Annotated in this window: 104 protein-coding genes, 4 tRNA genes and 1 pseudogene (2 of these 109 cut by a window edge); 62 read left to right on the top strand and 47 right to left on the bottom strand. The window is 72.4% G+C overall.

The features are described 5' to 3' along the window. Both GGQ69_RS10335 and GGQ69_RS10330 read left to right on the top strand, forming a co-directional pair. Positions 1-26, top strand: partial view of a glutaredoxin family protein gene (locus tag GGQ69_RS10335; RefSeq protein ID WP_298045142.1) — the final stretch only. The gene continues 229 nt to the left of window position 1, outside the view; the window shows 26 of its 255 coding nt (coding positions 230-255); the start codon falls outside the window, past its left edge; the stop codon is at positions 24-26. After that, positions 23-700, top strand: coding sequence for a redox-sensing transcriptional repressor Rex (locus GGQ69_RS10330; protein WP_183527740.1), 678 nt, complete (start codon positions 23-25; stop codon positions 698-700). Before GGQ69_RS10335 ends, GGQ69_RS10330 begins: the two co-directional genes overlap by 4 nt. 283 nt (positions 701-983) lie before the next feature. Here GGQ69_RS10330 and GGQ69_RS10325 read toward each other — a convergent pair whose 3' ends face one another. From GGQ69_RS10325 to GGQ69_RS10315, 3 genes are all read right to left on the bottom strand, one after another. Beyond that, on the bottom strand, positions 984-2,042 hold the full coding sequence (locus GGQ69_RS10325; RefSeq protein ID WP_370577087.1) for an IS110 family transposase: 1,059 nt from the start codon (positions 2,040-2,042) through the stop codon (positions 984-986). A gap of 177 nt (positions 2,043-2,219) precedes the next feature. Beyond that, positions 2,220-3,743, bottom strand: coding sequence for a DUF222 domain-containing protein (locus tag GGQ69_RS10320; RefSeq protein WP_183527738.1), 1,524 nt, complete (start codon positions 3,741-3,743; stop codon positions 2,220-2,222). A 289-nt stretch (positions 3,744-4,032) separates the two neighbouring features. Next, entirely contained in the window at positions 4,033-4,857 is an 825-nt protein-coding gene (locus tag GGQ69_RS10315) for a hypothetical protein (protein ID WP_183527736.1), read from the bottom strand. A gap of 113 nt (positions 4,858-4,970) precedes the next feature. Here GGQ69_RS10315 and GGQ69_RS10310 point away from each other — a divergent pair, with 113 nt between their 5' ends. The 5 genes from GGQ69_RS10310 to ccsB all read left to right on the top strand — a co-directional run bounded on the left by GGQ69_RS10310 (position 4,971) and on the right by ccsB (position 9,885). Beyond that, positions 4,971-5,639: a histidine phosphatase family protein gene (locus GGQ69_RS10310; protein ID WP_183527734.1), complete on the top strand. Its 669-nt coding sequence runs from the start codon at positions 4,971-4,973 to the stop codon at positions 5,637-5,639. Positions 5,640-5,747: 108 nt separating this feature from the next. After that, positions 5,748-6,386, top strand: a complete 639-nt coding sequence (locus GGQ69_RS10305) for a TlpA disulfide reductase family protein (RefSeq protein ID WP_183527732.1) — start codon at positions 5,748-5,750, stop codon at positions 6,384-6,386. Positions 6,387-6,394: 8 nt separating this feature from the next. Further along, positions 6,395-7,162 (top strand): cytochrome c biogenesis CcdA family protein, encoded by a 768-nt coding sequence (locus GGQ69_RS10300; RefSeq protein ID WP_183527730.1) that lies wholly within the window; start codon positions 6,395-6,397, stop codon positions 7,160-7,162. 110 nt (positions 7,163-7,272) lie between these two features. Further along, entirely contained in the window at positions 7,273-8,820 is a 1,548-nt protein-coding gene (locus GGQ69_RS10295) for a cytochrome c biogenesis protein ResB (protein WP_255459663.1), read from the top strand. 3 nt (positions 8,821-8,823) lie between these two features. Continuing rightward, a complete protein-coding gene (gene ccsB / locus GGQ69_RS10290; RefSeq protein WP_183527728.1) occupies positions 8,824-9,885 on the top strand; it encodes a c-type cytochrome biogenesis protein CcsB in 1,062 nt (353 codons plus the stop codon). 546 nt (positions 9,886-10,431) lie between these two features. On the opposite strand, the gene GGQ69_RS10285 is transcribed toward ccsB, so the two are convergent. After that, positions 10,432-10,836, bottom strand: coding sequence for a PLD nuclease N-terminal domain-containing protein (locus GGQ69_RS10285; protein ID WP_183527726.1), 405 nt, complete (start codon positions 10,834-10,836; stop codon positions 10,432-10,434). A gap of 34 nt (positions 10,837-10,870) precedes the next feature. On the opposite strand from GGQ69_RS10285, the gene GGQ69_RS10280 reads away from it, so the two are divergent. Next, on the top strand, positions 10,871-11,179 hold the full coding sequence (locus tag GGQ69_RS10280) for a DUF4229 domain-containing protein (RefSeq protein WP_010143136.1): 309 nt from the start codon (positions 10,871-10,873) through the stop codon (positions 11,177-11,179). On the opposite strand, the gene GGQ69_RS10275 is transcribed toward GGQ69_RS10280, so the two are convergent. The 4 genes from GGQ69_RS10275 to GGQ69_RS10260 all read right to left on the bottom strand — a co-directional run bounded on the left by GGQ69_RS10275 (position 11,180) and on the right by GGQ69_RS10260 (position 15,973). Then, on the bottom strand, positions 11,180-12,049 hold the full coding sequence (locus GGQ69_RS10275) for a 1,4-dihydroxy-2-naphthoate polyprenyltransferase (RefSeq protein ID WP_183527724.1): 870 nt from the start codon (positions 12,047-12,049) through the stop codon (positions 11,180-11,182). It lies immediately after the preceding gene. Positions 12,050-12,164: 115 nt separating this feature from the next. Beyond that, complete coding sequence (locus GGQ69_RS10270; protein WP_183527722.1) at positions 12,165-13,352, bottom strand: AMP-binding protein; 1,188 nt, start codon at positions 13,350-13,352, stop codon at positions 12,165-12,167. After that, positions 13,352-14,314: a 1,4-dihydroxy-2-naphthoyl-CoA synthase gene (locus tag GGQ69_RS10265; protein ID WP_370577152.1), complete on the bottom strand. Its 963-nt coding sequence runs from the start codon at positions 14,312-14,314 to the stop codon at positions 13,352-13,354. The genes GGQ69_RS10270 and GGQ69_RS10265 overlap by 1 nt, the downstream gene beginning before the upstream one ends. Before the next feature lie 84 nt (positions 14,315-14,398). After that, positions 14,399-15,973 carry an MFS transporter gene (locus GGQ69_RS10260; RefSeq protein WP_183527718.1) on the bottom strand — a complete coding sequence of 525 codons (1,575 nt, stop codon included), beginning with the start codon at positions 15,971-15,973 and terminating at the stop codon, positions 14,399-14,401. Between the two features lie 216 nt (positions 15,974-16,189). On the opposite strand from GGQ69_RS10260, the gene GGQ69_RS10255 reads away from it, so the two are divergent. Then, complete coding sequence (locus tag GGQ69_RS10255; protein WP_183527716.1) at positions 16,190-16,909, top strand: tyrosine-protein phosphatase; 720 nt, start codon at positions 16,190-16,192, stop codon at positions 16,907-16,909. 16 nt (positions 16,910-16,925) lie between these two features. On the opposite strand, the gene GGQ69_RS10250 is transcribed toward GGQ69_RS10255, so the two are convergent. Then, the gene (locus GGQ69_RS10250; RefSeq protein ID WP_183527714.1) at positions 16,926-18,572 is read right to left on the bottom strand and encodes an alkaline phosphatase; all 1,647 of its coding nucleotides are present in this window, start codon (positions 18,570-18,572) and stop codon (positions 16,926-16,928) included. An 87-nt stretch (positions 18,573-18,659) separates the two neighbouring features. On the opposite strand from GGQ69_RS10250, the gene GGQ69_RS10245 reads away from it, so the two are divergent. Further along, positions 18,660-19,598 carry a DMT family transporter gene (locus GGQ69_RS10245; RefSeq protein ID WP_370577151.1) on the top strand — a complete coding sequence of 313 codons (939 nt, stop codon included), beginning with the start codon at positions 18,660-18,662 and terminating at the stop codon, positions 19,596-19,598. Here GGQ69_RS10245 and GGQ69_RS10240 read toward each other — a convergent pair. Then, positions 19,567-21,807, bottom strand: coding sequence for a S9 family peptidase (locus GGQ69_RS10240; protein WP_183527712.1), 2,241 nt, complete (start codon positions 21,805-21,807; stop codon positions 19,567-19,569). The genes GGQ69_RS10245 and GGQ69_RS10240 overlap by 32 nt on opposite strands. Before the next feature lie 33 nt (positions 21,808-21,840). Beyond that, positions 21,841-23,247 carry an NCS2 family permease gene (locus GGQ69_RS10235; protein WP_183528555.1) on the bottom strand — a complete coding sequence of 469 codons (1,407 nt, stop codon included), beginning with the start codon at positions 23,245-23,247 and terminating at the stop codon, positions 21,841-21,843. Between the two features lie 190 nt (positions 23,248-23,437). On the opposite strand from GGQ69_RS10235, the gene GGQ69_RS10230 reads away from it, so the two are divergent. Together GGQ69_RS10230 and GGQ69_RS10225 are read left to right on the top strand one after the other, a co-directional pair. Further along, entirely contained in the window at positions 23,438-24,202 is a 765-nt protein-coding gene (locus GGQ69_RS10230; RefSeq protein WP_183527710.1) for an MBL fold metallo-hydrolase, read from the top strand. Further along, positions 24,199-25,422 (top strand): MFS transporter, encoded by a 1,224-nt coding sequence (locus tag GGQ69_RS10225; RefSeq protein WP_183527708.1) that lies wholly within the window; start codon positions 24,199-24,201, stop codon positions 25,420-25,422. The genes GGQ69_RS10230 and GGQ69_RS10225 overlap by 4 nt, the downstream gene beginning before the upstream one ends. Before the next feature lies 1 nt (position 25,423). Here GGQ69_RS10225 and GGQ69_RS10220 read toward each other — a convergent pair whose 3' ends face one another. Continuing rightward, on the bottom strand, positions 25,424-26,347 hold the full coding sequence (locus tag GGQ69_RS10220) for a phosphatase PAP2 family protein (RefSeq protein ID WP_183527706.1): 924 nt from the start codon (positions 26,345-26,347) through the stop codon (positions 25,424-25,426). Positions 26,348-26,455: 108 nt separating this feature from the next. Here GGQ69_RS10220 and GGQ69_RS10215 point away from each other — a divergent pair, with 108 nt between their 5' ends. The 4 genes from GGQ69_RS10215 (at position 26,456) to menD (ending at position 32,320) form a co-directional block, all read left to right on the top strand. Then, the gene (locus tag GGQ69_RS10215; RefSeq protein WP_183527704.1) at positions 26,456-27,058 is read left to right on the top strand and encodes a hypothetical protein; all 603 of its coding nucleotides are present in this window, start codon (positions 26,456-26,458) and stop codon (positions 27,056-27,058) included. A gap of 13 nt (positions 27,059-27,071) precedes the next feature. Then, positions 27,072-28,091 (top strand): o-succinylbenzoate synthase, encoded by a 1,020-nt coding sequence (locus tag GGQ69_RS10210; RefSeq protein WP_183527703.1) that lies wholly within the window; start codon positions 27,072-27,074, stop codon positions 28,089-28,091. A gap of 110 nt (positions 28,092-28,201) precedes the next feature. Continuing rightward, positions 28,202-30,292, top strand: a complete 2,091-nt coding sequence (locus GGQ69_RS10205) for a PhoX family phosphatase (RefSeq protein WP_183527701.1) — start codon at positions 28,202-28,204, stop codon at positions 30,290-30,292. A 102-nt stretch (positions 30,293-30,394) separates the two neighbouring features. After that, positions 30,395-32,320 (top strand): 2-succinyl-5-enolpyruvyl-6-hydroxy-3-cyclohexene-1-carboxylate synthase, encoded by a 1,926-nt coding sequence (menD, locus tag GGQ69_RS10200; protein ID WP_183527699.1) that lies wholly within the window; start codon positions 30,395-30,397, stop codon positions 32,318-32,320. Here the strand turns inward: menD and GGQ69_RS10195 are convergent. After that, positions 32,317-33,543, bottom strand: coding sequence for an FAD-binding oxidoreductase (locus GGQ69_RS10195; RefSeq protein WP_183527697.1), 1,227 nt, complete (start codon positions 33,541-33,543; stop codon positions 32,317-32,319). The genes menD and GGQ69_RS10195 overlap by 4 nt on opposite strands. Before the next feature lie 86 nt (positions 33,544-33,629). Between GGQ69_RS10195 and GGQ69_RS10190 the strand changes: the two genes are divergently transcribed. Continuing rightward, positions 33,630-34,079, top strand: coding sequence for an Lrp/AsnC family transcriptional regulator (locus tag GGQ69_RS10190; RefSeq protein ID WP_183527695.1), 450 nt, complete (start codon positions 33,630-33,632; stop codon positions 34,077-34,079). Here the strand turns inward: GGQ69_RS10190 and GGQ69_RS10185 are convergent. Further along, positions 34,042-35,481 carry an isochorismate synthase MenF gene (locus tag GGQ69_RS10185; RefSeq protein WP_183527693.1) on the bottom strand — a complete coding sequence of 480 codons (1,440 nt, stop codon included), beginning with the start codon at positions 35,479-35,481 and terminating at the stop codon, positions 34,042-34,044. The two genes, GGQ69_RS10190 and GGQ69_RS10185, sit on opposite strands and share 38 nt — an antisense overlap. A gap of 55 nt (positions 35,482-35,536) precedes the next feature. On the opposite strand from GGQ69_RS10185, the gene GGQ69_RS10180 reads away from it, so the two are divergent. After that, positions 35,537-36,856 (top strand): geranylgeranyl reductase family protein, encoded by a 1,320-nt coding sequence (locus GGQ69_RS10180; protein ID WP_183527691.1) that lies wholly within the window; start codon positions 35,537-35,539, stop codon positions 36,854-36,856. Positions 36,857-36,865: 9 nt separating this feature from the next. Next, a complete protein-coding gene (locus GGQ69_RS10175; protein ID WP_183527689.1) occupies positions 36,866-37,936 on the top strand; it encodes a polyprenyl synthetase family protein in 1,071 nt (356 codons plus the stop codon). Here the strand turns inward: GGQ69_RS10175 and GGQ69_RS10170 are convergent. Further along, a complete protein-coding gene (locus GGQ69_RS10170) occupies positions 37,912-38,409 on the bottom strand; it encodes an HIT family protein (protein ID WP_183527687.1) in 498 nt (165 codons plus the stop codon). The genes GGQ69_RS10175 and GGQ69_RS10170 overlap by 25 nt on opposite strands. Further along, entirely contained in the window at positions 38,406-38,885 is a 480-nt protein-coding gene (locus GGQ69_RS10165; protein WP_183527685.1) for a hypothetical protein, read from the bottom strand. Before GGQ69_RS10165 ends, GGQ69_RS10170 begins: the two co-directional genes overlap by 4 nt. A gap of 142 nt (positions 38,886-39,027) precedes the next feature. On the opposite strand from GGQ69_RS10165, the gene gabT reads away from it, so the two are divergent. Beyond that, positions 39,028-40,383 (top strand): 4-aminobutyrate--2-oxoglutarate transaminase, encoded by a 1,356-nt coding sequence (gabT, locus tag GGQ69_RS10160; protein WP_183527683.1) that lies wholly within the window; start codon positions 39,028-39,030, stop codon positions 40,381-40,383. Between the two features lie 28 nt (positions 40,384-40,411). Here gabT and rarD read toward each other — a convergent pair whose 3' ends face one another. Genes rarD through GGQ69_RS10135 form a run of 5 tightly spaced genes read right to left on the bottom strand, consistent with a single transcriptional unit; the run spans position 40,412 to position 48,104 of the window. Next, the gene (gene rarD, locus GGQ69_RS10155; RefSeq protein WP_183527681.1) at positions 40,412-41,320 is read right to left on the bottom strand and encodes an EamA family transporter RarD; all 909 of its coding nucleotides are present in this window, start codon (positions 41,318-41,320) and stop codon (positions 40,412-40,414) included. Continuing rightward, positions 41,317-45,381, bottom strand: a complete 4,065-nt coding sequence (gene eccCa / locus GGQ69_RS10150) for a type VII secretion protein EccCa (RefSeq protein WP_183527679.1) — start codon at positions 45,379-45,381, stop codon at positions 41,317-41,319. The genes rarD and eccCa overlap by 4 nt, the downstream gene beginning before the upstream one ends. Next, positions 45,378-46,451 (bottom strand): hypothetical protein, encoded by a 1,074-nt coding sequence (locus GGQ69_RS10145; protein ID WP_183527669.1) that lies wholly within the window; start codon positions 46,449-46,451, stop codon positions 45,378-45,380. Before GGQ69_RS10145 ends, eccCa begins: the two co-directional genes overlap by 4 nt. Beyond that, a complete protein-coding gene (gene eccD / locus GGQ69_RS10140; protein ID WP_183527667.1) occupies positions 46,451-47,809 on the bottom strand; it encodes a type VII secretion integral membrane protein EccD in 1,359 nt (452 codons plus the stop codon). The genes GGQ69_RS10145 and eccD overlap by 1 nt, the downstream gene beginning before the upstream one ends. A 1-nt stretch (position 47,810) precedes the next feature. Next, positions 47,811-48,104 carry a hypothetical protein gene (locus tag GGQ69_RS10135; RefSeq protein ID WP_183527659.1) on the bottom strand — a complete coding sequence of 98 codons (294 nt, stop codon included), beginning with the start codon at positions 48,102-48,104 and terminating at the stop codon, positions 47,811-47,813. A gap of 193 nt (positions 48,105-48,297) precedes the next feature. On the opposite strand from GGQ69_RS10135, the gene GGQ69_RS10130 reads away from it, so the two are divergent. The 4 genes from GGQ69_RS10130 (at position 48,298) to htpX (ending at position 51,454) form a co-directional block, all read left to right on the top strand. Continuing rightward, entirely contained in the window at positions 48,298-48,627 is a 330-nt protein-coding gene (locus GGQ69_RS10130) for a hypothetical protein (RefSeq protein ID WP_010143169.1), read from the top strand. A gap of 55 nt (positions 48,628-48,682) precedes the next feature. Then, complete coding sequence (locus tag GGQ69_RS10125; RefSeq protein ID WP_010143170.1) at positions 48,683-48,985, top strand: hypothetical protein; 303 nt, start codon at positions 48,683-48,685, stop codon at positions 48,983-48,985. A gap of 126 nt (positions 48,986-49,111) precedes the next feature. Continuing rightward, positions 49,112-50,500 (top strand): FAD-dependent oxidoreductase, encoded by a 1,389-nt coding sequence (locus GGQ69_RS10120; protein ID WP_183527657.1) that lies wholly within the window; start codon positions 49,112-49,114, stop codon positions 50,498-50,500. Between the two features lie 90 nt (positions 50,501-50,590). Further along, entirely contained in the window at positions 50,591-51,454 is an 864-nt protein-coding gene (htpX, locus tag GGQ69_RS10115) for a zinc metalloprotease HtpX (protein WP_183527655.1), read from the top strand. A gap of 1 nt (position 51,455) precedes the next feature. Here the strand turns inward: htpX and GGQ69_RS10110 are convergent, their stop codons facing one another. Together GGQ69_RS10110 and GGQ69_RS10105 are read right to left on the bottom strand one after the other, a co-directional pair. After that, positions 51,456-51,938 carry a hypothetical protein gene (locus GGQ69_RS10110; protein WP_183527653.1) on the bottom strand — a complete coding sequence of 161 codons (483 nt, stop codon included), beginning with the start codon at positions 51,936-51,938 and terminating at the stop codon, positions 51,456-51,458. Between the two features lie 8 nt (positions 51,939-51,946). After that, positions 51,947-52,427, bottom strand: a pseudogene (locus GGQ69_RS10105) (YajQ family cyclic di-GMP-binding protein). 130 nt (positions 52,428-52,557) lie between these two features. Here GGQ69_RS10105 and GGQ69_RS10100 point away from each other — a divergent pair. The 3 genes from GGQ69_RS10100 (at position 52,558) to GGQ69_RS10090 (ending at position 55,033) form a co-directional block, all read left to right on the top strand. Continuing rightward, positions 52,558-52,642 (top strand) — tRNA-Tyr (locus GGQ69_RS10100). Positions 52,643-52,722: 80 nt separating this feature from the next. Beyond that, the gene (locus tag GGQ69_RS10095; RefSeq protein WP_183527651.1) at positions 52,723-53,889 is read left to right on the top strand and encodes an RtcB family protein; all 1,167 of its coding nucleotides are present in this window, start codon (positions 52,723-52,725) and stop codon (positions 53,887-53,889) included. Positions 53,890-53,971: 82 nt separating this feature from the next. Beyond that, complete coding sequence (locus GGQ69_RS10090) at positions 53,972-55,033, top strand: DUF368 domain-containing protein (RefSeq protein ID WP_183527649.1); 1,062 nt, start codon at positions 53,972-53,974, stop codon at positions 55,031-55,033. 9 nt (positions 55,034-55,042) lie between these two features. Here GGQ69_RS10090 and GGQ69_RS10085 read toward each other — a convergent pair whose 3' ends face one another. After that, positions 55,043-55,492, bottom strand: coding sequence for a hypothetical protein (locus GGQ69_RS10085; protein ID WP_183527648.1), 450 nt, complete (start codon positions 55,490-55,492; stop codon positions 55,043-55,045). A 207-nt stretch (positions 55,493-55,699) separates the two neighbouring features. Between GGQ69_RS10085 and trxA the strand changes: the two genes are divergently transcribed. Beyond that, positions 55,700-56,071, top strand: coding sequence for a thioredoxin (trxA, locus tag GGQ69_RS10080; protein WP_183527646.1), 372 nt, complete (start codon positions 55,700-55,702; stop codon positions 56,069-56,071). A gap of 3 nt (positions 56,072-56,074) precedes the next feature. Here the strand turns inward: trxA and GGQ69_RS10075 are convergent, their stop codons facing one another. Next, the gene (locus GGQ69_RS10075; protein ID WP_183527644.1) at positions 56,075-57,076 is read right to left on the bottom strand and encodes a DNA-3-methyladenine glycosylase; all 1,002 of its coding nucleotides are present in this window, start codon (positions 57,074-57,076) and stop codon (positions 56,075-56,077) included. A gap of 94 nt (positions 57,077-57,170) precedes the next feature. Between GGQ69_RS10075 and GGQ69_RS10070 the strand changes: the two genes are divergently transcribed. Together GGQ69_RS10070 and GGQ69_RS10065 are read left to right on the top strand one after the other, a co-directional pair. Beyond that, complete coding sequence (locus GGQ69_RS10070; RefSeq protein ID WP_183528553.1) at positions 57,171-58,661, top strand: cystathionine beta-synthase; 1,491 nt, start codon at positions 57,171-57,173, stop codon at positions 58,659-58,661. 43 nt (positions 58,662-58,704) lie between these two features. Further along, a complete protein-coding gene (locus tag GGQ69_RS10065) occupies positions 58,705-59,949 on the top strand; it encodes a cystathionine gamma-synthase (protein ID WP_183527643.1) in 1,245 nt (414 codons plus the stop codon). On the opposite strand, the gene GGQ69_RS10060 is transcribed toward GGQ69_RS10065, so the two are convergent. Further along, positions 59,936-60,499, bottom strand: coding sequence for a hypothetical protein (locus GGQ69_RS10060; RefSeq protein ID WP_183527641.1), 564 nt, complete (start codon positions 60,497-60,499; stop codon positions 59,936-59,938). The two genes, GGQ69_RS10065 and GGQ69_RS10060, sit on opposite strands and share 14 nt — an antisense overlap. Positions 60,500-60,850: 351 nt before the next feature. Between GGQ69_RS10060 and GGQ69_RS10055 the strand changes: the two genes are divergently transcribed. The 6 genes from GGQ69_RS10055 to GGQ69_RS10030 all read left to right on the top strand — a co-directional run bounded on the left by GGQ69_RS10055 (position 60,851) and on the right by GGQ69_RS10030 (position 68,335). Beyond that, positions 60,851-62,728, top strand: coding sequence for a DEAD/DEAH box helicase (locus GGQ69_RS10055; protein ID WP_183527639.1), 1,878 nt, complete (start codon positions 60,851-60,853; stop codon positions 62,726-62,728). A gap of 70 nt (positions 62,729-62,798) precedes the next feature. After that, positions 62,799-62,870 (top strand) — tRNA-Thr (locus tag GGQ69_RS10050). Between the two features lie 56 nt (positions 62,871-62,926). Continuing rightward, positions 62,927-63,000 (top strand) — tRNA-Met (locus GGQ69_RS10045). A 176-nt stretch (positions 63,001-63,176) separates the two neighbouring features. Further along, positions 63,177-64,589 (top strand): MFS transporter, encoded by a 1,413-nt coding sequence (locus tag GGQ69_RS10040; protein ID WP_183527637.1) that lies wholly within the window; start codon positions 63,177-63,179, stop codon positions 64,587-64,589. Then, complete coding sequence (locus GGQ69_RS10035; protein ID WP_183527635.1) at positions 64,582-66,771, top strand: molybdopterin oxidoreductase family protein; 2,190 nt, start codon at positions 64,582-64,584, stop codon at positions 66,769-66,771. Before GGQ69_RS10040 ends, GGQ69_RS10035 begins: the two co-directional genes overlap by 8 nt. Then, the gene (locus tag GGQ69_RS10030) at positions 66,764-68,335 is read left to right on the top strand and encodes an FAD-dependent oxidoreductase (protein WP_183527633.1); all 1,572 of its coding nucleotides are present in this window, start codon (positions 66,764-66,766) and stop codon (positions 68,333-68,335) included. The genes GGQ69_RS10035 and GGQ69_RS10030 overlap by 8 nt, the downstream gene beginning before the upstream one ends. Here the strand turns inward: GGQ69_RS10030 and GGQ69_RS10025 are convergent. The 3 genes from GGQ69_RS10025 to nirB are packed head-to-tail and all read right to left on the bottom strand — an operon-like array spanning position 68,307 to position 72,732. Further along, entirely contained in the window at positions 68,307-69,431 is a 1,125-nt protein-coding gene (locus GGQ69_RS10025) for a uroporphyrinogen-III synthase (protein WP_183527631.1), read from the bottom strand. The genes GGQ69_RS10030 and GGQ69_RS10025 overlap by 29 nt on opposite strands. Beyond that, positions 69,428-70,207, bottom strand: coding sequence for a uroporphyrinogen-III C-methyltransferase (gene cobA / locus GGQ69_RS10020; RefSeq protein WP_183527629.1), 780 nt, complete (start codon positions 70,205-70,207; stop codon positions 69,428-69,430). The genes GGQ69_RS10025 and cobA overlap by 4 nt, the downstream gene beginning before the upstream one ends. Continuing rightward, on the bottom strand, positions 70,204-72,732 hold the full coding sequence (gene nirB / locus GGQ69_RS10015; RefSeq protein WP_183527627.1) for a nitrite reductase large subunit NirB: 2,529 nt from the start codon (positions 72,730-72,732) through the stop codon (positions 70,204-70,206). Before nirB ends, cobA begins: the two co-directional genes overlap by 4 nt. A 185-nt stretch (positions 72,733-72,917) precedes the next feature. On the opposite strand from nirB, the gene nirD reads away from it, so the two are divergent. The 8 genes from nirD (at position 72,918) to GGQ69_RS09975 (ending at position 78,286) form a co-directional block, all read left to right on the top strand. After that, entirely contained in the window at positions 72,918-73,313 is a 396-nt protein-coding gene (gene nirD / locus GGQ69_RS10010; RefSeq protein ID WP_183527625.1) for a nitrite reductase small subunit NirD, read from the top strand. After that, the gene (locus tag GGQ69_RS16860) at positions 73,310-74,065 is read left to right on the top strand and encodes a sirohydrochlorin chelatase (RefSeq protein WP_183527623.1); all 756 of its coding nucleotides are present in this window, start codon (positions 73,310-73,312) and stop codon (positions 74,063-74,065) included. Before nirD ends, GGQ69_RS16860 begins: the two co-directional genes overlap by 4 nt. After that, on the top strand, positions 74,014-74,232 hold the full coding sequence (locus GGQ69_RS10000) for a hypothetical protein (protein ID WP_183527622.1): 219 nt from the start codon (positions 74,014-74,016) through the stop codon (positions 74,230-74,232). The genes GGQ69_RS16860 and GGQ69_RS10000 overlap by 52 nt, the downstream gene beginning before the upstream one ends. Before the next feature lie 302 nt (positions 74,233-74,534). Next, complete coding sequence (locus GGQ69_RS09995; RefSeq protein WP_183527621.1) at positions 74,535-75,209, top strand: S-layer homology domain-containing protein; 675 nt, start codon at positions 74,535-74,537, stop codon at positions 75,207-75,209. A gap of 119 nt (positions 75,210-75,328) precedes the next feature. Beyond that, positions 75,329-75,775 (top strand): MaoC family dehydratase N-terminal domain-containing protein, encoded by a 447-nt coding sequence (locus tag GGQ69_RS09990; RefSeq protein ID WP_183527620.1) that lies wholly within the window; start codon positions 75,329-75,331, stop codon positions 75,773-75,775. 2 nt (positions 75,776-75,777) lie between these two features. Next, the gene (locus tag GGQ69_RS09985) at positions 75,778-76,194 is read left to right on the top strand and encodes a MaoC family dehydratase (RefSeq protein ID WP_183528551.1); all 417 of its coding nucleotides are present in this window, start codon (positions 75,778-75,780) and stop codon (positions 76,192-76,194) included. Then, positions 76,191-77,249 (top strand): UDP-N-acetylmuramate dehydrogenase, encoded by a 1,059-nt coding sequence (locus GGQ69_RS09980; protein WP_183527619.1) that lies wholly within the window; start codon positions 76,191-76,193, stop codon positions 77,247-77,249. Before GGQ69_RS09985 ends, GGQ69_RS09980 begins: the two co-directional genes overlap by 4 nt. Beyond that, positions 77,246-78,286, top strand: a complete 1,041-nt coding sequence (locus GGQ69_RS09975; protein WP_183528549.1) for an aldo/keto reductase — start codon at positions 77,246-77,248, stop codon at positions 78,284-78,286. The genes GGQ69_RS09980 and GGQ69_RS09975 overlap by 4 nt, the downstream gene beginning before the upstream one ends. 102 nt (positions 78,287-78,388) lie before the next feature. Here the strand turns inward: GGQ69_RS09975 and asd are convergent, their stop codons facing one another. From asd to GGQ69_RS09935, 8 genes are read right to left on the bottom strand one after another with little or no spacing between them, the layout of a single operon-like run. Next, positions 78,389-79,570 (bottom strand): aspartate-semialdehyde dehydrogenase, encoded by a 1,182-nt coding sequence (gene asd, locus GGQ69_RS09970; protein ID WP_183527618.1) that lies wholly within the window; start codon positions 79,568-79,570, stop codon positions 78,389-78,391. A gap of 9 nt (positions 79,571-79,579) precedes the next feature. After that, complete coding sequence (locus GGQ69_RS09965; protein ID WP_183527617.1) at positions 79,580-79,801, bottom strand: NF038396 family protein; 222 nt, start codon at positions 79,799-79,801, stop codon at positions 79,580-79,582. Continuing rightward, the gene (locus GGQ69_RS09960; protein ID WP_010143202.1) at positions 79,798-80,361 is read right to left on the bottom strand and encodes a dihydrofolate reductase; all 564 of its coding nucleotides are present in this window, start codon (positions 80,359-80,361) and stop codon (positions 79,798-79,800) included. The genes GGQ69_RS09965 and GGQ69_RS09960 overlap by 4 nt, the downstream gene beginning before the upstream one ends. Continuing rightward, positions 80,351-81,154, bottom strand: coding sequence for a thymidylate synthase (locus tag GGQ69_RS09955; RefSeq protein ID WP_183527616.1), 804 nt, complete (start codon positions 81,152-81,154; stop codon positions 80,351-80,353). Before GGQ69_RS09955 ends, GGQ69_RS09960 begins: the two co-directional genes overlap by 11 nt. A gap of 38 nt (positions 81,155-81,192) precedes the next feature. Further along, the gene (locus GGQ69_RS09950) at positions 81,193-81,534 is read right to left on the bottom strand and encodes a GNAT family N-acetyltransferase (protein WP_183527615.1); all 342 of its coding nucleotides are present in this window, start codon (positions 81,532-81,534) and stop codon (positions 81,193-81,195) included. A gap of 14 nt (positions 81,535-81,548) precedes the next feature. Continuing rightward, complete coding sequence (locus GGQ69_RS09945) at positions 81,549-82,535, bottom strand: NUDIX hydrolase (RefSeq protein ID WP_183527614.1); 987 nt, start codon at positions 82,533-82,535, stop codon at positions 81,549-81,551. A 48-nt stretch (positions 82,536-82,583) separates the two neighbouring features. Continuing rightward, a complete protein-coding gene (mshD, locus tag GGQ69_RS09940) occupies positions 82,584-83,561 on the bottom strand; it encodes a mycothiol synthase (protein WP_183527612.1) in 978 nt (325 codons plus the stop codon). Positions 83,562-83,570: 9 nt separating this feature from the next. After that, positions 83,571-84,272, bottom strand: coding sequence for a response regulator transcription factor (locus tag GGQ69_RS09935; protein ID WP_183527609.1), 702 nt, complete (start codon positions 84,270-84,272; stop codon positions 83,571-83,573). A gap of 98 nt (positions 84,273-84,370) precedes the next feature. Between GGQ69_RS09935 and GGQ69_RS09930 the strand changes: the two genes are divergently transcribed. The 4 genes from GGQ69_RS09930 to GGQ69_RS09915 all read left to right on the top strand — a co-directional run bounded on the left by GGQ69_RS09930 (position 84,371) and on the right by GGQ69_RS09915 (position 87,425). Next, positions 84,371-85,138, top strand: coding sequence for a hypothetical protein (locus tag GGQ69_RS09930; protein WP_183527607.1), 768 nt, complete (start codon positions 84,371-84,373; stop codon positions 85,136-85,138). 20 nt (positions 85,139-85,158) lie between these two features. Beyond that, positions 85,159-85,515, top strand: a complete 357-nt coding sequence (locus GGQ69_RS09925; RefSeq protein ID WP_010143214.1) for a hypothetical protein — start codon at positions 85,159-85,161, stop codon at positions 85,513-85,515. Positions 85,516-85,647: 132 nt separating this feature from the next. Next, a complete protein-coding gene (locus GGQ69_RS09920; RefSeq protein WP_010143215.1) occupies positions 85,648-86,271 on the top strand; it encodes an FABP family protein in 624 nt (207 codons plus the stop codon). After that, positions 86,268-87,425 (top strand): folate-binding protein YgfZ, encoded by a 1,158-nt coding sequence (locus GGQ69_RS09915; RefSeq protein WP_183527605.1) that lies wholly within the window; start codon positions 86,268-86,270, stop codon positions 87,423-87,425. The genes GGQ69_RS09920 and GGQ69_RS09915 overlap by 4 nt, the downstream gene beginning before the upstream one ends. Before the next feature lie 54 nt (positions 87,426-87,479). Here the strand turns inward: GGQ69_RS09915 and GGQ69_RS09910 are convergent, their stop codons facing one another. From GGQ69_RS09910 to GGQ69_RS09890, 5 genes are read right to left on the bottom strand one after another with little or no spacing between them, the layout of a single operon-like run. Beyond that, a complete protein-coding gene (locus GGQ69_RS09910; RefSeq protein WP_183527603.1) occupies positions 87,480-88,238 on the bottom strand; it encodes a GNAT family N-acetyltransferase in 759 nt (252 codons plus the stop codon). 9 nt (positions 88,239-88,247) lie between these two features. Beyond that, complete coding sequence (locus GGQ69_RS09905; RefSeq protein WP_183527601.1) at positions 88,248-89,279, bottom strand: 6-phosphofructokinase; 1,032 nt, start codon at positions 89,277-89,279, stop codon at positions 88,248-88,250. Between the two features lie 47 nt (positions 89,280-89,326). After that, complete coding sequence (locus GGQ69_RS09900) at positions 89,327-89,578, bottom strand: PspC domain-containing protein (RefSeq protein ID WP_183527599.1); 252 nt, start codon at positions 89,576-89,578, stop codon at positions 89,327-89,329. 2 nt (positions 89,579-89,580) lie between these two features. Beyond that, on the bottom strand, positions 89,581-89,952 hold the full coding sequence (locus GGQ69_RS09895) for a hypothetical protein (RefSeq protein ID WP_183527597.1): 372 nt from the start codon (positions 89,950-89,952) through the stop codon (positions 89,581-89,583). Positions 89,953-89,957: 5 nt separating this feature from the next. Beyond that, positions 89,958-91,307, bottom strand: coding sequence for a PspC domain-containing protein (locus tag GGQ69_RS09890; RefSeq protein ID WP_183527595.1), 1,350 nt, complete (start codon positions 91,305-91,307; stop codon positions 89,958-89,960). Between the two features lie 115 nt (positions 91,308-91,422). Here GGQ69_RS09890 and GGQ69_RS09885 point away from each other — a divergent pair, with 115 nt between their 5' ends. Both GGQ69_RS09885 and GGQ69_RS09880 read left to right on the top strand, forming a co-directional pair. Further along, positions 91,423-92,658, top strand: a complete 1,236-nt coding sequence (locus GGQ69_RS09885; protein WP_183527593.1) for an ATP-binding protein — start codon at positions 91,423-91,425, stop codon at positions 92,656-92,658. Next, complete coding sequence (locus GGQ69_RS09880; RefSeq protein ID WP_183527591.1) at positions 92,655-93,311, top strand: response regulator transcription factor; 657 nt, start codon at positions 92,655-92,657, stop codon at positions 93,309-93,311. The genes GGQ69_RS09885 and GGQ69_RS09880 overlap by 4 nt, the downstream gene beginning before the upstream one ends. On the opposite strand, the gene GGQ69_RS09875 is transcribed toward GGQ69_RS09880, so the two are convergent. From GGQ69_RS09875 to GGQ69_RS09855, 5 genes are read right to left on the bottom strand one after another with little or no spacing between them, the layout of a single operon-like run. Beyond that, positions 93,277-93,927 carry an ATP-binding cassette domain-containing protein gene (locus GGQ69_RS09875; RefSeq protein WP_183527589.1) on the bottom strand — a complete coding sequence of 217 codons (651 nt, stop codon included), beginning with the start codon at positions 93,925-93,927 and terminating at the stop codon, positions 93,277-93,279. The genes GGQ69_RS09880 and GGQ69_RS09875 overlap by 35 nt on opposite strands. Further along, positions 93,924-94,730, bottom strand: a complete 807-nt coding sequence (locus GGQ69_RS09870) for an ABC transporter permease (RefSeq protein ID WP_221243386.1) — start codon at positions 94,728-94,730, stop codon at positions 93,924-93,926. The genes GGQ69_RS09875 and GGQ69_RS09870 overlap by 4 nt, the downstream gene beginning before the upstream one ends. Next, on the bottom strand, positions 94,708-95,499 hold the full coding sequence (gene modA / locus GGQ69_RS09865) for a molybdate ABC transporter substrate-binding protein (RefSeq protein ID WP_183527587.1): 792 nt from the start codon (positions 95,497-95,499) through the stop codon (positions 94,708-94,710). The genes GGQ69_RS09870 and modA overlap by 23 nt, the downstream gene beginning before the upstream one ends. A 2-nt stretch (positions 95,500-95,501) precedes the next feature. Beyond that, a complete protein-coding gene (locus GGQ69_RS09860; protein ID WP_183527585.1) occupies positions 95,502-95,903 on the bottom strand; it encodes a molybdopterin-binding protein in 402 nt (133 codons plus the stop codon). Positions 95,904-95,963: 60 nt separating this feature from the next. Beyond that, complete coding sequence (locus GGQ69_RS09855; RefSeq protein WP_183527583.1) at positions 95,964-97,175, bottom strand: pyridoxal phosphate-dependent aminotransferase; 1,212 nt, start codon at positions 97,173-97,175, stop codon at positions 95,964-95,966. 112 nt (positions 97,176-97,287) lie between these two features. On the opposite strand from GGQ69_RS09855, the gene GGQ69_RS09850 reads away from it, so the two are divergent. The 12 genes from GGQ69_RS09850 to GGQ69_RS09795 form a co-directional block, all read left to right on the top strand. Continuing rightward, positions 97,288-97,360 (top strand) — tRNA-Trp (locus tag GGQ69_RS09850). Between the two features lie 70 nt (positions 97,361-97,430). Continuing rightward, positions 97,431-97,691, top strand: a complete 261-nt coding sequence (secE, locus tag GGQ69_RS09845) for a preprotein translocase subunit SecE (protein WP_010143231.1) — start codon at positions 97,431-97,433, stop codon at positions 97,689-97,691. Positions 97,692-97,754: 63 nt separating this feature from the next. Beyond that, complete coding sequence (nusG, locus tag GGQ69_RS09840) at positions 97,755-98,660, top strand: transcription termination/antitermination protein NusG (RefSeq protein WP_183527581.1); 906 nt, start codon at positions 97,755-97,757, stop codon at positions 98,658-98,660. Positions 98,661-98,794: 134 nt separating this feature from the next. After that, positions 98,795-99,226: a 50S ribosomal protein L11 gene (gene rplK, locus GGQ69_RS09835; protein ID WP_010143234.1), complete on the top strand. Its 432-nt coding sequence runs from the start codon at positions 98,795-98,797 to the stop codon at positions 99,224-99,226. Between the two features lie 74 nt (positions 99,227-99,300). Continuing rightward, positions 99,301-100,005, top strand: coding sequence for a 50S ribosomal protein L1 (gene rplA, locus GGQ69_RS09830; RefSeq protein WP_183527579.1), 705 nt, complete (start codon positions 99,301-99,303; stop codon positions 100,003-100,005). A gap of 157 nt (positions 100,006-100,162) precedes the next feature. After that, the gene (locus GGQ69_RS09825; RefSeq protein ID WP_183527577.1) at positions 100,163-101,806 is read left to right on the top strand and encodes a glycoside hydrolase family 10 protein; all 1,644 of its coding nucleotides are present in this window, start codon (positions 100,163-100,165) and stop codon (positions 101,804-101,806) included. Positions 101,807-101,824: 18 nt separating this feature from the next. Beyond that, positions 101,825-102,973 (top strand): GNAT family N-acetyltransferase, encoded by a 1,149-nt coding sequence (locus GGQ69_RS09820; protein ID WP_183527575.1) that lies wholly within the window; start codon positions 101,825-101,827, stop codon positions 102,971-102,973. A gap of 230 nt (positions 102,974-103,203) precedes the next feature. Next, positions 103,204-103,749 carry a 50S ribosomal protein L10 gene (gene rplJ / locus GGQ69_RS09815; RefSeq protein WP_183527574.1) on the top strand — a complete coding sequence of 182 codons (546 nt, stop codon included), beginning with the start codon at positions 103,204-103,206 and terminating at the stop codon, positions 103,747-103,749. A gap of 72 nt (positions 103,750-103,821) precedes the next feature. Then, the gene (gene rplL, locus GGQ69_RS09810; protein ID WP_183527572.1) at positions 103,822-104,208 is read left to right on the top strand and encodes a 50S ribosomal protein L7/L12; all 387 of its coding nucleotides are present in this window, start codon (positions 103,822-103,824) and stop codon (positions 104,206-104,208) included. Between the two features lie 175 nt (positions 104,209-104,383). Then, positions 104,384-105,574, top strand: coding sequence for an acyltransferase (locus GGQ69_RS09805; protein WP_183527570.1), 1,191 nt, complete (start codon positions 104,384-104,386; stop codon positions 105,572-105,574). Positions 105,575-105,821: 247 nt separating this feature from the next. Next, a complete protein-coding gene (gene rpoB, locus GGQ69_RS09800; RefSeq protein WP_183527568.1) occupies positions 105,822-109,343 on the top strand; it encodes a DNA-directed RNA polymerase subunit beta in 3,522 nt (1,173 codons plus the stop codon). A 65-nt stretch (positions 109,344-109,408) separates the two neighbouring features. Beyond that, positions 109,409-112,579, top strand: partial view of a DNA-directed RNA polymerase subunit beta' gene (locus tag GGQ69_RS09795; RefSeq protein WP_183527566.1) — the 5' portion only. It continues 720 nt past the right edge of the window; the window shows 3,171 of its 3,891 coding nt (coding positions 1-3,171); it begins with the start codon at positions 109,409-109,411; its stop codon lies beyond the right edge, outside the window.

The following is a 112,579-nucleotide window of genomic DNA, read 5'->3' as shown; positions in this document are numbered from 1 at the left end:
GCCTGCTGGGGGCGGACCGCCCGTGACGGGGGGACCTCCCACCGGGTCCGGTCCCGAGGCACGCACCGCGGGACCCTCGCTGTCCCGCCGGACCGTGGGGCGGCTGCCCGTCTACCTCCGTGCCCTGGCCGCCCTGGCCGCCGAGGGGGCCACCCGCGTGTCCTCCGTCGTGCTGGCCGAGCGGACTGGCGTCGGTTCCCCGCTGGTCCGGAGGGACCTGGCCGGGCTCGGACACCTGGGGCGCCCGGGGGTCGGTTACCCGGTGGGGGCCCTCCAGCGGGCGATCAGCCAGGTCCTCGGGCTGGCCGAGGACCAGCCCGTCGTCCTCGTCGGCGCCGGTCACCTCGGTTCGGCGCTGGCAGGGTATGACGGCTTCGTCGAGCGGGGACTGCGCATCTGTGCCGTGCTTGACGCCGATCCCCGGGTGATCGGACAGGCCCGCGGTCCCAGCGTGGTCCGGTCCATGGACGACCTCGAGGAGGTGGTGTCCGACACCCGTGCCCGGCTGGCGATCCTGGCGGTGCCCGCGGGTGCCGCACAGTCCCTGGCGGACCGCCTGGTCGCTGCCGGGATCCAGGGGGTGCTGAACTTCGCACCCGTGGAGTTGACCGTCCCGCAGGGCGTGTCCGTCCGGGCCGTGGACCTGTCCACCGAGCTGCAGATCCTGGCGTTCCACCAGGCTGCACTTCATGTCGACTGATATGTAGTGGACGTCTGTCAAGTGGCAGGGTGAGGCGCCCGTCCCCGATCGTGGGGCGGGCGCCTCTTGCTTCGCCTTCCGAGTCCGGTGAGCGTGTCAATGATCGACGCGCGGTCAGACTGATATGCGCGGGTTGGATACCGCAGGACGGGGTGTTCGGCAGGAGCGGGATCGCGTGTCTAGAGTCGAGCGTCGCCGGGCCTGGCCCGGTTGCTCATAGTCGAATCGCGGGTCGCTCCAGGCGCTGCCACCGGCACCACGAGAGACGAAGCAGTCTGTGGGTTCAGTCGCCCATCACGGCCAGCGACCAGCACCAACCGGCCAGTTCCCGGGCCACGGCGACGTTGGCCACCGTGCCCCGTTTGTCGCGGGCAAGGAACCGCACCCACCTCTCGTGCAGGCGCCGGTTGCCGGCATCGCCGCGGGCCCGGGCCGGCCCCGGGGCCAGGTCCCACCGATCCCGCATGGTCTTGCCGATGGTGTACCGGGCCCGGTGGTGCCAGGCGGCCTCGACCAAAAGCCGGCGCACATGGGTGTTGCCAGCTTTGGTGATCGGCCCCTGAGACCGGGTCTGGCCGGAGGAATGCTCGGAGGGAACCAGCCCGACGAAGGATCCAATGCTGTTTCCGGTGAACCGGTGCCAGTCCCCGATCTCCACGGCCAGGGCGAATCCGGTCAGGGTGGAGACCCCACGCAGGCAACCGAGCCGTCGCACCACCGGGGTGAACTCAGATTCCGCGGCCATCGCCGCGATGTCCTTGTCCAACCGGTTGCGGCGGATCAGAGTAACCATGACCGTTTCATAGTCGGCATCGAAGGCTAACCGAGTCGCACGCTGGAGCAGCTGCGGCTGGGCCTGGTGCACCAGCCAGGTGTGGTGGGCGCCGGTCCACGCCTGGCCGCCGGAATAGACCAGGCCCTGGCGCAGCAAGAGCTTCGAGAGCCGGTGTCGGGCCCGCATCAGATCTCCTCGGCAGTCCTCCCTGGCTCGGACTAAGTCGCGGGCGGCCTCCTGGTCGACGGAAGGCACCGCCACGGGCGTGATCTCATCCAATCTCAGCAACCGGGCCAGGTGCACCGCGTCCTTGGCATCGGTTTTCACCCGGTCGCCGGCCGGGCGTTGCAGCTTCGACGGGGCCACCACCTCACACCGGATCCCCGCTTCTCTCAGCGTCCGGCAGAGACCAAAGCCGGTCGGCCCGGCCTCGTAGGCCACGGCCACCGGACCGGGCAGATCCTGCAGCCAGGAGAGGATGTGCTCGTGCGATGGGGTCAGTCTGGATTGGACGAGCTCTCCCGTGACGCCATCGATCGCCGCTGCCGCGACGGATCGTGCGTGCACATCGAGCCCGACACTCGTACGCTCGGTAAACACCGGGGCCTCCCACAACTGTCGGCAAGGCCGGGCACGGGGCGTCGTGTCCGGTAACCCACGAACCTCTGTGAGTGAGGCCCCGGCCCGCAACCCCTCCACGCCGGAGCGGTCACTACATACCGTCTAGACCCGCCCGCTCGGGTTTCAGGCGGCGTCGAGCAGGGCGATGATCTGCCGGATCGAGAAGTGCAGTGGGGTGAAGCCGGGGAACCGGCCGTGCTGGGGCGGGGGCGGTGACTGACCGGCGTCGACGAGCGGCCGTGTGGGGTGGCGGTAGTGGTGGCCGGTGGGGGTGGTGACCGTGAGCTGGCCGGGGCCGGCGCTGTGGGTCCAGCCTGGGTTCTCCTTGGCGTAGTTGCAGCGTGCACAGAGCCCGGAGGCGTTGTCCCAGCTCGTCTGGCCGCCGGCGGCGTGCGCGGTGGCGTGGTCGAGGTGCTTGATCCTGGCGTTGCAGTACGGGGTGCGGCACAGCTCATCGCGCAGCACGACCATGCGGCGCAGCAGGGCCGGGAAGGTGCGTCTTCGGGAATCCATGGCCACCAGTTGACCGGACTCCGGTGCCGTGTAGAGCCGGCGCAGGAACACGTCCGCGTCGGTGTCGGCGACGATCTGCCGGGCCACCGGGGCGGGAAGGGAACCGTGCCCGGGGACGCGGGCCGGGGTGTCCTCGGTGCCGAGCAGGGCCTGGTCGGTCATCACCAGGTGCACCTCCACCGGGATGGCAGCGGCGGTGACCTGGCCTGTGAGGCGCTCGACCAGGGTGTCGGCCACAACCTGGGCCGGAGTGCGTCCCTCGGCCTCGCCGAAGGCCGCGAGGCGGGCGGCGGACTCGCTCAGGGCACGGTGGCAGGCTGCGGCCTGGGCCAGCGGCAGGGTCGCGGTGAGGGTGGCCATCCCGTGATCTGTGGCCCGGACGGTGACCCGGCGTTCGGCCACCGCGGTGTCGAAATGCTCTGCGGCGGCTGCCGGGTCCTGTTCCACGGCCAGCTCCCGGGCCACCATCGCCAACTGCTGGGCCCCGAGCACGGGCAACCCGTCGACCAGGGCGGTGTCCACCCGGCGCCGGGCGGTGCTCGTGGATAGCCAGGCGGTCTCACGGTGCACCACCCCGGCTCGTTCCTCCGAGATCGACCCCTCCGACAACGCCGTCAGGGTGTGCGTCAGGTCCTCGGACAAGGCGCGCGCCAGGGCCAGTTGCCGAGAGCCGCGGTGCGGGGACTCACCGCGGGCCAGGCCCAACTCCCCACCCAGGCCTCGTCCCCGCCGCTCGACCGGCACCCCGCGGTCGGCCTCGGCGGTGCGGCGTAGGGTGTCCAGGGCGGCCGTCTCACGCGCCTGGGCGGCAGCGCAGGCGGCCTTGAGCTGCTCCAGCACACGGATGCGGTCCACGGCCTCTGCCTCGGTGCCAGCCGGGACCATCAGCCCCAAGGCCATCCGCGCCGCGACCAGTTCCCGGGCCGAGCCCGGCACCGGGGCCGGGCTGACCGGACCGGCGACCACGGTGCCCAGCGGCACCCCGCAGGCCGCCAGGTCTGCCGCCCACTCCGGGGACCCCACCACGGCGCCCCGCAGCTCACTGGCGGGGCCGCCGGCCGGGCCGCTGGGCGACTCACCGGCGGGGCCACGGGTCTGTGCCGTACCGTCCTTCGGACTGTTCTGATCGAACATGTGTACTAATATAGGGAGGCGCGCGGACCTGATAAGCGTCCACGGCAGGACCGGGGACCAACCCGCGTCACGGGTCGTCTGTGGCGTTCCGGGCCCATGCGGCCAGGGGGCCCGCACATCATCCGCAACCCGCCCCGAACAGGCAACGGGCCGGTGGGCTGCACGGGCGTGCGGCCCACCGGCCCGTCAGGACTCTTCACCGGTCCGCGGTCACCGTCGATGTCCCGGCTGCCACCCCTGGCGAGCTTCTAGCTGGGGCCGGACGGCGCCGTCGTCGGGAGTGCTGGTGTCAGCGGCGGAGGGCCTTCTCCCAGGCCTTGCCGCGGAAGTACTCGTTCGACGGGCGCAGGTAGGCGAACACGATGCCCGCCACGCCGAGCGCCACGTAGACGATGCCCAGGCCGAAGGCCGACAGCAACGACATCGCGGCGAAGATGGTGCCGAAGATCCGGGCGACGTTGGACCCCTTGCGGATGCCCGTGGCGATCAGCCAGTACAGGCCCGCGATGAGCACCGTGAACACGATCGCCATCACGCGCACGGAGTCCATGAGCTCGTTGACGTCCACCGTCATGCCGGCGGCCCGGAACTGGGACTCGAGCTCCTCGACCATCTCGGGCGTCAGACCCATGGACGGCGAGAACGCCGCGAACAGCTCGATGACGAGGAAGGCGAGACCGGCCGCGAGGATCAGCCAGTACGAACGGTCGATCTCCTTCGGCCGCTGGACCGGGCCCATCGGCTGCTGTCCCTGCACCGGGTAGCCGTAGGGCTGCTGGGGGTAGGCGGGCTGACCCGGCTGGCCGTAGGGGGGCTGGCCCGGCTGGCCGTAGGGGGGCTGGCCGTAGGCGGGCGAGGGGTACCCCGGCTGGCCCGGCTGATCAGGCTGGCCCGGCTGCGCGCCCGGTGAGGGCTGCTGGGCCTGGTGCTGGGCCAGTTGCTCCGGGGTCAGCCGCACCCCGTAGCGCGGCTGGCCGGCGGCATCCTCGAGCGGCTGACCCGGCTGACCCGGCTGGCCCGGCTGCGGCTGACCCGGCTGCGGCTGACCCGGGTGGGGCTGTCCCGGTTGCGGCTCTCCGGAATCGGGCTGGTCGGGACGGTTCTGCTCGGTCATGGGGGGTGCCTTCCTGGGCGTGGCGCGGTCGCGGGAGTCTGACCCCAACGGTACTGCCACTGGCTGAAGAACGGCTGTCCGGACGGGCCGCCGGCGTCTGCCAGACTGGACGCATGCCAGTAGCGACCGTCCACCTCGTCCGCCACGGAGAAGTCCACAACCCGGACCGGGTCCTCTACGGACGGATCCCGGGCTTCGGCCTCTCCGAGCTCGGCCGGCGCATGGCCTCCGACGTGGCCGACTGGTTCACGCAGCAGGCCGAGCGCACCGGCCGCGCCCCGGCGGTGCTCGTCGCCTCGCCGCTGCAGCGGGCCCAGGAGACCGCCGCGCCGATCGGTGCGGCACTGGGCCTGGACATCGACACCGACGACCGGGTCCTGGAGGCCACCAACCGGTTCGAGGGGCTCTCGGGCGTGGGCAGCCGGTTGCGGAACCCGCGCTACTGGCCGCTCCTGGTTAACCCCCTGCGTCCGTCCTGGGGTGAGCCCTACCGGGCCCAGGTGGCGCGGATGGCCGCCGCGATCCAGGACCTGCGGGACCGTGCCGTGGAACAGGACGGCCCCGGTGCCGAGGCGATCATCGTCTCCCACCAGTTGCCGATCTGGGTCACCCGGCTCTCGGTCGAGGGCAGGCCGCTGTGGCACGATCCCCGCCAGCGCGAATGCACCCTGACCTCGGTCACCTCGCTGCACTTCGACGCCGGGCAGACCGTGCCGCGCGTCGAGTACCGGGAGCCGAACGCGGCCCTGCTCTCCCAGGCCAGCAACCTGCCCGGCGCCTGACCGGCGCCTGACCGGCGTCGGCCAGCTCACAGGATTCCACCAGCTTCTACTACGACCGGTAGAATCCATGGGAAGCCCCCGCCCCCGATGGAAGTTCCCCGAGCACCCATGACAGCCCTGCCCCCGCCCCGTGACTCCCGCGGACCCGCACTGAGCCGACGGAACGTGCTGGCCGGACTGGCCGGTCTCGCAGCCCTGCCGGTGCTGGCGGCCTGCTCCGGCGCGGACGACCCGCTGGCCGCGCAGGCCGGCAACGCGGACGGCAAGAACTACATCGCCGGAGACGGATCCGTGCTGGAGATCGCCGCCGCGGAACGCGGCGAGCCCGTGCGGTTCACCTCCACCCTCTTCTCGGGGGAGACCGTCGACGCGGCCGACCTGACCGGGCAGCCGGCCGTGCTGAACTTCTGGTACGCCGCCTGCGCCCCCTGCCGCATCGAGGCCCCGGACCTGCAGGCCCTGCACGAACAGTTCGAGCCCGCCGGAGTGCGGTTCGTGGGCGTCAACGTGCGGGACACCGCCGGCACCGCGGAGGCGTTCGAGCGCAACTTCGGGATCACCTACCCCTCCCTGGAGGACCGCGGGGGCCAGGTGCTGCTGGCGATGACGGACTACGTCCCCCCGCAGGCCGTGCCGACCACGATCGTGCTGGACCGCCAGGGCCGGGTCTCCTCCCGGATCCTCGGCGTGGCCGAGCCCTCCACGCTCAAGAGCCTGATCACCACCGTGGTGGACGAGCAGGCCTGATCCCTTCCATGCTGCAGGCCGCCACCGTCAACCCCTTCGCCGAGATCGTCATGGACGGCTCGCTGCTGCTGGCCGTGCCCGTCGCCCTGCTGGCCGGGCTCGTCTCCTTCCTCTCACCCTGCGTCCTGCCCCTGGTCCCCGGATACCTCGGGTACGTCACCGGCCTGACCGGCGCCGACCTGCAGGACCAGCGGCGGGGGCGGATGCTGGCCGGGATCGGGCTGTTCGTGCTCGGGTTCTCGGTCGTCTTCGTCCTGGTGGGCATCGTGTTCTCCCAGGTCACCATCTGGCTCCAGGGGGACGGTGAGTGGCTCACCCGGGTGCTGGGCGTCGTCGTGATGGTGCTCGGCGTGGTGTTCATGGGCGGGCTCGCCGTCTTCCAGCAGGACCGCCGCATCCACGCCCAGCCGAGGGCGGGGCTGTGGGGCGCGCCCGTGCTCGGGATGACGTTCGGCCTGGGCTGGGCGCCCTGCATCGGCCCGACCATGGCGGCCGTGCTGGCGATGTCCACCGCCGGGTCCACGAACCCCGGCAAGGGCGCCTTCCTGGCGTTCGTGTACTGCCTGGGCCTGGGGGTGCCGTTCCTGCTGATCGCCCTCGGTCTGCGCCGGGGCATGGGTGCGCTCGCGTTCTTCCGGACCCACCGCGTGGCCGTGATGCGCATCGGCGGGGGACTGCTGATCGTGCTCGGCGCGCTCATGGTGAGCGGGTTGTGGAATGACTGGGTCGTGCAGCTGCAGACCTGGTTCGCCAACGAAGTGAGGCTGCCGATTTGAGCCAGCAGGACAACGTGAGGGTCGTCCGGGACGAACGGACCCGCGAGGACACCCCCCAGAAGCCCGAGGTCGAGCTGCCCTCGCTGGGCTTCACCGGCACGCTGCGGTTCATGTGGACCCAGCTGACCTCGATGCGCACCGCGCTGATGCTGCTGCTGATCCTCGCGGTCGCCGCGGTGCCCGGTTCCCTGTTCCCGCAACGACCGGCCGGTCCCGAGATCGTCCAGGACTACCTCGAGCAGAACCCGGTGCTGGGGGAGTGGCTGGACCGGTTCCAGATGTTCGACGTCTACTCCTCGGTCTGGTTCTCGGCGATCTACCTGCTGCTGTTCGTCTCGCTCATCGGCTGCGTGTTCCCGCGCGCCGTCAAGCACGCCAGGGCGCTCCGCTCGGCCCCGCCGCGCACCCCGCGCCGGCTCTCCCGGTTGCCCGAGTACGGCACCGTGATGCTGGAGCCCGCGGGCCCGTCCCCGGCCGCCGCCGTGGACCAGGCGGCGACGTACCTGCGCAAGCGCGGGTACCGCGTGGAGGTGCGCGAGGAGCCCGACGGCGGCGCCTCCGTGGGCGCCGAGCGCGGCTACGTGCGGGAGATCGGCAACATCGTCTTCCACCTGTCCCTGATCGGGGTGCTGGCCTTCATGGCCGTCGGCTCGCTGCTGAGCTACAGCGGGCAGAAGATCCTCGTCGAGGGGGAGGGCTTCGCCAACACGCTGGTCGCCTACGACTCGTTCACCCCCGGCAGCGCCTTCTCCGAGGACCGGCTGGTGCCGTTCTCGATGTCGCTGAAGAGCTTCGACGCCGTCTTCGACCGCGAGTCGCAGACGCACTACGGCCAGCCGCTGGACTTCACCGCGGTGATGGAGGTCCAGGACGGCACCGACGGGGAGCCCCGGGAGCAGGTCCTGAAGGTCAACCATCCCCTGGACATCCACAACACCCGCGTCTACCTGGTCGGCAACGGCTACGCCCCGGAGGTCACCGTGCGGGACGGCAACGGGGACATCGCCTTCCAGGGGCCGGTGGTGGCGCAGGTCCAGGACCAGGTCTACACCTCGCTGATGGTCATCAAGGCCCCCGACGCGCAACCCGAGCAGCTCGGCTTCGTCGGCTTCTTCCTGCCCACCGCTTACACCGGTGAGGACGGGGTGGCGGTCTCGATCGACCCGGACCTGTACAAGCCCGAGCTGAACCTGAACTCGTACTACGGGGACCTCGGCCTGGACGAGGGCGTGCCGCAGAACGTCTACGTGTTGGACACGGACGACCTCACCGAGCTGAACTCCCGGAGCGTGGACGCCGGCGGCATCACGCTGACCCCGGGCGAGTCCTACGAACTGCCCGAGGGCAAGGGCTCGATCAGCTTCGACGGCGTCAAGCGCTATGTCGGCCTGGACATCCACCACGACCCGGGCAAGTGGGGCGTCGGCTTCTTCGCGATCCTCGCCCTCGTGGCCCTGATCGTGAGCCTGTTCGTGCGCCGCCGGCGCGCGTGGGTCCGTGGCACCACCGGCCCCGACGGGTGCACCATGGTGGAGTACGGGCTGCTGGCCCGCGGCGAGGACTTCGGCCTGCGCGAGGAGAACCTCGCCCTGCGCCGCCAATTCGAACGGATGTGGCCCGTGGTCGCACCCGAGGACACCCAGAACCGACCGGAGTAACCCATGCAGCCCATCAACCTGCAGCTGGCCAGCTACAGCGATCTGTTCATGCTGATCGCCGCGCTCGTCTACGCCGCCGCCTTCGTGCTGTTCGCCCTGGACATGGCGAACTCCTCCAAGACCATCCGCGCCCTGGAGGCCGAGCTGGCCGCGGACACCGCCCTCGAGCCGCAGGCCCAGCTGGTGGGCGCCGGCGCCGGGACCGCACCCGCCGGCCCGGGCCCGACGGCGGCGGGCGCCTCGGGGTCGGGGGCCGGGCCGGAGCTGGTGGACGAGGACATGGACTACCTGGGCACCACCCGGCGCCCGGTGGCCAACGTCGCGGTGGCGCTGATGGTCATCGGCGTCGCGCTGCACGCCTTCGCGGTGATCGCCCGGGGGATGGCCGCGCACCGGGTGCCGTGGGGCAACATGTACGAGTTCTGCACCACCGGGGCGCTGCTGGTGGCCGCGGTGTACCTGCTGTTCCTGATCCGCAAGGACATCCGCTTCCTGGGCACCTTCGTCGCGGGCCTGGTGGTGATCATGATGTGCGCGGCCACGATCGGGTTCCCCACCCCGCTGGCGCACCTGCAGCCGGCCCTGCAGTCCCCGTGGATCGTCATCCACGTCTCGATCGCCGTGCTGGCCTCGGCGCTGTTCACCCTGACCTTCTCGATGAGCGTGCTGCAGCTGCTCCAGCACCGCCGCGAGGCCCGGATCCGCACCGGGGGCCCGGCGCGGCCGGCGTTCCTGCAGTTGGTGCCCTCGGCGCTGAGCCTGGAGAACTGGTCCTACCGGATCAACGCGGTGGGCTTCGTGATGTGGACCTTCACCCTGATCGCCGGGGCCATCTGGGCCGAACAGGCCTGGGGCCGGTACTGGGGCTGGGACACCAAGGAGGTCTGGACCTTCGTGATCTGGGTGATCTACGCCGGCTACCTGCACGCCCGGGCCACCCGCGGCTGGACCGGGGAACGCGCCGCGTGGCTCTCGATCATCGGCTTCGCCGCCCTGGTGTTCAACTTCACCATCGTCAACACCTACTTCCCCGGCCTGCACTCCTACGCCGGCATCCCGGAGTAGGCATCACTCCGACGGCGACGGCAGGGGCCTGGGCGTTCCGTTGGTGAACTTCGACCGGTCGTCGTTGGGGTACAGCGGGTCCGGGGAGCTCATCACGATGGACAGGACAGCGCCGTCCGCGTCCCGGTCTCGCGGAACGTGACCTGGAGCGCGACCTCGTCCTGGGTGGCCCCGTAGAGGCGGTGGCCGTTCGGGTCCTGCTCGGCCCTGCGGGTTCATGCATCCGCCCAGTGTCACGGCGGCCAGCGCGGCGAGCGCCGCCATCGGTCCGCGGGCTCCCCGTGTCATCTGGCCTTCCCCCTCGTCCACGGACACCCGGTCAAGTCCTGTGAACGGGTACGCCGGGCTCTCCGACCCCAGGGGGTATTCGATGACATGATACGGGGACCCCGGTGTGGCCGGAGACCTCGTGGCCGTTGCCGGCGGGGGCCACGCAGACGATGTTCGTGGAGTCCAGGCCCTCTCGCTCGTCCGTGCCCATGGGCGATCCGCCGGCGCTCTGACAGGGGTCCGCACGGGGCCGCGATGGGGAGGACCCCCCCCAACTCAGGACGAGGCGGGACCGCCGTCCTCGGGTTGTTCCGAGCGCCCGTCCGTCTGCTGTTCCCGGGCCCTGAGCTCCGCCTCGCGGCGGTCCAGTTCGGCCTTGCGGGCCTGCTGCTGACGCTGGACATCGAGCTGGCGCAGGAAGGCCGCGTCGTCGTCGGGGGAGGAGGGCCGGCGCGGCGCGGCGGGACGGCCGCCCGGGGCGCCGCCGTTGCGACGGGACCGGGCCCGGCCGAGGAACAGCCACAGCAACGCGCCGATCAGCGGGACGAGGATGATGATCAGCACCCAGGCGGTCTTCGGAAAAGCCCGCACCTGGTGCTTCGGGGTCATCAGGCACTCGATGAGCGCATAGATGATGACGCCGACTGCGACGATGCCGAGGGGGATCAGGAAGCGGGGCATGCATCCATTCTACGGACCCCGGTAGACTACCGGGGTGCGTCTGCTCAAGTATGCCCTGATCCGCCTGGCCATCTTCTTCGTGGTCTGGGGTGCCTGCATGCTGCTCAACCTCGGCTGGGTGTTCTCCACCATCGCCGCGGCCGTCATCGCCCTGGCCGCCGGTTACCTGTTCTTCAACGACCTGCGCACCGGCGCGTCACAGGACGTGGCGAACGCGTGGACGGGCCGCAGCCGCGGCCGGGCGGACCGGGGCAGGACCGAGCAGGCGGACATGGACGTCGAGGACGCCTACACCGAGGGCCGGTACTTCGACCCGGAGCAGCCGAGGGACGACCAGCGCTGATCACAGCAGCAGTCCCACGCTGAACAGCACGGCGTAGACCAGGCCCAGGATGCCGGTGAGCTTCAGCACCGGGATCAGGTCCCGCCGCTCGGTGGCGTGCAGCATGGTCAGCGAGGGACGCACGGCCACCGCGCCGGCCAGCAGGACCAGCCACAGCCACGGGTGCTCGCCGGTGAACAGCAGCGGCAGGAGCACGGCCACCGCCACCATCACCACGTAGGACCAGCGCGCCGCGGTGTCGCCGAGGCGAACCGCCAGCGTCATCTTGCCCGTCTCGCGGTCCGTGGGGATGTCCCGGACGTTGTTGGCCATCAGCAGGGCGGTGGAGAGCAGTCCGCACCCCACGGCGCCGGCCCAGGCCGGACCGGAGAGCTCGAGCGCCTGCGTGTAGGTGGTGCCCAGCACGGCCACCAGCCCGAAGAAGATGAACACGAACACCTCGCCCAAACCCAGGTATCCGTAGGGCTTCTTGCCGCCCGTGTAGTACCAGGCGGCGACCACGGCCAGCACCCCGACGGCGATCATCCACCAGGTGCCCGCCCACGCCACGAGCGCCAGGCCGGCGAGGCAGGCCACCCCGAAGCAGGCGAAGGCGGCGGCCTTGACCGTGGCGGCCGGTGCGGCCCCCGAGCCGGTCAGGCGCAGCGGGCCCACGCGGACGTCGTCGGTGCCGCGGATGCCGTCCGAGTAGTCGTTGGCGTAGTTCACGCCGACCTGCAGGGCCAGGGCCACGATGAGGGCCAGCACCGCCCGGCCGAGGTGGAACCCCCCGAGCTCGGCCGCCGCGGCGGAGCCGATCATGACCGGGGCGATCGCCATCGGCAGGGTGCGCAGTCGCGCGCCGTCGATCCACTGGGCGGCGGTGGCCATAGGGCGGGTCCTTCCATCGGGGCGGTGAGTCCAGCGGCCTATTCTCCCACCTCGCGGCCGCATTGGATGCGCCGCAGGCGGTGGATGCCACAGGCCAGGGCGGCACCCCGGGGCATCACGACGTCCGGAAGCGCTCCAGGAGTGACTGCCGGTCGGTCTTGCCGTTGGGCAGCAGGGGCAGTGCGTCCAGCACCAGCCAGTCCTTCGGTGCCGCGGCCGGGCCCAGGGCCTGCCGCACCGTGCTGCGGGCGGCGGACTCGTCCCAGGACGCATCCGTCGCGACGGCGGCGCAGAGGCGCTGGCCCCACTCGTCGTCGGGGATCCCGCCCACGAAGGCGGCGCGGACGCCGGGCAGGGACTCCAGCACCCCCTGGACCCGGGCGGCGGAGACCTTCACCCCGCCGGTGATGATGACGTCGTCCACGCGGCCGGTGACGGTGAGGTGCTGGTGGCCGGGTGCGCCCTGGACAGTGCCGGTGTCCTCGGTGAGGTACCAGCGACGCGCCGGGTCGCCGTCGGTGCCCGTCCCGAAGTGCTCGGCCGTGCGGCCGGGGTCGTCGAGGTAGCCGGCGGCGACCACGGGCCCGGACAGCCGCAAGCGGGGGGTGTCACCGTCGGCGCCGTGGACGACCTCGGCGGTGACGTCCTCGAGCGGGACGCCGTCGTAGACGCAGCCGCCGCAGGTCTCGCTCATCCCGTAGGTCAGGTGCAGGGCGATGCGTGCGTCCGCGGCCGCGGCGCGCACGGTATCGGGCACCCGGGCCCCGCCGACCAGCACGACATCGAAGGTGCGGAGCGCATCGAGCGCCAGCCGGTCGGGACCGTCATCGGGGGAGAGCAGGCGGGCGAGCTGGGTGGGGACCAGGGAGACCGCGCGGAAGCCGGTGCCGCGCTCCAGCCGGTCCACGGCCTCGGCGAAACCCCGGGCGGTGAACGGGCCGGGGGCGGTGGGCACGGGCGTGGTCCCGGCCCGCAGGGACCGGGAGAGCACGGCCAGGCCGGCCACGAACTGCAGCCCCACGGCCAGCAGCCACTGCCCCTCGCCGCCGATGCGCGCGGCGGTGGCGGCGGCGGAGGCGGCCAGGGCCTCGCGGGTGAGCAGGGTCTGCTTGGGCGCGCCGGTGGACCCGGAGGTCCGCACCACCGCGACGACGCCGGCCGAGCCCCCGCGCGAGGGATCCGTGGCCTCGGGGCGGGGGAGCACCCGCCCGTCCGCGGTGAACTCCACCGGCGGCCCGGACCCGTCCAGCGCGGCGGCCAGCGCGCGCCGGGCGTCCTCGAGCCCGGAGTCGGTCAGCGGCATCAGAAGTAGTACGGGAAGCCGGACCAGTCGGGATCGCGCTTCTGCAGGAACGCGTCCCGTCCCTCCACGGCCTCGTCCGTCATGTAGGCCAGGCGGGTCGCCTCGCCGGCGAAGACCTGCTGGCCGGAGAGCCCGTCGTCGGCGAGGTTGAAGGCGAACTTCAGCATCCGGATGGCCTGCGGAGACTGGCGGTTGATGTCCGCGGCGTACTCCAGGGCCACCTCCTCGAGGCGCTCGTGGTCCACGGCCTCGTTGACGGCGCCCATCTGCACCATGTCCTCGGCCGAGTACTCGCGGGCCAGGAAGAAGATGGCGCGGGCGTTCTTCTGGCCGATCTGCCGGGCCAGCAGCGCCGAGCCGTAGCCGGCGTCGAAGGAGCCGACGGTGGCGTCGGTCTGCTTGAACCTGCCGTGCTGGCGCGAGGCGATCGTCAGGTCCGCGACCACGTGGAGCGAGTGCCCGCCGCCGGCGGCCCAGCCGTTCACGACGGCGATGACCGGCTTGGGCGTGGTGCGGATCAGCCGCTGGACCTCGAGGATGTGCAGCCGGCCGGCGCGCGCGGGGTCGATCGTCTCGGCGGAGGTGCCCTCGGCGTAGCGGTAGCCGTCCCGCCCGCGGATGCGCTGGTCCCCGCCGGAGCAGAAGGAGTGCCCGCCGTCCTTGGGGGAGGGGCCGTTGCCGGTGAGCAGGATGCAACCGACGTCCGGGGCCATCCGGGCGTGGTCCAGGGTGCGGTAGAGCTCGTCCACGGTGCCGGGGCGGAAGGCGTTGCGGACCTCCGGGCGGTCGAAGGCGATCCGCACGGTGCCCAGGTCCCTCACGACGGCGCCGGAGGCGTCGCGCTCGACCTGCCGGTGGTAGGTGATGTCCTCGAGGTCGAATCCCTCCACCACACGCCAGCGGGTGGGGTCGAAGACGTCGGAGACGCGGGCCGGGAGGTCTGTGTGTTCTGCGTTGCTCACCCGGCAGAGTCTAGCCAGCCCCACCGAGAGCACTGACCCGGCGGATCCTGGGGATCCGCCGGGTCAGGGGCACAGGGCGCGGTGTCAGCGGGCCGGGGCGCCCGCCGGCACGTCGTCGTCGTGCTCGTGGTGGTCGTCGTGGTGGAGGGCCACGCCGCCCCTGCCGCTGGCGGCCGCCTCCCGGGCCTCTGCGGCCGCGGCGAGCATCTCGTGTTCCGCCATGGTCCGCTGCTCGGGCTGCCGGCCCTGCTCCAGCGCGGTCTCGGCAGGGGAGCCGGGGACCACGGCCGAGCCGACGGCGCCGGGGATCTCCGAACCGCGCAGGGAGGCCCCCGCGGTCTCCCGCATGAACCACACGCTGACCAGTCCCACCGCGCAGGCGGCCATCATGTAGTAGGCCGGGAACTTGACGTCCCCCGTCACCCCGATGGCCCACTCGTTCACCAGCGCGGCGGTGCCCCCGAAGATCGAGGTGGCGATGTTGTAGGTGATCGCGAAGCCGGAGAACCGCGCCTGGGTGGGGAACATCGCCGGGAAGGTGGCGGTGATCGTGGACAGCTGCGGGATGTACAGCAGGCCCAGCACGGCGAAGCCGACGAGCGCCAGCCCGAAGTCCATGCCCATGAGCATGAACATGGGGATGGCCAGCAGGATGATCCCGCCCAGGGAGAAGTACCAGGACGGCTTGCGGCCGAACCTGTCCGAGAGGCCGCCGGACCACGGCATCAGCGCCATCATGGCGACCTCGCCGATGAGGATGATGGCGAGCCCGGCCGAGGCGGGCAGGCCGATCTGCTGCTCCAGGTAGGTGGGCATGTAGGACAGCAGCGTGTAGTTGACCACGTTCACCGAGATGACCAGCCCGGTCATCACCAGCATCGGCTTCCAGTGGGTGCGGAACAGCTGCGGCAGCGACGGGGTGTCGACCGACTCGGCGGCGGCCGGTGCGTCGTCGTTCATCTCCTCGTACACCGGGGTGTCGTCCAGCTTGGAGCGCAGGTAGAACCCGATCAGGCCCATCGGGGCGGCCAGCAGGAACGGCAGGCGCCAGCCCCAGGAGCTCATCTGCTCGGGGGACAGCAGCAGTTCCAGGAGCAGCATGACGGCCGTGCCCAGGGCGAAGCCGCCCAGGGTGCCGAACTCCAGGAAGGAGCCCAGGAAGCCTCGGCGGCGGTCCGGGGCGTACTCGGACATGTAGGTGGCCGCGCCCCCGTACTCGCCGCCGGTGGAGAAGCCCTGGACCATGCGCAGCACGATCAGCAGCACCGGGGCCAGCCAGCCGACCTGGTCGAAGGTCGGCAGCACGCCGATCAGGAACGTGGCACCGGACATCAGCAGGATGGTCAGCGCCAGGATGCCCTTGCGCCCGATCCGGTCCCCGAGGGGTCCCCAGACCAGTCCGCCCAGCGGCCGCACCAGGAAGGAGATCGCGAAGGTGGCCAGCGTCAGCAGCATGCCGCCCTCACCGGGGAAGAAGTGCTGGGTGATGTAGGCCGTGGCCACCGCGTAGACGCCGTAGTCGTACCACTCGGTGGCGTTGCCGAGCGCGGAGGCCGCGGTGGCCTTGCGGATGGCCGCCGCGGGGGTCTTCTTCCGGGGTGGACGGCTCGGCCTGGAGAAGCGATTGCGGACGGAGGACTGTGGTGCAGAGCTGGACACGAGTGCCGCTTCCTGTGCGATTCACCCCGTCAGGGGTGTTCCAGGGCCGACCAGGCGGTAGGCCCGGCGCACGGGGCGGCCGGGGGCGCCGGGTCGGGGCCGGGGAGGACGGCGGCCGGGATCGTGCATCGGCCACCCACCTGGGAGGTAGACGGTTGACCCTAACGGGGGCCGGGGGAGTCGGACAAATCGGGCCGGACGGTGCACAGTGGTGTCATGAACTGGGACGGAGCGGTCAACGCGCACCACGTGCTGGGGCTCATCTACCGGATGGGGCGCCAGGAATGGCTGACCGAGAACGGCTGGCGGCACCTGCGCCAGGACGGCGTCACCACGGTGATCGACCTGCGCAACGAGCCCGAACGCACCCGCCGGCCCACCGACCCCGCGGTGGGCGATGCCGCCCGGGCCGGGATTGACGTCGTGCACTGCCCGGTGGAGGACCAGGACGTGGCGGAGTACATGGCGCCGGCGCTCGCCGCCGGCGCACCGTACCCGAACCACCCGCGGTACTACCCGTCCACCCTGCGCTACTTCCCGGACCGGTTGGCCCGGGTGTTCAGCGCGATCGCGGCGGCACCGGGGGCGGTGGTGCTGCACTGCTCGGCCGGCCGGGACCGGACCGGGCTCGTGGTCACCCTGCTGCTGATGCTGGCCGGTCGGCGTGACCTGGTCCTGCCGCAGTACGACGCCGGCGCCCGGGGCATCAACGACTGGCACCGCATCAGCCCCGTGCCCCACCCCCACGAGCGGCATATGGCCGGTGCGGAACTGGAGGAGTTCCTCACCGGCCGGCTGCGGGCCCTGGAGGAGTTCGCGGACTCCCTGCCGGACGAGGGGTCGGTGGCGGCGCTGCTCCGGCGGCACGGCCTGGGCGAGGACGAACTGCAGGCGGTCCTGCGGAAGCTGGGCCGCACCGCCGGCCGGCCCGCCTGATCCGGGGCGTCGGCGCTCAGCGCTCCGGGGTCAGCGTCCGGGTGTACTGCACCTGGCCGTTCGCGTCGATCAGTTCCACGGTGAACTCCTCGCCCCCCGGGGCCACCTGTACGCGCCCGAAGAACTGCCCCGCGCCGTCGCGGGGTGATCCCATCGCCGGACCGGCCTTCTGGAAGTCCACGTGGGGACCGAAGGTGTGGTCCATCTCGTTGGGTCCGAAGGACCCGGCGTTGATGGGACCGGCCACGAACTCCCAGAACGGATGGAAGTCCGTGAATCGGGCCCGTTCGGGTGAGTAGTGGTGGGCGGCGCAGTAGTGCACGTCCCCGGTCAGGAACACGACGTTGCGGCTGCCCTGCCGCTTGATGCCGGACAGCAGCCGGGCCAGTTCGAGTTCGCGGCCCAGCGGCTGGCCGTGGTCGGCGTTGGAGATGGACTCCTGGCCCTTCCCGTCCGGGACGATGATGCCCAGCGGCAGGTCCGCCAGGATGACCTTCCAGGTGGCCTTCGAGGTCCTGAGCCCGCGCAGCAGCCACTCGAGCTGCTCCTCGCCGAGGAGGGCGGTCGCGTGCGGTTCCATGCCGTCGGTGTTCTCGCCCTTGTGCGTGCGCATGTCCAGGACGAACACGTCCAGCTGGGGGCCGCGCTCGATCCTGCGGTAGATGCGGGCCGGCTCGAGGCCGCTGCCGCGGGACATCGCCCGGTGGTCGGCGATCGGCTGGTACTCCTGCCAGGCGCGTCGACCGCGCGCGGCGAGGGTGTCGACGTCCCGGACGGTGTAGCGCTCATCGGTCAGCACCTCGCCGGCCCACCAGTTGTTGGTGGTCTCGTGGTCGTCCCACGTGGCGATGACCGGCACCTGCGCGTACATGGCCCGCACGTTGGCGTCCATCAGGTTGTAGCTGTGGCGGCCGCGGAACTCCCGCAGGGTCTCGGCCACCTTGGCCACCTCGTCGGTGACGACGTTGCGCCAGAGGGTCCCGTCGGGCTCCGTCATGGTCTCGGCGATCGGACCGTCCGCGTAGACGGTGTCACCGGCGTGCAGGAAGAAGTCGGGGTCGAACGAGCGCATCGTCTCGTAGCCGAACATGCCCCCGACGTCGGGGTTGATGCCGTAACCCTGGCCGGCGGTGTCGGCCGTCCAGACGAAGCTCTGCGCCCCGTCCGACCGGCGCCCCGGGGCGGTGCTGAACCGGCCGGTGCCGAGCTCGCTGCGGCGTCCGTGCTCGTCCTCGAAGGACAGCTCCAGGTCGAACGCGGTGCCGGACGGCAGGCCGCGGGCCTGGATGCGCGCGGTGAAGTCGGTGTCCGCGGTGGCCCACGGGCCGCGCAGGCGGATCGGTTCACCGTCCCGGCCCGCTCCATGACCACGACGCCGGCCCCGGGACCGCACGCGGTCGCCGTCGGCGTCGAGGGCGTGCAGGACCGCCTGGAGGCGGCCCTCGCCCGAGGCGCGGGACCACAGGACGGCGGAGTGGGACGTGACGTCACCGGTCTGGATCCCGGAGGGCAGGGTCAGGCGGGCCGCGGCGCGGCGTGCGGACACCGCCGGGGACGCGGCCGCCGGTCCGGTGGTGAGCGTGGTGGGCAGGGTGCTGGCGAGGGCGGCCGCGGCGGCACCCTTGAGCAGGGTGCGGCGGTTCGGCGCCGGGTGGTTCTCCATGCCCACAGTGAAGCCGCGCGCCGTGAAACGCCGGTGGCCTGCAGGTGAACTCCGGCGGGCCACCGGGAGGCCGGGGACAATGGGCACGTGACTCCCTCGACCAACCCGCTGCCGATCATCGTCCCCACGCCGCGGGCGGTCGGCGTCCAGCCCCGCGCCCTGGCCACCGGGGTCGTGCTGGTCATCGGGGCCTGCGTCTCGCTGCAGTTCGGCGCGGCCGTGGCGGTGCAGCTGTTCCCGGTCCTGGGCCCCTGGGGCGTCACCACGCTGCGGCTGGGCCTTGCCGCGGTGGTGCTGCTGGGTCTGGTGCGGCCGCGGATCCGCAGCTGGACGCGCGCGCAGTGGACGGCGGTGGTCCTGTTCGGGATCTCCATGGGTGCGATGAACGGGGTCTTCTACGCCGCGATCGACCGGATCCCGCTGGGGGTCGCGGTGTCCATCGAGTTCCTGGGACCGCTGGTGCTGGCCGCCCTCCTCGCCCGGCGCTGGGTGGACGGGCTCTGGGTGGCCGTGGCCCTGGCGGGCATGGCCCTGCTCGCGGTGGACAGCGCCTCCGGGGACGAGGCGCTGGACCCGGTCGGCGTGCTCTTCGCCCTGGTCGCCGGGGCGTTCTGGATGGCCTACATCCTCACCAGCAAGCGGGTGGGGGCGCTCGTGCCGGGCAGCGGGGGACTGGCCGTGGCACTGGTGGTGGCCACCGCCGTCGTGGCGCCACTGGGCGTGCCGGGGGCCGCCGGCGCGTTCGCGGACCCGGCGCTGCTGGGGCTGGGGCTCCTGGTCGCGCTGCTGTCCTCGGTGGTGCCCTACTCGCTGGAGCTCAACGCGCTGCGCCGGTTGCCACCGGCGGTGTTCAGCATCCTGCTGAGCCTGGAACCGGCCTTCGCGGCCCTGTTCGGGTGGCTGCTGCTGGGCCAGGAGTCCGGGCTGCTGCGCACCCTGGCGATCGTGCTGGTCGTCGCGGCCAGCGCCGGGGTGACGCTGACCGCGCGACGGCTCACACCCGCTGGCTCGCGCCGAGGGCGGTGAGCAGGAAGGCGTAGTCCCAGGCCCGGTCCTCCCAGGCCCGGTAGCGACCCGAGGCGCCCCCGTGGCCGCCGTCCATCTCCGTCTTCAGCACGATCGGCGAGCCCCCCGCGGCCAGCGGCGTGGACTGGTCCGAGGTGACCGTGCGGCGCAGCAGCTGGACCCACTTGGCCGGCTCCACGTACAGCACCCGGGTGTCGTTCAGCGAGGTCACGGCCGCGACGGCGGGATAGTCCACCGCCCGCACGTTCTCGTACGGGGTGTACTCGGCCATGTACCGGTACACCTCCGGGTCGGTGATCGGGTTGCCCCACTCCTCCCACTCCAGGGCGGACAACGGCAGGTCCGGGTCCAGGATGGAGGTCAGCGCGTCCACGAACGGCACCTGCGCCACGCACGCCCGGTACAGCTCGGGGGCCAGGTTCAGCACCGCGCCCATCAGCAGCCCGCCCGCCGAGCCGCCCATGCAGGCGATCCGGTCCGGGTCCACCCAGCCGGACTGCGCCACGAACCGGGTGGCGTCCACGAAGTCGGTGAAGGTGTTCTTCTTGTGCAGCTTCTTGCCGTGGTCGTACCAGGCACGGCCCAGCTCGCCCCCACCGCGCACGTGCGCCACCACGTAGACCACGCCGCGGTCCAGCAGGGACAACCGCGCCACGGACAGCCCCGGGTCCATCGAGACCTCGTAGCTGCCGTAGCCGTAGACGACGCAGGGGTTGGAACCGTCCCACTCGGTGTCCTTGCGCCGGATGACCGTCAGCGGGATCGTCACCCGCCGGTCCGTGGACTCGGCCGGTGCCCACCAGCGCTCCACGAGGTACTGCTCGGGGTCGTAGCCGGGCACCTCGACCTGGCGGCGCAGGTGCAGGGCGCCGGCCTCGCCGGCGCCCATCTCCCAGTCCAGCACCTGGGAGGGGGTCACCCAGGAGGTGTAGGACAACCGCAGGTAGGGCGACTCGTAGGGGGCCCCGGCCAGTTCGCACGAGTACAGCTCCTCGCCGAAGTCCGGCTCCACGGGCCGGCCCTGCTGGTCCGTGCCCAGCCCGGCCAGCGGCATCACGAGGGTGCGCGGGGTCGTCTGGCGGCGCACGCTCAGGGCCAGGTGCGTGGCGGTGACGGCGGCGCCGTCCACCTTGGTGGTGGCCGAGTGCTCCACGACGGTGCGCCAGGACCGCGGGTCCGTCACCGTCTCGCGGGCGGCCAGGGAGACCATGTTGTTCGGGGCGTCGGCCCCCGTGGCCAGGTCCTTGTCATGGACGATCACGTAGTGCCGCCGGCCGTCCAGGGTCACCGGGTCCACGCCGTGTAGCAGGCCGAGGGAGCGGTCCACGAGCACGCGCAGCCCGCCCAGCGGCTCCCCGGCGCCCTCGGGCAGGTCCAGGGCCCGGGTCTCGGCGAGCTCGGAATTGCCGATGGACACGACCAGCTCGGTGCGGTCGGCGGAGAGCCCGAAGCCGGACCACATCCCCGGGTCGTCCTCCTGGAACAGCAGCTGGTCCTGCTCGTTCGGCGTGCCGAGGGTGTGGGCGAGGATGCGGTAGGGACGCCAGGACTCGTCCGGGACGGTGTAGAACACTCGCGTGCCGGTGCGGTCGAAGACCACCCCGTAGGACACGTTGGGGATCTCGTCGGCCAGGTCCTCGCCGGTGCGCAGGTCCCGGACGCGCAGGGTGAAGCGCTCGTCGCCGGCATGGTCCACGGCGTAGGCCATCAGGTTCCCGTCCCGGGACACGGCCAGGCCGCCGAGGGAGAAGAAGGGCTTGCCCTCGGCCTCGGCGTTGCCGTCCAGGATGACCTCTTCGCCCTCGACCGCGACGCCCGGCTCGATGACCGGCGGGGTCCAGTCCGCGACGGCGTCACCGGTGTCCCGTGCCCGCACGCGGCACTGCACGCCGTACTGCTTGCCCTCCTCGGTGCGGGAGAAGTACCACCAGTCGTCCTTGCGGGCCGGGACGGACAGGTCCGTCTCCACCGTGTGGGCCTTGATCTCGCCGAAGATGGCCGTGCGCAGCGGCTCCTGGTCCTCGGTGACCGCGGCCGTGTAGGCGTTCTCCGCCTCCAGGTGCGCGATGACCTCGGGGGACTCCTTGTCCCGCAGCCAGTCGTAGTCGTCCGTGAAGGCCTGGCCGTGGTGCTCGCGCGGCACGGGGCGCCGCTCGGCGACCGGCGGGTGCGAGGTGGGGGCCGACGTCGTGGTGTCCGAAGAACTCATGGCCACCATTCAACCCCACGCCGGGGGCGTGGATCACAGCCCCAGCAGGCCCCGGAAAACGCCCATGCCGAAGTAGAGGACGAAGGCGGCGGCCACCACCCAGAGCAGGGGGTGCACCTCGCGGGCCCGGCCCTGGGCGGTGCGGATCACCGCGTAGGCGATCATGCCGGCGCCGATGCCGTTGGCGATCGAATAGGTGAACGGCATGAGGATGAAGGTCAGGAACGCCGGGAAGGCGGCACCCAGGTCCGTCCAGTCGATGTGCAGCACCTGCGTGGCCATCATGAAGCCCACCACCACGAGGGCCGGGGCGACCGCCTCGAAGGGCACCAGGTGGATCAGCGGGGTCAGGAACATGGCCAGCAGGAACAGCACGCCGGTCACCACGGAGGCCAGGCCGGTGCGCGCACCCTCGCCGATGCCGGTGCCGGACTCCACGAAGATCTGGTTGGCCGAGCCGGAGGCGCCGCCGCCGGCGGAGACGGCCAGGGCGTCCACCATGAGGACCCGGTTCAGGTGCGGGATCTGACCGTCCCGGGTGACGTTGCCGGCCTCGCGGGCCAGGCCCACGGACGTGCCCATGGCGTCGAAGAACACGGACAGCAGGATGACGAACACCAGCAGCAGTGCCATCAGGGGGCCGACCTGGCTGAAGGCCGCGAACAGGTCCGCCTGTCCCACGAGGGACACGTCCGGGGCGCTCCAGTCCGGGAAGGACGGGGCCACCAGGGACCAGCCGGTCGGGTTGACGTTGCCCTCGGCGTCCACCGAGGGGCCGATGTGGAACACCGCCTCGAGGATGTTCGCCAGCACGGTGGCCACCACGATCCCGATGAGGATGGCCCCGCTGGTCTTGCGGATCACGAGCACGGAGGTGACCAGCAGCCCGACGATGAACACGAGCACCGGCCAGCCCTCCAGGTCACCACCGGTGCCCAGCCCGACCGGGACGGTGGTGCCGGCGGCGTCCGGCACGCGGCGGACGAACCCGGCGTTGACGAAGCCGATCATGGCGATGAACAGGCCGATGCCCACCACGATCCCCGTCTTCAGGGCGTCCGGCACGGCGTTGAACACCGCCTGCCGGAAGCCGGTGGCCACCAGCACGGCCATGACCAGTCCGGCGATCACCACGAGTCCCATCACGGCCGGCCAGGTCAGTCCCTGGGTCGTGGCGACGGTGATGGCCACGAGCGCGTTGACGCCGAGCCCGGCGGCCAGGGCGAAGGGATGCCGGGCCCAGACGCCCATGACGATCGTCGCGATGCCGGCCACGAGCGCCGTCACGGCGGCCACCCGGCCGATGCCCAGGGTGTCCCCGTTCGCGTCCGCCCCGGAGAGCACGAGCGGGTTGAGCACGATGATGTAGCTCATCGCCAGGAAGGTCGCCAGCCCGCCGCGGATCTCCTGGGCGACGGAGGAACCGCGCCGGGAGATCATGAAGAACCGGTCGAACCCGTTGCGCGGATGGGCCGCGTCCACGGTGTTCAGGGTCCTGGGATCGGATGTCGGTGCTGCGGTATCGGGCCTGGGCATGGGGGCCATGTTAGCGGCGGCGGGCACCGCGCCGCCTACTTCCCGGGGTTCGGCCGCGCGAGAGGGAGGACCGGCCGGGCGGTAGTCTGGCCCGATGCCAGGCACGGGGTGGGTCCAGCTCTCCGCGCACGCCCACGCCCTGGCCCTGCCGGGCTGGCAGGCCAACGTGGGCCTCGTCGTCGGGACGGACCGGGCCCTGCTCGTGGACACCGGTGCCGGGCCGGTCCAGGCCGCCTGGCTGCTGGACCGCGTACGCGAGCTGACCGCCCTGCCCCTGGTGGCGGTCAACACCCACGCCCACTTCGACCACGTGTTCGGCAACGCCTACCTGGCGGACCCCGGGACCGCCGGCGTGGAACAGGTCTGGGGCCACGAGCGCGCCGCGGCCGCGCTGCGCGAGCACGGCGAGGACCAGCGGGGCGAGGTGCGTGCCCTCGAACCGGCCTTCGCCGCCGGTGAGGGGCCCCACGCGCGGATCCTGCCGCCCACGCACACCGTGGGGGACGAACCGCGGACGATCGACCTCGGCGGGGTCGGCGCCACGCTGTTCCACGTGGGCCGCGGCCATACCGACGGTGACCTGCTGGTCGGGGCCGGTGAGGTCCTGTTCGCCGGGGACCTCGTCGAGGAGGGCGCCGACCCGGCCTTCGAGGATGCCTGGCCCCGGGACTGGCCGACCGCCCTGGCCCGGATCCTCGAGCTGGCGGACCGCTACCGGGTCATCGTCCCCGGGCACGGCGCCGTCGTGGGCATGGACCACGTCCGGCGCATGCTGCACGCCATGGAGCGGGCCGTCGGCGGGGACGGTGCGGTGTACGGCGCGGAGCAGTCGGGGCACCTGGCCCGGCGGTTGTCATGACCAGGCCCCACCCGCTCGCCGCGGCGTTCCAGGTCTACGCGCCCTCGGCCGTCTACTCCGTGGGCGTCGGCGCCATCACCCCGGCCATGGCCCCCGCGGCGACCGCGTTCGGGGCCTCGGTGGCCGTGGCCGCCGCCTCCGTCACCCTCGTCGGGATCGGCTCGCTGCTGGCCAACGCGCCCGCCGCGCACCTGGCCTCCCGGGCGGGGGAGCGCAGGACCATCATCGTCTCCGCCTGGACCGGTGCGGTGGGCGCGCTGGTGGCCTGGGCCGCCGTCGCCGGCTGGCTGTCCGTGCCCGACGCCGCCGGGCTCGCCCTGTTCTTCGCCGGGCTGTTCGTCGTGGGCATGGCCGGGGCGGGGTTCAACCTGGCCCGGCAGTCCTACCTGGCGGTCGCCGTCCCGGTCAGCCACCGGGCGCGGGCGATGTCCACCCTGGGCGGCACCATCCGCATCGGCCTGTTCCTCGGGCCGTTCCTGGGCGCGGGGCTGCAGGCCCTCCTCGGCCTGCACGGGGCGTTCGCGGCCGGTGCGCTGACCATGGCCCTGGCCGCGGCGGGAAGCTTCGCCATCCGGGAGCTGCCCGTGCCGGGCCCGGTGGGCGCGGGGACCCCACCGGTCCCGCAGGCCCGGCCCACCCTGCGCTCGCTGGCCCGGGAGCACCGCCGGGTGCTGACCACCGTGGGCGTGGCCGTGATCTGCCTGTCCGCCACCCGGGCCTGCCGTTCCGCCGTCATCCCCCTGTGGGCCACCCACCTGGGGCTCTCACCCGCGGCGGCGTCCGTCATCTACGGGGTCACCGGGCTGGCGGACCTGCTGATGTTCTACCCCTCGGGGCTGCTCATGGACCGCCGCGGCCGGCGCATCGTGGCGGTGTCCTGCCTGAGCGGGCTGGGCCTGGGCATGGCCCTGATCCCGCTCACCGGCGCTCCGGGATGGTTCACCGCGGTGGCGCTGGTGGTGGGGCTGGGCAACGGCTTCGGTTCCGGGATCGTCATGACCCTGGGCGCCGACTACTCCCCGCGGCAGGCCAGGCCCCAGTTCCTGGCCCTGTGGCGGTTGCAGGCAGACGCCGGCATCCTGGCGGGTCCGGCGATCCTCTCCGCGGTCACGGCCCTGGCGGGGCTCGCCACCGGGATCTGGGTGATCGCGGCAATCGCCGGCGCCGGGGCGGTGGTGTTCGCCCGGGCCCTGCCGCGCGGACCCGGGCCGGTGGCCTGACTCAGCGGCGCCCGGCCTGCCAGCGGAAGAAGGTCGAGAGGAACCCGAAGACCAGCAGCCCCGGTCCCACGGAGAGCAGCAGCCCGGCCAGGAAGTGCCAGCCGGAGTGCCAGTCCGGAACCGGGGTCAGGGCGGCCACACCCCCGGCGGCCTGGAAGGCCAGCCAGGCCCCGGCCGTGGCCAGCAGGCCGCCGAGCCAGAGGGCCACGTCCCAGCCGGGGTGGCCCGCCGGCCGCGGATGACGGGCGCTGGGCCGGCCCACCGTGTTCCACCCCGGTCCCGTGCGCAGGATGACCCAGCCGGCCGCCAGCGCCCAGGCGGCGGCGACCAGGTAGGCCGCCGCCATGTCCGCCGGCCGGTGCCAGGCCTCGATGAACGTGCCCGCCCCCACCGCGGTGGCGAACAGCGCACCGATCGCGGCCGTCGCCGGACGCCACCGCGGGGCCACCATGAGGAACACGGCCAGGGCCGCGGCCGCGGCGAAGGTGGTGTGCCCCGAGGGCAGCGAGTTGCCCGTGTAGTACGGCACCCCGTTGTCCAGCACCGGCCGGACGAACAGCACGTTCTTGAGGACCTGGGTGGTGAGGTTGGCCCCCGCGAACCCCGCCGCCGCCACCAGCGAGGCGAACCAGCGCCGGCGCCAGACCGTGAGCACCAGGAACACGGCGACCCCGACCACCCCGACGATCTGCGGCAACCGGACCAGCACCACGGTCACCGAGCCGTGCAGCGAGGCGAGCCGGTGGGTGGCGGACTCCAGGGCCATGTACTCCGCCAGCTGGCCGGTGGAGGTGCCCACGAAGGCGGTGAAGACCACCAGGAGCAGCGCGATGCAGCCGGCCAGCGCCAGCAGCCAGGCCCAGGGGTCACGGGCCGGCCGACGGGCGGACCGGACGGGCAACGTGTCGGGAACGGCAGAGGGCATGGGCTCCATTGTGGTCCAGCCGGCTGGGAGGATCCCGTCACCGGTCCGTCGACGATTCTTCGCCGGACGGTCACGCGGGCGACGGACGGGCGGTCTATCCTCGGCCCCATGTCCAACATCGCGGGGACCACTCCCGAGCACGCCGCGGCACGCCAGGCACTCGCCCTCTTCGGCTCCGTCAGCCGCCAGGAACCCATCGAGTGGGCGGGGGAGACACCCCTGGCCCCGCAACTGGCCCGGTTCTACCGCGAGGTGGGACCCGAGTGGATCGAGATCGACACCGCCGGGCTGCCCTTCCTGTTCTTCCCGCTCGAACGGCTCTGGGACGAGCAGGCCGGATACCGCTGGAACCGGAGCACCGCGGCCCGGCTGGTGGACTGGAACGAGGAGTGGACGGTGGTGGCCAAGCAGGGCGCGGACCCGTTCATCCTCGACGCGAACACCGGCCAGGTCCTCACCGCGCCCGGGGACGACGGCTGGGAGGACCGGCTGGACGACCCGGAGCCGACCTTCGACTCCCTCGAGCAGATGGCGCTGGCCCTGGCCGCCACCGGCAGCGCCTGGGCCCGGTGGGACAACCCGTTCACCGAGGACTGGACCCTGCGTCCGGAGACCACCGCCGCCGTGGTCCAGGCACTGGAGACCGTCCTCGGTGACCACGCCCGCGCCGTGGCCGCCGCCCGCAAGTTCGGGTACCACCACGCACGCTGAATAGGCTGGGGGCATGATCCCGCCCCTGCTGGCCGGGCTGTCGCTGCCCGGTGCCGACGAACTGCTGGACGGCGCCGTCGTCGTCGCCCAGCCCCTGCACACCCGCTTCCGCGGCACCACCGTGCGCGAGGCGATGCTGCTGCACGGGCCGGCCGGCTGGGCCGAGTTCTCCCCGTTCCCCGAGTACGACGCGGGGGAGTCCGCCCGCTGGCTCGCCGCGGCGATCGAGGCCGGCTGGCACGGCTGGCCGGCCCCCGTGCGGGAGACCGTCCCCGTTAACGCGACCGTCCCGGCGGTCCGGCCCGGGGACGTCGGGCGCGTCCTGGAGTCCTTCGGCGCGGTCCCGGCCGTCAAGGTGAAGGTGGCCGAAGCGGGCCAGGACGTCGACGACGACGTGGCCCGGGTGGCCGAGGTGCGCCGCCTGCTGCCGGAGGCAGCCCTCCGCGTCGACGCCAACCAGGGTTGGGACCACGCGACCGCCCTGGCGGCGCTGGGCCGGCTGGCCGGGTACGGGCTCGAGTACGCCGAGCAGCCGGTGGCGGGCATCGAGGGGCTCGCCCGGCTGCGCGAGGCCCTGGACCGCGCCGGGATCGAGGTACGGCTGGCCGCCGACGAGTCCGTCCGCAAGGAGACCGACCCCGTGGCCGTCGCCCGGGCCGGGGCCGCGGACCTCGTCGTGGTCAAGGTCCAGCCCCTGGGCGGGGTGCGCCGCGCCCTCGGGATCGTGGAGGCCGCCGGTCTGGATGCGGTCGTGTCCTCGGCGCTGGACACCTCGGTGGGGATCGCCGCCGGGGTGGCGCTCGCCGCCAGCCTGCCGCGACTGCCCCACGCTTGCGGGCTGGGCACCGTGGCGCTGTTCGCCCAGGACGTCGCGGACCCGCCCTGGGTCCCCGACGCCGGCCGGCTCCGTCCCGGTCCGGCCCCCGTCCCGGTGGCGCGGGGCGCGCTGCGCGCCGGCGAGGACCGGCAGCGGTGGTGGCGGGACCGGCTCCGCGCGGCCTGGGCGGTGCTGGAGGCGGCCCGGCCGGCCTGAGCGACGTCCCGCTCACGAAGTGTTCACCGGGACGTCACCGTTTCGCGTCCGGAACGCATCCTTCGGGGTGAAGGGTGGAGACGCTCATCCACCACCTTGAGGAGATCTCCTTGCTGAAGCGACACCTGCCCATGGTCGGCCACACCCGGGGCAACCGTTCTGCCGTCACGTGCGCGCTCAAGTGCGGCAACGCGTGCGCCCACCCGGTGCCGAACACCTCGGAGAACCCCCACTTCCGGGACATCGCCAATGCCGCGATCTCGCGCCGGGCCGCCCTGGGCCTGGGCGGCGGACTGGCCGCCGCCGTCGTCGTGGGCGCCCAGGCCGTCTCCACCGCCCCGACCGCGGAGGCCCACGGCGGCACCCACCCGAAGGGCGGCGGCAAGCTCGAGTTCCGGGCCCTCAACGGGGTCCCCAAGACCGTGGACGATGTCACCGTGCCGGAGGGCTACGACTGGAAGGCCATCATCCGCTGGGGTGACCCGTTGTTCGCCGACTCCCCGGAGTTCGACATCACCGCCCAGACCGGTGAGTCCCAGTCCCGGCAGTTCGGCTACAACAACGACTACCTGGACGTCATCTCCGACGGCCGCGACGACCGCCGTGGCTACCTGGTGTCCAACCACGAGTACACCAACGAGAACATCATGTTCTCCCCGGAGTACATCGCCTCGAACCCCGAGGACGTCGTCAACGCGGGCATCGCGGCCCACGGGATGTCCGTGGTCGAGCTCCGGCGCGAGGGCAGGGGCCGGCCCTGGGAGTACGTCCGGGGCGGTCGCCGCAACCGCCGGATCACCGGTTTCACCCCCTTCTCCGTGGACGGTCCGGCCGCCGGGACCGACCTGCTGAAGACCGTAGAGGATCCCACTGGGGCACGCGTCCTGGGCACGCTGAACAACTGCGCCGGCGGCACGACCCCGTGGGGCACCGTGCTCTCCGGAGAGGAGAACTTCGACCAGTACTTCGTCGGCACCGGTTCCGCCGAGGAGGCCCGCTACGGTCTGGGCACCACGCCGACCCAGCGCACGTGGGAGACCGTGTACGACCGGTTCGACCTGAACAACGAGGGGTACGCGAACGAGGTGAACCGCTTCGGCTGGATCATCGAGATGGACCCGGAGGACCCGGAGTCCACCCCGGTCAAGCACACCGCCCTGGGCCGGTTCAAGCACGAGGCCGGCACCGCCGTGCTGTCCCGGGACGGCCACGCCGTGGTCTACTCCGGTGACGACCAGAAGAACGACTACCTCTACAAGTTCGTCTCCCGGAAGAGGTACCGCCGCGGGGACAAGCGCCACAACATGACCCTGCTCTCCGAGGGCACCCTGTACGTGGCGCAGTTCACCGGCGACTCCCCGGCCGCCGAGATCGACGGCTCCGGTAAGGTGCCCTCGGACGGCGCCTTCGACGGCCGCGGCCGGTGGATCCCCCTGGTCAAGAACGACCGGTCCCTGGTCCCCGGCATGACGGTGGAGGAGGTGCTCGTCCACACGCGCCTGGCCGCGGACCAGGTGGGGGCCACCAAGATGGACCGCCCGGAGGACGTGGAGACCAACCCGGTCACCGGCAAGGTCTACATGGCGCTGACGAACAACGACAAGCGCACCGTGGCCACGGTGGACGAGGCCAACCCGGTCGCCACGCCCGGTGGCGGCAACCGCGACGGCCACGTCATCGAGATCACCGAGCGGCGCGGTGACCACACCGCCGAGCGCTTCGGCTGGAACATCCTGCTGCTGGCCGGCGACCCGGCGAAGTCCGAGTCCGTGTACTTCTCCGGCTACCCGGCGGACAAGGTCTCCCCGATCTCCTGCCCGGACAACCTGGCCTTCGACTCCGAGGGCAACCTGTGGATCTCGACGGACGGCGCCCCCGGCAAGATCGGCTTCGGCGATGCCCTGCACAAGGTGACCCTCGAGGGCCGCAACCGGGGCCGCGTGGAGCAGTTCCTCTCGGTCCCGGTGGATGCCGAGACCTGTGGCCCGGTCATCCACGACCGCGACAACTCGGTCTTCGTCAACGTCCAGCACCCGGGCGAGGACGGTGAGTGGGGCAAGCACACCTCGTACTTCCCGGACTACCTGCCGGCCTCCGGCCCGGTGCAGGTGCGGGACCGGGTCGCGGTGCCGCGCCCCTCCGTCGTCCAGGTCTTCTCGACCACCGGCAACAACGGCACGGGCAGGGGCCGGCGCCACTGACCTGAGCCGACACCCGGGCCGACCCCGAGCGGTGCACGGACCTCCTCCGTGCACCGCTCGGCCGTTAACCTGCTGATCAGCCTCCCTCCGTAGGATGTGCCCATGGAGCACTCCCCGGACCCCACGCCCGCCCTGGATTCCCTGCAGGTTGCCCGCACCGTCACCGACGCCCTGCTCGAGGGCGGACTGCGCGAGGCCGTCATCGCGCCCGGTTCCCGCTCCGCCCCCCTGGTCTACGCCCTGGCCGAGGCCGAGAAGGCCGGGCGGGTGCGCCTGCACGTGCGCATCGACGAACGCGTGGCCGCCTTCACCGCGCTGGGCCTGTCGCTGGCCTCGGGCCGGCCGGTCGGCGTCGTGACCACGTCCGGTACCGCGGTGGGCAACCTGCTGCCGGCCCTGATGGAGGCCGACCACGCGGGCGTGCAGCTCATCGCGCTGACCGCCGACCGTCCGATGGAGCTGCAGGGCACCGGGGCCAACCAGACCACCGCCCAGGACGGGATCTTCCCCCTGCACGTGCGTTTCTCCCAGACGCTGTCCGGGGACGTTCCGGTGCCCGAGGGGTCCGACGAGATCCCCGCCTGGCTGGCCGCGGAGGCCGCCCGGGTCTCCGGTCCGGACGCGGACCCGGTGGCCGCCGCGCTGCGGGAGCACCGCGAGCACCTGGCCAGCACGGTCTCGCGCGCGCTGCTGGCGGCCAACGGCTTCGACACCGAGGACGTCGAGGGCTTCGGCGGGGTCCCCGGGGTGGCCGTCCGCGAGTCCGCCCCGGGGCCCGTGCACCTGAACCTGCGCTTCCGGGACCCGCTGGTGCCGGACGCCTCGGACGTTCCCGAGCCAGGCTGGGACGCCGGCGCCGGCGAGGAACTGCTCACCGGACCGGACGGGGACCTGGTCATCAGCCCCGTGGACCTGAGCGAGCAGCTGGACCTGGAGGTCTCGCGACTGCACGAGGCCCGCACCGTGGTGGTGGCCGGGCACGGTTCCGGACCGCTGCCCGCCGCGTTCGCCTCGGCGCTCGGGCTGCCGCTGTTCGCCGAGCCGGGGTCCAACGCGCGGTTCGGCCCCAACGCGATCGGCGCCTACCCGCTGCTGATCGGATCCGCCGGGGGGCTGGGGGAGGACTCGCACCCGCTGGCCGGGCGCATCGAGCAGGTCATCCTGTTCGGCCGGCCCACCCTGACCCGCCAGGTCACCGCCCTGCTGGGCCGGGAGGACCTGCACACGGCGTTCCACCAGCCCGAGCCGGTGGCCTGGTTCGTCCCGGGCAGCCGGCGCGAGCGCCCGGTGGAGGACCTCGAGGAGCTCGCCGTCGTGGCCGGCCGCGGGCCCACCGGCTGGCTGACGGACTGGCAGCGGGCCGGCCACCGCGCCCAGTCCGCCCTGGACGACGCGCTGGCCACCCGGCACGACGACGTCGGCCACCCGGGAGCGCTGCGCACCGGCCAGCTGGTGGCCACCACGGTGGCGGGCCCCCTGGTGCTGGGGTCCTCGTCCGTGATCCGGGACGTGAACCTGTCCTGGCGACCACCCACGGCCCCGGCCTCGGTGGTCTACGCCAACCGCGGGCTGTCCGGGATCGACGGCACGGTCTCCACCGCCAGCGGCATCGCCCTGGCCACCGGCCGGCGCACCGTGCTGCTGTGCGGGGACCTGACGCTGCTGCACGATGCGGGCGGGCTGCTGGTCGGCCCCGGGGAGGCCGAACCGGACCTGGACATCGTGGTGGTCAACGACCGCGGCGGGGCGATCTTCGCCGGCCTGGAGCACGGGGAGGTGGCCGGGCGCCCGGGCATGGGCCCGGTGGTGGAACGGTTCTTCGGCACGCCCCACGCGGTGGACGTGCGGGCGCTGTGCGCGGCCTACGGCGTGGAGTGGGCGCCGGTCACCAGCGAGCGGGACCTGATCGCCGCCCTCGGCCTGGGCAACCCGGTCCGGGGGCGCCGCGTGCTGGAGCTGCGGTCGGACCGGGCCGCCCGGCCGGAGGTGCGCCGGCTCGTGGAGCAGGCGGTGCGGGACAGCTTCTAGCGCAGCGGATCGAACGGGGCGATCGCCGGGTCGGTCCGGCCGGTGAGCATCTGCTCGGCGAGCAGCCTGCCGGTGGCCGGGCCCAGCACGACGCCCCACATGCCGTGACCGCCGGCCACGAACACGCCGGGGGCGCGGGTGGCGCCCACGATCGGCAGCCCGTCCGGGGTCACCGGGCGTGAGCCGACCCACTCGTCCTGGCGGTGGTCCAGGTCCACCCCGGTCATCAGGTTCCGGGCCTGGTTGACGATCGCCTGGATCCGGCGGGGCTGCAGCGGCTCGTCGGGCCCGCGGAACTCCATGGTGCCGGCGATCCGGAACCGCCCCTGGTACGGGGTGCAGGCGATGCGCTGGAACGGCAGGTACACCGAGTGCCGCGCCGGCTGCTCGGTGGCCACCGTGAACGAGTAGCCGCGGCCGGCCTGGACGCGCACCTTCACGCCGAGGCCACGCACCAGCCTCGGCAGCCAGGCGCCGGTGGCCACGACCACCGCGTCCGCGCCCAGCGCCTCGCCCGTGGAGAGCACGACACCCGGATGGGCCCCGCCGGTCGTGATCGAGGTGACCTCGGCGTCGGTGCGCAGGGTCCCGCCCCGGGCCACCACGGAGTCGGCCAGGGCCTGGACGAAGGGACCGGGCTCGATGAACCGCTGGCCGTCCAGGCGGTAGACCACGCCGACCGCGTCGGAGAGCTGGGGGGCCAGCTCGCGGGGGTGCTCCACCCGCTCGAGCGGCACGTCCTGCCCGTGCCGGACGACGCCCTCCACCTCGCGCAGGAAGCCGGTGGCGTGGCGCTCCTCGGTGAACCCGACGATGAACGGTCCCTCGCGCGTCCACGAGTCCACCCCCGAACCGGTCAGCTCGTCGAAGGCCTCCAGGGCCATCCGGTCGATCGGGGTCAGGGCCGCCATGGTCCGGTCCCAGGTCCGGTGGCTGGCGTGGGCCATGAACCGGGCGAAGAAGGACCATGTCGCCGGGTCCCAGCGGGCCGGGACGTGCAGGGCGGCGTCCGGGTCCAGCAGCGCGGTGGGGCCGTAGGTCCACAGCCCGGGCTCGGCGAGGGGGATGGTCTTGCCGGGGGAGAGCCAGCCGGCGTTGCCCCACGAGGACCCGGCGGCCACGCCCTCCCGGTCCAGGACCGTGACGTCCACGCCCCGTTCCTGCAGATGCCAGGCCGTGCTGAGGCCCACGATTCCAGCGCCGATGACGAGTGCAGTGTTCATGCTGACCAGCGTGACAGATCTCACCTAGTCTGGGGGTGACAACGGCGGAATCCTCGCGTTCCGCTCAGAAATCGAAGGATTCCACCGTGCCCGACGAGATCGACCTGGCCCTGCTGCGGGTCCTGCAGCGCAGCGGCCGGATGCCCTTCAGTGAGCTGGCCACGCGGGTGGGGATCGCGGAGTCGACCTGCCACAAGCGGGTCCGGGCACTCGTGGCCTCCGGCGCCATCTCGGGCTTCCACGCCACCGTGGACCCGGTGGTGCTGGGCCTGGGGCTCGAGGCGCTGATCTCGATCCGCCTGCACTCCCACGCCCGGGCCGGGCTCAAGCGGTTCCAGGACTACCTGGAGCGGTTGCCGGCCACGCAGCGTGTGTACTTCGTCTCGGGGGACCGGGACTTCCTGCTGCACGTGGCGGTGCAGGACGCCGCCGCCCTGCGCACGCTGGTGTCCGAGACCCTGAGCGTGCGCGAGGAGGTGGCGGCCACGAACACGTCGGTCATCTTCGAGCACGCCCCGGGCCGGCTGGCGGACTGAGCTCGGACGGGACGGCCCCGGCGCGCAGGCCCAGGGCCTGGAGCATGGGCCGCATCTTCGCACCGGTCTCGGCCAGCTCGGCCGCCGGGTCCGAGGCGGCCACGATCCCGCAACCGGCGTAGAGGCGCACCGTGTGCTCGTCCTCGACGACCGCCCCCCGCAGCGCGATGCCGAACTCGCCGTTGCCGTTGCCGTCCAGCCAGCCCACGGGACCGGCGTAGAGGCCCCGGTCCAGGCCGTGCTCCTCGGCCTCGAGCCGGTGGATGAGCGCGGCTGCGGTGTCCCGCGGGGTTCCGCACACGGCCGCGGTGGGGTGCAGCACCTCGGTCAGCGCCAGGGCACCGGGCCCGGTGCGCCGTGCGCCGTCGGCGCCCACCAGCCGGGCCGTGACGTCCGTGGCGAGGTGCCACACGTTGGGCAGTTCCAGGACGAACGGCTCCTCGGGGGCCTCGAGTGCCGTGGTGAAGGGCCGCAGACGCTCCGTCAGGGAGTCGACGGCCAGGCGGTGCTCGTGACGCTGCTTGCGGTCCTCGACGAGGTGCCGGCGGGCGTGGTCGGCGCCGTCCGCGCCGGACGGCGCGCCGTCTCGGTCCAGGGTGCCGGCCAGCACGCGGGCCCGGGCCGTGTCGCCGTCCACCTTGACGAGCATCTCCGGCGTGGACCCGATGAGCCCGCCCACCGAGTAGGTCCAGCAGTCCCGGTACTGCTCCGTCAGGGTGCGCAGCACCTGCGGGACGTCGACGGCACCGGTGACCACGGCGTCCCGGGCCAGGACGAGCTTCGTCAGGGTCCCCGCCTCGATCTCCCGCACCCCGCGGGCGACGGCCTCGCGGTACCCGTCCGCGGAGATGACGCCCTCGGTGAGCTCGAGGGCGGCGGCGGCCGGCCGGGGGCGGGCCGGGGCCGCGAGGAGGGCGGTCAGCCGCTCCTCGGCCTCCCGGACGCCGGGGCGCCAGCCGGCGGCCGCACGCGCCGCGTACTCGGGGGAGTCGAGGTCCACCTGCCAGGACAGCCAGGTCCGGCCTCCCGTGGACCCGACGACGAACTCGGGGACCACGAGGACCGAGTCGACGGGGCTGTCGTCGGCGAAGGCGAACGCGGCGAAGGCGAGGGGGGCGCGGCGGGGCAGGCCGGCGTCGGGCAGGGTGGTCCGGGACGTGTCCGCGGCCTCCGCGGCCGTGGCGGCCATCCACCAGCGCCGGGCGGCGTCGAAGCGGCCGGGCCCGGTGGTGGTGAACCGGGCGGCGGTGCCGAGCCCGACCATCCCCTCACCGAAGCGGATCCAGGCGCACTCGTCGCCGGAGACCAGCAGGTCCGCCAGGGCCGCGCCCCCGGGGACGGGGCGGGCGGAGGTGACGGACGCCAGTCGCGGTGGGGGCGCCCCAATACCGGGGGTGTTCATGACCCGTCAAGCCTACCGGCCCGGCAGGGTCCGGCCGGTCTGGGAGAATGGCCGGGTGGAACCTGCAACGAGAACCCGGGTACTGATCGCCGGGGGTGGCCCGGCCGGGGCGACGGCGGCCTGGCACCTGGCGAGCGCCGGCGTCGAGGTCATCGTCCTGGAGAAGACCGCCTACCCGCGGGAGAAGGTCTGCGGGGACGGGCTGACGCCGCAGGCGGTGCGCGAGATGAACCTGATGGGCCTCGCCCACGCCCCCGAGGACGGCTGGCAGCGCATCCGGGGCCTGCGGCTGGTGGCCGGGGGCCGCGCCGTGGAGGTGCCCTGGCCCCAGACGGACACCTGGCCGGACTACGCCCTGGTGCGCACCCGCAACGACTTCGACGAACTCCTCGCCGCCCACGCCCGCGCCGCCGGCGCCACCATCCTGGAGCGCCACTCGGTGAGCTCGGTGCTGCGGGACGGGGCCGGCACCGTGACCGGGCTGCGCGCCGAGCTGCTGGACGGCCGGGGCCGGAAGACCGGCGAGTCCCGTGACTTCCACGCCGACGTGGTGATCGCCGCGGACGGCAACTCGACCCGCACCGCCGTATCGGCCGGGCTGTCCAAGCGCGACGACCGGCCCATGGGCGTGGCCGTGCGCGCCTACTACTCCTCCCCGCGCCACGACGACGAGTGGATGGAGTCCTGGCTGCAGCTCCCGGACGCGGACGGCAACCTGCTGCCCGGCTACGGCTGGCTGTTCCCCCTGGGGGACGGCACCGTCAACGTGGGGCTCGGCATCCTGGACACCTCCCCGCAGTTCGGCAAGCTCGACTACCGCGCCATCCTCAAGGACTGGAGCGGGGCCCTGACCGAGACCTGGGGGCTGAGCGAGCAGACCCGGGAGTCGAGGATCCTGGGCGCGGCCCTGCCGATGGGCTTCAACCGCACCCCGCAGCACGTGCCCGGGATGCTGCTGGTGGGGGACTCGGCCGGCATGGTCTCCCCCTTCAACGGGGAGGGCATCTCCTTCGCCATGGAGGCCGCGCGGCTGGCCGCGGACGTCACCGTGAGCGCCCTGCGGCGCGCCACGCCGGCCGGCCGCGAGGCCGAGCTCGCCCGGTACCCGCTGCTCACCCACGAGACGTGGGGCGGGCACTTCGCCCTGGGGTCCTCGTTCGCCCGGCTCATCGGCCACCCCGCCGTGCTCAGGGCCGCCCTGGCCACCGGCATGCGGACACCGGCGATGCTGCGCCGGGTGGTGCAGGTGATGGCGAACCTGGTGGACGCGGACGGCACCGCGCCGGTGGACCGGCTGGTGCGGCTGCTGGAGTCCGCGGTCCCGGCGGCCACCACGCTGGGGCCCGATGCCTCCCGCGAGGTGAAGGTTGGATAGGCTGTCCCGGTGACCTCTCCTGAACCCGACGTCTCCGTGGGCAGCCTCGCGCTGCCGCCCGGCTTCGAGCGCCTGGCCGAGAACGGCGAGCTGCTGGCCACGGTGGCGACCGCCCTGGACCGGGTCGAGCAGGAGCTCGCCGAGGCCGTGGCGAACGCCGACCAGCTGGCCGACCTGACCAGCCGCCACCTGCTGGAGGCCGGCGGCAAGCGCGTCCGTCCCCTGCTGACCGTGCTGTCCTCCCTGCTGGGCGACCCCGGCGTCGGCACCGGGCAGGTCGGCGAGGTGTCCGCGGCGGTCCGCTCGGCCGCCGTCGTGATGGAACTGACGCACCTGGCCACCCTGTACCACGACGACGTCATGGACGAGGCGCCCGTGCGCCGCGGGGCACCGGCCGCCCACGAGCTGTGGGGCAACTCCGTGGCCATCCTGGCCGGGGACCTGATCTTCGCCCGGGCCTCGCAGCTGATGGCCTCGCTCGGGCCCGAGGCCGTGGCCATCCAGGCCCGCACCTTCGAGCGGCTCGTGATGGGCCAGTTGTGGGAGACCGTGGGCCCGCAACAGGACCAGGACCCCCTGGAGCACTACCTGCGCGTGATCTCCGGCAAGACCGGGTCGCTCATCGCCGCGGCCGGCCGCCTGGGCGCCTTCTTCGGCGGCGCCGACGAGGCCACCGTGGACACGCTGGAGGACTACGGCGAGAAGGTCGGCATGGCGTTCCAGCTGGCCGACGACGTGATCGACCTGACCAGCGCCTCGGCCACCTCGGGCAAGGTCCCCGGCACCGACCTCAAGGAGCGGGTGCCCACCCTGCCGGTGCTGCTGCTGCGCCAGGAGGCCGCCCGCGGGGACGCCGCGGCCCGGTCCGCGCTGGAGCTGGTGGACGGGCCGCTGGACACGGACGAGCAGCTGGCCACCGCCGTGGCTGCCGTGGCCGCGCACCCGGTGATCGAGTCCGCGTGGGAGATCACCCGCGGCTGGGCCGACGACGCCCGTGCCGCCCTGGCCCCCCTGCCGGACTCGCCCGTGAAGGACGCCCTCGAGGCCTTCGCCGACTACGTGGTGCGCCGCGACGCCTGAGCCAGCACGTCCTCCAGGGTGATGGCGAGCTCCCGGGCCTTCAGGGCCCGGACCTCCGGCTCGACGGCGTGCCGCATCTGGCGGTAGAGCATGTCGTCACTCCAGCGCGGGAACACGTGCAGGTGGTAGTGCCACACGTGCTGGTTCCCGGCCGGTTCGTTGTGCTGGCGGGTGGAGATGCCCTCCGGCCCCCAAGCCCGCTTCATGGCCAGGGCCACGTGACGGGCCATCAGCGCGATCCTCTGCAGCACGTGGTCCGGGAGCTCGTAGAGCGTCTCGTAGTGCCGGGCCGGGGAGATCATCGCGTGCCCCTCGTACGGCCCGAAGCCGTCCACCGCGATGAACACGATCACGTCCTCGTCCTGGTAGACGAGGTCCTCGAGCTCGCAGCGGTTGTCCGGGTCGGACACGTCGCCGTCGACCAGGCCGCAGAACGGGCAGACATACCCTTCGGGGGCGTGGGACGGGATCACGCGTCCTCGCCCTCCTCCTCGAAGGTCCACTCCAGCAGGTCCAGGGTGAACTCGCTGAAGGTGCCGCCCTCGCAACTCCACTCGCCGTGCTCCTCGTCCGCCCCGGTGGTGCGGCGCCAGACCAGCGGGTCCGGCAGGGAGACGTCCGCGACCGGCAGCCCCCAGACGGTGCTCTCCTCGGCATCCTCCAGGAACATCAGGTACCCGTCCCGGACGTCCAATTCGTCGGCGTCCCAGAAGAAGTGCCCGGTCTCCAACAGGTCCGGGCAGTTGCCCAGGGCCTGGTGGAACTCGTAGAGCGCCAGCGGGACGCGGAAGGTGCCGCCGGCGGCCCGCGCGGCCTGCGCGGCGGGCGAGGCGGACAGCAGGGCGTCCAGTTCACCGGCCTCCAGGCCGTCCTCGGGTGACCACGGGGCGTCCAGGTGGGCGGGGACGAGGTCCTTGAAGCGGGCGAGGAAGAGGGGTTCGGCAGACATGGTCCTCAGTCTAGGCTCCGGCCCCGACCGGCCGGCCCCGGCCCCGCGCCGGCCGGCGCCCCGCCGGGTGCGCTCCGCGGACCGGGGTGCCGTGGAGCCCCGCCCTATCTCTGCCGTGGGCGGCGCCACTACGCTCGTCGTCATGACCATCGAGTACCGCCTGGACCAGCATCGCACCCTGACCACCGACCTGCCGGGCCCGCGCTCCGCGGCCCTGGCCGCCCGGCGCGAGCGGGTGGTGGCCGCCGGGGTGTCCTCCGGGCAGCCGTTCTACGTCCAGGACGCCGACGGCGGGATCCTGGTGGACGTGGACGGCAACGCGTTCATCGACCTCGGGTCCGGCATCGCCGTGACGAGCGTCGGCGCCTCGGCCCCCGCCGTGGTCGAGGGCGTGCGGGAGCAGGTCGGGCACTTCACCCACACCTGCTTCATGGTCGCGCCCTACGAGGGGTACGTGGCCGTCTGCGAGGCCCTGGTCGAGGTGAGCCCGGGGGACCACGCCCAGAAGGCCGTGCTGTTCAACTCGGGTGCGGAGGCCGTGGAGAACGCCGTCAAGATCGCCCGCATCGCCACCGGCCGCTCCGCCGTCGTGGCCTTCGACCACGGCTACCACGGCCGGACCAGCCTCACGATGGCCCTCACCGCCAAGAACGCGCCCTACAAGGGCGGGGACGGGACCACGTTCGGCCCCTTCGCCCCGGAGGTCTACCGGGCCCCGATGAGCTATCCGTTCCGCGAGGAGAACCCGCAGATCACCGGCCACGAGGCCGCGGAGCGCGCGATCCGGATGATGCAGAGCCAGCTCGGCGGCCGGAACGTCGCGGCGATCGTTATCGAACCGGTCCAGGGTGAGGGCGGGTTCATCGTCCCGGCGCCCGGCTTCCTGCCGCGACTGGCCGAGTACGCCCGCGAGCAGGGCATCGTGTTCATCGCCGACGAGGTGCAGACGGGGTTCTGCCGTACCGGGGCGTGGTTCGCCGCGGAGCACGAGGGGATCGTCCCGGACCTCATCACCGTGGCCAAGGGCATGGCCGGAGGCCTGCCGCTGGCCGGCGTGATGGGCCGGGCCGAACTGCTCGACGCCGTCCACGGCGGTGGCCTGGGCGGCACCTACGGCGGCAACCCGGTGGCCTGCGCGGCCGCCCTCGGCGCGATCGCCACCATGCGCCAGGAGGACCTGAGCGGCCGGGCCCGGCGGATCGAGGAGATCGTCCGTCCCCGCCTGGAGGCCCTGGCCGCCCAGACGGGCGTGATCGGGGACGTCCGCGGCCGCGGCGCCATGCTCGCCATGGAGTTCGTGCGGCCCGGCACCCGTGAGCCGGACGCGGAGATCGTGCAGGGGATCATCGCCGGCTGCCGGTCCCAGGGCGTGGTGATCCTCAGCGCCGGGACCTACGGCAACGTCATCCGGCTGCTGCCGCCGCTGGTGATCGGCGAGGACCTGCTGCTCGAGGCGATGGACGTGCTCGAGGCGGTCGTCCGCGACGCCGCGGGGTGATCCCCGCCCGGGCTGCCCGGGCCCGGGATCACCCCCGCGGCTGCCGCCGTGCGGCCCGCAGCGAGTCCCAGCTGAGCACCAGCAGGGCACACCAGACGAGGATGAACCCGGCCCACCGGCCGGCGGTCATCTCCTCACCGAAGACCAGCAGCGCCACGAGGAACTGGATCACCGGGGTCAGGTATTGCAGCATGCCCATCACGGACAGCGGCAGGCGCCCGGCGGCGGCACCGAAGAGGATCAGCGGGATGGCCGTGACCAGTCCGGAGGCGGCCAGGATCCAGAAATGACCGGCACCTTCGGAGAGCAGGGTGAGCCGGCCCGATGCGGACAGCCACCAGACACCGGCCGCCATCACGGGGACCAGGACCACGGTCTCGGCGGCGAGCGAGGACACCGGGTTCACGGAGACCCCGAGCCGGTTCTTGGCGATCCCGTAGCCCCCGAAGCTCAGGGCCAGGCCCACCGCGAGCCAGGGGAAGGACCCGTGACCGACCACCATGACCGCTACCGCGGCCACGGACAGGCCCACAGACACCCACTGGGCCGGGCGCAACCGTTCGCCGAACATCACCACGCCAGCCAGGACGGACACGAGAGGCAGGATGAAGTAGCCCATCGCCGCCTCCAGGGTCTGCCCGGAGACCACCGCGTAGGTGTAGATGGCCCAGTTCGCGCCGATGAGCACCGAGGCGAGGGTGGTGGCTCCCAGGCGGCCCGGGCTGCCCAGGAGCCGGCCGACCTCGTGCCAGCGACGCAGGGCGAACAGCAGCACGGCGCAGGTGACCAGGGTGAAGCCGATGCGGACCAGGACCACTTCCAGCGCGGTCGCCGGGGCCGTGGCGGCCACGTACAGCGGCAGCCCGCCCCAGAACAGGTAGGCCCCCGCCCCGTAGGCCAGCCCGCCCGGGGTGACGGGACGCTGGGCCGTGGTCACTGCGAGGCGCCGTCGTAGAAGGTCTGGACCGTCATGACGGGCTTGCCCGTGACGAGCAGCTGGCCGCGCCCCGGGGGCAGCCTGCGCGCCTTGACGCCGTTGATGAGGCTGCCCTCGCCCTTGTCCCCGGACAGGATCAGCGCGGAGGTCCCGTTGTCCCGCAGGGTGGAGAAGAAGGTCTCGTACATGCCGCGGGAGGACCCGCGCACGCGCCGGGTCAGCACGTAGTTCATCCTCAGCTCGGCGGCCATCGGGATGAACGGGACCAGCGGCGCCAGCGGGGACTGGCCCCCGCCGACGGTGAGGATGTCGTAGTCGTCGATCAGGGCGACCATCCGGGCGCGGCGCTGGGGGACCGACTGGTCCTGGCCGGGGTCCTGGCGCTTCTTGATCTCCTGCAGCACGGCGTTGGTCAGCTGGGCGCCCACGGCCGCGTTGGTGGCGTAACCGCCCAGGTAGTCCTCCGGGACCTCGTCACCGAGCACCCGCCGCGGGTCCCAGACCACGAAGAACAGCTCCTCGTCGGTGTGGGTGGCGGTGAAGCGGCGGATGACGTTGCGCAGCAGGTTCGTCTTGCCCGTCTCCTCGTCGCCCATGACGATGAGGTTGCGGTCCTTGTGCTCCAGGTCGAGGCACTCGGTGCCTAGGTCCAGTTCGCGCAGCCCCAGCGGGAGCAGGCCCTGCCGTTCGGGCGTGGGGCAGGTTGCGGCCTCGACGACGCCCGGCAGCACCCGGACCTTCATGGCCGAACCGGTGGTGAAGGACCCGACCTGGCCGACCAGCTCCCTGAGCCCGTCGGTGACGGAACCGGGTTCGGCCCGGCCGTCGATCCGCGGCAGGGCCACGTGGGCCTGCAGCCCGGCCGGGGTCAGGGCGCGCCCGGGGGCCTCCGGATTGACGTTGTCCGCCAGCCTGCGGTCGATCGTGGACTCGCCGGCATCGGTCAGGCGCAGTTCCAGCCGGTGCGTGAAGAAGGACTGGTGGGTGGAGCGGACCTCGTTGTTCCGGCTCACCGTGGTGACCACGTGGATGCCGTAGCCGCCGCCGCGGGTCATGATCGCGGTGACCTTGGGCACGAGCTCCTCGAACTCCTCGGCGAACTGGCCGTGGCCGTCGACCACCAGGAAGATGTCCGCGCTGGGCAGCTCGGGCAGGCGGCCCTCGGCGTGCATCCTGCGCATGGTCGGCAGGGAGTCGATGGCGTACTGCTCGAAGATGCGCTCGCGGTGGGCGAGCATGCCCGCCACCTCGTCCACCGTGCGGGTGATGACCTCCCGGTTGGTGCGGATGGCCACCCCGCCCACGTGCGGCAGCTGCTGCAGGGGCAGCATCCCGGCCCCGAGCAGGTCGACGCAGTAGATGCCGACCTGGTGCGGGGAGTGGGTCAGCGCCAGCGCGCCGACCAGGGTGCGCAGCGTGGTCGACTTGCCGGACTGCGGGCCGCCGTGGACCAGCAGGTTGCCGGAGCCGGCGGTGAAGTCGATCTCCCACAATCCCTGCCACTGGCGGGCGGGGTCGTCGAGCAGGCCGATGGGCACGGTGAGGTCGCCGCCGGCGGGCAGCCGCAGTCCGTCGCCGGTGTTCCTCGGCTCGCCCACCGCCTGGTCCAGGGTGATGGCCGGCGGCAGCGGCGGCAGCCAGATCGGCTGCACCGAACGGGGGAAGGTGCGCAGGGTGTCCATCATGGTGGACATCACCGTGGGTCCGGTGGTGCGGCGGGCCGGGCCGTCCTGCGTCACGGACCCCGCCGGGGCGGCCCCGCCGGTCCCCGCGGCGGTGCGGGCCTCCTCGAGCACGAGGGCGTAGTCCGTGGCCCGCAGCACGGGCGGGACCTCGTCCGCCGGGTCGGGGACCTCGGCCTCGTCCTCGAACACCTCGTCCTCCATCGGGCCGGAGACATAGCCGGCCTTGAACCGCGAGTACACGGTGGTGTCCACCTTGAGGTAGCCGTACCCGGGCAGCGGGGGCAGGTGGAAGGCGTCCGGGGTGTCCAGCACCGTGCGGGACTCGGACTCCGAGAGGGTGCGCAACCCGATCCGGTAGGACAGGTAGGTCTCCAGACCGCGCAGCTTGCCGGCCTCGATGCGCTGGGAGCTCAGCAGCAGGTGTACGCCGATCGACCGGCCGATGCGCCCGATGGACAGGAACAGGTCGATGAAGTCCGGGCGGGCCGTGAGCAGTTCGCCGAACTCGTCGATGATGACGACCAGGTGGGGCAGCGGCGGCAGCGGCCTGTCCTGCCGGCCCGAGGCCAGTTGCTCCTCGCGGTGGATCTGGTAGTCGGTGATGTTGGCGATGTTCCCCGCGGACCTCAGCACCTCCTGCCGGCGCAGGATCTCCCCGTTCAGGGAGGCGTAGACGCGCTCGATCAGGGTCAGGTCGTCCGAGAGGTTGGTGATGATGCCGGTGACCTGCGGGGCGCCCTCGAACGGGGCGAAGGTGGCCCCGCCCTTGAAGTCGACCAGCACCATGGCCAGCACCTCGGGGGAGTGGGTGGCCAGCAGGCCGAAGACCAGCGAGCGCAGCATCTCGGACTTGCCGGAGCCGGTGGCGCCCACGCAGAGCCCGTGCGGGCCCATCCCCAGTTGAGCGGCCTCCTTCAGGTCCAGCAGCACCGGCTTGCCCTTCTCGTCCGGCCCCAGGGGAACCCGCAGGAAGTCCGCGTGGGGACGCGGCTGCCACAGCCGCTCGACGTCGGCCCGGTCCAGCTGCGGGGACAGCTCCAGCATCTGCAGGAAGGACCGTGAGGCGGCGGTCTCCGCCCCGGTGTGCTCGAGCGAGTCCAGGGAGAGCCGCAGGGGCGCCAGCTCGGAGACGATCCCGGCCGCGGTGTGCTCGTCCAGCGGGTCCAGCCCGCCCTCGGTGCGCTCGGGGCTGCCCTGGTCCCGGGTCCGGTCCTCCAGCAGGAAACCGGTCCGGCCGTCCGGGCGCGGGCCCTGGCCGGTGAGGCGCAGGGAGACCTCGGAGGGTTCCTGCAACCGGTCGGCGCACAGGTGCAGGGCGGTGATGCCCCGGGCCTGGAGGCTGAAGTGGGAGTCGCCGAAGTCCAGGTCCTGGGCGTCCGCGCCGTAACCGTCCACCACCACCACGAGCCGGGACAGGGTGGGCGGGCCGGAGGTGAGCTCGGTGCCGAACCGGGTGTTCTCCCCGGCGGCCTTGGAGCGGTACTGCAGGTCGGCGTCGAGCAGTTCCAGCAACGAGCCCGCGTCCGGGGCGATGAGCTTGACCGCGCCGGTGAAGTGCTGGGCGGAGGTGTCGTCCAGGTGGGGGAGCAGTTCGAGCCAGTCCCAGTCCGGGCGCCGGTGACGGGGCGTGATGACCGCGATCCGCAGGTCCTCGGGGGACTGCAGGGCCGCGGCACCGGTCAGCAGGGACCGGGTCACCTGCAGGACGAACTCGCGCGGGCCCACCACGGAGATGTTCCCGGCCGAGTCCAGCGGCACGGTGACCGGCATGTGCGGGGCGGCCTCGAAGCGGCGCTGGAGCACCTCGGCCTCGCGCACCATGAACTCGTCCTGGATGGCCGTGGCGGTCTCCAGCAGGTTCACGCCGATGTCCCGGGTGGGCAGGTGCCCCGAACCGATGCGGCAGCGCAGGAAGTCCTCGTGGTAGCGGCGCCGCTCCCAGAGCCGGGCCGGGTCCCGGACGATGTCGAACAGGGCGGCCGGCGGCGGGCTGGCGGTCCGGGCGGCCTGCTGCGCCTCGATCTCCTCGTCCCGCAGCCTCGCGCGGGTGCGCTCCAGGTACCGGGTGTAGGTGTCCCGCAGGATGGTGCGCTGCCGGGTGGCCTTGCCCCGTGTGGAGATGAACATGGCCACGCCCACCACCACCGAGACCATCATGGCGATGGCGCCCACGGCGGCGAACGGGCTCTGCCGGAACGTCATCATCACCATCATCGAACCGCCGGCGGCGAGCATCGGCAGGATCGTCATGATGCTGCCGCCCCCGGCCTCGGCGGCCGCGGGGTCGACCGGCTGGGGGCCCTCGATCGAGAACGGCCGGAACCGGCGTGCCGGCGCGGACGTCCGCGCCGGGCGGTGGACGACCTTCTGGCTCACCGGTGCCCTCCCCGCGCCGGACCGGCCCCGTTCGCCAGGCCCAGGACACGGCCGGACAGCTCGGCCACGGCCATCCGGTTCTCCGGACGCGTCAGTGGCAGGGACACCCCCACCCCGGTGGCCAGGTGCCGGTCGTGGCGCAGGGCCACGGACAGCACGCCCACCCGGCTCAGGGCCGCGGCCTGGGCGAGCGGGTCCAGGACCCCGGCCGCGTCGGTGGCGACGACGGCGGCCGCCACCGGCACCGAGGACAGGAACGGGTCCTCCCGCCAGTGCCGCAGGTACCCGGTGGCCTCGTCGATGCCCGCGGGGGTGGCCGGCGTGACGAACACGGCGGCGTGGCTGCGGGCCAGCGCCGCGGCCGCGTCCGGGGACTGCGGCCCGGTGGGGCAGTCCAGGACCGTGACGGGGAAGTACCGGGAGAGGCCGGAGAACAGCGCGGTGGTCGCCGCGTCGCCCAGTGGGTGGCCGGCCACCCGGGGCCCGGTGTGGAACAGGTCCTCCCCGGACACCGCCATCCGGGAGCCCACCTCCTCGAGGGTGGCCGAGGTCATCGCGGACAGTTCGGCCGCGAGCTGGTCCGCGCCGGGGGCGGGCACGGACAGGGTCGTGCTGCCCAGGCGCAGCCCGAGGGAGCCCAGGGCGGGATCCAGGTCCACGGCGGCCACCGGCTCGGGGCGCAGCGCCGCGAAGGTCCGGGCCATCATGGCGCTCACCGTGGTCTTGCCGGCGCCGCCGCGCAGGGACACCACCGCGATCCGGCGCCCGGTGGTGACCGGGGCCTGGATCACCCGGGCGTGGGCGGCCATCCGCTCCGGGGTCGGGTCGTGCCGGAACAGGGCGCCCAGCGCGCGGGCCGAGCGGGCCCACAGGGACAGGGCTGGCCGGCGGGCGTACTGCCGGGCCGCCCGATCGGCGACCGGCTCGAAACCGGTCAGCGGGTCGTCCTGGCCGCGGGCCACGTCGGACCGCAGGTCCACCGGGGTGGACCACCGGGCGTCTGCGGAACCGGGGAGGGGGCGGTCCGGGAGGGGGCCGGCGTCGGTCCAGGGATCGTTCAGGCGGGTCATCAGAAGGTCTCCAACAGTGAGGCGTAGATCCCGAAGTAGCCGATGAGCAGCGGGATGACGGCGAACAGGGCCAGGCCCTCGAGGGTGTCCCCGGTGCGGCGCACCCGGGCCTGCGCGTGTTCCGGGAGGGTCACCGAGAGACCGGAACCGGTCAGCAGGGCGAGGCCGAGCAGGACCACCAGGAACACGGCGTCGGCCTCGGGCAGGAAGTCGACGGCCAGCCGGACCAGGGCCAGCACCCCGGTCGCGGCGGCCAGGTACAGCGGGATGCGCTGGGCCGCCAGCGGGAAGGACCGCGCCCGCAGCCCGACGGCCAGGGCCAGGAACGCCAGCATCGGCAGCGAGAAGGCGTGCCCGCGGGTGTCGGTGCCCACCAGCCACACGGCCAGCGCCAGGGACACCGCGCACGCGACGGCGCTGGCGATCAACCCGCCGTGGGCCGATTCGATGGCCCGCCGGGCGTCCGTGCGCAGCACCGGCCGGCCGCCGGCCTGGCCGTCGTCCAGCCCGGCCAGCCCGGAGGCGCCCAGGGCGATCGTCGGCAGCAGGCCCAGCACCAGCAGCGTGACGACCCCGGCGATGCCCGCCGCGCCGACGGTCACCTCCGCATCCCTGCCGCCGATGGCCCACGCGGCGACCGCCGGGGCCACCGCCCAGGTCAGGGTGAGCCCCCCGGTCACGGCGGCGGCGATGAACATGGACAGGGGCCGGCGGACCACGAACCCGAGAAACCCGAGCACGAGCGCGGTCAGCGCCCCCAGGCCCACCGCCAGCCATGGGGTGTCCAGTCCCAGGCGCACGAGCCCGGTGGCCGCGAACAGCGCCCCGGTGCCGGTCAGGGTCCCGGCGACCGCCCGCATCCGTCCCGGGGCGGCCAGGGACGCGCCGGTGACGAGCAGCACGGCGGCCACGCCGAAGCAGGCCCACCCGGTCCAGGCGTCCTCGGCCAGGAAGCGGTCCAGCAGCCCGACGACGGCCAGCCAGGCCCCGAGGGCGGCGAGCACCCCGCAGACGAGGAACCGGTAGGTGTCCGACCAGCGTCCGGGCACCGCGTCGGTGGCATCGGAGACGGTGTCGTTGAGGTCGTAGATGATCGGGGCCGGCGGGGCCTCGGTCTGCGAGACCAGTGCGAGGCGCTCGCCGTCGAGCACCCCGGCCTCCGCGAAGGTCTGCACGGCGGGCACGGTGTCCCCGTCGGAGCGCACGAGCACCTTCGCGCCGAGGGACTCCCGGGGCCGGTCGTCGAGCACGTCGAGGATCTGCGGCATCAGCGCCCCGACGGGGGTGTCCGAGGGCAGCAGCAGGTCCGCGTTGCGGCGCTCGCCGGACAGGGAGATGCGCGTGTAGGGGTGGGGCACGTCAGGACCTTCCGGGCAACGGGGAGGAGGAGGGGGCGGCGTTCAGGGACTGGCTCTGGCGCTGTTCGCGCTCGGCACGTTCGTCCTGCCAGTTGGTGATGACCATGACCACGAAGGAGATCGCCACGCACAGGGCGCAGGCCAGGGCCGCGGTGACCACGCCGTAGACGAGGACCCGGGTCCGTTCCCGCCAGCGCCGCTCGGTGGGGTTGGCGCCGAAGAGGAAGGCGGACGTCAGCCGGTTCCGGCGCACCTCCACCGATTCGATCAGCTGCGCGTCGAAGTCCATCGCCATGGGCTGCGATCCCCCTCTCGTGTCCCGTCACCGACCCTGCCTATCATTCCAGTCCCGGCGGCCCCGGACGGACACCCCATACCGGCCGGACATGGGTAGTTCTCCCCATCGGGGCCGGTTGACTCTCCCCGGCCCGGGCTCGGAGGATGGGACCACACGCCACGGGGCCACCGGGCCTATGACACCCAAGGGGATGAACCAGCTCATGAAGCTCGAGATGACGGACATCGACGTCTTCCACAAGTCCATGCAGGACTCCGGTGACTCCGGGGAGCAGCTGCTCGCCGAGGTCGTGAACCTCGAGAACGCCGTGGAGCAGCTCAAGCACACCTTCAAGGGCTCCGGTGCCGTGGCCTACAACAACTTCATGGTCGAGGTCGACGCCTGCGAGAAGAAGCTGTACGAGGCGTTGGGCCTGATCAACGTCGGCCAGGGCGAGATGTACAAGTCCTACGTCGACCAGGAGGAGACGATGACCTCGGACGCCGAGGCCCAGCCGGTCGACTTCCCGATGGGCCGCTGAGCCGCCCGGCGCACCCCTCGCCCCTCCCACCCGACCCCCGAAAGGACCATGACCCATGAGCACCATCTCCTACGACTCCGGCGCAGCCGCCTCCTACGAGGCCGAGGTCGCCGCCATCACCGGCCGCATCGAGGGCATCATCGGTGACCGCGAGTCCCAGAAGAACTACGTCGCCTCCAACTACCAGGCCACGGACAACGACGCCGACTACGACATGGTCGAGCAGAAGTGGCTCGAGGCCGCCGACGCCGTGCGGGCCCTGGTCGTGCAGGCCCGTGAGCTGATGGAGAAGAACGACGACACCGCGGCCACCGCGCACTCCCGTGCCTCCGGCGCCATCGCCGGCATGCGCGCCTGATCCCCCGGTTCTCACCACCCAGGGGCGGTGACCTGCACCACGGAGGTGCACGTCACCGCCCCTCGCCGTCGCCCGGAGGATAGACTGGAGTGCTGTCTGCTCTCTCGTCTTACGGAAGGACACTTCGTGACCTCTGCCCCCGACCGCCCCCTTCGCCTCGCGATCGTCGGAGCCGGGCCGGCTGGCGTGTATACGGCAGACCTGCTGACCAAGGCCGAACGGGACTTCGAGCTCAGTATCGACCTGTTCGACCGCTACCCCGCCCCGTACGGGCTGATCCGCTACGGCGTGGCCCCGGACCACCCGCGGATCAAGGGCATCGTCAAGGCCCTGCACAAGGTGATGGACCGCGGTGACATCCGCTTCCTGGGGGACGTGGACTTCGGCACCGACCTGACCCTGGAGGACCTGCGCCGCCACTACGACGCGGTCGTCTTCTCCACCGGTGCCATCCGGGACGCCGACCTGGACATCCCGGGCATCGGGCTCGAGGGCTCCTTCGGCGCCGCCGACTTCGTGTCCTGGTACGACGGCCACCCGGACGTGGACCGCGAGTGGCCGCTGACCGCCAAGGAGGTCGCGGTGATCGGCAACGGCAACGTGGCCCTGGACGTGGCCCGGATGCTCTCCAAGCACGCCGATGACCTGCTGGTGACCGAGATCCCGGAGAACGTGTACGCCGGCCTGAAGGCCTCCCCGGTGACGGACGTGCACGTCTTCGGCCGCCGCGGCCCCGCCCAGGTGAAGTTCACCCCGCTGGAGCTGCGCGAGCTGGCGCACTCGAAGGACGTGGACATCGTGCTCTACCCGGAGGACTTCGAGTTCGACGCCGCCTCCGAGGAGGCGGCCGCCTCCAACAACCAGGTCAAGACCATGGTCGGCACGCTGACCAACTGGCTGGTCGAGGAAAAGGACACCGGGGCCTCGCGCCGGCTGCACCTGCACTTCCTGCAGCAACCGGTGGAGGTCCTCGGCGAGGACGGTGCGGTCACCGGGCTGCGCATGGAGCGCATGGAACTGGACGGCACCGGCAACGTGAAGGGCACGGGGGAGTACACCGACTACCCGGTCCAGGCCGTCTACCGCGCCATCGGCTACCACGGGTCCCCGGTGCCCGGGCTCGCCTTCGACGAGCGCCGGGGCGTCATCCCCAACGACGCCGGCCGGGTCCTGGACGGGAACGGCACCCCGGTGCCCGGTGTCTACACCTCGGGTTGGATCAAGCGCGGCCCCGTGGGCCTGATCGGCCACACCAAGGGCGATGCCCTGGAGACGATCGGGTGCCTGCTGGAGGACCAGTCCGATCTGTGGACGGCCGAGGTCCCGGACGAGCAGTCGATCCTGGACCTGCTCACCGAGCGCGGGGTCCGGTACACCACGTGGGAGGGCTGGCTGAAGCTGGACGCCCACGAGCTCTCCCTGGGCGCCGCGGCCACCGAGTCCGGTCCGGTCGAGCGCGAGCGCGTCAAGGTGGTCGCGCGCGAGGAGATGGTGGACATCAGCCGCGCGCAGTGATCGCCGCCGGCCTCCGCAGCCCGGCCCCGCGGGGAATCTGCGGGGGCCGGGCTGCGTTGTAGCGGACACGAGACCCGAGAGGACGTGGGCGTGCACCGCCACAACAACGGACTGAAGACGACCCTGCTGTTCGCGGGCATGTTCGCCGTGCTGCTGGCCATCGGTGGCGCGATCGCCGCCGGCACCGGACGGGCGGCGTGGATCTGGGTCTTCGCGCTGATCGGCGTGGCCTCCACCGCCTACAGCTACTGGAACAGCGACAAGATCGCCATCCGGTCCATGCACGCCTACCCGGTCACCGAGGCCGAGCAGCCGGAGATGTACCGGATCGTCCGCGAGCTCTCCGACCGGGCCGGCCAGCCGATGCCGCGGCTCTACGTGGCGCCCACGCCGTCCCCGAACGCCTTCGCGACCGGACGGAGCCCGCAGCACGCCGCCGTGTGCTGTACCGAGGGGATCCTGCGGATGCTCAACGCCCGGGAACTGCGCGGCGTGCTCGGGCACGAGCTGATGCACGTGTACAACCGGGACATCCTGACGTCCTCCGTGGCGGCGGCCATGGCCGGCGTCATCACCTCGGTGGCGCAGTTCCTGATGTTCTTCGGGGCCGGCCGGGACAACCGCAACGTCAACCCGCTGGCCCTGATCGCCCTGTCGCTGCTCGCCCCGATCGCGGCGTCCCTGATCCAGATGTCCATCTCGCGGACCCGGGAGTACGACGCGGACGAGGACGGGGCGAAGCTGACCGGTGACCCGCTGGCACTGGCCTCGGCCCTGTACAAGCTGGAGCACGGGATCCAGGCCGCGCCCCTGCCGCAGGAGCCCCGGCTGGAGACCACCGCGCACCTGATGATCGCCAACCCGTTCCGGGACGTGCGGAAGCTGTTCTCCACGCACCCGCCGATGGGCGACCGCGTCCGGCGGCTGGAGGGCATGGCCCGCCAGCTCGGCTGAGTCACTCGGCCGGGGCCAGCCCTCCGGCGCGCTGCCAGGCCCGGACCAGGTGGTCCTGCACGGGGTCCTCGGCCAGCTCCTCCGCCCTCTTCTCGGCCTCGCGCAGGGCGCCGTTGGAGGCCTGCCGGGCCTCCTCCGCCACCGCCCGCTCGTGCCGGAACCAGGCCCGGTCCTCGAACCGGGGCTCGTCCGCGATCGACTCCAGCTGCTGGGTCACCAGCCGGTGGTTCTGCTGCACGGCCCTGAGCCGGTCGGGTTCCAGCGCCTGCGCCACGAACCCGCCGTGCACCACCAGGCCCCGGCGGGCGTCGATGCCGTGCCGCAGGGCCAGGGCCAGCAGCCGTGCCGGTTCCACCGTGCCCGGGTCCGGCCGCCAGTCCAGGTCGGCCAGGCGGCGTCGGCCGGCCTTCTCATCGGCCAGGGCGAGGCCGAGCTCGATGTCGGCGGTGTAGACGGTGCTGTCCGGGGTGATCAGGTAGAGCACGGCGTCTCCTAGCGGAAGTTGATGAACTGCAGGTCGGCGTCCTCGAAGTCCTTGAGCAGGGCGATGGTCGACTGCAGGTCGTCCCGTGACTTGGAGGAGACCCTCAGCTCGTCGCCCTGGATGGTGGCCTTGACCGACTTCGGTCCCTCGTCACGGATCAGCTTGGTGATCTTCTTCGCGGTGGGCTGGTCGATGCCCTCCTTGATGGAGGCCTCCAGGCGGTACTCCTTGCCGGAGGCATACGGCTCGCCGGCGTCCAGGGACTTCAGGGAGATGTTGCGCTTGACGAGCTTGGACTGGAACACGTCCAGAACCGCCTTGACGCGCTCCTCGGAGTTCGCCTTCATCAGGATGGACTCCCCGCTGAAGTCGAGTTCCGCGCCGACGCCCTTGAAGTCGTACCGCTGCGCGCTGGGCCTGGTTCAGCGCGTTGCTGACCTCCTGCTTGTCGACCTTGCTGACCACGTCGAACGTCGAATCGCTGGCCATGTCTCCTCTTCCGTGGGGGGTGGTTTCCGGTGTCGTGGCCAGCCTACCCGTCACGGATTTCAGAATCAGGGCAGGGCTCCGGTAAAGTGAGTTCTCGCCTGCTCCACGGATGCGTCCGGGGAGGGCCCGCGGCAGATTACCCGAGCGGCCAAAGGGGGCTGACTGTAAATCAGCTGGCATTGCCTACGGGGGTTCGAATCCCTCATCTGCCACCAGTGAACGGCGCCAAGGCCCCGGGACCACCACGGTCCCGGGGCCTTCGGCCTTCCCGGGCCCGCACGGCACCATGGTGACCATGGAGCACATCACCGACCGGCTCGTCAGCTGGGCCTCCCTGCTGGACGAACAGACCCGCGAGCAGGCCCTCGCCACCTCCCGGCTGCCGTTCATCCACCCCCACGTGGCCCTGATGCCCGACGCCCACCTGGGCAAGGGCGCCACGGTGGGCTCGGTCATCCCCACGCTGGGGACCATCATCCCGGCCGCCGTGGGCGTGGACATCGGCTGCGGCATGATCGCCGTGCGCACCCAGTTCTCCGCGTCCGACCTCCCGCAGGACCGCGCCGCGGTGCGGCGGGCCATCGAGCGGGCCGTGCCCCTGAGCGCCGGCCACTACAACAGGACGGTCAGCCCGACGGCGGCCCCGCGACTGTCCGAGCTGGCCGACGCCGCCGCGGCGGCCGGCCTCGACCCGGCCTCCTACGCCGGGAACTGGGAACTGCAGCTGGGATCACTGGGCTCGGGCAACCACTTCATCGAGATCTGCGTGGACGAGCAGGACCGGGTCTGGACGTTCCTGCATTCCGGTTCCCGCGGGGTGGGTAACCGGATCGCCCAGCACCACATCCAGGTGGCCACGGCCCGGGCGCGCCGCTCGGGGGTCAGCCTGCCGCACCCGGACCTCGCCTACCTGGACGAGGGCACCGAGGAGTTCGACCGGTACATCCGCGAGCTGCGCTGGGCCCAGCACTTCGCGCTGCTCAACCGCGAGGAGATGATGGACCGCGTCCTGCGCCAGGTCTCGGACTGGATGCGGGCCCCGGTGCAGGAGCAGGAGAGGATCAACTGCCACCACAACTTCACCGAGTCCGAGCACCACTTCGGCCGGCAGGTCTGGGTCTCGCGCAAGGGCGCCATCCGGGCCACGGCGGGGGAGCCGGGACTGATCCCCGGATCCATGGGCACCGCCTCCTACGTGGTGGCCGGCAAGGGCAACGAACTCTCGCTGAACTCCTCCCCGCACGGGGCCGGACGCTCCTACTCCCGCAGGGCCGCCCGCCGGACCTTCACCCTCGCCCAGTTGCGCGAGGCCATGGCCGGCATCGAGTACCGGGACACGGAGGCGTTCCTGGACGAGATCCCGGCCGCCTACAAGCCGATCGACCGGGTCATGGCCGACTCCGCGGACCTGGTCTCCGTCCGGCACGCCCTGCGCCAGATCGTCAACGTCAAGGGCGACTGAGCGCCCCGGCACTCCTTGCTACCGTGGTCGGGGCCCCTGCCGCCGTCACGCCTGCCCGCCACTGCCCGAGGACTGCACCACCATGCCCCATCACGTCGAGCCCGAGCCGGAACACGCGCCGGGACCGAGACACCGTCAGACCTCCGTGCCCGGGAACCTGGTGCGCGGCGCCCTCATCGGCCTCGTCGAGACCGTCCCCGGGGTCTCCGGAGGCACGGTGGCCCTCGTGGTCGGCATCTACCACGACCTCATCGACTCCGCCTCCCACCTCATCTCCGCCCTGCGGATCGCGGTGACCGGGCCTGACCGCGGCGCGGGGGTGCGGCGCCGGCTGGGCCTGGTCCGCTGGCGCGTGGTCCTGCCGGTGCTGCTGGGCATGGTGGCCGCCGTGTTCACCGCCGCCGGTCCCGTGGCCGATGCGGTGGACGCCCACCCGGTGCAGACCCGCGCGCTGTTCTTCGGCATGGTCCTGGCCTCCGTGGCCGTGCCCGTCCGCATGATCCTCCACGACCTGGAGCACCGCCGCGTCCTGGCCGATGCGCAGGACGACGTCTCCCACCTGCGCCTGCGCCCCTGGCACCTGGCCGCGGGGCTGGCGGCCGCCGCTGGGACCTTCGTCCTGGTCTCGCTTCCACCGACCTCGGTGGAGGCCCACCCGGCCGTGATCGTGCCCGCCGCCGCCGTCGCGGTCTCCGCACTGGTGCTGCCGGGGCTGTCCGGGTCCTTCCTGCTGCTGACCTTCGGCCTGTACGAGCCGACGCTGCGTGCCGTGGACGAGCGGGACCTGGCCTATCTGGGCCTGTTCATGCTCGGCATGGTGATCGGCCTGGCGGTCGTGGTCAAGGTCCTGAAGTGGCTGCTGCATCACTGGCACACCCTCACCCTGACCCTCCTGACCGGTGTGATGGCCGGGGGCCTGCGCGTGCTGTGGCCCTGGCAGGATGAGCGGCGCGGTGTGCACGGGCCGGACGCCGACCTGGGCCAGGCGATCGGCCTGGGCGTCCTGGGCTTCCTCGTGGTGGCCGCACTGGTGACCCTGGACGCATGGATGATCCGCCGCCAGCTGCGCGCGGAGACGATGGTCGAGGCCGTGGCCGTGGCCGATCCCGAGCCCGGGCTCGAGATCGGGGCCGAGACCAGGTAGGGGGCGTCCTCACGCCGCGAGGGGCAGGGGCGTCACGTCCCAGATCGTGCAGAACGCGTCGTCGTCGAGCCCCATCACGGCCTGGTAGTACGCCCACGCCCACGCCGGGGCGCCGTTGGAGTCCGGCGGGGCCACCGGGCAGTCCCCGGGATGCAGCCAGGCGCCGTCCACGCAGATGAAGTCCAGATACCCGGCGATCGCCCCGTCACGGGGCGGCCTGAGGTTGTCCTTGAGGTCCGCGGCCTTCGCCACCCCGTAGAGCTCCGTGGCCTCCGGGTCCAGCACCAGCCCGCAGTCCCGCCCGAACGCCTCGACCCAGTCCATCGACTCCCGCAACGCCTCCTCCGGATCCGGTCGCTCCACCACCACCATCACCGTCGAGCGGCGCCCGGGCAGCAACGGTCCGGGGCCCGCCGGGCCGCGCTTGCCATGACTCGGGGGGATCGGTGTCATCGTCATCTCGTCCTCCAGGGGGTCGTGGCCCCGATCGCCGGGGCCGGTGAGGGCCACGCTAGGAACGGGCGCCGGCCGCCCGCCGGGGGGCATCCGCCCGACCGTGGGGGACCGGCGGGAGGCGGTCCCCTGTGGAGGAAGGCGCCTGTGCATTCACTGGCAACCTGGGGATACCGCGGATCCACCCGGCCGCCGCACGGTTAGGGTGGGGGGATGGCAACCACCGAGATCACCGAACCCGACTTCGAGACGACCCTCACCGAGAACGACATCGTCCTGGTGGACTTCTGGGCCGACTGGTGCGGCCCCTGCAAGCAGTTCGCCCCCGTCTACGAGCAGGTTTCCGCACGGCACGAGGACGTCGTCTTCGCCAAGGTGGACACCGAGGCCGAGCGCAATCTGGCCGCCGCCGCGAACATCACCTCGATCCCCACCCTGATGGCCTTCCGGGACAAGGTCCTGGTCTACGCCCAGCCCGGCGCGATCAACGCCACCCAGCTCGAGGAACTCGTCTCCGCCGTCAAGGGCCTGGACATGGACGAGGTGCACAAGCAGGTCGCCGAACAGCAGGGTCAGCAGCAGTAGCGCTCACCGCCGGCGGTGGTCCGCCGGCGTCAGCCGCGGCCCGAAGCGGCTGAACCGGTACCCGGACAGGCCGATCAGCCGGACCACGCGCTGGCGGTGCCCGGCATAGGGAGCCAGCAGCCGCAGCATCCCGGCATCGTCCGTGCGCCGGCCCGTGAGGGCCTCGCCCACGTGGTGGGCCAGGTGGAAGTCCCCGACCGCCACCGTGTCCGGCGCCCCGTGGGTGCGCTGGACCGTCTCGGCCGCGGTCCACGGCCCGATCCCCGGCACGGTGCACAGCCGCCCCACCACGGACGCCGGGTCGTCGTCGGCTCCCAGCGGGTCGGCCCCGAGCCGGTCCAGCGCGGAGGCCCGCTCCGCCACCCGCAGCATCGCCCGCGACTGGGCCGGCTGGACCCAGCCGGCGTGCCAGCCCCAGCTCGGCACCTGGCGCACCGCCGCCGCCGTGGGCGCCAGCAGCATCCCCTCCGGCGCCGGCCCCGGGGGCCTCTCGCCGTAGCCGCGCACCAGCCAGCGCCAGCCCGAGCGCGCCTGGTCGTGGGTGACCTTCTGTTCCAGCACGACCATCAGCAACTGGTCCACCACCCGCCCCGTCGCCGGCAGTCGCAGCCCCGGATGCGCGCGCCGGGCCCGCACCACCGCCGGCGGCAGCCCCGAGGCTCCCGAGGCGAGCAGCGCGTCGAAACCGGACCAGTCGTCGTCGAGCCCCAGCAGGGACGGCGCGGCGGCCACCGCCGCCTGGGCACCCGGCCCCCAGGCCAGCACCGGGATCCGGCCGGGCGCCAGTGGGGACGGCGCCGGGCGGACGAGCAGCGTCACGGGATCCCCGGCGCCGGGCTGGCGGAAGCACAGCCAGACCCCCTCGGGGCGGGACTGCACCGTGGGATCGGCGTGACCGCGCTGCAGCACCCCCAGCGTCAGCCGCACGTCCACCGGGATCCCCGGCTCCAGGATCACCCCCGCATCCGGGGCCGGCAGGGTGCCGGAGGGGGTGGTCGTGTGCATCCCTCCATTCTCCCGCACGCCAGCGGTCACGCGGATTCACGCTATTGCCGCCCCGGACCGGCCCGGCGGTAGCGTGGAGCCCATGACAGAGCAGATGCACTACGCCGAGAACGTTCTCGGGCTCATCGGCAACACCCCGCTGGTGAAGCTCAACCGGGTCACCGAGGGCATCAGCGCCACCGTGCTGGTCAAGCCCGAGTACCTCAACCCGGGCGGATCGGTGAAGGACCGCATCGCCCTGGCGATGATCGAGAACGCCGAGGCCGAGGGGAAGCTGGCCGCCGGCGGCACCGTGGTCGAGCCGACCTCCGGCAACACCGGCGTCGGCCTGGCACTGGTGGCCCAGCTCAAGGGCTACCACTCCGTCTTCGTCACCCCGGACAAGGTCGGCCAGGAGAAGCGGGACGTGCTGCGGGCCTACGGCGCCGAGGTCGTCGTCACCAAGACCTCCGTGGCCCCGGAGTCCGAGGAGTCCTACTACGGCGTGGCCAACCGCCTCGAGCGGGACATCCCGGGCGCCTACCAGCCGAACCAGTTCTTCAACCCCTCCGCCCCGCAGTCCCACTACCAGACCACCGGCCCGGAGATCTGGCGGGACACCGCCGGACGCCTGACCCACGTCGTCATCGGCGCCGGCACCGGCGGGACCGTCACCGGCACCGGCCGGTACCTCAAAGAGGTCTCGGCCGGCCGCGCGTCGGGCCCGGTCAAGGTGGTCGTCGCGGACCCGGACGGCTCCATCTACTCCGGCGGCACCGGCCGCCCGTACTTCGTGGAGGGCGTCGGCGAGGACATGATGCCCGGCAACTACGACCCGTCCGTGCCGGACGAGGTGATCGCGGTGGACGACGCCGCCTCCTTCGAGATGACCCGCCGGCTGGCGGCCGAGGAGGGGCTGCTCGTGGGCGGGTCCTCCGGGATGGCCGTCGTGGCCGGGCTGCAGGCCGCCCGTGACCTCGGCGAGGACGACGTCATGGTGATCATCCTGCCGGACTCCGGCCGCGGTTACCTGGGCAAGATCTTCAACGACGGCTGGATGGACGAGCAGGGCTTCGAGACGGCGCCGGCCGAGTCCGTGCTGCCGGCCGGCGGGGTGCCCGGGGGAGTCCCCGACGTCGGCGCCGCCACCGCACCGGGTGCCGCGGGTGGTGCCCCCACGGGTCACTGGGAGGGCACCGTGAAGGACCTGCTGGCCGCGAAGTCCTCGGTGCTGCCCGGATCCCTGCCGGACGTCGTGACGGCCCCGAAGGACGCCACCCTGGCCGACGCGATCTCCACCATGAACCGCTTCGGCGTGGACGCCCTGCCGGTGGTCAGCGCCCCGCGCGACGACCTGCGCGTGGGCGAGGTGCTCGGCGCGGTGGACGTGGGGGCGCTGACCGACCTGCTGGCCTCCGGCCGGGCCCTGCCGACGGACGCGGTCCTCGACCACGCCGGCCCGGCCCTGCCGAAGGTCAACGTCCACGCGACCCTGGCCCAGGCCCGCGAGGCCCTGCGCACCGCTCCCGCCCTGATGGCCACCCACCACGGCGTGGTGACCGGCATCGTCACCCTGCACGACCTGCTGGCCCGCGTGGCCCGCTGACCTGCTCTCCCGCTCTCCCGTTGTCCCGCTGAAAGGATCCGTCATGACCGAACGTGCCGCCGAGCCCGCCGAGAACGTCCAGACCGACCGGCCCGCCGGGGCGGAGGACTACGACTACACCCTCCACCCCACAGCGGGCTTCAACACCCGCGCGATCCACGCCGGCCAGGCCTTCGAGCCGATCACCGGCGCGGTCGTGCCGCCGGTGCACCTGTCCACCACCTACGCCCCGGAGTCCATCGGCACCCTGCGCCGGGGTTATGACTACGGCCGCGGCACCAACCCCACCCGTGACGCCCTGCAGGAGCAGCTCGCCGCCCTCGAGGGTGGCGTGGACGGCGCCGCGCGGGCCTTCACCTTCGGCTCGGGGCTGGCCGCCGAGAACGCGCTGATCCACGCCGTGGCCGCCCCCGGGGCCCACATCGTCATGGGCAACGACGTCTACGGCGGCACCTACCGCCTCATCGACAGGATCCTGGGCCCGTGGGGCATCGGTCACACGGTGGTGGACATGGGTGACGTGAACGCCGTCGAGCAGGCCATGGCCGCCTCGAAGGCCTCCATCCTGTGGCTGGAGACCCCCTCCAATCCGCTGATGAAGGTCTCCGACATCGCCGCCCTCGCGGACGTCGCCCACTCCGGTGGCGCGCTGCTCGTGGTGGACAACACCTTCGCCACGCCCTACCTCCAGCTTCCGCTCGAGCTGGGCGCGGACGTCGTGGTGCACTCCACGACGAAGTACATCGGCGGGCACTCGGACGTGATCGGGGGTGCCGTGGTGGTCAACGACCCGGAGATCGCGGACAAGGTCCAGTTCCAGCAGTTCGCCGCCGGCGCGGTCAACGGCCCCCTGGACGCCTATCTGACCACCCGCGGTCTCAAGACCCTGGGCGTGCGGATGGACCGGCACGTGGCCAACGCCTCCACGATCGCCACCTGGCTGCAGGACCGTCCCGGCGTGGAGCGCGTCCTCTACCCGGGGCTGCCGGACCACCCCGGCCACGAGCTGGCCGCGCGGCAGATGCGCGGCTTCGGCGGCATGGTCTCCGTGCAGTTCACGGGCGGGGCCGCGGCCGCGAAGAAGGTGGCCGAGTCCACGCGGCTGTTCCAGCTCGCCGAGTCCCTGGGCGGCATCGAGTCGCTGATGAACTACCCGGCCGAGATGACCCACGCCTCCGTGGCCGGCACCGAGCTGGCCGTGCCGGACAACCTGGTGCGACTGTCCGTGGGCATCGAGGACGTGGCCGACCTGATCGACGACCTGGACCGGGCGATCAGCTCGCTCTGAGCCGGCGGCGCACCGGGGGCAGCCACAGCAGGGCGGCCCCCGCCAGCAGGACCGCGGCGATGGCGATCAGGGCGGGATTGCCGCGCACGACCAGGGGGATGCCCACGATCACCGCGACCCCGGTCAGCAGGCCGGCGGCACTGCGCCGGCCGCGCATCAGCTGGACGGCACCGATCCCGGTGGCGACGGTGAGCACGCCGGTGAGGCCGGCCAGGACGTACTGGCCGGCCGCACCGTCGAGCGGTGTCTCTGGGACGACGTCGGTGCGGCCCGTGAGACCGGCCACCAGGAACGCCGTGGCCAGCAGGAGGAACAGCGCCGTCACCGCACCCCACCACCAGCGGGCGGTCCGCAGCAGCACGGAGCCCCCGACGTCGGCGCGCGCCTGGCGACGTCGCCGCTCCTCGCGCTCGAGCCGGGCCTCGGCCTCCGCCCGCTCCTGACGGGCGGCGCGGGCCCGCTCGGCGTCCTGCCGCTGTCCGTCGAGGAACGAGCGCGTGGCCTTGCCGGCGGCGCGGGCGAGGCGGTGGTCGGGGTTCTCGTGAGGCACGTCTCGAGCCTAACGGCAGGGCCGGGGCACGGGATGCGTTAGACTTGAGGCACCATTCCGGTCAGAACCCCTGTGTACGCCCTCGCGAAGGGCGTCGAGTTGTGTGGCCCCTCCCGACACCGTGTCGGAGCAGCGGGCGGCCGGTCCTTCACACCCCAGCCGTTCCTCCGTCGAGGTCGTGGCCCGCCCGTGCGGTGACCATCCCCTGACGGAACCGGCCGGGCGCGGACCGCCAGGTGAGTATGGAACGGGCGTGATGTTGGACCGCGCCTCGGGGAGCACCGGAGAGAAGCAATCCGTTGCGTTGCGGCGCCCAACCGGCCGCACACCCGACCCTGAAAAGGAACACCCGTGTCCGAACACGCCCAGAATGACCACGCCCAGGCCGAGACCGAGACCGACATCCTGACCGAGACCCCGGCGGGCCCGGCCTTCTCCACCCTCGGCATCGACAGCCGGGTCCTGGCCGCCATCGAGGACCTCGGCTACGAGACCCCCTCGCCGATCCAGGCCGAGACCATCCCGCTGCTGCTGGAGGGCCGCGACGTCGTCGGGCTGGCCCAGACCGGTACCGGCAAGACCGCCGCCTTCGCCGTCCCGGCGCTGTCCCGGCTCGCCGAGCTCGCCGACGTCAACGGCCCCGCGAGCACCCCGCAGATCCTCGTGCTCGCCCCGACCCGCGAACTGGCCCTGCAGGTCGCCGAGGCCTTCACCACCTACGCCAAGCACATCAAGGGCGTCACCGTGCTGCCCGTCTACGGCGGTGCGCCCTACGGGCCGCAGCTGTCCGGGCTCCGCCGCGGCGCCCAGGTCGTCGTGGGCACCCCGGGGCGTGTGATCGACCACCTCCAGAAGGGGTCCCTGGACCTGTCCGACCTGCAGTACATGGTGCTGGACGAGGCGGACGAGATGCTGCGCATGGGCTTCGCCGAGGAGGTGGACCAGATCCTGTCCGCCACCCCGGACCAGAAGCAGACCGCCCTGTTCTCGGCCACCATGCCGCGCGCCATCCAGCGCATCTCCGGCAAGTACCTCAACGACCCGGTCGAGGTCACCGTCGCCGCGAAGAACACCACCGCCGGCAACATCCGCCAGCGCTTCCTCCAGGTCACCCACCAGTGGAAGCTGGAGGCCATGACCCGCATCCTCGAGACCGAGGAGCACGACGGCGTGATCGCCTTCGTGCGGACCCGTAACGCCACCGAGGAGCTCACCACCAAGCTCAACGCCCGTGGCTTCCGCGCCGCCGCCATCTCCGGTGACGTGGCGCAGAACCAGCGCGAGAAGACCGTGGAGAACCTGCGCGCCGGCCGCATCGACATCCTGGTGGCCACCGACGTCGCGGCCCGCGGCCTCGACGTGGAGCGCATCAGTCACGTCATCAACTACGACATCCCGCACGACACGGAGTCCTACGTCCACCGCATCGGCCGCACCGGCCGCGCCGGCCGCTCCGGGGACGCCGTGCTGTTCATGACGCCGCGGGAGAAGTACCTGCTGCGCTCCATCGAGAAGGCCACGCGCCAGACCGTGGAGCAGATGCCCATGCCGTCGGTGGCGGACGTGAACTCCTCCCGCCTGGACAAGTTCGGCTCCCAGATCACCCAGACCCTGGCCGAGGGCGAGCTGGAGGTCTTCCGGGACCTGGTGGACTCCTACGTGGAGGAGAACGACGTCGCCCCCGAGGACGTCGCCGCGGCCCTGGCGAAGATGGCCCAGGGCGGGCGGCCGCTGCTGGCCGAGGAGCCGGACCTGCCGCCGGCGAAGATGGCCCGCCGCGACCGGGACTTCGACGGCAACGACCGCGACGCGCGGGACGGCCGGGGTTCCCGTGGCCCGCAGCGCGGCCCCGCCGAGGGCAACGCCACGTACCGGATCTCCCTGGGCCGCCAGGACCGGGTGCAGCCGGGCAACATCGTGGGTGCCCTGGCGAACGAGGCCGGGCTGCGCTCGAGCCAGATCGGGCACATCGACATCCGTTCGAACCACTCCCTCGTGGAACTGCCGGAGAACCTGACGGGTCAGCAGTGGGACGCCCTGGGCAACACCACCATCAACGGCCGCCCCATCGGCCTGCAGCTGGACACCGGCCGCCCCACGCGCTCCGAGCGCGAGGGCAAGCCGTTCCGCTCCGGCGGGGCCCACAAGGGCGGGCACAAGGGCGGTTTCAAGGGTGGCTTCAAGGGCGGTCGGAAGTCCTTCGACAAGCCCTCGCGCGACCGGTACTGACCGGTGACGGACGTGGCACTCCACCCCGATTTCGCATCCGCGGAAATCGCTGGTAGAGTTTCACGTCGTTGCCCCGATAGCTCAGTGGTAGAGCGCCATCTTGGTAAGATGGAGGTCCCGGGATCGATTCCCGGTCGGGGCTCTGGAATGAGAGCCCGTGCGCAGTATGTATCCGCGGCACGGGCGCTCTCATTTCATGGCGGCGTAGCTCAGCTGGTTAGAGCGCACGACTCATAATCGTGAGGTCGGGGGATCGAGTCCCCCCGCCGCTACGGACGAGGACCTGGACCCCGGTGGGGTCCGGGTCCTTTTTCGTGGGGCCGGTCATCTCACAGACCGGCCGGGGACCGGTGAGACACGTTTTCCTTCCCCGAAACCTTTCCGCGACGCCCGCGGAAACACCCTCCTGGCAACGTGGCGGTCAACCGCGAGCCGAGAGGAACCCGCCATGGCCCTGACCGAGGACCGCACATTCACCGCCCCCGCCCCCGAGGCCGTCCCGGGAGCACCACCCACGGACCGGCTCGTCGTGGGTCCCGGCCGCTGGGTGTCCAACTGGCAGCCGGAGGAGCCGCGGTTCTGGAACGGTCCCGGGCGGCCCGCCGCCCGGCAGAACCTGTACTGGTCCGTGTTCTGCGAGTTCCTCGGTTTCGCCGTCTGGCAACTGTGGTCCGTCACGGTCGTGTTCCTGCCGGCCGCCGGCTTCGACCTGAGCACCTCACAGCAGTTCTGGCTCGTGTCCCTGCCACCGCTCGTCGGCGCCGTGCTGCGGGTGCCGTACAGCTTCACGGTGGCCCTGTTCGGCGGGCGCAACTGGACGGTCATCTCCGCCCTGTTGCTGCTGGTCCCCACGGTCGCGCTGGCCGTCGCGCTGTCGACTCCGCACACGCCGGTCTGGGTCCTGTTCGCCGTCGCCGCCACGGCCGGTTTCGGCGGAGGCAACTTCGCCAGCTCGATGGCCAACATCACCTTCTTCTTCCCGGCCCAGGAGAAGGGGGCGGCCCTGGGCCTCAACGCGGCCGGCGGCAACATCGGCGTGGCCGTCGCGCAGTTCGCGGTCCCGCTCGCCGTGACCGTGCTCGCCATCGGCACCTTCGGCCCCGCCCTGCCGATGGCCGGACTGGTCTGGATCCCGCTGATCCTGATCGCCGCCTGGGGCGCGCACCGCTACATGCACAACCTGTCCCACGCCCGCAACGACCTCAAGGGCTCCCTCTCGGCGTTGCGGGAACCGCACCTGTGGCTGATCGCCCTGATCTACATCGGCACCTTCGGCTCGTTCATGGGATTCGGCTCGGTCTTCCCCACCTTGATCTCGATCATGTTCCCGGCCTTCTCGGGCCTCGAGCTGTGGGGCGCGGTGATCTCGATGGCGTTCCTCGGTCCCCTCGTGGGCTCGCTCGCCCGCCCCTTCGGCGGCAGGCTGGCCGATCGGCGGGGCGGGGCCACCGTCACCCTGGCCTGCTTCCTCGCGATGGCCGCGGTCACCGCCGGCGTGGTGCTCACGCTTCCCTGGCAGAACTTCTGGCTCTACCTCGGACTGTTCCTGGCCCTGTTCACCCTCACGGGGATCGCCAACGGCTCCAGCTACCGGATGATCCCACTCGTCTTCCGCCTGACCGTCCGGGCGGACGACCCGGTCGGGCATGAGCGCAAGTCCTCCGCGGCCCTGGGCCTGATCGGTGCCGTCGGGGGCTTCGGCGGATTCATGATCCCCCAGGTCCTGCGGGCCTCCCACAGCGCCCACGGGTCCTTCGACGCCGCCTTCTGGGCCCTCGCGGCCGCCTACCTCGTCCTGGCGGCCTTCACCTACCTCGTCTACCGCCGCCCCGGCTCGATGCTGGCCCGAGCCCATGTCTGAACCGGTCCGGACCACCACGCACTGCCCCTACTGCGCCCTGCAGTGCTCGATGACCCTCACCGTCGACGCGGCCGGTCCCGGGGCTCCGTCCGTGGCGGTGGCGGGTGCGGAGTTCCCCACCAACCGCGGCCGGCTCTGCCGCAAGGGGGCCACCGCCGCCGCGCTGCTGGGGGACCGCCCCGACCGCCTGAGCACCCCGCTGCTCCGGGACACCCAGGGCGGCCCCCTCCGGGAGGCCTCCTGGGACGAGGCCCTCGGCCGGGTGGCCACCCGCATCGCCGCGCTGCAGGGCACCCACGGCCCGGATGCCGTCGGGGTCTTCGGGTCCGGCTCGCTGACGAACGAGAAGGCCTACACCCTGGGCAAGTTCGCCCGGACCGCCCTGCGCACCTCGCGGATCGACTACAACGGCCGGTTCTGCATGGCCTCCGCCGCCAAGGCCTCCACCGAGGTCCTGGGACTCGACCGCGGACTGCCCTTCCCCCTGACCGACCTGGACGACGCCTGCACCGTGCTGCTGCTGGGCTCCAACGTGGCGGACACCATGCCGCCCTTCGTCCAGCACCTGGAGAGTGCCCGCGACCGGGGCGGGCTGATCGTCGTGGACCCGCGACGCTCCAGCACCGCGCAACTGACGGCGGAGGGCTGCGGGCACCACATCGCCCCGGCCCCGGGCGGTGACCTGCCCCTGCTGCTGTCGGTGGCCCACGTGATCCTCGCCGAGGGCCTGGAGGACGGGGACTACCTCCACCGCCGGACCACGGGGCTGGCCGCCTTCCGCCGGTCCGTGGGGGACTGGTGGCCGGAGCGCGCCCAGACGGTGACCGGGGTGTCGGCCGGGCGCATCCGGTGGCTGGCGCGGCACCTGGCCGCCGCGGCCCGGGCCGCCAGGGCCGGCGGGGATCCGGTCTTCATCCTCACCGGGCGGGGCGTGGAGCAGCACCGCGACGGAACGGACACCGCGCGCGCGGCCATCAGCCTGGCGCTGCTCCTCGGCCTGCCGGGGACGCGAGGCGGCGGTTACGGCACCCTCACCGGCCAGGGCAACGGCCAGGGGGGCCGGGAGATGGGCCAGAAGGCGGACCAGCTGCCCGGCCTGCGGTCCATCACGGACCCGGCCGACCGCGAGGCCGTGGCACGTCAGTGGGGGACCACCGCCGCGTCGCTGCCCGGTCCTGGCCTGCCGGCGACCCAGCTGCTGCACACCCTCGGAACGCCCCAGGGCGTCCGGGGGCTGCTCGTGCACGGTGCCAACGTCGTCGTCTCCGCCCCGGACGCCACTCGCGTGGAGGCCGGCCTGCGGGCGCTGGAGCTGCTCGTGGTCTGCGACTTCTTCCTCTCCGAGACCGCCGGGCTGGCCGACGTGGTCCTGCCGGTCCTCCAGTGGGCCGAGGAGGACGGGACCATGACCAACCTCGAGGGGCGGGTCCTGCGCCGCCGCAAGGCCGTCGATGGTCCGCCCGGGGCCCGTTCGGAGCTCTGGGTCCTGGCCGAGATCGCCCGCCGCCTCGGCAGTGAGGTCCCGCTGCCCGACGAACCCGCCGAGGCCTACGCCGAGATCCGCCGCGCGACGGCCGGGAGCCGGGCCGACTACTCGGCGCTGGCGTGGGAACGGATCGGCGAGGTGGCCCCGTACTGGCCCCTCACCGAACCCCTCACCGGCACCGGCCCCCAGGAGGTGACCGTCAGCGGGGAACCGGTGGTCGGAACGCCCCGGGTCTTCACCGAGCGCTTCGGCCATGCCGACGGCAGGGCCCGCCTCGGGGCGATCCACGTCCGTGCGCCGCAGCCGGCCTCCGCCCAGGGACTGACGCTCACCACCGGACGGCTCATGGAGCACTACCAGTCCGGCACCCAGACCCGGCGGGTACCGGCCCTGCTGGCCGTCCACCCCGAGGCCACCGTCAGCGTGCACCCGGCCACGGCCGGCCGGCTGGCCCTCGAGGACGGCGCCCCGGCCGAGCTGCGCAGTGCCGCCGGGACCCTCCGGGCCCGCGTGGTGCTCGACGCCGGCCTGCGCACGGACACCGTGTTCGTCCCCTTCCACTTCACCGGTCAGGGCACGGCCAACCGGCTGACGGCCGGACTGCTGGACCCGCACAGCCAGATGCCGGAGTTCAAGAACACCCCGGTGACCCTCCACCCGGTCCGCCAGCCCGCTGAGGGCTCACGCCATGAGTAGTCACGTGGTGGTCGTGGGGTGCGGGCCCGTGGCGGCCCGGCTGGTCCAGGAACTGCGCCCGGCACTGGAGTCCGGCGCCGTGCGCATGACCGTCGTGGGGGCGGAACCGGTCCCGGCCTACCAGCGGATCCGCCTGGGGGACGTGGCCAGCGGGCGCATCCGGGGTGGGGACCTGTCCATGCTGGATCCGGGGGAGCTCGCGGCGATCGGCGTCGGGATCCGGACCGGGACCACCGTGACGGGCCTCGACCGGGCCCGGCGGACGGTGCGACTCGGCCGGGGTGGCCTGGACGAGACCACGCTCGGCTACGACCGCCTGGTCCTGGCCACGGGCGCCGAGGCGGTCATCCCGGACTTCCCGGTGTCCGGCGCCGTGGGCCGGGGCATCTCGGTCGCGGCCTCGGCGGGTCGGCGGCCGGTCGGCGTCATGGCGCTGCGCGAGATGTCCGAGGCCGAGCAGCTGGGCCGGGCCGTGCGTGCCGGCAGGCCCGTCGTGGTGCTCGGTGGCGGGGTCCTGGGCGTGGAGGCGGCCCTGGCGCTCGCCGAGGTGGGCGCCCCCGTCACCCTGCTGCACCGCGGACACCTGCCCCTGGGGCGTCAATTGGACCCCGATGCCGGCCGCCTGCTGCTGCGCCAGCTCACCGGGGCCGGGGTGCAGGTCCGGCCGGACTGCGGGGTCCAGGAGCTCGAGGTCAGCGCCCGCGCCGAGGACCGGGCCACCGCCGCGGACGGCGTCCCCCACCTCGTGGGCCTCCGCACCACCCAGGGGCGGCGGATCCCCGCGGCGCTGCTCGTGGCCTGCACGGGCGTCCGGGCCCGGGACCGGCTCGCCGCCGACGCCGGACTGCGCACCCTGCCCCGCGGCGGGGTGGTCGTGGACGGTGACGGGCGCTGCCCCGACGACCCGGCCGTCTTCGCCATCGGTGACTGCGCCGCGCCGTCGGGTGCCCGGCCGAGCGGGCTCATCGGCCCCGGCTGGGACCAGGCCCGGGCCACCGCCCTCGCCCTGCGCGAGGACCTCGGCTGCCCGGCCGCCGTCGAGCTCGATGCCGCCGGACGGCCGGTGCCCGGCCCCGAGGCGTCCCCGCGCCGGCTGGATCCGCTCGTCGTGAAGTCGCACTCGTTGTCCGTGGCCTGCGCCGGGGACCCGGACGCGGACCCCTGGGACCCGGACGGGCCGAGCGTCTCCACGTGGGCGGACCCGGGGGCCGGGCAGTACCTGCGCATCGTCACCGACGGGGAGCGGATGCTCGGGTTCGTGGCGATCGGACTGCCCCGGTCCGCGGCGGAGCTGTCCCGTCATGCCCTGACCGGTGTCCTGCCCGCGGCGGACCGGTCCGCGCTGCTGGCCCTGGAACACGCCGCGGGGGACCGCGCCCTGGGACCGGAGGACGTGCTCTGCCGGTGCTCGGGCGCCACCGCCGGCCAGGTCGGGGACGCCGTGGCCGGCTGCGCGACGGTGGACGAGGTCGGGGACCGCTGCGGGGCCGGTACCGGTTGCGGGACGTGCCGCGGGCGGATCGAGGAGATGCTGGCTAGACCGCCAGTCGATAGCCTCGCTTGACGACGGTGCTGACGACGCCCGCGACCGGCAGCTGCCGGCGCAGGCGCCAGACGAGCATCTCCAGGGCGTGCTCGGACTCGCACTGGCGCAGGGTCGCGACGAGGTGGGCGCGGGTCAGCACGGCGCCCCGCGCGTCCGCGAGTTCGCGCAGCAGCGCGAGCGGGCCGGGTGGAAGCCGGACGGGGCCGGCCGGCCGCTCGGTGAAGTGCACCTGGTCACCGCGGATCTCCAGGGGGCCCACGCGGGTGTCCACGCGGAGGACCCCCTGCTGTTCCAGGTGTTCGCACACCAGCCGGATCATGGCCCCCAGGCGCCAGCGGGAGGGGACCAGCGGACGCAGCCCGGCCTCGTGCAGCGGCCCGGCGGTCACGGTCCCGACGACGGCCGTCGCCACGTCCGCGCGCAGCGCCTCCAGGAGGGGCTCCAGGCGCCCGTACTGCTGGGCGACGGCGAGGAAGGCCTCGACCGCGGGGGCGGCCGTGAAGGTGAGCACGTCGAGCTGGCGGTCGATGGCGGCGTCGATCATCCGCAGCAGGTCCGAGTCCTGGGCCGGACGCGCCCACGTGTACGGCATCACGGTCAGCACCCGGGCCCCGGCCTTCTCGAGGCGGGAGACCTGCTGGTGGTCGAGCATGCCGTGCAGCTGGAAGGCCACGGTCCGTCCCCGGAGGTTCCGGGTGAGCAGCAGGTCCACGAGCGAGGCCGTGCGCTCGTCCTGCGGTGCGCCGACGTCCTCCAGTCCGGCGGCCCGGACGGCACCGCGGGCCTTGGGCCCGCGGACGAGGATCGAGGCGGCCTCCAGGGCGCGGTGGAGCTCGGGGCCGAGCCCGTAGGCGTCGGCGGCCTCCGTCCAGCGGCGCATCCCGTAGGCCGTGGTGATGACGGCGTAGTCCGGCAGGGCGTCGATGACCCGGCGCGTGTCCCGGTGCAGGGTGACGGACTCCGTCAGGGGGGCGATGCGCAACGCCGGGGCGTGCATCACCTCGGCGCCGCGGCGCTGGAAGGCGCAGATGAGCTCGTCGCTGCGCCGGTCCGAGGTCACGCCGATGCGGAACCCGGCCAGGGTCTGGGGCAGCGCCGGGGGCAGGTCGCTCATGCGGTCCCCGCCACCCCGGCCAGCTCCCGCAGCCGTTCCTCGGCCCCGGGCGCCAGCCGCACGACCTCCCCGATCACGAGGACCGCGGGGGAGCGCATGCCCTGGACGGCGGAGGCGGTGAGGATCTCCGCGAGCGGGGCGATGCAGACCCGCTGCCGCTCGGTGCACCCGCGCTCCACGATCCCCACCGGCATCCGGGGGTCCACGCCGTGGCGCATCAGCCCGATGGCGGTATGGCCGAGAGTGGCCATGCCCATGAGGACGACGGCGGTCCCGCCCAGTCGCGCCAGTCCGGACAGTTCCAGCTCGGAGAGCGGGTCGTGGCCGGAGATCACCGTGAACGCCTTGCTCAGCCCGCGCGCGGTGACGGGGATCCCCGCCGCGGCCGGGACGGCCACCGCGGAGGTGATGCCCGGGACCACGGTCACCGGGACCCCGGCCTCCTCGCACGCGGCCACCTCCTCACTGCCGCGGCCGAAGACGAACGGGTCCCCGCCCTTGAGCCGGGCCACGCGCAGCCCGGCCAGGGCCGAGGCCACGATCAGCCGGTCGATCTCCGCCTGGGGGACCCTGTGGTGCCCGGGCTGCTTGCCGACGTCGACCAGGTGGGCGTGCGGCGCCCACGCGGCCAGGTCGTCCGTGGGGGCGAGCCGGTCGTAGTACACGACGTCGGCGTGGGCCAGCACGCGCAGCGCGCGCACCGTCAGCAGGTCGGCCGCCCCGGGGCCGGCACCGATGAGCGTGACCGAGCCCGGTGCCGGCACCGCCCCGGTCACCGTTCACCCCGCACGGGGATGCGCGGTCCCGACAGGACCACGGAGCCCGCCCCGGCCGGCTCTGCCGACCCGGCCGGGGCGTTGACGAACGTACGGAACCGGCGTAACCGTTCGGGGTCCTCGAGGGTCGCGGCCCACTCGTCCCGGTAGGTCTCCAGGTGTTCGGCGACCACCCGTTCCAGGTCCGCGGCGATCCCGAGGGAGTCCTGCACCACCACGTCCTGCACGTGGTCGATCCCGCCGGGCAGCTCCTCCATCCACCGGGCCGTGCGCTGCAGGCGCTCGGCGGTGCGGATGTAGTAGACGACGTACCGGTCGATGTACCGCAGCAGCGTCTCGTCGTCGAGGTCCTTGGCGAGCAGTACCGCGTGGGCCGGGGTGGCTCCTCCGTTGCCACCCACGTAGAGGTTCCAGCCTTCGGAGGTGGCGATCACGCCGACGTCCTTGCCGCGGGCCTCGGCGCACTCCCGGGCGCACCCGGAGACGCCGAACTTCATCTTGTGGGGGCTGCGCAGCCCCCGGTAGCGCTCCTCGAGCCGGACGGCCATGGCCACGGAGTCCTGCACCCCGTAGCGGCACCACGTGGAGCCCACGCAGGACTTCACGTTGCGCAGGGCCTTGCCGTAGGCCTGGCCGGACTCGAATCCGGCGTCCACGAGACGCCGCCAGATCGGGGGCAGCTGCTCCAGGGTCGCCCCGAACAGGTCGATCCGCTGAGCGCCGGTGATCTTGGTGTACAGCCCGTAGTCCCGGGCCACCTCCGCGATCACCGCGAGCTTCTCCGGGGTGATCTCGCCGGCCGGGATGCGGGGGACCACCGAGTAGGTGCCGTCCTTCTGCAGGTTCGCCAGCGCACGGTCGTTGGTGTCCTGCAGTCCGCCGCGGTCCCCGTCGAGGATGTACTCGCCGTGCAGGGTGGCCAGCACGGAGGCCGCCACGGGCTTGCAGATGTCGCAACCGAGGTTCACGGCCGGGTCCGCGGGCGTGCCGAAGCGGGTGACAATCTCGCCGAAGGTGGTCAGCCGGGTGGACCGCACGGCCTCGAACAGTCCGGACCGGGACAGGGCGAAGTGCTCGCACAGCGCGGTGGAGACCTCCACCCCCAGCTCGACCAGTTGCCGCTCCATGACCTTCTGGGCCGCCGGCAGGCAGGAGCCGCACTGGGTCCCCACCCCGGTGCAGGCCTTGAGCCCGGCCAGGTCCGGACAGCCACCGCACACGGCCCGGCGCAGGTCTCCGGCGCTGACGTCACGGCAGGAGCAGACCTGGGCCTCGTCCGGCAGCGCCAGGTCAGGCGGGGCGCCGTTGCCGGCCGCGGAGAGGAACGCTCCGGCCTCCCCGGGCAACTCGCGTCCGAGCATGGGGCGCAGCGCCGCGTAGGGGCCCGCATCGCCCACGAAGACCCCGCCGAGCAGGGTGCGCGCGTCCTCGGAGACGACGAGCTTCTGGTAGACCCCGCCGGTGGGATCGGCGTACACGACCTCCAGGGCGCCGGGGGCTGCGGCGAGGCCGTCCCCGAAGCTGGCCACGTCCAGCCCGGCGAGCTTGAGCTTGGCGGCGGTGTCGAAACCGGGGAAGGTCCCGGAACCGCCGCACAACCGGTCGGCGACCACCTCGGCCATCGTGTTGGCCGGAGCCACCAGCCCCATGCACTCGCCCCCGAAGCTGGCGGCCTCGCCGATCGCCCAGACATGCGGGGCCGACGTCGCACAGGTCTCGTCGATGACGAACCCGCCGCGGGGACCGATCTGCAGCACGCCGGCACCGAGCTCATCGCGGGCGGTGATGCCCGTGGCCGCGACCACCAGGTCCACCGGAAGGCCCTCGCCGGAGGGGAAGCGCAGCCAGCCACCCTCCAGCGCGCTGGGGCGCTCGCCGAGCCGCAGGACGTACCCCTGGTCGCGCAGCAGGCGGTTGAGGGTGCGGCCGCCGAACTCGTCCAGCTGCGCGTTCATGACCCAGGGGCGGGAATGGACCACGGTGACGTCCGCGCCCAGGGCCCTCAGCCCTCCGGCGGCCTCCAGGCCCAGCAGGCCGCCGCCGATCACGGCGGTCTGCGGCGGGCGCCCCAGCCGGGTGGCGAGCTCCGCCACCCGGCCGCGCAACCGGTCGACGTCGTCGATGGTCCGGTAGACCTCCAGGTCCCCGGCCCCGGGGATCGCCGGGCGTGCGGCGTCGCTGCCGGTGGCCAGGACCAGGTCGTCCCAGCCCAGGGTGCTCCCGTCCGCCGTCGTCAGCGACCGCGCGGCGGGGTCGATGGCGGTGACCCGGCATCCGGTGCGCAGGCTCACCCTCGGGTCGTCCCAGGGGCCGGAGCCGGAGCCCAGGGGCAGGTCGTCGGTGGCGTCCAGGAAGCGCCGGGAGAGGGCCACGCGGTCATAGGGGGCCCGTGGCTCCTCGGTGAACAGGGACACCCGCAGGTCATCACCGCGGGCCAGCAGGGCCTCCACCAGCCGGTGGGCGGCGGGGCCGCCACCGACCACCGCCACGGTCCGGTTCGTCGGTCGGATCGGTCGCACAGTCATGGGTCCATCCCCTCGCATCGAAGGATCACCACGCTATGAGGAGGCCGTTTCCCCACCGTGTCCCCGGTGTAACGGCTGGGTGACGCCCCCCTCACCAGGCGGCGGCCGCCCAGGAGAGGACACCGTTGCACGGGCGAAACATCACGGGTGACCCCCTCGAAACACGCGTTTCCTACGGTGGATCCATGACCCTCACCGCGACCCACCCAGCGTCCGCCCCGCACGCCGTCACCGGCACCGCCACGGCATCCGAGCAGGCCGCCTGGCACCCGGTGTGTCCCCTCGACCGGCTCGAGCCGCTGTGGGCCGAGGCCGCCCTCGTTGCGGGGGAGCAGCTCGCCGTCGTGCGGCTGCCCTCCGACGAGGTCCTCGCCGTCTCGCACTGGGACCCGTACGCGAACGCCCCCGTCATGGCCCGCGGGATCGTCGGCTCCCGGCAGGGCCGGCCCACCCTGGCCTCGCCCCTGCACAAGCAGGTGTACGACCTCGCCACGGGCCAGTGCCTCACCGACCCGGCCCTGCGGCTCGCCACCTTCCCGGTGCGGGTCCGCGACCGGATCGTCGAGGTGCGCGCCGCGTGAGGGACCGGCCGGCCCTCATCGCCGTCTCCCACGGCACGGCCGACCCCGCAGGGCAGGAACGGATCACCGCGCTGGCCCGGGCCGTGCGGACGCGGACCCCGGCGGAGGTCCTGCTGACCCACGTGGACGTGCAGTCACCGCCGGTCGGGGAGGTGGTGGCGGCCCTTCCGCCGGGCCGGGCCGCCGTCGTCGTACCGGTGCTGCTCTCCGCGGGGTATCACGTGAAGGTGGACCTGCGCGAGGCCGCCGGCGGGCTCCCGGTGGCCGGCGCGCTGGGCCCGGACGAGCGGCTGGTGGAGGTGCTGGCGCGGCGGGCGCTGGGCTCCGGGTTCGTGCGCGGTCACCACCGGGTGGTGCTGGCCGCGGCCGGATCCACCGACGCCGGTGCGGTCGCCGACTGCCGTGCCGTCGCCGCGCGGGTGGCCGCCCGGCTGGGCACCGAGGTGACCGACGCCTACCTCTCGGCCGCGCGGCCGGGGGTCGCTACCGCCGTCGGGACCGCCTGCCGCCAGGACCCCGCCCGGCCGGTGCTGGTGCTGAGCTACCTGCTGGCGCCGGGGTACTTCCAGTCCCGGCTGGTCGCCGAGGCCGCCGCGGCCGGAGCGGCGGCCACCACGGCCCCGTTGCTCGGGGAGTCGGGACCGGTGCCGGTGGAGCTCGCGGACCTCGTGGTCAGCCGGTACCGCGCTACCGTGGAGGGGTGTTCAATCCCTGGGAGAACGGCTCGAGGGCCTACCGCATCACGCTGCTGACCGGCACCGGGCTCATCCTGTCCGGCATCCTGCTCTCCGTCCTCGGGGGAGCCCTCACCCTCACGCCCCTGCAGTGGGGCGCGATCGGGCTGATCGGCGCCGGCCTCATCACGCACCTGGCCGCCCAGCTCCTGCGGATCCGGGACGCCCGCCGCCGCCACCGGTGACCGTCCGGTCCCGCACGCCCTGGCGCAGTGGCCGCGGGGAGGCCCTCACCCGGACCGGCCCGGCCGGGGTCACCGCCGTCGACGAGGACACCCGGCGACCGTCGAGCGGGACACGTTCAACGGGACGGACGCGGCCCGTGGCAGCGCCCCATGGCCCGGAGGAGGCCATCCGGGCCACGGGGGTGCCGCAGTGCGCGAATGTTATCGGAAACCTGCAAGTCGGCGCAATGTGACGCTTGACACGGTGGGATGCGGAGGGATGGAATGACGGCGTCAGTACCATCTCAGCGAAGGGTCGTCTCATGAAAAACCACCGTCGCCTTTCTGGGGCAGTCGCCATCGGCCTCACGGCAGTCCTGGCCGGCGCCATGGCCGCCCCGGGCTTCGCCAGCACCACCGATCCGGGGGACACCCCGCCGGAGCCGGATCGTCATAGCGGGAACTTCACGGACAACCCTCGCGGGTCGGCGTTCTTCACGCCGGTGCGGTGGATGGCCCGTCATGACATCTCCGTCGGCTACACGGACAACACGTTCCGGAAGAACCAGAACGTGACCCGTGGGGAGACCACGGCCTTCCTGTACCGGTACATCGATCCGGAGGACTTCGAGTCGCCGGACGAGTCGCCGTTCAGCGACGTCAACGCCGGTGGTGCGTACTACGCCTCGATCACCTGGGCGTCCGCCGAGGAGGTCACCGCCGGCTACGCCGACGGCACCTTCAAGACCTCCCGGGCGGTCACCCGTGGTGAGTTCGCCGCGTTCCTGTACCGCTGGGACGAGCCCCGTCGGCACGTCTCCCCGGAGACCTCGCCGTTCGAGGACCTCAACCCGGGCGGCGCGAACTACGACGCGATCACCTGGCTGGCCTCGAAGGGCATCACCGTCGGGGACACCCAGGGCAACTTCAACCAGTCCGATCCGATCACCCGCGGGGAGATCTCGGCCTTCATGCAGCGCTACCACGCGTTCGGCTGACCCCTTCCGGCACGAGTACGTGACGCCATCCCCCTCGGGGGGGTGGCGTCACGTCGTGTCCGGGCGCGGGTAGTCTGGACAGCGGCCGCCGACCACCCCGTCACCAGGAGGACCGACCCGTGAGCGTGAACCCGGACCTGCAGGGGCGGAGCTATCCGCCGACCCAGCCCTACGCCGTGGGGCGGGAGAAGATCCGCGAGTTCGCCGCGGCCGTCAAGGCCGGTCACCCGGCCCACTCCGACCTCGAGGCGGCCCGCGCGCTCGGCCACGCGGACCTGGTGGCCCCGCCCACCTTCGCGGTGGTCCTGGCCCAGCGCGCAGAGCAGGCCGTCGTCCAGGACCCGGACTCCGGCATCGACTTCTCCCGGGTGGTCCACGCGGACGAGCGCTTCACCCACCACCGGCCGATCGTGGCCGGTGACGAACTGGTCGCCACCGCCACCGTGGAGACGGTCAAGTCCCTGGGCGGGCACTCGATGGTCACCACGCGCGCGGACATCGCCACCACGGCCGGGGAACCGGTCAGCACCGTGCGGTCCACCCTGCTGGTCCGCGGAGAGGAATGAGCATGCAGAAGGGCGACTCGATCGGCTCGACCACCATCCGCCTCGACCGCGCGGACCTGGTCCGCTACGCCGGTGCCTCCGGGGACTTCAACCCGATCCACTGGTCCGAGTCGACCGCCCGCTCCGTGGAGCTGCCCGGCGTGATCGCCCACGGCATGCTGACCATGGGGGCGGCGGTGCAGCTCGTCACCGACTGGTGCGGGGACCCCGGCCGGATCCTCGACTACCAGACGCGCTTCACCCAGATGGTCCCCGTCCCCGAGGACGGCGGGGCCACCCTGGAGGTCACCGGCAAGGTCGGGGCCGTGGACGCGGAGGCCGGCACGGCCCGGATCGACCTGACCGTCACCGACCCCGGCAACGACGGCGCGCGGGTGCTGACCAAGGCGCAGGCCGTGGTCCGGGTGGACCAGCCGTGAGGCTGGCGGACCACACCACCAGCCGCGTGGGCGGGCCCGCCGACCACTGGGTCACCGCCACCTCCGAGGCCGCCGCCATCTCGGCGATCCGCCTGGCCGACGAGTCCGGGAGCCCGCTGCTCGTGCTCGGCGGCGGCTCCAACACCCTGATGGCCGACGCCGGCTTCCCCGGCACCGTGGTCCAGCTCGCGTTCGCCGGCATCGAGCAGCGCTCGGCCGACACCGTGCGGATGGCCGCCGGACAGGACTGGGACAGGGCGGTGGCCTGGACCGTCGGGCACGGCCTGTCCGGGCTCGAGGCGCTCTCCGGCATCCCCGGGTCCGCCGGGGCCACGCCCGTGCAGAACGTGGGCGCCTACGGGGCGGACGTCTCCCAGGCCCTGGTCTCGGTCCGCGCCTGGGACCGGCAGGCCGGCCGGGTCGTCGAACTGGCCAACGCCGACCTCGGCTTCGGCTACCGGGACTCGGTGATCAAGAGGTCCCTGCTGGAGGATCCGGAGGCGACCACCCCGCGCTGGATCGTGCTCTCCGTGGACTTCAGGCTCCGGAGCGCGGGAACCGCCGCCCCGGTCCGCTACGCCCAGTTGGCCCGGGCCCTGGGCGTGCGGGAGGGGGAGACGGCGCCCCTGGCCCTCGTGCGCCAGGAGGTGCTGTCCCTCCGCGCGGGCAAGGGCATGGTCCTGGACCCGGCCGACCACGACACCTGGTCCACCGGGTCGTTCTTCACCAACCCCGTCGTCCCGGACGCCGTCCGGGCCCGGTTGCCGGAGGGCGCTCCGGCATTCGGCGCGGGACCGGGCCGGGTCAAGCTCTCGGCCGCCTGGCTGATCGAGCACGCCGGCTTCGGCAGGGGCTACGGGCTGGGGGAGGCGGAGCGGCACCTGGCGAACGGCCGCGCGTCGTTGTCCACCAAGCACACGCTGGCCGTGACGAACCGGGGGGAGGCCTCCACCGAGGACCTGCTGGCGGTCGCGCGCACGGTGCGGGACGGCGTCGAACGGGCCTGGGGCGTGCGGCTGCACCCCGAGCCGGTGCTGGTGGGGTGCGCGCTGTGATCCCGGACAGTCACCGTCCCTACGTGGCGGCTCCGGAGCGGTACTCCTCCACGGAGTACCGCCGCGTGGGCACCAGCGGCCTGCACCTGCCCCCGATCAGCCTGGGACTGTGGTGGAACTTCGGGGACAACCGGCCCTTCGACGTCCAGCGGCAGATCCTGCGCCACGCCTTCGACCACGGCATCACGCACTTCGACCTGGCGAACAACTACGGTCCGCCCTACGGCGCCGCGGAGGAGAACTTCGGGCGGATGATGCGCCGCGACCTCGCCCCGTACCGGCACGAGGTCATCGTCTCGTCCAAGGCCGGCTGGGACATGTGGCCCGGGCCGTACGGGAACCTGGGGTCGCGCAAGTACCTCATCGCCTCGGCGGAGGAGTCGCTGGAGCGGATGGGCCTGGAGTACGTGGACATCTTCTACTCGCACCGCGCGGATCCGCACACCCCGGTGGAGGAGACCGTCGGCGCCCTGGACACCCTCGTGCGGCAGGGCAAGGCCCTCTACGTGGGCATCTCCTCGTACTCGGCGGAGCGCACCCGCCAGGCCGCCGCCGTCGCCCGGCAGCTCGGGACCCCGCTGGTCATCCACCAGCCCGCCTACTCGCTGCTGAACCGCTGGGTGGAGGACGCGCTGCTGGACACCCTGGCGCGGGAGGGCATGGGCTCGATCGCCTTCACCCCGCTCGCCCAGGGGCTGCTGACGGACAAGTACCTGGACGACGCCGGTGCCGTGCCCAGCGGCGGCCGCGGTTCCCTGGCCGGTCACGTCACCGAGGAGAACCTGGCCACGGTGCGCGCCCTGGCCGGTCTGGCCGCCGAGCGCGGCCAGACCCTGGCCCAGCTGGCCATCGCCTGGCTGCTCCGCGAGGGCGGGGTGAGCTCCGTGCTGCTCGGGGCCTCCTCCACGGCGCAGCTGGACGAGAACCTCGGCGCGCTGGCGAACACCGTCTTCACGGACGCCGAACTGGACCGCATCGACCGGGTGGCCGGACGGGAGTCCACCATCAACCTCTGGGACGTGTCCTCCTCGATCTAGTCCGGGCCCGGCTCCGGCACGTTTCCGGTCCGGGACGACGACGGCGGCGGGCACCCGTGGGGGTGCCCGCCGCCGTCGGTCGGTGGGGGAGGGGGCCGTGTCCTAGAGGTTCCCGGTGGCGATCATCAGCATGCGGCGCACCGGCTCGGCGGCGCCCCACAGCAGCTGGTCGCCCACGGTGAACGCGGAGAGGTACTCCGGGCCCATGTCCAGCTTGCGCAGCCGGCCCACGGGGATGTCCATGGACCCCGAGGCGGCGATCGGGGTCAGCTGTTCCACGGAGGCGTCCTTGGTGTTCGGCACCACGGAGACCCACTCGTTGTCACCGGCGATGATCTGCTCGATCTCGTCCAGCGGCACGTCCTGGGTCAGCTTCAGGGTGAGGGCCTGGGAGTGGGAGCGCAGGGTGCCGATGCGCACGCAGAGGGAGTCGAAGGGGATCCGGGTCTGGGTCCGCAGGATCTTGTTGGTCTCGGCCCCGGCCTTCCACTCCTCCTTGGACATGCCGTTGCCCAGGTCCTTGTCGATCCACGGGATCAGGGACCCGGCCAGAGGGACGCCGAACTGGGAGGCGTCCAGGGTGCCGTCGCGCTGGGCGGCCAGGACCTTGCGGTCGATCTCCAGGATCGCCGAGGCCGGGTCGGCCAGTTCCGAGGAGACCACCGAGTTCAGGGTGCCGAACTGGGTCAGCAGTTCGCGCATGTGGCGGGCGCCGCCTCCGGAGGCCGCCTGGTAGGTCATGGCGGTGCCCCACTCGACGAGACCGGCCTTGAACAGTCCGCCCAGGCCCATGAGCATGCAGGAGACGGTGCAGTTGCCGCCCACGAACTCCTTGATGCCGCTGGACAGGCCGGCGTCGATCACGCCGCGGTTGACCGGGTCCAGCACGATGATGGAGGAGTCCTGCATGCGCAGGGTGGAGGCGGCGTCGATCCAGATCCCGTCCCAGCCGGCGGCCCGCAGCTTCGGGTAGACCTCGGAGGTGTAGTCCCCGCCCTGGGTGGTCAGGATGACGGGCAGCTTGGCGAGCAGGTCGATGTCATAGGCGTCCTGCAGGACGCCGGCGTCACCGTCCATGCCCTGGTACACCGGCGCGGGGCGCCCGGCCGAGGACGTGGAGAAGAACACGGGGTTGACACGGCTGAAGTCACCCTCCTCCTCCATGCGCTGCATGAGGACGGAACCGACCATGCCGCGCCAGCCGATCAGCCCCACGGTGGGGTTGCCGGCGGTGTCGGAGGTCAGGACAGAGGGGGCCGTTTCGGTCGACTCGGGGGAAACCATGCCCGCAGTCTACTGGCCGGACCCGTCCTCCAGCAGTGAGCTACGTTTCCTCGTCGCCCAGATCCCGCCGACAACGAACACCTGGGTGAGCACCACCAGGAAGACGACGCCGGGGATCACGTCGCCGGAGAGGATCATGATCAGTCCCATCACGGCGGTCACCAGGCCGAGCACGGGGCAGGCGACGAAGGCGATGAACGTCAGGGTGGTCTTGTTCAGCAGCAGGCTCATGGTCGGTCCTGTCGTTCCCATCGTTCGTAGCGGTAGGCCGGACCGGTGCGGGACCGGTGCGCCCCGGTGGCCGGGTCCACGGCGGTCCGGGTCCACCGGGCGTCCAGCTCGGGGGCGAAGGTGTCACCCTCGGCGTCGGTGTCGATCAGGGTGATCTCGGCCAGGGTGGCCACGTCCAGGGCCTGCTCGAAGAGCGTGGCCCCGCCGATCACCCAGATGAGGTCCAGCCCGTCGGCCTCGTGCGCGGCCTCGAGGGCCTCCTGGAAACCGGGCACGACGACGGCGCCGGCGTCCCGCATCCGGCTCGCGGTGGCCTGACGCCGGGAGACCACGATGTTGGTCCGTCCCGGCAGCGGCCGGTACTTCGCGGGGAAGGAGTCCCAGGTCTTGCGGCCCATGATCACGGGGTGGCCGTGGGTGAGCTCCTTGAAGCGGTTCAGGTCCTCGGGCACGTGCCACGGCATGTCGCCGTCGGCTCCGATCACCCGGTCGGGGGTCTGGGCCCAGATCATGCCGATCCGGGACGGGGTGTGCTGGCCGGGGTGTTCGTCAGACGGCAATGGGGGCCTTGATCGTCGGGTGGTGCTGGTAGTCGACCAGCTCGAAGTCCTCGTACGCGTAGGAGAAGATGTCCTCCGGCTGCCGGTTCAGGCGCAGCCGCGGGTACGGGTAGGGGGTGCGGGCCAGCTGCTCGCGCACCTGGTCCACGTGGTTGGAGTAGATGTGGCAGTCCCCGCCGGTCCAGACGAACTCGCCGGGCTCCAGGCCCGTCTGCCGGGCCATCATGACGGTCAGCAGGGCGTAGGAGGCGATGTTGAACGGCACGCCGAGGAACAGGTCGGCCGAGCGCTGGTACAGCTGGCAGGAGAGCCGGCCGTCCGCCACGTAGAACTGGAACAGGGCGTGGCACGGCGGCAGGGCCATCTTCTCCACCTCGGCCGGGTTCCACGCGGTGACGATGTGCCGGCGCGAGTCCGGATGGGTGCGCAGGGACTCCACGACGCGGGCGATCTGGTCGATCTGCCCGCCGTCCGGGGCCGGCCAGGAGCGCCACTGCACCCCGTAGACCGGGCCGAGCTCACCGTCCGCGTCCGCCCACTCGTCCCAGATGCTCACGCCGCGCTCCTGCAGCCAGCGCACGTTCGACTCTCCGCGCAGGAACCACAGCAGTTCCAGGGCCACGGACCGGAAGTGCACCCGCTTGGTGGTGATCAGCGGGAAGGACTCACCGAGGTCGTAACGCAGCTGGCGGCCGAACACGCTGTACGTGCCCGTGCCGGTGCGGTCCTCCTTGACGGTCCCGTGGGCCAGGACATCGGCCAGGAGGTCCTCGTAGGGGGTGGGAATGCTCACCCCAGCAGTCTACGGCGCGGTCTGGGGGTCGGCGGACGTCAGTCCTGCAGCTGACCCTCGTAGACCATCGGCTGGTATTCCGGGTACCGCCGCAGGTAGTCCTGCACGTAGCTGCACTCCGGCACGATCAGGAAGCCCTCCGCCTTGAGCCGCTCCAGCACGATCGTCACCAGGGCACGGGCGTACCCGCGGCGGCCGAAGGCCTCGTCGATGATGGTGTGCTGCAGGACGACCACGGTCTGGTCGTCCACGGTCTGCTCGGTGTAGCCGAGGAAGCCGATGAACTGTTCCTTCTGCCACAACTCGATCCGGCCCCGGTCCGGGTCGCGCACGACGCGCAGGTCGTCATGGACGATCTTGGGGGTGTCCTGGCTGCTCATGGGATGACCCTACGTCAGTCGTCCCAGACGTCGTAGACCTCCAGCGAGACGATCCGCCCGCCGGCGTCCACGGCCCGCTGGGCCACGATCATGCCGCCGGGCTTGAGGTAGGGGTCCTTGCGGGGCAGGGCGGCCAGCACGGCGTCCCGGCCCTCCCGGGCGGCCCGGCCGGTGAGCGCGTCCAGGACCACGGGCAGCACGGGCCGGTGCGTGCACAGCACGCTGGCGCGCACCTTGGCCAGCAGCGAGTCGACCTCCTTGCCGGTCCGCTTGGGCTTGGACTTCACGGCCTTCTCGGTGAACGCGCCGTTCTCCTTCAGTCCCCGGCCGGTGTCCTTGACGTACGGGGTCACCGTCTCCACGCAGCGTCGCCAGGGGGAGGTGATGATCTTGCGGGGAGCCCACACGCCCAGCAGCCGGCGCACGGCCAGCGCCTGGCGCTGGCCGGTGGGGGCCAGCGGCCGGGCCCCCTCGGCGCGGGACCACGAGGAGCGGGGCTTGGCCTTGGCGTGCCGCAGCACGATGAACGGGACGGTGCGCAGCGTGCGCTCCCGGTGCGCGGCGATCAGCACCGTGAGGGGTTCGACGTCGGAGGCGTTGGTGAGCTGCTCGAGGGCCTGCTCGGCGCTCACCCACTCGACGCGGTCCACCTCCTTGCCGTCCACCTGGGGGCTCTGGCGCGCGACCTCGACGGCCCAGTACCAGACCTCCTTGGGCGTGCCCCCGTTGACCGTGTAGTGGGTGGACGGCAGCGGCAGGCCGAGCTCCACGTCCAGCCCGATCTCCTCCCGCACCTCGCGCACGGCGCACTCGGGCAGGGTCTCGCCGTCGTCGAGCTTGCCCTTGGGCCAGGACCAGTCGTCGTAGTCCGGCCGGTGGATCAGCAGCACCTCGAGGCCCCGGCCGTTGACCCGCCACGGCAGCACCCCGGCGGCCAGGATCTCCGCGGTGGGCTCGGGATCGTGGAACGAGGCGGTGGAGCGGGCAGCGGTGCTGGGCATTCTCGTGATCCTACCGGGAGGTGAACATCGGGTGACCGCGGGTCGACGTCAGGATGACCGGGCGTACATCACATCGGTGTCCCAGCGGGTGAAGCCGAGCTTGCGGTACAGCTGCACGGCCGACGCGTTGTCCGCGTCCACGTACAGCATCACCGCGTCCACGCCCCGGCGCTGCAGGTACCGGATGCCGAGCACGGTCAGCAGCCGCCCCAGGCCGCGTCCCTGCGCGGCCGGGACCACGCCGATCACGTAGACCTCACCGAGCGGCGGGTGCCCGTCGGCACCGGGGTGGATCTTCGTCCAGTGATAGCCGAGCAGGGACCCGTCGGCGTCCACGGCGAGCAGGAACCCCTCGGGGTCGAACCAGGCCTCGGCCTTCCGGGCATCGAGGTCCGTCTGGTCCATCGAGCCCTGTTCTGCGTGGTCGGCGAAGGCCGCGGCGTTCGCCGCGAGCCAGGCGGCGTCGTCGTCACCGGGCACGAAGGACCGGACGGTCACGCCCTCGGGGAGGTCCTCGTTCCACGCCGCGGCGTCGGCGTCCGACTGGTGGGTCAGGCGCAGGCGCAGCAGCTCGCGCACCGGGGTGTAGCCGAACTGCTCGGCCAGCCGGGCGGCGGCGGCGTGGTTGCCGTGCGCCCAGGCCTGCAGCGGCTCACGGTCCAGCAGGTCGGAGAGCTCGGTGGCCATCGCGGTGGCCACCCCCTGGCCGCGGCAGTTCGGGTGCACCACCAGTTCCAGCACCCCCGGGCCCTGGTCGGCCGAGATCGCGACGGCGGCACCGGCCAGTTCCCCCTCCCGCCCGGGGGAGTGGTCCAGCCAGGCCGTCACGGTGCGGACCCTCTCCGGGTCGTCGGTGGTGCGCAGTTCCACCCAGGTCTGGTCCGAGAAGGGGGGATTGCCGTCCGCGGCCTCGGCCGCGTCGGCCAGGGCACGCAGGTCGTGCAGGGCTCGGGGGTCCAGGCGGCCGGCACTGACGGTCAGTGCCGGGGCCTCGGGGGCTTCGGGGGTCGGGTCAGTGCGGTTCATGGCCCAACACTAGCCGTTGGGGCCCTGACCGGGCTCGCTCTCACGGGGCACGAACCGGTAACCGACGTTGCGGACGGTGCCGATCAGCTGCTCCTGGTCGGGGCCCAGCTTGGCCCGCAGCCGCCGCACGTGCACGTCCACGGTGCGGGTGCCGCCGAAGTAGTCGTAGCCCCACACCTCGTGCAGCAGCTGCTCGCGGGTGAAGACCCGGCCCGGGTGCTGGACGAGGTGCTTGAGGAGCTCGAACTCCTTGAACGTGAGGTTCAACGGCTCGCCGTGGACCTTCGCGGTGTAGCTGGCCGCGTCCACGCTGACGCCCGAGGCGCGGATGGGCGCCTCGGCACCCGGTCCGGTGGCCCCGGCGTCCTCGGCGGCCCGGGCGACGGACAGCCGCAACCGCGCCGACACCTCGGCGGGACCGGCGGTGTCCAGCAGGAAGTCGGTCGTGCCCCACCCGGGGGAGAGGGCGGCCAGTCCGCCCTCGGTCAGGATCGGCACCACGGGCATGGAGGGGGAGGACGTGCGGATCACCTGGCACAGCCCGCGGGCCCCGGCCAGGTCACGGCGGGCGTCCACCAGCACGACGTCGGTCTCCGGGGAGCGCAGCAGCGACTCGGCGCGCGGCGGAGCCACCGTGACGCGGTGGTCGAGGAACGCCAGGGCCTCCAGGACCGGCGCGGTCGAGCCGCTCAGCAGGAGCAACCGGGCCATCTGGCCTCCTCGACGTCTGAAGCAGGTTCGCACGTCAGTATAGGGAAGCGCGGGGCAGGCAGCGGCGGGGGCGCGTGCGGCGATGGCAGGATGGAAGGGTGAAGCATCCCCTGCTGGCGGTCACCGCCGTGGTCGCCGCCCTGCTCGTGGGCGTCGGCGCGCTGGGCCCGTGGGCCGCGGCCGTCACCGGGTCCGTGCTGGTGGCCGCCGTGGCGCTCGGCTGGCCCCAGCTGCTCGGCGCCCCGGCCCGCCGCTCCCTGACCGCCGTGCTGCTGGCCTCCGGACTGGCCGCCACCTGGGCCGTGGCCCTCTGGCCGGTCCCCGAGGCCGGTGACCCCCGCCGGTCCTTCGGCGGATCGCTGATCGAGCCGGTCGCCATCTGCCTGGCCCTGGGCACGGTGGCCGCCTTCCTGGTCCAGCTGTTCCGCGGCCACGGCCGCCCCCAGCGGCTGGAGTCCACGGCCGGGACGGTGGCCGGCGTGGTCGTCGTGTGCGCCGTCGCCGGCTGGACCGCGGTCGCCCGGCACGACGCCGGCGCCCTCACCCTCTCCCTGGCCGTCTCGCTCGCGCTCGCAGCCCTGGCCGGGATGGCCCGGCTGCCCGGACCCTGGGACGCGCTGCTCGCGGTGCTGCTGGCCGGGCTCGCCCCCCTCGCGCTCGCGCTCGTGCTGCCCGGGCTGTACCCGCCGGCGGCCGTGACGGCCGGCGTGCTCGGTGCGCTGGGATCGGTGCTCGGCGGGCACACCGCGCCGGACGGTGGACGGGGGCGTCCCGTGGGCAACCGGGCCGCCGTCGCGCTGGGAGTGGCGCCCGTGGCCCTGGCCGGGCTGCTCGCGTACTTTGTGATCAGGATCATGCCGGGCTGACCGGCGGAAGGAGGCACGTGATGACGAACGAGACCGGACCGATGGCCAACGAGCTGTACTCGGTGGACCTCGAGGAGGGTGGCGACGACCCGGTGGAGCGGGTCTTCCGCTTCGTCGGCGGGGTTCTGACCCAGGTCCTCGGCGGCTACGGGGCCGGGGTGGTCGGGGCCTCCGTGGTGGTGCGCCGCAAGCACGACGGCGAGGAGATGCTGCGCATCGACGTGCCGGACGCCGAGTCCGGGGACCAGGTGCTGCAGGCCCTGCAGGGGGACCTGGACACCTACCCGGCCGACGAGTTCGTGGCGGACTGGCTGGATAAGGTCCGGCATGGTCGTCACGTTGCAGGCCGGGACGCCGAGGGAACCCGGCTGGAGTAGGATGTCCGCATGTCGATTCTTGCACTTGAGGTCTTCTTCACCGTCCTGCTCGTCATCGCGGGCCTGGCCATGGCGGCGTTCGCCGTCCTCGTGGTCTCGGGCCTGTACAAGGGCCAGCGCTGATCCTTCCCCGTGCCCACTGAACTGCCCTTCGACCTGACGCCGGAGCTCGCTCCGCTGTCCTGGCTCATCGGCTCCTGGGAGGGACAGGGCCGGCTGGGAGCCGGGGACAGCGACAGCGAGATCTTCTACCAGCGGGTCGACTTCACGGACCACCAGCTGCCCTTCCTGGAGTACCGCGCCGAGTCGTGGCTCTGCGAGGAGGACGGCACGCTGCTGCGCCCGCTGACCGTGGAGTCCGGGTTCTGGGCACTCGACCGGGAACGCCGCGACGGTGATCCCGGACCCGGGATGTCCCCGGGTGACGTGGTGCCGACCCTGCGGTCCGCCGAGGACGTCGAGACGTACCGGCGCCAGGACGACAGCTTCCCCATCACGGCGCAGATCACCCACCCCGGGTCCCTGACGGAGCTGTACTACGGCGTCATCAAGGGCCCCCAGGTCCAGTTGCGCACGGACTCCGTGCTGCGCGGCTCCGCCGCCGGGCCCTACGAGGGCGGTTCCCGGATCCTCGGGCTCGTCAACGGCCAGCTGTTCTGGCGCTGGGACGCCACGGCCGGCGGCGAGGAGCACCCGCACGCCTCGGCCATCCTCGACCGGATGCCCGACCGCACCCAGGGAAGACTGCCCCGATGACCTACACCTCGCCCCTGCTGTCCGGCCCGGACGCCGTCCACGGAGCGGTGGCCGGCACCGGTCCCGACGCCCCGGTGGCCGCGCACTACGGCCAGCCGGTGGCCGAGCAGCGCGCCCTGGCCGCCGGCACCGCGGTGGTGGACCTGTCCCACCGCGGCGTGGTCACGGTGTCCGGGCCGGAGCGGCTGAGCTGGCTGCACGTGCTGACCAGCCAGCGGCTGGACCGGGGGGTGGAGCCCGGGACCTCCACGGAGACGCTGTTCCTGGACGTCCAGGGCCGCATCGAGTTCGACTGCCACCTCGTGGACGACGGTGCCACCACCTGGCTCACCGTGGAACCGGGGGAGAACGTGGGGCTGGCCGACTGGCTGACGAGGATGAAGTTCGCCTCCCGCGTGGAGATCGCGGATCGGACCGGCGAGATCGCGGTGATCGGCACCACCGGTGACGTGCCGGCGTGGGACGAGCGGGACGACGTCGTCCGGTGGCGCGATCCCTGGCCGGCCATCGGCGAGGGCGGCTTCCCGTACACCGTGGACCCCGACCCGGCGCGGCACCCGGCCGCGGACTGGTCCTGGTCCGAGTACCTGGTGCCCGTCTCCGAGCTCGCTGCCCTGCCCGAGGGCTTCACCCTGGCCGGCGTGCTCGCCGCCGAGGGGTTGCGCATCGCGGCGCTGCGGCCCCGCCACGGGGTGGACACCGATGACCGCACCATCCCGCACGAGGTGGACCTCGTGCGCACGGCGGTGCACCTGAACAAGGGCTGCTACAAGGGCCAGGAGACGATCGCCCGGGTCCACAACCTCGGCCACCCGCCGCGCCGCCTGGCGTTCCTGCAGCTCGACGGCTCGGGCCACACCCTGCCGGAGCCCGGTGCGGACGTGGTCGTGCGCCCGGAGTCCGGGACCGCCGAGGCCGGCACCGCCCGGTCCGTGGGCACGCTCACCTCGGCCGCCCAGCACCACGAGATGGGCCCGATCGCGCTGGCCATCCTCAAGCGCAACACCGACCCCGAGGCCGAGCTGCTCGTGCGGGAGGGCAACGCCGAGGACGGCTGGTCCTTCACCGCGGCCGCCCAGGAGGTCGTCGTCTCGCCCCAGGCCGGCAAGGCCGTCGGCCGGGCCACCGGCTTCGTGCGCCGCGGCACCCGGTAGGCGGGTCGGCCCCATCACCGGGTGAACGGCACCGTCACCGGGTGAGCAGCACCGTCACTGGGTGAACAGCACCGTCGTCTGTGACCCGGCCAGCTCGAAGCCGAGGGTGCCGGCCAGGCGCTGCGAGGCGGTGTTGCCCAGCGCGGCCCGCCACTGCGGCACGAGCCCCTCGGTGAAGGCCTCCTCCATGGCGATCGCCGCGGCGTAGGCGCCCAGGCCCATCCGGCGCACGTCGGGGCGCACCAGCACGCCCAGGTGGCCGATCAGCCCCTGCCATTCCTCGTACCCGGCCCCCGCGACCGGGTCACCGGTCGGGGTGCCCGAGCCGTCGTCGGGAACCAGGGTGAAGGTGGCGTCCAGACCGGACAGCCCCACCTCGGTGACGTCGTCCGCGGGGCACAGCGCCTCGAGCGCGGCGGCGTCGGCCGCCTCGTAGGACACGGCCACGGATCCGGAGCGCTCGATCTCCGGGACGTCCTCCGCGTAGTAGAGCGCCGACTCGCCCAGGGAGCGGGCGGCGTGTCCGGCGCCGAGGCGGATCATCGTGGACTCCAGGGCCAGGACCTCGTCGTCCACGTCCCGGGCGGCGTCCAGCAGCCAGCGGGGACCGTAGAGCACGGAGGTCTGGTAGAGGCGGACGAAGGTGGCGATCTGCTCGTCCGCGCCGTCCTGCGCGCCGGAGTCTGTGGCCACCTCGATCCGCCGGGAGCCCGGGGGAGACCCGGCGGCCTCGGTGATCGAGCAGTCGGGCAGTCCCAGGATCCGGGACCAGGCCAGCTCGATGATCTGGCGGGTGTGGCTGTTGACGGGCATCCTTGAAGGCTAACGCCCGAACAGCACCTTCGCCTCGTCGTAGCGGTGCTGCGGGACCTCCTTGAGCCCGTCCAGGGCGGCTGCGAGCTCCACCCGGACGATCTCGGTGCCGTCCAGGGCGACCATCTTCCCGTACTCGCCGTCGGCGACGAGGTCGATGGCCCCCATGCCGAAGCGGGTGGCCAGCACGCGGTCGAAGCCGGTGGGCGCACCGCCGCGCTGGATGTGGCCCAGCACGGTGTTGCGGGTCTCGATCCCGGTCATGTCCTCGATCCGGTGCGTCACCCACTCGCCGATCCCGCCCAGTCGCGGCCGGCCGGAGGCGTCCGCCCCGGCCTCTGCCAGCGGGTCGTCGTGGCCCTCGGGGACGAAGCCCTCGGCGACGACCACGAGCGGTGACCGCCCCCGTTCGTGCACCTGGCGGACCCAGTCGCACACCTGCTCCATGGAGGTGCGCTGCTCCGGGATGAGGATCGCGTGCGCACCGGCGGACATGCCCGAGTGCAGGGCGATCCAGCCGACGTGCCGGCCCATCACCTCGGCCACCATGCACCGGTGGTGGGACTCGCCCGTGGTGCGGAGCCGGTCCATGGCGTCGGTGGCGATCGAGACGGCGGTGTCGAAGCCGAAGGTGTAGTCGGTGGCCTGGAGATCGTTGTCGATGGTCTTGGGCACCCCGACCAGCGGGACGCCGTCGTCGGACAGCCGTTTCGCCCCGGCCAGGGTCCCCTCGCCGCCGATCGCCACCACGGCGTCCAGCCCCAGCCGGGCCATCTGGGCCTTGATGTTCTCCGGGCCGCCCCGCGGGTGGTTGTAGGGGTGCGTCCGCGAGGTGCCCAGGATGGTCCCGCCGGTGCGGGCCAGGCCGCGGACCCGCTGGCGGGGCAGGTCCTCCACGTCGCCCTCGATCAGTCCGCGCCAGCCGTCCCGGATGCCCACGAGCTCGTAGTCGTAGGTCTTGATGCCGTGCAGGACGGCGGAGCGGATGACCGCGTTGAGTCCGGGGCAGTCCCCGCCGCTGGTCAGGAGGCCGACGCGCATGCTGGAGGTCCTTTCGACAGGCTGGATCGGGTGGTCCTGATCGAAGGCTATCGCGAGTGGTGACCGGGCAGGACCCGCTCCAGCGGGATGGACCCGTCCTGCCAGGGCAGCAGGAGCCACGCCACCAGGTAGGTGCCGACGCCGATGAACGGCAGCAGGAAGCTCAGCAGGACCACGATCCGCACCAGCGTGGGGTCCCAGCCGAACTTCGCGGACAGGCCCCCGCAGATGCCGGCGACCCAGCGGCGCGGGCCGCGGCGGTAGGGGATGGAGCGCAGGGTGCGGTAGAAGGCGTCCACGGTCAGTGCCCCTTCCGGGTGGCGCCGGCGATGCCGCCGGCCACGAGCACCAGGCCGCCGAGCGCGGCCAGGCAGATCAGCACCAGGGCCGGGTCGACGTCCCAGTCCAGCACGGTCGCGGACAGGGACCACAGGGCCACCAGCAGGGCGATGATGCCCCACACCAGGGTGCCGGTGCGGATGCCCTCGGGCGCTGTCCGGGTCCCGACGGCGGCCGTCGAGCCGCGACCGGAGGTCCCGTCGAACTCGTGGTCCCGGTGGCGGTCGCGGAGGGTGCCGCGGGTGATCTCGTCCTCGAGGGCCTGGGCCTCCGCGTCCTGGGCCTGCGGTGCGTGGGGGTACGGGTCGTGGGGGTACGGGTCGTGGGTGGTCATGGTGTTCACTCCTGCTCGGTGGGTGTGGTGGTCGGATCATCCACCCGGACGGTCAGCGTGGAGAAGGCCAGGTCGGCGTCGATCTCCAGTCGGCGGTCGGTGGGGGCGTCCACGACCTGGACGCGGGCGTCGCCGGCCACGGTGGGCTCCGAGTTCACGGAGCTGAAGGCGTTGTCCACGGTGAGGTAGACGTCCACGTCGTGCGGCACGATCAGCTCGGCCTCGGAGAAGGACACGTCCAGGAGGATCGGGGACGCGCCCGGATCGGTGCTGCCGGGCTCGCCGGTCAGGTCGATCACGCCGGAGCCGAAACTCAGGTCGTACCCGGTCCGGCTGTCGCCCTGGACGGTGCCGTCCCACGTGGAGTCCCACGCGCCGTTCCAGTCGCCGCGGACGAACGTCCCGCCCGTGGCCAGCAGGACGGGGACCACCAGGAGGGCCGTGGTGACGGTCAGCCCGCCCCCGCCGCGGCCGAGGATCGCCCCGACGATGAGGCCGACGGCCATCACGCCGAGGGCCGTGGCCAGGCTGGCGGCCCAGATCACGCCCCAGCCGGCGGTGAAGACACCGAGGTACTTCAGGGCGGCGACGGCGGCCCCGGCCAGGACGGCGACCCCGATGACCAGCAGCTGGGTGGAACCGGCCAGCGACGGCGGGGTGCGGTCGACCGTGGCCGGTTGCGGCGCGGCGGGGGCCGGCGGTGGGTAGGGAGCCTGGTAGTGGGCAGAGGGAGCGGTCATGGGGTCACGTCCTTCGGAGGCGCGGTCGGCGCGGTCGGCGGGGGAGGAGCTGGGGGAGGCGGGGCCGGGTGAGGGGGGCTGAGGCCCGCTGGCGTACCACGCCGTGTCGGAGGGGGCGAGGAAGACGGGCTCGTTCACGGCCGCGGACGGGGCCCCGGACGCAGCGCCTGCGGGGCCCGGGGGCAGCGCGCGGGGGCCGGACCGGGAGGCGACGAGCCAGATGAACAGGCCGATCACCGCCAGGCCGAGGAGCCCGCCGACGTCCCACCAGCCGCCGTCGGGTCCGTAGGGCGGGGTGAACAGGCCCACCGCGCCGAGGATCGCCAGGACCAGGCCCCCGGTCATGCCGGAGGTCCACCGGCCCTGGCCGGCCTCCCGGGCGTGGATCCGCCCGTCCGGTTCGGGCAGGACCATCCACGCCAGTCCGTAGGCCAGCACGGTCAGCCCCGCGGTCAGCAGGGTCAGCACCACGAACAGGGCCCGGGCCAGCGTGTGGTCCAGTCCGATGCGGTCGGCGATGCCGGCGACCACGCCGCCCAGCCAGCGCTGGGGACTGCGGACGGTGCGCAGGGAGTGGACCCAGGCGTAGAAGCCGGAGGCGGGGTTCTCGTTCATGGTTCCATCGTCGCCGCGCGCATCCCGGCCCGGTATCCGGAAAGCCCCTGATCCGACCCGGAGAACCCCCGGAGGACGGTCCGCGGATGCCCCGTACTGGGGCAGGATGGAGGCCATGCACAGTGTCCTCACGCGTCCGGCCGAGGGCCGGGTCGTCGCCGGCGTCTGCGCCGGGCTGGCCCGGTACCTCGGCCTGCCCACCGGGTGGGTGCGGGCCGGCGTCGTGGCCCTGACCCTGCTCAGCGGGGTCGGGGTGGTCTTCTACGCCTGGCTGTGGATCTTCGTCCCGGACGAGCACGAGGCCGTGCTCACCGCCGGCGACCCGGTCCGCGGTGCCGCGGAGCAGGTCCGGGAGGCCCCCGTCCGCCTGGGCGGCGTCCTGGGCCAGGGCTGGCAGGTGATCTTCGGGGTCGTGCTGCTGGGCGTGGCCGCCGTCCTCGCCCTGCAGCTGGGGGCCGGCATCCGGATGAACTGGGGCCTGATCGGGCCGGTGGCCGTCGTGCTGCTGGGCATCGCCCTGGCCTGGCTGCAACTGGACACGCTGCGGGACGCCGGGAGGGCGGCCCGGACCGGGCGGATCAGCTCACTCGCCCTCGGACTGCTGCTGGTGATGGCCGGCGTGCTGGCGCTCGCGGCCGGTTTCGTGGGCACGGACGAGTTGTGGCTGGGACTGCTGGTGGCGGGGGTGATCGTCGCCGGCGTGGTGCTGGTGGCCGCCCCCTGGGTGCTCAAGGCCTGGCGCGACGCCACGGCGAAGACCTCCGCGCTGGCCGTCCAGACGGAGCGGGCCGAGATCGCTGCCCACCTGCACGACTCCGTGCTGCAGACCCTCGCCCTGATACAGAAGAACGCGGACATCCCCTCCACCGTGATGCGGTTGGCCCGCGCCCAGGAGCGAGACCTGCGCCAGTACCTCTACCAGGATCCCTCCCGCCCCACCGGGACCCTGACGGACCGGCTCGAGGACCTGGCCGCGGCGATCGAGGACGACCACGGCCAGCCCATCGAGGTGGTCACCGTCGGTTCGGCCACCGGTCCCTGGCTGGACCCGGTGCTGCAGGCCTCGCGCGAGGCGATGCTCAACGGGGTGCGCCATGCCGGGCCCGTCCAGGTCTACGCGGAGGCCCGGCCGGAGGCCGTGGAGGTCTTCGTCAAGGACCGCGGTCCCGGTTTCGACCTCTCCGCGATCCCGGCGGACCGTCTCGGGATCCGGGAGTCGGTCGTCGGGCGGATGGAGCGTGCCGGCGGCACGGCGAGGATCATCACCGGTGACGGCGGCACCGAGGTCCGGCTGCACCTGCCGGTCCCGGCGGAGAATGGGAAGAACGGCGAGGAAGGGCGGCAGGGATGAACCGGGTACCAGTGAGGGTCGTCATCGTGGACGACCACGCGATCTTCCGGACGGGACTGAAGGCGGACCTGGACCCGTCCGCCATCCAGGTGGTCGGCGAGGCCGGGGACGTCGACTCGGCGGTGCGGACCATCCACGAGGTGCGCCCGGACGTGGTGCTGCTGGACGTGCACCTGCCCGGCGGCCGCGGCGGCGGGGGAGCCGAGGTGGCCGCGGCCTGCCAGGAGCTGGCGCCCGGCGTGCGGTTCCTGGCGATCTCCGTCTCGGACGCCGCGGAGGACGTGGTGGCGGTCATCCGCGCCGGGGCCCGCGGCTACGTCACCAAGACGATCTCGGGGGCCGATGTCTCGGACGCCGTGCAGCGGGTGGCCGGCGGGGACGCCGTGTTCTCCCCGCGGCTGGCCGGGTTCGTGCTGGACGCCTTCGGGACGGCGGACGTCGCGGTGCGGGACGAGGAGCTCGACCTGCTCTCGGCCCGGGAGCTGGAGGTCATGCGGCTCATCGCCCGCGGTTACACGTACAAGGAGGCCGCGCGGGAGCTGTTCATCTCCGTGCGGACGGTGGAGACGCACGTGTCCAACGTGCTGCGCAAGCTGCAGCTGTCCAACCGCCACGAGCTCACCCGGTGGGCGGGCGAACGGGGTCTGCTCTAGCGATCCGGTGGGTGGAGTGGGCCAGCGCCTCGGCGTCCGCCGCGTGATGGGTCACCAGCACGGTCGTGCGGCCGGTGAGCACCTCGGCGAGCAGGGCGCGGACCTGCGGCACCACCTGGGCGTCCAGCGAGGACAGCGGTTCGTCCAGCAGGACCAGCCGGGGATCCGAGGCCAGGACGCGGGCGATCGCGGTGCGCTGCGCCTGGCCTCCGGAGAGCTGGTGCGGACGCCGTCCCGCCAGGTGGCCCACGCCCACCCGTTCCAGCCACTGCCGGGCCACCCGCCGCCGCGCCGACCGGCCCACGACGCCGGCCCGGTCCAGCCCGTAGGCGACGTTCGCCTCGGCGCTCAGGTGCGGGAACAGCCGCGCGTCCTGGGCCAGGTAGCCGACCCGGCGGTGCCGGGCCGGGACCCACGTGCCGCCGTCGAAGAGGACCTCCGTGCCCAGCGTCGCGTGGCCGGACTCCGGGCGCAGCCAGCCGGCCAGCGCGTCCAGCACGGTGGACTTGCCGGCACCGTTCGCCCCGAGCAGCGCCAGGGTCTGTCCCTGCGGGACCGTGAACGCCACGTCCACCTCGCGCTCGGGGACCACCACGCGGCAGTCGAGGCCCGTCACGAGATCGACACCCGCTTGCGCCCGTAGGCCAGCGTGATGACGGCCAGCGCCACCACCACCAGCAGCAGGGACAGCGCGACGGCGGCCTCGGGGTCCGTCTCCCGCTCCAGGTAGACCTGCAGCGGCAGGGTCCGGGTGGTGCCCTGCATCGAGCCGGCGAAGGTGATGGTGGCCCCGAACTCGCCCAGGGCACGGGCGAAGGTCAGCACCGTGCCCGCGACCAGCCCGGGGGCCATCAGCGGCAGCGTGACGGTGCGGAAGGTGCGCGCCGGGGAGGCGCCCAGGGACAGGGCGGTGCGCTCGTGGGCATCGCCCCGGGTCTGCAGCGACCCCTCCAGCGCGACCACGAGGAAGGGCAGGGAGACGAACACCTGGGCCATGACGACGGCCGCGGTGGTGAACGCGATGTCGATCCCCAGCACGTGCAGGTGCTCTCCGACCAGTCCGCGGCGGCCGAAGGCCTCCGTGAGCGCGATGCCCCCGACCACGGGAGGCACCACGAGCGGCAGCAGCACGAGCGAGCGGGCCACGCTGCGGCCCGGGAACTCCAGCCGGGTCAGCGTCAGCGCCAGCGGGATCCCCAGGACCAGGCAGACGGCCGTGGCCGCCAGGGACGTCCGCAGGGACAGCCCCAGGGCGTCGAGCGCCGCCGGGGAGGTCAGCAGCCGGGGCAGCCGGGTCAGGTCCACCCCCGCCACGAGCGCGACGAAGGGCAGCAGGATGGCCGCGCCGCCCAGGACGCCGACGACCGTCAGGGCGCGCGGGGGGCGGACCGGGACGTCACGGGTGGCCGAAGCCGGCATGCCCGAGCACCTCCTGACCCTGCGCGCCCAGGACGTGCTCGACGAACGCGTCGGCCGGCCCGGGATGCTCCGCCTCCGCCAGCGCGGCGATCGGGTAGGTGTTCACGGCCGACCGGGCGTGCTCCAGGTCCACGGTGCGCACCGCGTCCCCCGCCCGGGCGGCGTCCGTGACGTAGACCAGCCCGGCATCGGCCTCCCCGGAGGTGACCTTGCCCAGCACGTCCGTGACGGAGGACTCCTCGCTGACCGGGTCCAGGGCGAGACCGGACGCCCGGGCGAGGGCGGCCGTGGCCTGGCCGCAGGGGACCTGGGGGGCACAGGCCACCAGGTTCACGCCCTCGGCCGCGGCGTCCGCGAGGGACGCGATGCCCGCGGGGTTGTCCGGCGGCGTGACCAGCGTGAGCACGTTGGTGGCGAACGGCCGGGGCGTACCGGAGACGGCCCCGGCGCCGACGGCCCGGTCCATGGTCGGCACGTCCGCCGGGGCGAAGACGTCCGCCGGCGCCCCGGCGATGACCTGCTGGACCAGGTCGGACGAACCGGCGACGTTGAACCGCACCGTCACACCGGGGTGCTCGGCTTCGAAGTCCTCGCCGATCTGCTCGAAGGCGTCCGACAGCGAGGCCGCCGTGAAGACGGTCAGCGTGACGTCCGCGGTGGCGGTGTCCTGGGCGGGGACGTCCTGGGCGGCGGAGCCTCCCGCGCAGCCGGTCATCACCGGCGCCGAGGCGGCGGCCAGGACGAGCAGCGCGGGGAGGCGGGCCCTCACGGTCAGGCCTCGTCGCGGTCGATGATCACGGTGGTGGCCTTCACGACCGCGGACGCCGGCATGCCCGGTTCCAGCCCCAGGTCCCGTGCGGCCTCCGCACTCATCAGCGACACCACGCGGAAGGGCCCGCACTGCAGGGTCACCTGGGCCATCACGGTGTCCATGAGCACGTCGGTCACCAGCCCGGTGAACCGGTTGCGGGCCGAGACGCGCAGCCCGTGCGACCCGGCGTCTGCCCGTGCCGTGGTCTCCCGGACCAGCCGGGCCACCTCCACGCCGTCGACGGCGGCCCGCCCGGCCTCGTCCGTGTGGGCGGTCAGGCGTCCGGAGGACACCCAGCGGCGCACGGAGTCGTCGCTGACCCCCAGGTACCGGGACGCCTCGGCGATGCGCAGCAGAGTCATGACCTCGACCCTACGTCACGCACCTGCGGCAGGAAAGACTGCCATGAGGCGCGAATACGGTTACTCGGAGAGCAGCCTCTGGATGCGGCCGACGCCCTCGGCGAGGTCCTCGTCGCCCAGGGCGTAGGACAGCCGCAGGAACCCGGAGGGCCCGAACGCCTCACCCGGGACGACGGCCACCTCGGCCTCGTCCAGGATGAACCCGGCCAGGTCGGCGGAGGTCTGCGGGGTCACGTCGCGGTAGGTCTTCCCCAGCGCGTCGCGGACGTCCACGTAGGCGTAGAAGGCGCCCTCCGGCGTCGGGCAGGAGAACCCGGGCACCGCGTTCAGGGCCTCGACCATGGCCCGGCGGCGCCGGTCGAAGGCAGCCTTCATCTCCTGGACCGCGTCCAGGGGGCCGGAGACGGCGGCCAGTGCCGCGCGCTGGGAGACGTTGGCGACGTTGGAGGTGGCGTGGGACTGCAGGTTGGCGGCGGCCTTGATGACGTCCTTCGGCCCGGCCATCCAGCCCACCCGCCAGCCGGTCATGGCGTAGGTCTTGGCCACCCCGTTGAGGATGACCACCTGCTCGGCCAGGTCTGGCACGGCGGCGGCGATCGAGGTGAACGGCACGCCGTCGTAGGTCAGGTGCTCGTAGATCTCGTCCGTGACGACCCACAGGCCCCGCGCGGCGGCCCAGCGGCCGATATCGGCGGTGGCCTCCGGGGAGTACACGGCGCCGGTCGGATTGGAGGGGGAGACGAACAGCAGCACCTTGGTGCGGTCGGTCAGGGCCGCCTCGAGCTGGTCCACGGAGACCTTGTAACCGGTCTCCGGGCCGGCGAAGACCTCCACGGGCACGCCGCCGGCCAGCCGGATCGACTCGGGGTACGTGGTCCAGAAGGGCGTGGGGACGATGACCTCGTCGCCCGGGTCCAGCAGGGTGGCGAAGGTGTTGTAGACGGCCTGCTTGCCGCCGTTGGTCACCAGGACCTGGCTCGGCTCCAGGCTCACGCCGGAGTCCCGCAGGGTCTTGTCCGCGATCGCCTGGCGCAGCTCGGGCAGTCCGGCGGCGGGGGAGTAGCGGTGGTTCCTCGGGTCGCGAGCGGCCTCGACGGCCGCCTCGACGATGTACCCCGGGGTGGGGAAGTCCGGCTCGCCGGCACCGAAGCCGATGACGGGGCGCCCGGCGGCCTTGAGGGCCTTGGCCTTGGCATCAACGGCCAGGGTGGCCGACTCGGCGATCGATCCGATGCGCTGGGAGACACGACTGCGCGGAGTGTGTGACGTCATGGCGTTCAGCCTACCGGTTCGACTCACTCCCCAAGATGACGTAGAGTGGACCCCCGGTGTTGAAAAGCACCATGACGGGCCGTGCCGTTGAGTCGTCACGTTGCGGACCCGAAGGGTAGTGGCGCAATTGGTAGCGCAGCGGTCTCCAAAACCGCAGGTTGCAGGTTCGAGTCCTGTCTACCCTGCGCAGGGTGGTCCGGAGTGATCCGGAGCCCCCGGCAGGACAGTTCAGTGTCGACTAGCAAGTGAGGCCGCGTGACCGAGGCAGCTGCGAACAGCACGGGGGAGAAGACCCCCGATGCGCCGCGGAAGCGTGGTTTCTTCGGCCGGATCGGCCTGTTCCTGCGCCAGGTCGTGGACGAGCTGCGAAAGGTCGTCACCCCGACCCGCGAGGAACTGGTCAAGCTCACGGGCATCGTGCTCGCGTTCGTGATCCTGATGATCTTGCTCGTCAGCCTGCTGGACTTCGTGTTCGGCACGGGTGCTTCCTTCGTCTTCGGTGACGGCAGCGCCTGACTGGCCAGCCGGAGGACGCGCCCTGCCGGAATGACGTCGACCGCGTGAAGAAAGCAGGAACCCGTGTCCGAGCAGGAACTCGAACCGCAGGCCGTTGAGGACGCCGTCCTCGCCGAAGAGGCCCAGCCGTCTCAGGAGCCCCAGACTGCCGAGGACGCTGCCGTGGCCGGGGAGCCCGCGCTGGACGCCGAGGTGGAGGACACCGAGGCCGAACTCGCCGAGGCCGTCGAGGACGACCAGTCCGACGTCGCCGCCGCCGAGGCCGCCACGGACGTCGCCGAGGAAGAGGCTGAGGAAGCGGCTGACGCCGTCGCCGCTGCCCCCGCCGTCGCCGAGCCCGCGGCCGACCCGGCCGAGGAACTGCGCGCGCGGCTGCGCCGCCAGCCCGGTGACTGGTACGTCATCCACACCTATGCCGGGTACGAGAAGCGCGTGAAGACCAACCTCGAGACGCGTATCCAGACCCAGGAGATGGAGGACTACATCTATGAGATCGAAGTCCCCATGGAAGAGGTCGTGGAGATCCGCAACACCACGCGCAAGCTCGTCAACCGGGTGCGCATCCCCGGTTACGTGCTCGTGCGCATGGACCTGACGGACGCCTCCTGGGGCGTCGTGCGGCACACCCCCGGCGTCACCGGGTTCGTGGGCAACGCCCATGACCCGATGCCGCTGTCCCTGCAGGAGGTCTTCGACATGATCTCGCCCTCCGTCCTGCAGGAGGCCACCAAGGCCGCGCAGGCCGAGGGCCGCCCCGCACCGGCCGGGACCGAGGAGTCCATGCCGGCGATCGAGGTCGACTTCGAGGTCGGCGAGTCGGTCACCGTCAACGACGGGCCGTTCGAGACCCTCCCGGCCACCATCTCCGAGGTCAAGGTGGAATCCCAGCAGCTCGTGGTCCTCGTGACCATCTTCGAGCGGGAGACCCCCGTGACCCTGTCCTTCGGCCAGGTCACGAAGATCCGGTAGGACAGTCCAGACTTCGCCCCCGCACGGTTGCTTTGGCCGGGCGGGAGCGGACCGGCTGCCGCGCCACGGCGGCCACCAGCCCCGGGACACGCTCCTGTGCCCCGCGGGAAACCCGCAAGTAGAAGGACCCGAAAATGGCCCCCAAGAAGAAGGTCGCAGGCCTGATCAAGCTGCAGATCCAGGCAGGCGCCGCCAACCCGGCACCTCCGATCGGCCCTGCGCTCGGTCAGCACGGCGTGAACATCATGGAGTTCTGCAAGGCGTACAACGCTGCGACGGAATCCCAGCGCGGCAACGTCGTGCCGGTGGAGATCACAGTGTACGAGGACCGCTCGTTCACCTTCGTCACCAAGACCCCGCCGGCCGCCGAGCTGATCAAGAAGGCCGCAGGCGTCAAGAAGGGCTCCGCCACCCCGCACACGGACAAGGTCGGCAAGCTGACCCAGGCCCAGTGCGAGGAGATCGCCCAGACCAAGATGGAAGACCTCAACGCCAACGATGTCCAGGCCGCGGCCAAGATCATCGCCGGCACCGCCCGTTCCATGGGCATCACCGTCGACGGCTGACGGAACCCCTCACACCCCCAGTGGCAGGGTCGCGCGCGACCCGCAGACCACGACTGCATAAGGAGAACACGCAGATGGCACAGCGCAGCAAAGCATACAAGGCCGCCCAGGAGAAGATCGGGGACGCTGTCTACGGCCCCGCCGAGGCGATCGCCCTGGCCAAGGAGACCAACCCGTCGAAGTCCGACGCCACCGTGGAGGTCGCCTTCCGCCTGAGCGTCGACCCGCGCAAGGCCGACCAGATGGTGCGCGGCACCGTCAACCTGCCGCACGGCACCGGCAAGACCGCCCGCGTGGTCGTCTTCGCCACCGGTGACAAGGCCGCGGCCGCCGAGGCCGCCGGCGCCGACGTCGTCGGTTCCGACGACCTGCTCGCCCGGATCTCCGGCGGCTGGACCGACTTCGACGCCGCCGTGGCCTCGCCGGACATGATGGGCAAGGTCGGCCGCCTGGGCAAGATCCTCGGCCCGCGCAACCTGATGCCGAACCCGAAGACCGGCACCGTGACCCCGGACGTGGCCAAGGCCGTGACCGACATCAAGGGTGGCAAGATCGACTTCCGCGTCGACAAGCACGCCAACCTGCACTTCATCATCGGCAAGACCAGCTTCGACGCCGACAAGCTGGCGGAGAACTACGCCGCCGCCCTCGAGGAGGTGCTGCGCCTGAAGCCGTCCGCCTCCAAGGGCCGGTACATCTCCAAGGCCACCATCTCCACCACCTTCGGTCCCGGCATCAAGGTCGACCCGAACGTGGTCAAGGTGACCGCCGAGGCCTGATCCTCATCCGCGGCAGAGCGCCGGATCCCGGGAGTACCCGGGGTCCGGCGCTCTGTCGTTCCGGCGCAGGTGCCGGGCCCCGGGGCGCCCAGCACTCGACGCCGTCCGTGACGCGGAGCAGAATTCCTCCCCAGAGGGGCGAGGAAGGCAGTGCACCATGGTCTCGGCACACCCGGTGCCGTCGCGCCCGGCATCCCCCGGCCCCACGCGACGGAGCCTGATCTCCGGCGGCGCCGCGGCGGTCGCCCTCTCCGCCGTCACGGGGCCCCCGGCCGGCGTCTCCCAGGCGGCCACCGGCCGCGCCTGGGTCCCGTACACCGTCACCGCGCGGGACACGGCCACCTCGGTCACCCGGCCGCTGCACGAGTTCCGCGGCCTGTGGGTGGCGACCGTGCTCAACGTCGACTGGCCCTCGCGCCCGGGGCTGAGCGTCACGCAGCAGCGCGCCGAGCTGGGCGAGCTCATCCGGCTGGCCGCCCTGCGCGGCTGCAACGCGGTCCTGTTGCAGGTCCGGGCGGCCGGTGACCGCTTCTACCGGTCCACGCTCGGGGAGCCGTGGTCACGGTACCTGACCGGCACCCTGGGCCAGGACCCGGGCTGGGACCCGCTCGAGTGGGCGGTGGCCGAGGCCTCGCGGCGCGGACTGGAGGTCCACGCCTGGGCCAACCCCTTCCGGGTGGCCATGGACACCTCGCTGACCTCGCTGCACCCGGGCAGCTTCGCCGCGCGCAACCCGTCCTTCACCTACGCCTACGGGGGACGGCGGTACCTGGATCCCGGCCGGCCGGAGGTGCGCCTGCACGTGCGGGCGGTGCTGGCCGAGATCGCCTCGCGCTACGGCGTCGCCGGCGTGCACCTGGACGACTACTTCTACCCATACCCGGCGGCGGGCCAGGTCATCGGCGACGACGCCTCCTTCGCGCTCTACGGTGCCGGACGGACCCGTGCCACCTGGCGCCGGGACAACGTCAACCGCTTCGTGCGCTACGCCGGCCTGGACGTCCACGCGGCCGACCGGCGCGCCGTCTTCAGCGTCAGCCCCTTCGGCATCTGGCGCAACCGCACCAGCTCCACGGCCGGTTCGGACACTGCCGGGCTCCAGGCGTACGACGACCTGTACGCCGACACGCGCCTGTGGCTGCGCGAGCAGTGGACGGACCTGTTCATCCCCCAGCTGTACTGGCAGCAGGGACACCCGACGGCGGACTACGACGTGCTGTCCCGCTGGTGGTCCCTGCAGGGCACCGTGACCCGCACGCACATCGCCCTGGGGGAGGCCGTGTACAAGGTCGGCGACGCCGGCTGGACGAATCCCGCGGAACTGAGCAACCACGTGGCGCTGGGCCGTGGGCTGACCCAGGTGGAGGGGAATGCCTACTACAACGCCAGTGCCGTCCGCGCGGACGAGCTCGGCGCGATGAGCCGGGTGCGCTCGGTGCACTACCAGCGCCGGGCCCTGCCGCTGCCCGTCCGGTGGCTCAACGCCGCCCGGCCGCCGTCGCCCGCGTTCACCCGGGCCGGGCGCACGGTCAGCGGCCTCACCCTGGAGTGGACGCTGCCGGCCGGTGCGGAACCCGCCCGCTGGATCGCCATCTGGCGGCAGCGCGCCTACAGTGCCACCATCCCGGCCCTGCCGGGGACGGCCGAGGACCTCCTGGCCGTCCTGCCGGCGGCCACCGGGGCGGGTCGCTGGGGGGACCTCACCGCGGAGCCGCGGCGCCGGTACTGGTACGTCGTCCAGGCCTACAGCCGGACGGGAACCGTCTCGGCGGCGGGGTCCGCGATCATGGTCTGGGCGTGAGTGCGGCATCATGGGGCCATGACCGACACGCGGCACGGCCTGGCGCTCGACTGGCTCGAGCTGCCCCAGCACCTCGACCAGTCCCGCCTGCCGATGCCGGCCACCACGGCCGACTTCCTCCAGGTCTCCCAGCTGGCCAACCTCATCACCTCCCTGTTCTGGGGCTCCAACGACTTCTACGAATCGCCGGAGAACCGGCTCGCCGCGGCCCGGCCCCGTCCGGACTTCCGGGTGGACTATGTCGCCGCGCGGCTGGACGACGCCGAGGATCCCGGCCGGATCGTCGGGTTCGGATTCCTCGCCGCCACGCCGGCCGCGGCCACGGCCGAGGTGTGGGTGGGGGTGCACCCGGGCTTCCGGCGCCGGGGTGTGGGATCGGCGCTGCTGGCCGGGATCGAGGCCGAGGCGCTGCGCCGGGGGCACACCACCCTGCAGTCCTGGACGGACAACGCCCTCGTGGACCCGGCCTCCGCCGGCCCGCCGGAGGTGCGGTCCAGCGCGGCGGACGCGGCGTTCGCCGCGGCCCGCGGCTACGGGCTGGCCCAGCTGGAGTGGTGTTCGGTGCTGGCGCTGCCCGAGGCGGCCGGTCCGGCCCGGCAGGTGGAGGCGGCGGACGGTCCGGGCGGTGACTACGAGCTGGTGGGCTGGGAGGGTGCCTGCCCCGAGGAGCACGCCGAGTCGATGGCGGGACTGCTGGGACGGATGCCGGCCGAGGCGCCCCGGGGAGAGCTCGAGATCGTCCCCGAGGTCTGGGACGTGGACCGCCTGCGCGCAGAGGAGCGGGCCCGGGAGCAGATCCATCTCACCATGGTCACCACCGCCGCACGGCACCGGCCCTCGGGCCGGCTGGTGGGGCACTCGGACATCGAGACCTTCCGGGACCTGCCGCAGGTGGCCTACCAGGGCAGCACCCTGGTGCACCCCGACCACCGCGGTCGCCACCTCGCGCTGCTGCTGAAGGCCGCCAACATCTCGCGGCTGGTGCGGTCCAGGCCCGCCGTCGAGCGGGTGTACGCCTGGGCCGCCCCGGAGAACGCGGCCATCCTGCGCGCCAACGAGACGCTGGGCTTCCGGCCGGTGTCCACCCATCCCGGCTGGCAGAGGAGGATCGGGGGGAGCGGGAGCCCGGGGTCCGGCCGCCCGGGGTCCGGCGGCCCGATTTGGTGATGCGTCGCAGTCCCGCGTATTCTGGACGCACCAAAGACCGCCGGTCGTCGGATCCCTCGCGGAACCGATCGTAAAGCCCTCCTTCAGGAGGCGGCCTGCGCAGGTGAGACAGAGCAACGCCTTCCCGGTGAGCCCCAGGGCTCGACGGTACTGCCACGCCCCGTGCACCTGCACGGGGCGTTTTCTTGTCTCCAGGACGGGTGCCGGCCCCAAGTAATGGAAGGAGTGCCATGGCGACGTCTGAGAAGAACGCTGTTGTGGCGGAGCTGGCGGAACTCTTCCGCACCTCCACCGCAGCCGTCCTGACGGAATACCGTGGTCTCACCGTGGCCGAGCTCAAGGAGCTCCGTCGTGCACTCGGTGAGAACGCGACCTACGCCGTGGTGAAGAACACGCTCAGCGAGATCGCGGCCAAGCAGGCCGGCGTCGACGCCTTCGAGGGCAAGATGACCGGTCCGTCCGCGATTGCCTTCGTCTCCGGCGACCCGGTGGACGCGGCCAAGGCGATGCGTGACTTTGCCAAGAACCATGATGCCCTGATCGTCAAGGGCGGCTACATGGAGGGCCAGTTCCTCGATGAGGCGGCCGTCAAGAAGCTCGCGGACCTCGAGTCCCGCGAGGTTCTGCTGGGCAAGCTGGCAGGTGCCATGAAGGGCAACCTGTACAAGGCGGCCTACATGCTGCAGGCCCCGCTGTCCCAGGCCGTCCGCACCGTGGACGCCCTGCGCGCGAAGGTCGAGGAGCAGGGCGGCGCCGCTGCCCCCGCGGCCGAGTAACACCCCCCGGTCGCGTCCAGCGGCCACGTTTCACCCCACGTACGTGAGAACCCTTAAGTAAAGGAGCCAATCATGGCCAAGCTGTCCACTGAAGAGCTGCTCGAGCAGTTCGCCGAGCTGTCCCTCATCGAGCTGTCCGAGTTCGTCAAGGCGTTCGAGGAGAAGTTCGAGGTCACCGCTGCCGCACCGGTCGCCGCCGCTGCCGCCCCCGCCGCCGGTGGCGGCGAGGCCGCTGCTGCCGAGGAGCAGAGCGAGTTCGACGTCGTCCTCGAGGCCGCCGGCGACAAGAAGATCGGCGTCATCAAGGAGGTCCGCGCCCTGACCTCGCTGGGTCTGAAGGAAGCCAAGGACCTGGTCGACGGCGCTCCGAAGCCCGTCCTGGAGGGCGTCAACAAGGAGACCGCGGACAAGGCCAAGGAGCAGCTCGAGGCTGCCGGCGCCACCGTCACCCTCAAGTGATGCGTGCGGCCTAGCCGCTGCCCACACCCACGGCCCCTCCCTCCCGCCTGCGCGGGACGGAGGGGCCGTGGCGTTTAACGCCATCCTCCCAGCGGACACCCAGACTGACTGCCTAAGGTAACGAAACCGTAAAGGTGGTTCGGGCAGGGCGAGGGATACTGGAGGGGGCCGACCGATGGTCGCGACAGCAGAGATGCAGCGGGTAGCCCCGCCGCAGCCGCAGCAGCAGGGAGAGCCGCGGGCCATGCCGGCACCGGCGCGGCCCCGCCTGGCGTTGTTGGACGCGCTCCGGCTCGTCGCCGCGCTGGCCGTGGTGCTGTTCCACTGGACCGCGTGGCACCACGGCAATTGGGGCCGCCACGGTGACCCGGCCGCCGAGGCCTGGCCCTGGCTGAGCCAGTTCACGGCCGTCGGCGCCCTGGGCGTGCAGCTGTTCTTCGTCATCTCCGGCTTCGTGATCCTGCTCTCGTCCTTCGGCAAGTCCCCGGCGCGGTTCATCGGCTCGCGCGTGGGCCGGTTGTACCCCGCCTACTGGGTGGCGGTGCTCGGCGCCGCCGCGCTGATCTTCGTCGTCTGGCCCGAGCTCGGGGTCAATCGCAGTCCCTCGGACCTGTGGGCCAACCTGACGATGTTCCAGGGCGGGTTCGGGGTGGGCCACCTCGACGGCGTCTACTGGACGCTGTGGGTGGAGATGAAGTTCTACCTGTGGATCCTCGCCTTCACCCTGATCGGCATGACCGTGCGCCGCGTGCTCGCCTTCGCCCTGGCCTGGCCGCTGCTCGGCAACGGCCTGTACCTCGGCCTGCGCGCCGCGGGGCACGACGTCGGCTGGGTGCAGCACGTGTTCTTCCCCGAGTACTCGGCCCTCTTCGCCGGCGGCATGGCACTGTTCCTGTTGTTCCGGTTCGGTCACACCCCCGGCCGCTGGGCCGTCCTGGCCGTGAACGTGGCGCCGGCCACCCAGTGGTCCGCGGGCATCCAGCAGCGCGAGACCGCCGAGCTCACCGGCTACGACTACCCGACGGCGCTCTTCGCGCTGATCGTGGTGGGACTGTTCGCGGTGGTGGCGGTGATCGTGCTCACGCCGCTGGCCCGCGTGCGGCTGCCCGGGGCCGCGCTGGCCGGCAGCCTGACCTACCCCGTGTACCTGCTGCACCAGTTGTGGGGCTGGTGGATCATCATGCTGCTCTCACCGGTCCTGCCCCGGCAGTGGGTCCTGGGCCTGGCCCTGGCCTCGGTCCTGGGCGCCGCGTGGCTGGTGCACCGCTGGGTGGAGACCCCGCTGGGCCCGCGCCTGCAGCGGGCGGTGACGACCGGCCTGGGGAACTGGCCGGTGCTGGGGGAGCGGCTGGACCGAGTCTCGTAGCGTCTCACACCCTCGGCACGTTCACAGCGAGGACTCGCGGAGCAAGTGGACTTCCGGGGCTGTGGCGGTTATGCTAAGTCCTTACGTCTCCCTTCTGTCCACCCCTGAGGTGTGTCCCGGCGTGCCCGGATGACCGACCTCGGCGGCGTGGCGTCCGGTCGGGCCTTCAAATAGCGGTGGGCCCCGGACGTCGTGGATCGGGTCGGGGAGCGAACGGAAATGCAGACGGTCTGTGGAAGGAACCCTCTTGGTCGCCTCGAGCACCTCAAATACCGAAACCGCTAACACTCCCGGGGCCATCTCGCCCCGCTCCGGCACCAGCGCCGGCCGGATCACCTTCGCGAAGATCCACGAGCCACTGGACGTGCCGGACCTCCTGGCCCTGCAGACTGAGTCCTTCGACCGGCTGGTCGGCAACTCCCGCTGGGCCGAGCGCGTGGCCCACGCCCAGGAGATCGGCGACGACTCGGTCGCCGTCACCTCCGGCCTGTCGGACATCTTCGAGGAGATCTCCCCGATCGAGGACTTCCAGGGCACCATGTCCCTGTCGTTCACCGAGCCGGAGTTCTCCGACCCGAAGATGCCGGTGGACGAGTGCAAGGAGCGCGACACCACCTACGCCGCGCCGCTGTACGTCAAGGCCGAGTTCATGAACAACAACACCGGCGAGATCAAGCAGCAGACGGTGTTCATGGGCGACTTCCCGCTGATGACGGAGAAGGGCACCTTCGTCATCAACGGCACCGAGCGTGTCGTCGTGTCCCAGCTGGTCCGCTCCCCGGGCGCCTACTTCGAGCGCACCCCGGACAAGACCTCGGACAAGGACATCTTCACCGCCAAGGTCATCCCCTCCCGCGGTGCCTGGTTCGAGCTCGAGGTGGACAAGCGTGACCAGGTCGGCGTGCGCCTGGACCGCAAGCGCAAGCAGCCGGTCACCGTGCTGCTCAAGGCCATGGGCTGGAGCGAGTCCCGCATCCTGGAGGAGTTCGGCCAGTACGACTCCATCCGCGCCACCCTCGAGAAGGACCCGACCGAGGGCCAGGACGAGGCCCTGCTGGACATCTACCGCAAGCTGCGCCCGGGCGAGCCCGCCGCCGTGGACGCCGCGCAGAACCTGCTGAACAACCTGTACTTCACCCCCAAGCGCTACGACCTGGCGAAGGTGGGCCGGTACAAGCTCAACCGCAAGCTGGGCGTGGACCTGCCCCTGGGTGACCCGAACGCCTCCGTGCTGACCGAGGACGACATCGCCCAGATGGTCCACTTCATCGTGGCCCTGCACGCCGGCGAGCGGACCATCACGGGCAAGCGCGACGGCGAGGACGTCGAGGTGCGCGTCGAGGTCGATGACATCGACCACTTCGGCAACCGCCGCATCCGCGCCGTGGGCGAGCTGATCGAGAACCAGATCCGCACCGGCCTGTCCCGCATGGAGCGCGTCGTGCGCGAGCGCATGACCACCCAGGACGTCGAGGCCATCACCCCGCAGACCCTGATCAACATCCGCCCCGTGGTGGCCTCGATCAAGGAGTTCTTCGGCACCTCCCAGCTGTCCCAGTTCATGGACCAGAACAACCCGCTGGCCGGACTGACGCACAAGCGTCGCCTGTCCGCGCTGGGCCCGGGCGGCCTGTCCCGCGACCGGGCCGGCATGGAGGTCCGTGACGTGCACCCCTCGCACTACGGCCGCATGTGCCCCATCGAGACCCCGGAAGGCCCGAACATCGGCCTGATCGGCTCGCTGGCGACCTTCGGGCGGATCAACCCCTTCGGCTTCATCGAGACCCCGTACCGCAAGGTCGTGGACGGCATCGTCACCGAGCAGGTGGACTACCTGACCGCCGATGACGAGCTGGTGGCCCAGATCGCCCAGGCCAACGCCCCGCTTAACGAGGACGGCTCCTTCGCCGAGGAGCTCGTGCTCTGCCGCCAGCGCGGCGGTGGCGGCGAGCCCGTGCTGTCCTCCGTGGACGACATCGACTACATGGACGTCTCGCCGCGGCAGATGGTCTCGGCCGCCACGGCCCTGATCCCGTTCCTCGAGCACGACGACGCCAACCGCGCGCTCATGGGCGCCAACATGCAGCGCCAGGCCGTGCCGTTGCTCCAGGCCGAGGCCCCCTACGTGGGCACCGGCATGGAGAAGTACGTGGCCGTGGACGCCGGTGACTCCATCACCGCCGACGCCCCCGGCGTGGTGACCGAGGTCGCCGCCGACCTCGTGACCGTCATGCAGGACGACGGCACCATGAAGCACTACCCGATCATGAAGTTCGCCCGCTCCAACCAGGGCAACGCCTACAACCAGCGGGTGCGCGTCTCCGAGGGCGACCGCGTGGAGCGCCTGAGCATCATCGCCGACGGCCCGGCCACGGACCACGGCGAGCTGGCGCTGGGCAAGAACCTGCTGGTCGCGTTCATGCCCTGGGAGGGCCTGAACTACGAGGACGCCATCATCCTGTCCCAGCGCATGGTCTCGGAGGACGTGCTGACCTCGATCCACATCGAGGAGCACGAGGTCGACGCCCGTGACACCAAGCTGGGCGCCGAGGAGATCACCCGGGACATCCCGAACGTCTCCGACGAGGTGCTGGCCCAGCTCGACGAGCGCGGCATCATCCACATCGGTGCCGAGGTCGAGGCCGGGGACATCCTGGTCGGCCGCGTCACCCCGAAGGGCGAGACCGAGCTGACCCCGGAGGAGCGCCTGCTGCGCGCCATCTTCGGCGAGAAGTCCCGCGAGGTGCGTGACACCTCCCTGAAGGTGCCGCACGGCGAGTCCGGCACCGTGATCGGGGTGCGCATCTTCGACCGCGACGAGGACGACGACCTGCCCCCGGGCGTGAACCAGCTGGTGCGCGTCTACGTGGCGCAGAAGCGCAAGATCACCGACGGCGACAAGATGGCCGGCCGCCACGGCAACAAGGGCGTCATCTCCAAGATCCTGCCGGTCGAGGACATGCCGTTCCTGGCCGACGGCACCCCGGTGGACATCATCCTGAACCCGCTGGGCGTCCCGGGCCGCATGAACCTGGGCCAGGTCATGGAGCTGCACCTGGGCTGGGCCGCCTCGCGCGGCTGGGACATCCAGGGGGAGCCGGAGTGGATCAAGGACCTGCCGAACTTCCCGCGGCAGTCCGGCCCGGTCAACGTCGCCACCCCGGTGTTCGACGGTGCCGAGGCCCACGAGATCGAGGGCCTGCTCGGTCACGTCAACGTCACCCGTGACGGCGACCGGCTGATGGGCACCAACGGCAAGGCCACCCTGTTCGACGGCCGCTCCGGCGAGCCGTTCCCGGACCCGGTGTCCGTCGGCTACATGTACATGCTGAAGCTGCACCACCTGGTGGACGACAAGATCCACGCCCGTTCCACCGGCCCGTACTCCATGATCACCCAGCAGCCGCTGGGCGGTAAGGCGCAGTTCGGCGGCCAGCGCTTCGGTGAGATGGAGGTCTGGGCCCTGGAGGCGTACGGCGCCGCCTACACCCTGCAGGAGCTGCTGACGATCAAGTCGGATGACATCCACGGCCGCGTGAAGGTCTACGAGGCCATCGTGAAGGGCGAGAACATCCCGGAGCCGGGCGTTCCGGAGTCCTTCAAGGTGCTCATCAAGGAAATGCAGTCGCTGTGCCTGAACGTGGAGGTCCTCTCCGCCGACGGCACCGCGATTGAAATGCGTGACTCGGACGATGAAGTCTTCCGGGCCGCCGAGGAACTGGGCATCGACCTGTCCCACGCCGAGCCCAGCTCGGTCGAAGAGGTCTGAGAAGCCCCGTTCCCCGTCCCACCCCAAGACTTCATCAACGCTAGAAATCAGGAGTTCAACGGACCATGTCCAACGACAACTCATCCTTCGGCCTCATGCGCATCGGCCTGGCCACCGCGGACGAGATCCGCAACTGGTCCTTCGGCGAGGTCAAGAAGCCCGAGACCATCAACTACCGCACCCTGAAGCCGGAGAAGGACGGACTCTTCTGCGAGAAGATCTTCGGCCCCACCCGTGACTGGGAGTGCTACTGCGGCAAGTACAAGCGCGTGCGCTTCAAGGGCATCATCTGCGAGCGCTGCGGCGTCGAGGTGACCCGCTCCAAGGTCCGCCGCGAGCGGATGGGCCACATCGAGCTGGCCGCCCCGGTGACCCACATCTGGTACTTCAAGGGCGTCCCGTCCCGGCTGGGCTACCTGCTCGACCTGGCCCCCAAGGACCTCGAGAAGATCATCTACTTCGCCGCCTACATGATCACGTGGGTGGACGAGGAGACCCGTCACGCCGACCTGCCGAACCTGCAGGCCGAGCACGACCAGGAGACCCGTCACCTGGCCGACCAGCGTGACGCGGACATCGCCGCCGTGGCCTCGGACCTGGAGAAGGACCTGGCCAAGCTCGAGGCCGAGGGTGCCAAGGCCGCCGAGAAGAAGAAGGCGCGCGACGCCGCGGACAAGACCATGGCGCAGATCCGCAAGCGGGCCGACGCCGAGCTGGACCGGATGGAGCGCATCTGGGACCGCTTCAAGAACCTCAAGGTCGCCGACCTCGAGGGCGACGAGGGCCTGTTCCGCTCCATGCGGGACAAGTACGGCCAGTACTTCGAGGGCTCCATGGGCGCCGAGTCCATCAAGAAGCGCCTGGAGACCTTCGACCTCGAGGCCGAGTCCGAGATGCTGCGCGAGACCATCAAGACCGGCAAGGGCCAGCGCAAGACCCGCGCCCTGAAGCGGCTCAAGGTCGTCAACGCGTTCCTGACCACGGACAACTCGCCGCTGGGCATGGTCCTGGACGCCGTCCCGGTGATCCCGCCGGAGCTGCGCCCGATGGTGCAGCTGGACGGTGGCCGCTTCGCGACCTCCGACCTCAACGACCTGTACCGCCGCGTGATCAACCGCAACAACCGCCTGAAGCGACTGCTGGACCTGGGCGCGCCGGAGATCATCGTCAACAACGAGAAGCGGATGCTGCAGGAGGCCGTGGACTCGCTGTTCGACAACGGCCGCCGCGGCCGTCCGGTCACCGGACCGGGCAACCGTCCGCTGAAGTCGCTGTCCGACATGCTCAAGGGCAAGCAGGGCCGGTTCCGCCAGAACCTGCTCGGCAAGCGCGTGGACTACTCCGGTCGTTCCGTGATCGTGGTCGGCCCGCAGCTGAAGCTGCACCAGTGCGGCCTGCCGAAGCAGATGGCGCTGGAGCTGTTCAAGCCCTTCGTCATGAAGCGGCTGGTGGACCTCAACCACGCCCAGAACATCAAGTCCGCCAAGCGGATGGTGGAGCGCTTCCGCCCGCAGGTCTGGGACGTGCTGGAAGAGGTCATCACCGAGCACCCGGTGCTGCTGAACCGCGCACCCACCCTGCACCGCCTCGGCATCCAGGCCTTCGAGCCGATGCTGGTGGAGGGCAAGGCCCTGCAGCTGCACCCGCTCGTCTGCGGCGCGTTCAACGCCGACTTCGACGGTGACCAGATGGCCGTGCACCTGCCGCTGAGCCCCGAGGCCCAGGCCGAGGCGCGGTTGCTGATGCTCTCCAGCCACAACATCCTGAAGCCCTCCGACGGCCGCGCCGTGGCCGTCCCGGCCCAGGACATGATCATCGGCCTCAACCACCTCACCACCGTGCGTGAGGACGAGGCCGGGGCCGGGGAGGCCTACTCCTCGGTGGCCGAGGCCATCATGGCGTTCGACGCCGGCGCGCTGCACCTGAACGCCCCGGTCAAGATCGCGGTGGACGGATTCGTGCCGTCGGCCCAGGTCCCGGCCCCCGAGGGCTGGGAGGAGGGCCAGCGCGCCGTCCTGGACACCACGCTGGGCAAGGTGCTGTTCAACGAGCTGCTCCCGGTCGACTACCCGTGGCTGGAGACCCAGGCCACCAAGGGCAGCCTCGGCGCCCTGGTCAACGACCTCGCCGAGCGCTACCCGATGGTGCAGACCGCCGCGACCCTGGACAACCTCAAGGACGCCGGCTTCTACTGGGGCACCTGGTCCGGCGTGACCGTGGCGATCTCCGACATCACCTCGGAGTTCGACAAGGCCTCCATCATGGAGGGCTACGAGGACCAGGCACTCAAGGTCCAGGCCCAGTACGACAAGGGCCTCATCGCGGACGAGGAGCGTCGTTCCGAGCTCATCGACGTCTGGAACAAGGCCACCGACGAGGTCGCCGCCGCCATGCAGGCGGGGCTGCCGAAGCTGAACACCATCAACCGCATGGTGTCCTCCGGCGCCCGTGGTAACTGGCTGCAGGTCCGGCAGATCGCCGGCATCCGCGGCCTGGTGGCCAACCCGAAGGGTGAGATCATCCCGCGCCCGATCAAGTCCTCCTACCGTGAGGGCCTGTCCGTGCTGGAGTACTTCATCGCGACCCACGGTGCCCGCAAGGGCCTCGCGGACACCGCGCTGAAGACCGCCAACTCGGGGTACCTGACCCGTCGTCTGGTGGACGTCTCCCAGGACGTCATCGTCCGCGAGGAGGACTGCGGCACCGAGCGCGGCCTGACCGAGGTCATCGGCGTGCCGAACGCCGACGGCGAGCTGGTCCGCCACGAGACCGTGGAGAACTCCTCGTTCGCCCGGACCCTGGCGGTCGACGTCGAGGCCGAGGACGGCACCGTCCTGGGCCACGCCGGCGAGGCCATCGGTGACGTCGCCATCGACGCGTTCATCGCCGCGGGCATCACCGAGATCAAGGTGCGCTCCGTGCTCACCTGCGAGTCCGCCGTCGGGACCTGCGCGAAGTGCTACGGCCGCTCCATGGCCACCGGTCAGTTGGTGGACATCGGTGAGGCCGTCGGCATCATCGCGGCCCAGTCCATCGGTGAGCCGGGCACCCAGCTCACCATGCGGACCTTCCACACCGGTGGTGTGGCCTCCGCGGACGACATCACCCAGGGTCTGCCCCGTATCCAGGAGCTCTTCGAGGCCCGTACCCCGAAGGGCGTGGCGCCGATCTCCGAGGTCGCCGGCCGCGTGACCATCGAGGACAGCGAGAAGCAGCTGCGGCTGGTGCTCACCCCG

Source organism: Micrococcus sp. TA1, assembly GCF_014199555.1.
GTDB lineage: Bacteria > Actinomycetota > Actinomycetes > Actinomycetales > Micrococcaceae > Citricoccus.
The sequence above is the reverse complement of the archived record's forward strand: the minus strand, read 5'-3'. Positions and strand labels throughout refer to the sequence as shown.

Excerpts from the sequence above, each read along its gene's own strand:
- GGQ69_RS10320 (WP_183527738.1), bottom strand. The coding sequence starts at position 3,743 with ATGTTCGATCAGAACAGTCCGAAGGACGGTACGGCACAGACCCGTGGC.
- GGQ69_RS10315 (WP_183527736.1), bottom strand. The coding sequence starts at position 4,857 with ATGACCGAGCAGAACCGTCCCGACCAGCCCGATTCCGGAGAGCCGCAA.
- GGQ69_RS10310 (WP_183527734.1), top strand. The coding sequence starts at position 4,971 with ATGCCAGTAGCGACCGTCCACCTCGTCCGCCACGGAGAAGTCCACAAC.
- GGQ69_RS10305 (WP_183527732.1), top strand. The coding sequence starts at position 5,748 with ATGACAGCCCTGCCCCCGCCCCGTGACTCCCGCGGACCCGCACTGAGC.
- GGQ69_RS10300 (WP_183527730.1), top strand. The coding sequence starts at position 6,395 with ATGCTGCAGGCCGCCACCGTCAACCCCTTCGCCGAGATCGTCATGGAC.
- GGQ69_RS10295 (WP_255459663.1), top strand. The coding sequence starts at position 7,273 with ATGTGGACCCAGCTGACCTCGATGCGCACCGCGCTGATGCTGCTGCTG.
- ccsB (WP_183527728.1), top strand. The coding sequence starts at position 8,824 with ATGCAGCCCATCAACCTGCAGCTGGCCAGCTACAGCGATCTGTTCATG.
- GGQ69_RS10285 (WP_183527726.1), bottom strand. The coding sequence starts at position 10,836 with ATGCCCCGCTTCCTGATCCCCCTCGGCATCGTCGCAGTCGGCGTCATC.
- GGQ69_RS10275 (WP_183527724.1), bottom strand. The coding sequence starts at position 12,049 with ATGGCCACCGCCGCCCAGTGGATCGACGGCGCGCGACTGCGCACCCTG.
- GGQ69_RS10270 (WP_183527722.1), bottom strand. The coding sequence starts at position 13,352 with ATGCCGCTGACCGACTCCGGGCTCGAGGACGCCCGGCGCGCGCTGGCC.
- GGQ69_RS10255 (WP_183527716.1), top strand. The coding sequence starts at position 16,190 with ATGAACTGGGACGGAGCGGTCAACGCGCACCACGTGCTGGGGCTCATC.
- GGQ69_RS10250 (WP_183527714.1), bottom strand. The coding sequence starts at position 18,572 with ATGGAGAACCACCCGGCGCCGAACCGCCGCACCCTGCTCAAGGGTGCC.
- GGQ69_RS10240 (WP_183527712.1), bottom strand. The coding sequence starts at position 21,807 with ATGAGTTCTTCGGACACCACGACGTCGGCCCCCACCTCGCACCCGCCG.
- GGQ69_RS10235 (WP_183528555.1), bottom strand. The coding sequence starts at position 23,247 with ATGATCTCCCGGCGCGGTTCCTCCGTCGCCCAGGAGATCCGCGGCGGG.
- GGQ69_RS10230 (WP_183527710.1), top strand. The coding sequence starts at position 23,438 with ATGCCAGGCACGGGGTGGGTCCAGCTCTCCGCGCACGCCCACGCCCTG.
- GGQ69_RS10225 (WP_183527708.1), top strand. The coding sequence starts at position 24,199 with ATGACCAGGCCCCACCCGCTCGCCGCGGCGTTCCAGGTCTACGCGCCC.
- GGQ69_RS10220 (WP_183527706.1), bottom strand. The coding sequence starts at position 26,347 with ATGCCCTCTGCCGTTCCCGACACGTTGCCCGTCCGGTCCGCCCGTCGG.
- GGQ69_RS10215 (WP_183527704.1), top strand. The coding sequence starts at position 26,456 with ATGTCCAACATCGCGGGGACCACTCCCGAGCACGCCGCGGCACGCCAG.
- GGQ69_RS10210 (WP_183527703.1), top strand. The coding sequence starts at position 27,072 with ATGATCCCGCCCCTGCTGGCCGGGCTGTCGCTGCCCGGTGCCGACGAA.
- menD (WP_183527699.1), top strand. The coding sequence starts at position 30,395 with ATGGAGCACTCCCCGGACCCCACGCCCGCCCTGGATTCCCTGCAGGTT.
- GGQ69_RS10195 (WP_183527697.1), bottom strand. The coding sequence starts at position 33,543 with ATGAACACTGCACTCGTCATCGGCGCTGGAATCGTGGGCCTCAGCACG.
- GGQ69_RS10185 (WP_183527693.1), bottom strand. The coding sequence starts at position 35,481 with ATGAACACCCCCGGTATTGGGGCGCCCCCACCGCGACTGGCGTCCGTC.
- GGQ69_RS10165 (WP_183527685.1), bottom strand. The coding sequence starts at position 38,885 with ATGTCTGCCGAACCCCTCTTCCTCGCCCGCTTCAAGGACCTCGTCCCC.
- gabT (WP_183527683.1), top strand. The coding sequence starts at position 39,028 with ATGACCATCGAGTACCGCCTGGACCAGCATCGCACCCTGACCACCGAC.
- GGQ69_RS10145 (WP_183527669.1), bottom strand. The coding sequence starts at position 46,451 with ATGACCCGCCTGAACGATCCCTGGACCGACGCCGGCCCCCTCCCGGAC.
- GGQ69_RS10135 (WP_183527659.1), bottom strand. The coding sequence starts at position 48,104 with ATGGCGATGGACTTCGACGCGCAGCTGATCGAATCGGTGGAGGTGCGC.
- GGQ69_RS10130 (WP_010143169.1), top strand. The coding sequence starts at position 48,298 with ATGAACCAGCTCATGAAGCTCGAGATGACGGACATCGACGTCTTCCAC.
- GGQ69_RS10125 (WP_010143170.1), top strand. The coding sequence starts at position 48,683 with ATGAGCACCATCTCCTACGACTCCGGCGCAGCCGCCTCCTACGAGGCC.
- GGQ69_RS10095 (WP_183527651.1), top strand. The coding sequence starts at position 52,723 with ATGGAGCACATCACCGACCGGCTCGTCAGCTGGGCCTCCCTGCTGGAC.
- GGQ69_RS10090 (WP_183527649.1), top strand. The coding sequence starts at position 53,972 with ATGCCCCATCACGTCGAGCCCGAGCCGGAACACGCGCCGGGACCGAGA.
- GGQ69_RS10085 (WP_183527648.1), bottom strand. The coding sequence starts at position 55,492 with ATGACGATGACACCGATCCCCCCGAGTCATGGCAAGCGCGGCCCGGCG.
- trxA (WP_183527646.1), top strand. The coding sequence starts at position 55,700 with ATGGCAACCACCGAGATCACCGAACCCGACTTCGAGACGACCCTCACC.
- GGQ69_RS10075 (WP_183527644.1), bottom strand. The coding sequence starts at position 57,076 with ATGCACACGACCACCCCCTCCGGCACCCTGCCGGCCCCGGATGCGGGG.
- GGQ69_RS10070 (WP_183528553.1), top strand. The coding sequence starts at position 57,171 with ATGCACTACGCCGAGAACGTTCTCGGGCTCATCGGCAACACCCCGCTG.
- GGQ69_RS10065 (WP_183527643.1), top strand. The coding sequence starts at position 58,705 with ATGACCGAACGTGCCGCCGAGCCCGCCGAGAACGTCCAGACCGACCGG.
- GGQ69_RS10040 (WP_183527637.1), top strand. The coding sequence starts at position 63,177 with ATGGCCCTGACCGAGGACCGCACATTCACCGCCCCCGCCCCCGAGGCC.
- GGQ69_RS10035 (WP_183527635.1), top strand. The coding sequence starts at position 64,582 with ATGTCTGAACCGGTCCGGACCACCACGCACTGCCCCTACTGCGCCCTG.
- GGQ69_RS10030 (WP_183527633.1), top strand. The coding sequence starts at position 66,764 with ATGAGTAGTCACGTGGTGGTCGTGGGGTGCGGGCCCGTGGCGGCCCGG.
- GGQ69_RS10025 (WP_183527631.1), bottom strand. The coding sequence starts at position 69,431 with ATGAGCGACCTGCCCCCGGCGCTGCCCCAGACCCTGGCCGGGTTCCGC.
- nirB (WP_183527627.1), bottom strand. The coding sequence starts at position 72,732 with ATGACTGTGCGACCGATCCGACCGACGAACCGGACCGTGGCGGTGGTC.
- nirD (WP_183527625.1), top strand. The coding sequence starts at position 72,918 with ATGACCCTCACCGCGACCCACCCAGCGTCCGCCCCGCACGCCGTCACC.
- GGQ69_RS09995 (WP_183527621.1), top strand. The coding sequence starts at position 74,535 with ATGAAAAACCACCGTCGCCTTTCTGGGGCAGTCGCCATCGGCCTCACG.
- GGQ69_RS09985 (WP_183528551.1), top strand. The coding sequence starts at position 75,778 with ATGCAGAAGGGCGACTCGATCGGCTCGACCACCATCCGCCTCGACCGC.
- asd (WP_183527618.1), bottom strand. The coding sequence starts at position 79,570 with ATGGTTTCCCCCGAGTCGACCGAAACGGCCCCCTCTGTCCTGACCTCC.
- GGQ69_RS09965 (WP_183527617.1), bottom strand. The coding sequence starts at position 79,801 with ATGAGCCTGCTGCTGAACAAGACCACCCTGACGTTCATCGCCTTCGTC.
- GGQ69_RS09950 (WP_183527615.1), bottom strand. The coding sequence starts at position 81,534 with ATGAGCAGCCAGGACACCCCCAAGATCGTCCATGACGACCTGCGCGTC.
- GGQ69_RS09945 (WP_183527614.1), bottom strand. The coding sequence starts at position 82,535 with ATGCCCAGCACCGCTGCCCGCTCCACCGCCTCGTTCCACGATCCCGAG.
- mshD (WP_183527612.1), bottom strand. The coding sequence starts at position 83,561 with ATGAACCGCACTGACCCGACCCCCGAAGCCCCCGAGGCCCCGGCACTG.
- GGQ69_RS09935 (WP_183527609.1), bottom strand. The coding sequence starts at position 84,272 with ATGGCCCGGTTGCTCCTGCTGAGCGGCTCGACCGCGCCGGTCCTGGAG.
- GGQ69_RS09925 (WP_010143214.1), top strand. The coding sequence starts at position 85,159 with ATGACGAACGAGACCGGACCGATGGCCAACGAGCTGTACTCGGTGGAC.
- GGQ69_RS09915 (WP_183527605.1), top strand. The coding sequence starts at position 86,268 with ATGACCTACACCTCGCCCCTGCTGTCCGGCCCGGACGCCGTCCACGGA.
- GGQ69_RS09910 (WP_183527603.1), bottom strand. The coding sequence starts at position 88,238 with ATGCCCGTCAACAGCCACACCCGCCAGATCATCGAGCTGGCCTGGTCC.
- GGQ69_RS09905 (WP_183527601.1), bottom strand. The coding sequence starts at position 89,279 with ATGCGCGTCGGCCTCCTGACCAGCGGCGGGGACTGCCCCGGACTCAAC.
- GGQ69_RS09895 (WP_183527597.1), bottom strand. The coding sequence starts at position 89,952 with ATGACCACCCACGACCCGTACCCCCACGACCCGTACCCCCACGCACCG.
- GGQ69_RS09890 (WP_183527595.1), bottom strand. The coding sequence starts at position 91,307 with ATGAACGAGAACCCCGCCTCCGGCTTCTACGCCTGGGTCCACTCCCTG.
- GGQ69_RS09885 (WP_183527593.1), top strand. The coding sequence starts at position 91,423 with ATGCACAGTGTCCTCACGCGTCCGGCCGAGGGCCGGGTCGTCGCCGGC.
- GGQ69_RS09880 (WP_183527591.1), top strand. The coding sequence starts at position 92,655 with ATGAACCGGGTACCAGTGAGGGTCGTCATCGTGGACGACCACGCGATC.
- GGQ69_RS09870 (WP_221243386.1), bottom strand. The coding sequence starts at position 94,730 with ATGCCGGCTTCGGCCACCCGTGACGTCCCGGTCCGCCCCCCGCGCGCC.
- GGQ69_RS09860 (WP_183527585.1), bottom strand. The coding sequence starts at position 95,903 with ATGACTCTGCTGCGCATCGCCGAGGCGTCCCGGTACCTGGGGGTCAGC.
- GGQ69_RS09855 (WP_183527583.1), bottom strand. The coding sequence starts at position 97,175 with ATGACGTCACACACTCCGCGCAGTCGTGTCTCCCAGCGCATCGGATCG.
- rplK (WP_010143234.1), top strand. The coding sequence starts at position 98,795 with ATGGCCCCCAAGAAGAAGGTCGCAGGCCTGATCAAGCTGCAGATCCAG.
- rplA (WP_183527579.1), top strand. The coding sequence starts at position 99,301 with ATGGCACAGCGCAGCAAAGCATACAAGGCCGCCCAGGAGAAGATCGGG.
- GGQ69_RS09825 (WP_183527577.1), top strand. The coding sequence starts at position 100,163 with ATGGTCTCGGCACACCCGGTGCCGTCGCGCCCGGCATCCCCCGGCCCC.
- GGQ69_RS09820 (WP_183527575.1), top strand. The coding sequence starts at position 101,825 with ATGACCGACACGCGGCACGGCCTGGCGCTCGACTGGCTCGAGCTGCCC.
- rplJ (WP_183527574.1), top strand. The coding sequence starts at position 103,204 with ATGGCGACGTCTGAGAAGAACGCTGTTGTGGCGGAGCTGGCGGAACTC.
- rplL (WP_183527572.1), top strand. The coding sequence starts at position 103,822 with ATGGCCAAGCTGTCCACTGAAGAGCTGCTCGAGCAGTTCGCCGAGCTG.
- GGQ69_RS09805 (WP_183527570.1), top strand. The coding sequence starts at position 104,384 with ATGGTCGCGACAGCAGAGATGCAGCGGGTAGCCCCGCCGCAGCCGCAG.